Source organism: Selenomonas sp. FOBRC9 (assembly GCF_000287655.1).
GTDB lineage: Bacteria > Bacillota > Negativicutes > Selenomonadales > Selenomonadaceae > Centipeda > Centipeda artemidis.
Map to the genome: position 1 here is coordinate 1 of NZ_ALJR01000027.1, position 111,596 is coordinate 111,596.

Here is a 111,596-nt window from a genome sequence, read left to right on the forward strand (position 1 = left end):
CGTTACCTTACCTACTAGCTAATCAGACGCAGACCCATCGATCAGTGATAGCTTATATATAGAGGCCATCTTTCATATAGGGGGAGATGCCTCCCCTACACGCCATTCGGTATTAGCATTCCTTTCGGAATGTTGTCCCCATCTGATCGGCAGGTTGTCTACGTGTTACTCACCCGTTTGCCACTAAGCTCATAAAAGCAAGCTTTCATTCGCTCCGTTCGACTTGCATGTGTTAAGCACGCCGCCAGCGTTCGTCCTGAGCCAGGATCAAACTCTCCGTAAAAGAAGAGCCTCACTCGACTCATTAATGTCATTCTGTAAAAGAATTGTTTCTCGTTGACCATTTTATCAACGATGTTGCATCTGGCTTCGGTTAGATTATCTCTAACCTCTCTGCATTGTGTAGTTTTCAGGGTACATCTTGCGCGCCTCGAGAGCCTCTAGCCTTCATCAGCGCGACTGTCATAATATAACACAACGGCTTTTCTTCGTCAAGCCCCTTTTTGATAATTTTCATTGTTTATGTCAAAAATCTTATGCTATAATTCATAATATATAGAAAGGAGCAGCGTCTATGCATACGCTTTCTCTTTCCGGAATACATGTCACTCTTCCCTGTGCTGCTGCAGAACTACTGATTTGTATAGGGGGCGGACGTGCTCCCTCTCCGACATGGTTCACAGATCTTCTATCCGAAATGGAAAAGCCCGGCATTACATCTCATATTTTGGCAATTGACAAAGGTGTCAATCTGTGTCGTGCAGTCTCAAGGCCTCCCTCCCTACTGATTGGTGACGGAGACAGCGCTTCTCCAGAAGCATGGGCTTGGGCGGTCGAACACGGAGCAGAAGTATATCGCTTCCCTGTAGAAAAAGACGATTCGGATACGGCTCTTTCTCTCCGGATTGCGGCACAGCATTTCACGCGCCCACTGATCATTTTGACGGCGGCGTTTGGCGGTCGTTTGGATCATCTCTTCAGTACTGCTGCGATCTGCGCGCACGCGCCCGTTCCGTGCATTTTGATTGATGAAAAGGAAACGCTCCTCTATTTACACGGCGGTGAATCGATTTCTATCGCATGTGACGAGATGCCGCGCGCCATTTCCTTGCTCCCTTTCACGGAGGAATGTGCGGGGGTAACGACACAGGGGCTGCATTGGGAGCTAACGGGCACAGTGATCTCCGCACGTGCATCAACAACCATCAGCAATATCATTTCTCCGAAGAATACGGCACGGCGCTTCTCCATTCATTTAGAACGCGGCATTCTCGGCGTCTATCTCTGCTGGCAGGAATAGGTGGGAGTTTTAGAATTCATGAATATCAATATACCGCAGTCTTATTTCAGCAAACTCATGCGCGCGGTGGTCGAGTTCGAACTCATCGAGGACGGCGACCGCATTCTCATTGGTGTTTCGGGCGGCAAGGACAGCATCTTCCTAACCTATGCGCTCGCTATTCTGCGCGAGCGGTTAAAAAAAGATTTCTCCATCGCGGCATTTACGGTAAACCCGCAGTTCGACGAGCCGTTCGATACGGATGCCATCGCCGCGTTCTGCAAAAGCCTTGACGTCTCCTATGAGGTTGTAGATGTGGACATTGCGGGAACGATAGCGGCACAGGACGATAAAAGCCCCTGTTTCACCTGTGCATTCTTCCGACGCGGCACCGTGAACCGCTACGCTGCGGAGCATAATATGAACAAGGTGGCATACGCGCACCATCATGATGACGCAGTGGAGACATTTTTAATGAGCCTCTTCTATTCGGGGCAGCTCAACACATTCCGTCCAAAGACCTATCTGGAGCGGACAAATCTGACGGTTATTCGTCCGCTCGTCTACTTCCGCGAGCAGGAACTCATCGACGCGATACGATATCATGGGTTCACACCGCTGCCGTCCCCCTGCCCGCATAACGGCAATACGACGCGTCAAACAGTGAAGGAGCTCATCGCGAGACTCGGCATGGAAAATCCGTTGCTCTACGATCACCTCTCTGCCGGAATGCGCGAGGGCGCGCTCGGCGAACTATGGCCGGCGACCAAGACACGCAAGGAGATGGAGAAAACCTATCGTACATTTATGCAAAGGGCATAGAAAAATCCGGTATTCGATGTAAATATAAGTTACGTCGAATACCGGATTTTTCGCAGCAACACAGCTATGCGCCAAAATCGCGCCTTATACCGCAACCTGAGTGACGCGGAAGTTTGGATGCAGCGCAAGGAACAAGAAAAATACAAGGGAAGGCGTAGATGAAACCTACGTCGACCGCAGGATTTTTCGCAGTGACACAGCGATGCGCCAAAATCGCGTGTCACGCCTTCTTAGTCGCGACCGAGCTTGTCGCGCAATATCACATCATGCGCCCCGCCCTCGACAATACTGGTCGAGGAGACAAGCGTCAACTTTGCCTTGTCACGGAACTCCGGGAGTGAGAGTGCACCGCAGTTGCACATGGTTGAGCGAATCTTCGAAAGCGTTGTCTCGACGTTTTCCTTCAGGGGTCCTGCATAAGGCACATACGAATCCACGCCCTCTTCAAAGGAAAGTTTTTTACTGCCGCCGAGGTCATAGCGCTGCCAGTTGCGCGCACGGTTCGACCCTTCGCCCCAATATTCCTTATAATAGGTACCGTTCACCATGACGCGATCTGTCGGACTCTCATCGAACCGGGAGAAGTAGCGCCCGAGCATCAGGAAATCTGCCCCCATCGCGAGCGCGAGCGTCATATGATAATCGTAAACAATGCCGCCGTCGGAACAGATGGGAATGTAGACGCCCGTTTCCTTATAATATTTATCGCGCTCCGCACAAACGTCAATGAGCGCCGTCGCCTGCCCGCGCCCGATGCCCTTTGTCTCGCGCGTGATGCAGATAGAACCGCCGCCGATACCGACCTTGATAAAGTCTGCGCCTGCATTTGCAAGGAAGCGGAATCCCTCCCCGTCTACAACGTTGCCCGCGCCAACCTTTACCGCGTCGCCAAATTCCTCACGAATATGCTGTATCGTGAGCCGCTGCCACTCGGAAAAGCCCTCGGAGGAATCGATGCAGAGGACGTCCACGCCCGCCGCTATAAGTACAGGCACGCGTTCGGCATAATCGCGCGTATTGATGCCCGCACCGACAATATAGCTCTTGTTGTCGTCCGTCAGCTCGAGATCGTTTTCCTTATTATCCGTATAGTCTTTGCGGAACACCATATAGCGAAGACGTTGATTTTTATCTACGAGCGGGAGCATATTGAGCTTATGATCCCAAATGAGATCGTTCGCATGTGTCAGCGTCGTGGAATCTGCATCCGCCCAAACGAGTTTTTCGAACGGCGTCATAAATGTAGCGACCTTCGTATCGAGCGACATGCGCGATACGCGATAATCGCGGCTCGTCACAATTCCGACAAGTTTCCCGTTGGCGGAACCGTCCTCGGTTACTGCCATCGTCGAATGCCCTGTCTTTGCGAGCAGATCGAGCACGCCGCCGAGCGTCGTCTCCGGGCTGATATTCGAATCGCTGCTGACAAACCCGGATTTATAATTTTTTACACGGGAAACCATCGCCGCTTCCTCTGCGATACTCTGCGATCCATAAATGAATGAAATGCCGCCCTGTTTAGCAAGTGCAATTGCCATTGTATCGTTCGAAACGGCCTGCATGATTGCAGATGTGAGCGGAATATTCATTGAAAGCGCCGGCTCTTCATCTCGGTGAAATTTGACGAGCGGCGTGCGCAGAGAAACATTCGCCGGAAAGCATTCTGCCGAGGAGTATCCCGGAATGAGCAAATACTCTCCAAATGTGTGGGATGGCTCCGTGTAATAATGTGCCAACTTGACCCTTCCTTTCTGTTTCTTCATCAAATTTTTCTGTCAAATATACACGTTTCCGACGTATGTGTCAACCCGTCGCCGCTGAATATTACCCGTGATATACGTATAGTTTCAAGTGTTTTGACTTGCTGTAAAAAAATCCCTAAGAGCTCTGCGCTGCTCTTAGGGAGATTACCCCGTAGGGATATTTGCTGTGGTGCCGAAGGCCGGGGTCGAACCGGCACGTTGTTGCCAACGGCAGATTTTGAGTCTGCTGCGTCTGCCAATTCCGCCACTTCGGCGCGTGGAGCCTGTCGGCTCGCTGTGTATTATAGCATTGCAAAGGGAGCATTGTCAACGCAGATATGCTTCAAGCCGGCGGATGAGTTCCGCATCCGCTTCAAACCATCGCACCGTATAAAGATCCTGCAGCCCAAGCCATCGTCCCTCCGAGTGTACCCGCAGCTCCGGCTCGCCGGATACATGGCGGCAGATATAGAGGCGCATATTCATGTGGAACTTCGGATAGTCGTGATCCAGTGTGCCGAGCAGCTCCTCCACAGTAACCTCAATGCCGAGTTCCTCACGAATCTCTCTGATAAGCGCCGCTTCGTCTGTCTCGCCCGGCTCCACCTTGCCGCCCGTGAACTCCCACGTCCCCGCGTAGTCACCGTAACTGCGGCAGGCGCCGTACACCCTTCCTCCGCGCAGGATCGCGCCGGCAACGACATCGATATGTTTTCGTATTTCGCTCATATCCTAATCCTTCTCCCCCTTGGTCGCGCGGAGGAACAGCCGTGTCAGCTGCTCCCGCGGATCGGCACCGCGTACGACAATCTCATAGACGGTCTCGGAGATGGGCAAATCAACGCCGTATTTCTGCGAGAGCGCCATGAGAGCCTCCGACGTATAGACCCCCTCGGCAATTTTATGAAACTCATCCGCCGTGCCGCGTACCACCGCTTCGCCATAGCGGCGGTTGTTGCTGTGCGGCGAAAACAGCGTTGCCTCATAGTCGCCGAGATGCGAAAGTCCGTAGATGGTCTCACCGTCGCCGCCCATCGCCTGCACGAGCCGATAGAGCTCTCGCGTGCCGCGCGCCATGAGCGCGCCCTTGAGGCTGCCATAAGACAACCCGTCCAGCATCCCTGCGGCAAGGCCAACGACGTTCTTTGCCGCCGCACCAACCTCCGTACCGAGCAGATCCTCTCCATAATAGAAACGAATCAAGGGGCTTGAAAGTTCCTCAACAAGCGCGCGCAGCTCCTCGCGTTCCTCCCCCGCAATCACCATACAGTTTGGAATCTCGCGTACAAAATCCTGAACATGCCCGGGTCCCACCCATACGAGGGGACGCACCGTATCGCCAAGCTCCTCATGCACCACTGTTGTCAGCCGCTTTCCTGTGCCGATCTCGATCCCCTTCATGCAGAGGATCACCTGCTTTCCTGTGAGCAGACCGGTCATTCCCGCAGCATTGAGATCACGCAGGAAGCTGCGCAGCGCCTGTGCATGAATCGAGATGATCACTGTATCCGCAAATCGAAGCGCCGCCGCAAGATCATCCGTGAGCCGCACCGCCTCGGGCATCGTCAGGAACTCGTTCCGCCGCGACGCATAGAGCTGCGCGAGATGCGGCGAGCCTTCCCGTCCCCACAGCATGACCTCATGTCCGATCCGATGTGCATACCACGCATGAAAGGAGCCCCAACGCCCGCATCCAAGTACAGAAATCTTCATGCCGATACCTCCACATGAATCCCCAACAGATCACGAATGACTTCGCCCGCCATAATCATCCCCACGACTGGCGGAACAAAAGAGACGCTCCCCGGCACACTGTTCCTGCCGGGAGCAGGGGGCTCTTTTCCGCCGGTCGGATGCTGCGGACGTTCGAGCGAGCAGACGACCTTGAGATGCGGCACGTTATACTCCTTAAGTTTTTTCCGCATCACACGCGCGAGCGGATCCACCTTCGTCTCGTAGATGTCCAATACCTCGAACAGTGTCGGATCGAGTTTGTTCGCCGCCCCCATGCTCGAGATGATCGGTATGCCGCGTGCGCAGCACCGGCGCGCCAGATCAATCTTTGCCGACACCGTATCCACCGCATCCACGACATAATCATAACGCTGCGCAAAAAAATCATCCGCATTCTCCGGCAGATAAAACGCCTGCATCCCTGTCACCTTGCAGTGCGGGTTGATACCGTGAATGCGCGCCGTCATTGCTTCGACCTTCGGCATCCCAATGGTATCCGTACATGCGTGGATCTGCCGGTTGATATTCGTCACATCGACGCAGTCGTTGTCAACGAGTGTCAAATGCCCAACACTCGCACGGGCAAGAGCCTCGGCGGTAAACGAACCGACGCCGCCAATACCAAACACAGCGACGGAGGCGCCCGCAAGCCGCGCCATACCGGCCACGCCGAGCAACATCTCAGTCCGCATAAAGCGGCTGCGCACATCCATAGACCTCTGCCTTTCTCTCCTAAAATCTCGGCATACACGACAAAGGGAGCTGCCGCGAACATACGCCGCAGCAGCCCCACAGAAATTTACAAAATTTACTTAACCACGAGCACAGGGCATTTTGCCTGTTCTACAACGTACTGACTGACGCTGCCGAGGAGTACGCCCTTGACAACACCAAGCCCGCGGCTGCCCATGACGATGAGGTCGATGTTGTTCGACTCCGCAAAGTCGAGGACAACGACCGCCGGCGAACCGGTATCCGAGAACGACTCCTTCTCGACGCCCTCCGGCACCATCTCCATCGCGCGCTCAAGAATCACATTCCCCGCTTTCGTTACGGAGTCCAAAATCGCATCCGAAAGCACCGCGTTGATGGCGAGCTGATTAATATTTGCAACGTAGAGGAAGTTTACCTTCGCATTGCAGAGCTTTGCCAGCATGACCGCCTTTTCAATGGCGCGGTCAGCGCCTTCCGAACCGTCCACCGGCACCAAAATATTCTTCATCATGGCAGTTCCTCCTTTTCCTCAAAGAACCTAAACCACTCTATCGCAAAACTCACGCCCGCCCCGCCACCAAGATACGCGTATGTGCACGTTCGAGGACTGCCTGCGAAACGCTCCCGAGCAGAATACCGCTCACGCGCGAAGTTTTTCTCCCGCCGATGGCAATCAGTGCGCTCTTCTCCTCATCGGCAAAGCGCAGAATCTCTTCAACAGTACTCCCGACACGCAGGAAGCTGCTATACGCGACACCTGCGGGCAAAACCGCCGCCGCTGCGGAGAAAATCTCCTGCGCACGTGCCGATGCAGAAGCAGTCACCGTCTCCGGGAGCCATGATGCCGCACCGTCGTCCGTGCGCTCGTCAAAGGGCGTGACGTAGAGGAAGTCTATCGTGCTGCCCGTCACGCGGGCAATTTCCCCTGCGCTTTGCGCTGCGCGAAGCGCTCCCTCCGAGCCGTCGACAGGAACGAGAATCCGTGCATACAGCAAACAAGCGTCCATCACGTCCCCCTTCCTGTTATAGTATTTATTCTTGAAAATGCGTCGAAATCCTTCTTTATTCTGACTGCTTTTGTGCAAAAATATTTGACGTTCCACGGCGAAAATGATAGACTGACCTAAATAAAGAGCAGGTAATATGGAGGCAGCATGCACATGGGAGACGATCAAACACAACCAGAACAAGAGGTCATCGTTTCATCGACAGGGATTGCGAGCATCTATGCCGCCGCAAAACAGCTCGAGGGCATTGTGCGAAAGACCCCGCTCATATACAGCGAGTACTTCTCCGATCTCTCCGGCAACGCCGCCTATCTCAAACTCGAAAACCTCCAGATCACCGGTGCATTCAAACTGCGCGGCGCTTACAACCGCATCAGCATGCTCACCGAGGAGGAGCGGAGTCGCGGCGTCATCACCGCCTCGGCGGGCAATCATGCGCAGGGAGTCGCCTATGCCGCACAAAAACTCGGTGTTGCCGCCGTCATCTGTATGCCTGCCACGACACCGATTCTAAAGGTCGAGGCGACCCGCGCACTAGGTGCGACGGTTATTCTGCACGGCAACGGCTTTGACGACGCCTACGCGCACAGTCTATCGCTCCAAAAGGAGAAAGGTTTCGTCTACATCCACCCGTTCAACGACCGCGATGTCATTGTTGGTCAAGGCACGATCGCACTCGAGATCATCGACGCACTCAAGGACGTGGATGCAATTCTCGTCCCTGTCGGCGGCGGCGGTCTTGTCTCAGGCGTAGCCCTTGGAACAAAGCTCGTCAACCCGCATGTGAAGATCATCGGCGTCGAGCCGGAAAACGCCGCCTGCATGAAGGCGGCGCTCTCCGGAGGAAAGCTCATCACGCTCCCCTCCGCCGATACCGTTGCCGACGGCTGCGCTGTCAAGACGGCGGGCACGCTCACATTCGAGTTCTGTCGCCGTTATCTTGATGAGATCATCACCGTCTCCGAGATGGAGATCATGAGTGCCCTGCTCTCCCTCATTGAGAAGCACAAACTCATCGCCGAAGGCGCTGGCGTACTCCCCCTCGCCGCACTGCCAAAACTCAACATACGCGGCAAGAAGATCGCCGTTCTCGTCAGCGGCGGCAACATAGACATCTCAACGATTTCCGCACTCATCTCCAAGGCACTCATCTCGCGCGGACGCGTCTTCCGCTTCGCCGTGCAGCTCCCGGACAAGCCCGGTCAGCTGCTCAACGTCGCACAGATCCTCACCGATTTGGACGCGAATGTCATTCGTCTCGACCACGATCAGAGCATGGTCACGGACAGCTTCAAAAAAGTGCAGCTCACCGTTACCGTCGAGGCGCATGGTCAGGAACACATCAACCGCATCGTTCGTGCTCTCGCAGAGAACGGATTTGAGATTAACAAGATTTATTGATAAGAAAGGACTCCGGAAGAATGACTTCTGCCGCCCCTCTGAAATGCATTGACCAAGACACCGCACAGCATCTCGCCGACCTCTTTAAGACGCTCGGCGATCCCACACGCATCAAAATCATTTCATTGCTCGCTGCAGAGCAGGAACTGCGCGTCTATGACATCGCCGACGGTCTCGGCATGGGACAATCCGCGATCTCACATCAGCTGCGCGTCCTGCGCAACGCACGCCTCGTCAAGTTCCGCCGCGACGGCAAGGAAGTTCTCTACTCCGTAGACGACGAGCATGTGCTCAGCTTCCTGAGTCAAGGACTCGAACACGTCCGGCACGGATAACAAACTTCCGCATTGATACGGAAAGGAAGAACCGTCATGAAACGCCTCGCAAAACTCCTCATCGGCACCGGTATTGCATTCTCACTCGCAGCCGGCACGGCATCCGCGTCGCCGACGCTCCGGGAAGGCTCGCACGGACACGAAGTACTCGTCCTCCAGCAAGCGCTCCAAAACGCAGGCTATAAGATCAAAAATGCCAACGGCGTCTTTGATAAAGATACCGAACGCGCCGTTGCCGAATTCCAGCGTGACAGCAAAATAAAAATCACGGGCGTCGTCAACAACGCAACATGGCGTGCACTCAAGGATGCACCTGCCACGCGCCCGTGGGGCGTCGACGTTCCGCCGCCGGCAAAGCAGGATACCCTGCCTCTTGCACCGAACGGCAAGCCCATCCTCCCCGCGAGCAAAGTCTCTAGCATCATTAAAACGGCGAAGGCATATATGGGGACGCCCTATGTATTCGGCGGTGCAACACCAAAGGGATTCGACTGCTCCGGCTACCTCCAGTACGTCTTTCAAAAGCAGGGCATCGCCATCCCCCGTACAGCGGATGAGCAGTATAAACTGGGACTTAGGACAAAGAGCGCAAAGGAGCTCGTCCCCGGTGACCTCGTCTTTTTCGAAACGTATGAAAAAGGTGCTTCCCACTGCGGCATCTATCTCGGCAAGGGCGAATTTATCCACGCCTCCACGAGCAAAGGCGTCCGCATCGACACTCTTTCGAACGACTACTGGAAACCGCGCTTCCTCGGCGGCAAGCATATTGTGAAATAGGACGCCTCTTCAAGTCGGCTCTCTGTATTGACTTTTCCCGTATCGCTCATTATAATAGTGCGGTATCGGGATGTAGCGCAGTTTGGCAGCGCGCTTGCTTTGGGAGCAAGATGTCGCAGGTTCGAATCCTGTCATCCCGACCAGCGCGTCCGTAGCTCAGTTGGATAGAGCAACGGCCTTCTAAGCCGTGGGTCGAGGGTTCGAATCCCCCCGGATGCACCATTGATATGAATCCGTATCGCTTTGAGAAGCGATGCGGTTTTTATTTTACCAAAAGCAAACAAAAAAGATGCGAGATTTCTCTCACATCCTCTAGCATCCGATATGGTGGAGACAAGGGGGATCGAACCCCTGACCTCTTGCATGCCATGCAAGCGCTCTCCCAGCTGAGCTATGCCCCCGCGCCTAAGCACTGACAAATGGTAGTATAGCGAAAAGCCTACACAATGTCAATACTGAATTTTCGGTACAAAGAGCCTCGTCTTATCTCGCAGCCTCGTTGCGCAGCCGGTACGATCCGCTCACGATGTCTTTCCACCATTCCTGATGTTCCTCATACCAGCGAATCGTGCTGCGGATGCCATCCTCGAACGAGGTCTCCGGCTGCCAGCCGAGATCGCGCCCGATCTTCGCGGGATCAATGGCATAGCGGCGATCATGCCCCTTGCGATCCTCGACATAGGAGATGAGTTCCTCATTCTTCCCGAGGGTACGGAGGATCGTACGGACGACATTGATATTCGAGCGTTCATTGTGTCCGCCGACGTTGTAGACCTCTCCGGCTTTCCCACAGCGCACAATCCTGTCAATCGCGGCGCAGTGATCGTCCACATGAAGCCAGTCGCGCACATTGAGACCGTCGCCGTAGACGGGCAGCTTCTCCCCGCGCAGCGCGCGGATGATCATGAGTGGGATCAGTTTCTCCGGGAACTGGAACGCACCATAGTTGTTCGAGCAGCGAGAGATCGATACGGGTATGCCGTAGGTGCGTGCATATGCCTGCACGAGGAGATCCGCGCCCGCCTTTGAGGAGGAATACGGGCTCGATGTGTGCAGGGGTGTCTCCTCGGTAAAGAAGAGGTCAGGACGGTCGAGCGGCAGGTCACCGTAGACCTCGTCCGTCGAAACCTGATGATAGCGTTCGATGCCGTATTTGCGGCACACGTCGAGCAGGATGCTCGTGCCGATGATATTTGTCTGCAAAAATATCTCAGGATTCTCTATGGAGCGATCCACATGCGACTCGGCGGCAAAATTGATCACGACGTCCGGCTTTTCGCGTTCAAACAGCGCATACACCGCCGCGCGGTCGGCAATATCGCCGCACACAAAGGTAAAGTTCGGTGCCTTGCACGCCTCATCGAGGGTTGCGATATTCCCCGCGTAGGTCAGCGCATCATAGCAGACGATGCGATCCTCCGGATGTGTACGCAGCTCGTAGTAGATAAAATTCGCACCGATAAATCCGGCGCCGCCCGTGACGATGAGATTCATGAGATTTGCTCCTTTGGCGTTTATTCTATGAAAAATATTCGACAACAAGACCTTTTTCCCTTTTTCAGTACTTCGGATCAAAATGATTTACATTTTACAAACGCATGTGCTATACTATACAAAAAGGAGGAGCCCAATGTGCAGCAACATACCTATATCGCGATCGATCTCAAATCATTCTACGCTTCCGTCGAGTGTATTGAGCGCGGACTCAATCCCCTAACGACCAATCTCGTTGTCGCGGATGAAAGCCGTACGAGCAAAACCATCTGTCTCGCCGTCTCCCCCGCACTCAAGGCACACGGCATCGGAGGACGCCCGCGGCTCTTTGAAGTCATCCGGCAAATCGAACAAGTCAACCGGAGACGGCGTATCCGCGCCCCCCGCCGGGAACTCACGGGCGAAAGTACAGACGCAAAAGAGCTCGCAAATCATCCGTCCCTCGCCGTTTCCTACCATATTGCGCCGCCGCGCATGGCACTCTATATGGATTACAGTATGCGCATCTATGAGATTTATCTCCGGCGCATCGCCCCTGCCGACATTCATATCTATTCCATCGACGAAGTATTCATCGACGCAACGAGTTATCTGGACACAGAGGGCATCTCGGCACATGCGTTTACCATTCGTCTCATCCGTGATGTGCTCCGTGAAACCGGCATCACCGCCACGGCGGGCATCGGCACAAATCTCTATCTTGCCAAAATTGCCATGGATATTGTAGCGAAGCATATTCCGCCCGATGCGGACGGCGTACGCATCGCAGAACTCGACGCATTGGAGTACCGCCGCCGCCTTTGGGCACATACGCCGCTCACTGATTTTTGGCGCATCGGCAGAGGAACGGCCAAGAAGCTTGAAGCTCACGGTCTCTATACCATGGGCGACATCGCACGCTGTTCTCTCGGCAATCCGCGGGAACCGCTTAACGAAGACCTGCTCTACCGGCTCTTCGGCATTCAAGCCGAACTTCTCATCGACCATGCCTGGGGACATGAACCTGTCCGCATGGAGGACATCAAGAGCTATCGTCCGAAATCGCGCAGCACCCATATGGGACAAGTCCTTCAAAATCCGTACAATGCAGAGAAAGCACGCCTCATTGTCTGGGAAATGGCAGATGCGCTGTCTCTTGAGCTCGCAGAGAAGCACCTCACGACCGATCGCCTTGAACTGACTGTCGGCTATGACATCGAATGCTTGACACGTCCCGAAATCAGCACCGCATACCGGGGGCGTATCCGACTCGACCGCTATGGACGCCGTGTTCCCTGGCCGGCACACGGAAGAGCGCTCGTGGAGCGCGGTACTTCCACCCATACCATAATGGAGGCGCTCACTGCCCTCTACGACGAGATCATAAATCCGGCACTCCTCATTCGCCGTCTCAGTATCTCCGCACATCATCTTATGCGTACGGACGAGATTCCGCCAATCGAGCAGATTGACCTATTTTCCGCAGAAGAAACCGCACAGGCGTCACTCACAGAAGCGGAGAAAAAATCTCACGTGAAAAATCATGCCCTGCAGGAAGCCATTGTCGCTATCAAAAAGGTCTATGGAAAAAATGCCATTCTGCGCGGCGCGAATCTCCTTGAAGACGCTACCGCACGGCTGCGCAACAGCCAAATCGGCGGACATAAAGCATAACGCAGTAAAAGGAGCATACAGATGCAGCGACCCATACGCAGTATTTCCGACTATGCGGACATCATACGTTTACCACACCATGTCTCAAAGCGACATCCCCCCATGTCGCTCAGAGACCGTGCCGGACAGTTTGCCCCGTTTTCCGCACTAACAGGTCTCCACGCTGCGGCAGACCGTACCGCCGCACGCAGCGACGCCGCCTTTGATGAGCCTCAGGAACCGGACGATCCCTGTTGACAAGAGGTACAAATTTCTCTAGAATATAAGCATAACATCGACGAGCCGGAGCCCCGACAAGCACCGGCTTTTTCTTATCGAAGGAGGCGGGACAATGACGGTCGGGCGTAAGCAGCGGTGCCCTTGGGTGAGGTTAAACGATCCTATCTATATAAAATATCACGATGAGGAGTGGGGCGTTCCGCTCCACGACGACCGTGCGCTCTATGAGCTGCTGATTCTCGAGACGTTCCAAGCGGGGCTCTCATGGGCGACAATTCTAAGCAAGCGGGAGAATTTTCGCCGCGCGTACGAGGGATTCGTCCCCGAACGAGTCGCGGCGTTTGATGCGGCGAAGGTCAATACCTTGTTGCAGGATGCGGGCATTGTCCGCAATCGCCGCAAGATCGAGGCGAGCATCGTAAACAGCCGCATCTTCCTTGCGATCGCGGCGGAGTTCGGCAGTTTTGACCGCTATATTTGGGGCTTTACGGACGGCAAATCCATCCGCGAGAGCTGTATTCTGCGGACAACTTCTCCCCTCTCTGACACGATCTCAAAGGATCTCAAAAAACGCGGGATGAAATTCGTCGGCTCGACCTGCATCTATTCGACGCTCCAAGCGATCGGCGTGCTCGCCGCGCATACGGACGAATGCGATTGGAGCAAAACGTGAACACTAAGAGTACGCGGCTTGCTGCCCTGCGTGCCGCGTTCCCCTATACCGTTCCCATCTTCGCCGGATTTTGGTTTGTCGGCGTCGCGTACGGCGTCTATATGAATGCGTCGGGATTTTCGTTTTGGTATCCCCTCTTTATGAGCGCGCTGATCTTCGGCGGCTCGCTCGAGTTCATTGCCGTGGCGCTCCTCCTCAGTCCCTTTGCCCCGATGCAGACGTTCCTCCTCGCGCTCATGGTACAAGCGCGCCATATATTTTACGGGCTCTCCATGTTTGAAAAATACGGCGGTACGGGATGGAAGAAGCCCTATCTCATCTTCGGTATGTGCGACGAATCCTTTGCGGTCAATTATACGGCAAAGATCCCGCATGACGTCGATGCGGGCTGGTTTATGTTCTTCGTCACGCTGCTCAATCACGTTTACTGGGTGGCGGGCGCGGTCTTCGGCGGTCTCATCGGCGGCAGTCTGCCGTTTGATACGACAGGCATCAATTTTGTAATGACCGCGATGTTCGTGGTCATTTTCATTGAGCAGTGGATGAATGACACACAGCATTATACCGGTGTTTTGGGGCTTGCTGCGGCGGGTATCTGTCTTACGGTATTTGGCAGGGATGCTTTTATGATCCCCACGATGACGGTCATCCTAACGGTCTGCCTGATCGCGCGCCCCTATCTTGAGAGGAGGGCGGCGAAATGACCTTTTTCGAGCAAGGCATTACGATTGCGCTCTGTATTCTCGCTAGTGTTCTGACGCGCGCGCTTCCCTTCCTCTTTCTCACCGGCAATAAGCCTGCACCGCCGCTCGTGCGCTATCTCGGGAATGTGCTGCCCGCCGCCGTCTTCGGGATGCTCGTCGTCTACTGTCTCAAAGACACCTCATTCCTCCGCGCCGACCACGGTCTCCCCGAGCTCATCGGTATTGCCGTCACCGCGATTCTCCACATCCGCCTGCGGCAAATGCTGATCTCCATGGCGGGAGGAACAATCGTTTATATGCTCCTGGTTCAGCTGATATTCCCCCACTGATCTCATACGATTCATACGTGAAAAGGACGCCTGCGCAAACCGTGCAAGCGTCCTTTTTCCAACGGATCGTCGTTTGATTCAGTTTTTACATGTACTCATCTGCAGTCTTTATCTTTGGTTTCTTTCTGCCGCCAAGCATTCGCGCGATACGATCGACAACGACATAGAAGACCGGAATGAGGAAGATGCCGAGGGCGGTTGCGAAGAGCATACCGCCGACGACGGCGACGCCCATACCGTTGCGCGCAGCAGCGCCTGCGCCGGATGCGATAGCAAGCGGCAGACAGCCAATGATGAACGCAAATGACGTCATAAGGATCGGGCGAAGCCGCAGCCCCGCCGCTTGAATTGCAGCTTTCAGTGGATCCATGCCGCGATCCACACGAACCTTTGCAAATTCAACAATCAGGATTGCATTCTTTGCCGCAAGACCAATGACCATGATGACACCGATCTGCATATAAACGCTGTTCTGGAAGCCCGCGGCGGGTATCCCGATCATACCGAAGATGAACGCGAGCGCGTACTCAGAGAAGAGCGCCCCAAAGATGCCGGTCGGTACGGTGAGCAGGACAGCGAACGGTACGCTCCAGCTCTCATAGAGCGCTGCGAGCGCGAGAAATACGAATACGAGGGCAAGCGCGAGCACCTGCATGGTGGAATCCGCAGATTTCCGCTCTTCACGGCTCTGCCCCGACCATTCGATGTTGTAGCCCGAGGGGGCGTGTTTCTGCACGATCTCGGTGATGGCGTTCATCGCCTGACCGGAGCTATAGCCCTGCCCCGCGCTCCCCTGAATGGTGATCGAGCGCGCACCGTTAAATCTGCTGATCTGGGTCGGTCCCGTTGTGAGTGTGGGCTTTAGGAGCGTGTCGAGTGGAACCATGCCGCCTGAGGAGTTGCGGACAAAGACGAACTTTGCCGCCTCCGCCTCCGTGCGATAGGTGACGTCGGACTGGAGAACAACCTTGTAGGTGCGTCCAAATTGGTTGAAGTCGTTGACTTCATAGCCGCCGAAGTTGACTTGGAGTGCGGTGAATACATCGGTGAGCTCGACGCCAAGATTTTTGACCTTCTCACGGTCGATCTCGTACCGATAACTCGGCGCGTTGATCTTAAACGTCGTACGCACGCCCTGTAGCTCGGGACGCGTATTCGCCTCGGCGAGAATCCCGTTCACGAGATCGTTGAGTTCGAGATCTGTATGACCGGTCATATCCTGAAGTTCGAGCGACCAACCGCCAACGTTGCCGAGTCCCGGAAGCGCCGGCGGATTGATGGCGATGACGAGCGCTTCGGGCGCTTCCATCGCGCCGACGCGGAACATCTTATATACCGCTGCCGTGACAGACTGTGCAAAGCCCGGACGCTGCGACCAATCCTTCATGCCGACAAAGATGACGGCGCCGTTGGAGTTCGCGCCGCCCGCGAGGATGTCAAATCCGTTGATGGACATGACAGCACTCTGCCCATCAATCTCGCGCTGCGCCGCCTGCTGGATCTTGTCCACAACTTTTTGCGTTTGGTTCGTGGAGGTTCCCGAGGGGAGCTGAATCGCAATCATCATATAGCCCTGATCTTCTTCGGGAACAAAGGTGGACGGGAGATTCTTATAGATGAGCGCAGTCACGCCGCAGACGATCAGCAGGAACACAATGGCAATCCTCGATTTGCGGATCGAGTTTGTGACGATGCCGATATAGCCTTTGCGGGCACGGTTGAACCAATTGTTGAATCCATCGAAGAAGCGATCGAGGAATCCCTTTTTCGCATTTTCCTTCTTCGGCTTCAGCATGAGCGCGCAGAGCGCGGGTGTGAGTGTGAGTGCAACGAACGCGGAAAGCGCCATCGAGATGGCGATGGTGAGTGCAAACTGTTTATACAGGACGCCCATCATGCCGCCGAGGAATGCAACGGGGACAAAGACCGCCGCGAGGACGAACGCGATCGCGACGACAGGTCCCTGCACCTCCGCCATCGCGCGCTCGGTGGCGTCAATCGGCGAGAGTCCGCTTTCCATATGATGCTCGACGTTCTCAATGACGACGATCGCGTCATCGACGACGAGACCGATCGCAAGAACCATCGCAAACAGTGTCAGTGTGTTGATAGAGAAATCGAGCAGCACAAACGCGCCGAACGTTCCGATAAGAGACACCGGAACCGCGAGCAGAGGGATCACCGTCGCGCGCCAGCTTTGCAGGAACACGAAGATGACAAGAACGACGAGGAGCAACGCCTCGACAAAGGTATGCACAACTTCGCTAATGGAGGCGTTGATGTAGTCCGTACTGTCAAAGATAGACTTCATCTTGAGTCCGGGCGGGAAATTCGCCTCGGCATCATCCAAAATCTTGCGCACCTCGGCGATGGTCGTCATTGCGTTCGCATCGGAGGTGAGCTGAATGCCGAAACCGACGGCAGGATAGCCGTTAAATTTTGCGACAATATTGTTCTGCCGCTGTCCCGTCTCGATTCGCGCGACGTCCTTCAGACGAACGAAGGAGCCGTCCTTGCCCGAGGCGATGATAACGTTGCCAAATTCCTCAGGCGTCGTGAGTCGTCCCTGTACCTTGCCCGTGAACTGCTTTTCCTGACCGTTGACCGTCGGCATTCCGCCGACCGTGCCCGCGGGCGCCTGCACGTTCTGCTCGTTGATCGCCGCCGTGATGTCCGCGACGGTGAGTCCTAGCTCTGCGAGGCGATCCGGATTCAGCCAGACGCGCATGGCGTAATCCGCACCAAAGACCTGAACCTCGCCGACACCGTTGACGCGCTTGATGGCGTCGAGGAAGTAGAGCGTCGCATAGTTCTTCATAAACGCGCGGTCATAGCTGCCATCCTCGGAGTACAGCGAGACGAAGTACGCCATCTGCCCCGAGGATTTGCGCGTGGTCACGCCTGCGGACTGCACGGAGGACGGGAGACTGGCGTTTGCTCCCGCCGCGTTGTTCTGCACCTTCACGGCGTCCATGTCGCCGTCCGTGCCGACCTCAAAGGTCACGGAGAGACTATAGCGTCCAGTATCGTCGGACGTGGAGTCCATATAATCCATGCCCTGCGTTCCGTTGACCTGTTCCTCGATGACCTGCGCAACGGTTTCGTTGACAACGGCTGCGCTTGCCCCCGTATAAGACGCGGAGACCGCGACCGTCGGCGGCGAGATCTGCGGGTACTGCGCGATCGGCAGAGAAAATCCTGCAATCGTTCCGACAATGACGATCATCAACGCGATGACAATCGCAAAGATCGGACGATGAATGAAAAATTTTGCCAAAGGGTTTCCTCCTTACTCCGCGGGCGTGAGGGCACGCGTGTTAAAGTCGGAATCATCCCCGTCGATGGAGAAGCCCATCTCGTCCGGCGTCACCATGGTTACGGCAAGATCGCCGCCTTCCTGGAGTGTCGTAAGTCCCTCGACAACAACAATATCGGAGGCATCTATACCGTCCTTGATGACATAGTAGCTGCCGACCTTATCACCAAGTGTCACCGTGCGTGCGGCGGCCTTATTGCCGTCACCGACAACCATGACGAAGGATTTGCCGAGGAGCTGCTGCACTGCACGCTCCGGGACGAGCAGTGCGTTTGGAATGGTATCGCCGATAAGGCTGACACGGGCAAACATGCCCGGAAGAAGGAGTCCGTCGGGGTTGTCAAAGAGAGCCTTGAGCGTCAGCGTGCCCGTGTTCGTGGCGAGTGCGCGATCTGCCGTTGCGATGTGTCCGGTGAGCGGATATTTCGATCCGTTCGAAAGGGTCAGCTGTACGATGACGCCGCCGATACCGCTCTGCTGCGCCGCCTGCTCCACGAAGTTCAGGTATTCGTTCTCCGAGAGGCTAAACTGCGCATAGATGGGGTTCGATGTCCCCATGGAGACGAGCGTTGTCGTCCCTGCCGAGACAAAGGTGCCGACGCCCACATCGTTCACAGAAAGCTGACCCGTCATAGGGGCATAGACAGTCGTATCGTCGAGGTTTTCCTGTGCCTGGCGCAAAAGCGCGGCGTTTGCGGCTGCCGCTGCCTCGTAGGCACTCACCTGCGCACGCTGGGTCGTCAAGGTCTGTTCGGAGATCGCGGCATCGGCATAGAGCTGCTCGTATCGAGAGAGATCCATACGCGCGTTGTTAAGCGTCGCCTCGGACTGCGCGAGCGTCGCCTGCGCCTGAAGCACCGCGCTGCGGTACTGACGGTCATCAATGCGGTAGAGCGGCTGTCCTGCCGTGACGAACTGTCCACCCTGCACATATTTCTCCACGATGTTGCCGGAGACGCGCGACTGGATATTCACCTCGTCCGTCCCGACAATCTGTCCTGCATACACATGCGTGAGCGGTGTATCCTGCTGCAGGACATTCATCGCCTTGACCTGTGTCGCACGCGTACCACTCTGCTGCCCGCCGCCGCACCCTGGCATGAGTGTGCTGCATACGAGCACAGAAATAAGTGCAAGTACGCTTTTCTTAATGCCAAACAAATAAAAAACCTCCTCATTTGTCCCATTCCCTCGGACAATGTTGCTTCTCCGCCAAATATACTCTTTATGAAGAAACGGCAGGTATCCACACGGGACTCCCTGCCATAGCAACTTTATATTATCGAAGCATGTTGGAAAAGTCAAGGAATGAAATCCCACACACCGATAAGTTTAACTGAAATTTTAACTCTGTCCGAGCTTTGAAAGTGCGCGTGCAGCCGCCTGCTGCTCAGCCTTTTTCTTGCTGGGACCCGTTCCCTCTCCGAGTGTTTCTCCGCCGACCAAAACACGGGTCGTAAACCGTTTGTCATGATCCGGCCCGCTCTCTCCGACAAGCTCGTAGGCAACCGACATGTGCCGATCCTTCTGCACGTGCTCCTGCAAGGTAGTTTTATAGTCGCACCGCACCTGTGCGGGCTGCACATTTCCAATCTCCGGTACAAGCTGCGTGCATACATAATCTCGTGCAGATTCCCATCCGCGGTCAAGATAAACGGCGCCAATGACTGCCTCGAATACATTTTCAAGGTTGTTCTGCCGATCGGCACCGCCGCCGCGCAGCTCTCCATGCCCGAGACGCAGATGCCTCCCCAGATGCAGCCGACGCGCAAGCCGCGCAAGCGTATCGCTCTGCACAAGGCTTGCGCGCATCTTGGTCAGCTCCCCCTCGCTGCATTGTGGAAAGTGCTTATATAAATATGTGCTGGAGGCAAGCTCCAGCACAGCATCGCCTAAAAACTCCAGGCGCTCATTATGCGGTATAGAGTCACGCGACTCGTTTGCATAGGATGGATGGGTCAGCGCCTCGTCGAGCAGGGCGATATTGGAAAACGCAACGCCCATATGCGCGGCAAGCCGTTCCAGCTCTGCACGCCGTGCGGGCGATAGTCCTTCCGCCATTGCGCTACTTCTCAAATTTTTTAACGACGAGACATGCATTATGTCCGCCGAAACCAAAGGAATTCGAAATCGCGGCACGAACCGTCTTTGCACGTGCGACGTTCGGCACATAGTCAAGATCCAGCCCCTCGTCCGGCGTTTCGTAATTAATTGTCGGCGGCAGCATGTCGTTTTCAACGGCGAGTACGGTTGCGATCAGCTCTACGCTGCCCGCAGCACCGAGCAGATGTCCGGTCATGGATTTAACGGAGGATACGGAAACATCCTTTGCCGCTGTGCCCCACACCGTTTTAATCGCCTCGGTTTCGCAGAGATCGTTCATATGCGTCGAGGTACCGTGCGCATTAATATAGTCGATATCCTCGGGCTGCATCTCTGCATCCGAGAGGGCAAGACGCATACATTTCGCCTGATATTCGCCCTGCGGTGCCGGACTTGTAATATGGTAACCGTCCGAGTTTGAACCATAGCCGACAAGCTCCGCATAGATATGCGCGCCGCGTGCCTCGGCATGTTCGAGGGTCTCGAGCACGACCAGCCCCGCACCCTCGCCCATGACGAAGCCCGAGCGGTTTTTATCAAACGGGCGGGATGCATGTGCAGGATCGTCGTTATGATCGGTACAGAGCGCCTTCATCGCCGCAAAGCCCGCACTGGCGGCCTCGGAAATCGATGCCTCCGTACCGCCCGCGATCATAATGTCCGCTTCCCCGCGCTGCATCACACGGAACGCATCGCCGATGCAGTTCGCCCCCGTCGCGCATGCCGTCACGACACAAGAGACAGGCCCGTGCAGACCGTAGTTGATGGCAACCTGTCCTGCCGCCATATTGGCAATCATCATTGGAATGAAGAAGGGGCTGACGCGCTCGGGACCTTTGTCGAAAAGCCGCTCATAGGTACTATGCATGGTCTCGATGCCGCCGATGCCCGCACCGACATAGGCGCCGACGCGGTCATGATCCTCTGCGTTGAGGTCAAGCCCCGCATCCGCGATCGCCATGCCTGCCGACACAACGGCGAACTGGGCATAGCGATCCATGCGCTTTGCCTCTTTCTTATCGATATAACCGTCGATACTAAAGTCCTTGACTTCGCCTGCAATCTGCGCAGCGTAGCGCGTCGCATCAAAACGAGTGATCTTATCAATGCCGTTTTTTCCCGCAAGCAAGGCGTCCCAAAAGGCGTCCTTTCCAATGCCGATCGGCGTAATGGGACCAACCCCCGTAACGACAATTCTCTTCTTCAAACCAATCGACTCCTTTCCCGGAGCATCCTCGGACACTCTAGTTCGCTGCCTCGAGCTGTTGTTTCAGCTCTTCAAATATCTCATGAACACTCAAAATCCGGTCGATGCGCGGCATGTATTCGCCTGTAAACACGAGCCCTGTCTCGAGATCCCCCTGCTGTGCACGCGAGAGCGCACGGATAATGCAGAAATGATGATCGCAGTGCTTAAGACACCGATCGCAGACCGTCGGCGGTACGGGTCCCTCCATGATCCGCGCCGAAAACGGTGTGCGAACGGCGCGCCCCGGCAGCCCCACGGGGCTGTGAATAATCACGATGTCATCTTTTTTCGATTTCAAATAGTATCTTTTGAGCGACGGTGCCGCGTTGGACTCCACGCAGGCGGCAAAACGAGAGCCGAGCTGTACGCCGTCGGCGCCCTGTTTATGCAGATCTGCGATATCCTGTCCCGTCAGGACGCCGCCTGCCGCAAAGACGGGAATCTTCACCGCGGCGCGGACATCGGAGATAATGCTGCGGACGGATTGATCCGTTCCAAGATGTCCCCCTGCCTCCTTCCCTTCAACGACAACTGCCGCCGCACCGAGCTTTTCGGCAATCTTTGCCAGTTTTGGCGTAGATACAATCGGCACAATTGGTGTGCCGGATTCCTTGCCAAGCTGGAACATATCGCGGGAAAATCCCGCACCCGCAACAACGAGGTCAATGCCCTCCTCGATCGCAATTTGAACGGCCTCGGAAAAGTCGCTTGCCGCGACCATTTCGTTGATGCCGATAATACCATGTGGGGAAAGTGAGCGCGCAAGCCGGATTTCATACCGCAGTTCCTTGTGTTTCATACCGGAAGCCGCGATGAGTCCGATGCCGCCTTCGTTTGCAACAGCGGCGGCGAGCCGCGCCGTTGTGATGCGAATCGCCATACCGCCCTGAATGATGGGGACGGTGGCAACTTTGCTGCCAATCCTCACCTCGGGTAGTCTCATATAAGCCCTCCAATCGCGTGAGAACACGCCACACAGCGGCGTGCCGCACACGGCGGCTTCGTTCTCTCCGCAAGAAGTTCAATCTCCCCTTCCGTCATATTCGTCCGGTTCCGCCGGGCGGGGATAAATGTATCATAGCGGGACAGTACTGCCCCGGTGTTATGCGAATTCATAGATGCCTTTTGAGAAAAATCCCGTGCGCCTGAGCTGTCACGGGATTTCCCTAAAAGACCGTTTTGTGGGCGGATACCGTCCGCCCGAAAGGCTTCTTATTTGTTCTGATCGATGTAGTTGACGACATCCTGAACAGTTTTAATCTTTTCAGCCGCCTCATCCGGGATCTCTACGTTAAATTCTTCTTCGAACGCCATGATGAGCTCAACGATGTCGAGCGAGTCTGCGCCAAGATCGTCAATGAAGGTGGACTCAAGGGTGACTTCGTCAGCCTCCGAGCCAAGCTGTTCCACGACGATGTCGCGAACCTTGTCAAACGTTGCCATGCAGTATCTCACCTCCTTCAAATGAATTGATTATATGCTACATAACCATGCCGCCGTCTACATTCAGCGTTTGGCCAGTAATATACGATGCCGCGTCACTTACGAGGAAGAGAACGGCATCGGCGACATGCTCAGGTTTTCCGAGCGCACCGAGGGGAATTCCCTCGACGATCTTTTCACGAATATTGTCCTTGAGGACGGCTGTCATGTCTGTCTCGATGAATCCCGGCGCGATCGCGTTGACCGTCACGCCGCGCGGGGCGAGTTCCTTCGCCGCCGCCTTCGTGAACCCGATGACGCCCGCTTTTGCGGCCGCATAATTCGTCTGACCAACGTTGCCGATCTCGCCGACAACGGAGGTAAGGTTCACGATACGTCCGCTGCGCTGCTTCGTCATCAGCTTAGCCGCCGCCTTCGTACAGGCATATACACCCTTGAGGTTGGTATTGATCACAGTGTCAAAGTCCTCATCCTTCATGCGAAGGAGCAAGGTGTCACGTGTGATTCCCGCGTTGTTGACGAGGATATCAAGACCGCCGAATTCCTCATGAACCCGTGCGACCATCTCCGCCGCAGCGACAGCATCCGACACATCCGTTTGGATGAGCATCGCCGTACCGCCGCTTTGCTCAATAGCGGCTTTGACCTCCTCGGCAGCTGCGGTGTTGCCCGCATAGTTGACGGCAATCTTTGCGCCCTCCGCCGCGAGGCGGATTGCAATGGCACGCCCGATGCCGCGGGATGCGCCCGTTATGAGGGCGACTTTCCCACCAAGAATCATGAATGTCCTCCTCCTTGATTCCTTTCGACCGAACTCATTTAATCATTACTTCTTTAGTGTGTCAAGTGTTTTTTGCAGAGAATCGACATTCTCGACGTTCATGCTGACAAGCGATTTGTCGATGCGCTTGTTGAATCCCGCAAGAGTCTTGCCGGGGCCGCACTCAACGTAGGTGTCCGCGCCGAACTCCTTCATAGTCTCAACACAGGCAATCCAGCGCACGGGGTGATCCGCCTGCGCGATTAGATTTTTCTTGATCTCCGCTGCGCTCTGCTGGAGTTTGCCCGTATAGTTCGAGACGACCGGGAATGCCGCGTCGCGGATCTCTACTTTGTCCAGCTCTGCCGCAAGTTTTTGCGCCGCCGGCGCCATGAGTGTCGAATGGAACGGTGCAGAGACCGGAAGAATGACCGCCTTCTTCGCCCCCTGTTCCTTGAGCAGCTCCACTGCCCGTTCAACGCCCCTCACAGTACCCGCGATAACCGTCTGCCCCGGGCAGTTAAAGTTGACCGCCTGTACTGCGCCGGCGCTGCTCGCCTCGGCACATACGGCGACGATGCGCTCGTCGTCAAGCCCGATAACCGCAGCCATCGCGCCCTCGCCGACGGGAACGGCTTCCTGCATATAGGCGCCGCGCTTATGCACAAGCAAAACGGCATCCTGAAACGACATCACGCCCGCGAGAACGAGCGCGCCATATTCGCCGAGGCTGTGTCCACCCGCCACTTCGGGTGCCACTCCCGCTTCGCGCAGCAGCTCTGCGGCGATGACCTCGACGGTCAGGATCGCCGGCTGCGTATGCTCCGTGAGCTGAAGTTTTTCCGCAGGACCTTCAAAGCAGAGTGTACTGATGGAATAGCCGAGCGCTGCATCTGCTTCGGCAAAGCGCTGTTTCGCAAGATCGTAGCGGTCGAACAGATCCTTTCCCATACCGACGACCTGCGCGCCCTGTCCCGGAAAAATAAATGCTAGTTTTCCCATAGTGATCTCCTCACCGATAGACGGCACACGCCCGATCAAAGGCATCCGGCAGACCGCCGACAATGTCCTCGATGATCTGCTTGACCGGCTTGATGTCAGAGAGCATCCCCGAGATCTCGCCGATCATGACGGAGCCGTTGTCCACGTCTCCATCGTGGGTTGCGCGGCGCAGACTTCCTACACCGAGCTGCTCGAGTTCCTCGTGCGAGGCGCCCGCCGCTTCCATTTCCTCATATTTGCGCGAGAGTTTGTTCTGCAAAACGCGCGCGGGATGCCCGAGCGAGCGTCCGGTGACGACAGTCGAACGATCCTTTGCCTTCAGGACGGCTTTCTTGTAATTCGGATGCGCAATACACTCTTCGCTCATCACAAAGCGCGAGCCCATCTGAATCGCCTGTGCGCCGAGCGCAAATGCCGCCGCCATACCGCGGGAATCGGCGATGCCGCCCGCACCGATGACGGGTACATCCACGGCATCCACGACCTGCGGCAAGAGCGCCATAGTCGTGATCTCGCCGATATGTCCGCCGGACTCCGTTCCCTCCGCGATCACGGCATCCACGCCGGTACGCACGAGGCGGCGTGCAAGGGCGACAGAGGCGACCACGGGGATCACCTTCGAGCCGATCTCCTTGAGCGCCGGAACATATTCGCCGGGGTTGCCTGCCCCCGTCGTAATGACGGGCACACGCTCCTCAAGCACGACCTGCATGACTTCCTTCACAAAGGGACTCATGAGCATGACGTTGACGCCAAAGGGGTTCTTCGTCCGATCCTTGACCTTGTGGATCTCACTCCGCAGCGCATCAGGCGGCATGTGTCCCGCCCCAATGAGGCCAAGCCCTCCGGCATTTGAGACGGCAGAGGCAAGCTCAGCTGTGCCGATCCACGCCATACCGCCTTGGAAGATTGGATACTTGATACCAAGCATCCGGCAAACCGGATTGTTTTCAAACATTAATTGTTTTCCTCCTTCGCCCACTTCATAATACACGATGCCCATGTAAGTCCCGCACCGAAACCTGCGAGGGCTATATGATCTCCCTTTTTGAAGCGCTTAGCGTGCGCCGCCTCCGCGAGGGCGACAGGGATGGATGCGGCAGACATATTGCCGTAACGATGAATATTTATAATAACTTTGTCCATCGGCATATGAAGACGCTTCGCCGCCGATTGGATAATACGGATATTCGCTTGGTGCGGTACGAGGAAATCGAGTTCCTCGCGCTGCATCCCCGCCCGTGCAAGGGATGTTTCCACGGTTTTTCCCATGACCTTGGTCGCAAAGCGGAAAACCGCCTTGCCGTCCATGTGGACATAGGTGAGACGCTGTTCGATGGTCTCAGGCGTCACGGGGCACAGGCTGCCGCTCGACGGAATATCGAGCGTGTCGCCGCCCGAGCCGTCACTGCCGAGGTCAAAGGCGCGCACGCCGTAGCCGTCCTCCACGGGGCCAAAGACTGCTGCGCCTGCGCCGTCACCGAACAGGATGCAGGTATTGCGATCCTGCCAGTCGATGACGCGCGAGAGTGTCTCACCGCCAATGACAAGCACATGGCGGTAAATGCCGCTCTCAATGAACTGTGCCGCAATGGAAGATGCGTAGACAAACCCGGAGCATGCCGCCGAGAGATCAAACGCCGCCGCATGCACCGCGCCGAGACGATCCTGCAGGATACAAGCCGTCGCCGGAATGATGCGGTCGGAGGTGAGCGTCGCCATGATGATGAGGTCAAGATCTGCGCCCGTAATCCCGGCATCGGCAAGCGCCATCTCTGCTGCACGCTGTGCGAGCGCCGAGACAGGCTCATCATCCGCTGCGATGCGGCGCTCATGAATCCCTGTGCGCTCAACAATCCATGCATCATTGGTCTGCACCATCTTTTCAAGGTCAAAGTTTGTCAGCACCTTCTCCGGGAGATAATACCCCGTCCCGATGATGCCCGCGCTGATCTTATGCATTCGAACGCTCCTCCTTCGCGAGAGCCTCGCGTATCTGATCGAGCACCTTTCCGTTGACATAGTCTACGGTTGCACCGATCGCGCTCGCAACGGATTTTGCATCGGACGAGCCATGCCCGATGACGCAGCAGCCATCTACGCCGAGCAGCGGCGCCCCGCCGTATTCCCGGACGTCAAGGCGTTTGCCGAGACGCCGCAGGGTCGGCACGAGGAGCAGTGCGCCGAGCTTTGCCATGAGGCCGCCGCTGCGCACTTCTTCCTTGATAAGACCCAAAATCGTCTTTGCAAGCCCCTCTGCAAATTTTAGCACAACATTGCCAACAAATCCATCACAAACGACAACATCAAAGCTGCCTTTCGGTACATCTCGCCCCTCGGCGTTGCCGCAGAAGTGAATATTCCGTTCAGCGGCGAGCAGTTCATAGGTTTCTTTCGCCTGTTCGTTCCCCTTCGTCGCCTCCTCACCGATGTTGAGAAGACCGATGCGGGGCCGGCGCACACCGAACACGTACTGCGCGTAAAAGGAGCCCATGACGGCGCTCTGTACGATATGCTCGGGCTTCGAATCCACATTCGCACCGGAGTCGAGCATGAGCGTGACGCCGTCCGGCGTTGGCATTGGCGTCGCGATGGCGGGGCGGCCGACACCTTTGATCCGCCGCAGGATGAGCTGTGCCGCCGCAACCGCCGCCCCTGTCGAACCTGCCGAGAATACAGCGTCGCATGTTCCGTCCTTTACCAGGCGTGTCGCGACAACGACGGAAGCGTCTTTCTTAGCACGCACAGCCTCCGCCGGGTGTTCGTTCATTCCGATCACCTCGGCGGCATGGACGATGGAAATGTGCAGCGCGTCGATATTCTCTCCATGCAGCTCGGTGCGGATCTTCTCCTCATCGCCGACGAGAAGAATCTCACAGTCGTATTTCTTTGCTGCCTCCAGCGCCCCCCGAACGATTTCCTTCGGGGCAAAATCTCCGCCCATCGCATCGACCGCTATCCGCATCCTGCACTCCCTTCTCCTATGAGAATCCCGCGTTATTTTTCCAATGATACCACAATAAATTTTGCACGAAATACTTCTTTGTCTTCGCGGTACGTCTTGACCCACACAAAGGTCTTGTTTCCGCGTACTTTAACAATCTCCGCACGCGCAATCACCGTATCGCCCTTCCGAATCGGAACTTTATATTTCACATTTGCGACACCCGTCATAGCGACGGGGGCGTCGATGATTGCAAGAGCGAGTGAATTTGCCTGCGAGAAGAGCGCCGTTCCGCGCGCGACATCCAAATCTGCAAAGAGCAGGTCGTCCGTCACCTTGAGCGCCGACGTTCCGCAGCGCCCCAGATCGAGCGAGAGGAGGTCGCCGACAACCTCAGTGTGGGGGATGGCGCGAACCTTCTCGCGTGCGTGCTCGGCGAGCGTACGCACGCGTGCACGAAGCTCCGGTATCCCGAGCTCCGTCCGATCCAGGCGCACCGTCTGCACGCTGACGGCCAGTTTTTTGGCAAGCGCTTCATCCGTTAAAAAAGGTTCTTTGTGCACCGCACTGACCAGTATCTCCTGTCGGCGTCGTTTTTTTTCTGTCAAAACGCAGCCCCTCCTCTCTCATAAATTTAGCACCTGATGCTATCAGTATAAAGGCATTATACTAGGTACTAAAAAGAAAAGCAAGAGGTATCGGGCAAAAAATAAAAAGCCGCCGCAAAAAGCGCATAGGCTTCTTACAGCAGCTTCGTGTGGTCTCATTCAGCAGCCTCGGCCACAGGTTTTCCGTCATAATAGCCGCACTCCAGGCACACATGATGCGGGAGCTTCGGTTCATGACACTGCGGGCACGCGACATAGTTCGGCGCCTCGAGCTTCCAGTTTGCACGGCGACGATCGCGGCGTGCTTTCGATGTTTTTCTCTTTGGTACTGCCACTTTGGATACACCTCCTTAGTCGTTCTTCAGCAGACTCTCTAAAGCCGCCAGTCGAGGATCGGGTACGAACGTATTGCAGCCGCACGCCCCCTCGTTCAGGTTCTGTCCGCAGACCGGACAAAGCCCTTTGCAGTCAGACTTACACAGCTCACGCAGCGGCTCAGCCACAAGGAGGGTATCACGCACGAGGTCGTCGATGACGATCTCGTCGCCCTCAACCACATTCTCCCCGTCCGCTTCTCCCGTAGTCTTCGCATAGTCTTCAGAAAAATCATGCGCAATGTCCCGCACGCCTTCGGTGAGACAGCGGTCACAAACGAACTCCTTCGACGCCGTAATGTGCCCCGCCACACGGAACGTCCGTCCCGTGTTCATCACCGTTCCCGCAACGCAAATATCACCGCGGAACTGAGGTGCGTCTGCCCCCATATCGAGCGAGACAGGGGATGCCGTGAACGCAAATGCGCGGCTTTCACCGAGCGCAAAAGCGGGTGCGGCAACGTCTATTTTCATCATGACGCATGACCTTTCACATTATAGCGATGCTTTTCTGCATTGTCAAGGAGCGTTTTTTATAGTTCCGCACTCCGATTGTTAAAATTACTGCTGTTCTCCCTGCGGCGCATTCATCTGTGCTTTTGCCGTACGCAGCACGTTCATCGCCTGATTCAGCCCCGCTTCCGCCTGCTGCACCCCCTTAAATGTGCTGCCAACGTGTGCGATCAGCTGCTCGAACACCTGATTTGCATAAGCGTCTGCATCACTCTGCAGTCGTGCTGCACTTGCCTGCGTCTGCTCCATCAGTTCGCGCGCCTGTTCCTGCGTTTGCTGTACAATGGCACGCGCCCGCTCCTTCGCCTGGATGACGATCTCGCTCTCCTCTAGGATCTGATTTGCACGCGCCTGCGCGGATTCGACAATATTCTTCGCCTCTTCCTGCGCCGTGCCGAGGATGCTGTCCTTCTCCGCTACGATCTGCGCCGCATTGTTCAGCTCTTTTGGAAGATCCGTGCGCAGTTCTTCCACCAGATGCACGATCTCATCGTCATTGACGAGCGCCTTATCCGTAAAGGGAAAGTGCGAAGCATCCGCTACCAAATCTTCCAGTTTTTTGAGCGTGTCCGTTACTGCCATAAATAAACTCCTTTACCAGTGCGCTGCGGCGCGTGAATCACTGCTTATTTTTTCCATATAGCTTCAAAACTGCCCGCTCGACTGACGGCGGCACAATCCCCTGCACCGGACCGCGGAAACGGATAAGTTCCCGAACGCCCGAGGAACTGACAAAGGTCAGATCCGGGCGGGTCAGTAAAAAGATGGTATCACTCTCCGGCATGAGGTGGCGAATCATCGCCGCATGGTTCTCCTCATACTCAAAGTCCTTGACCGAGCGCAGCCCGCGCACCACAACGCGCGCATTTTCCTGCTGCATGTAGTCTGTGAGAAGTCCCGAGGAAACATCCACGCGGACATTTGGCACATGTGACGTCGCCTCGCGCAAAAATCGAATGCGTTCGTTTACAGGGAAGCAGCCTTCCTTTTGGATATTGTGAAAAATGCAGACGATGAGCTCGTCAAACATCGCTGCTGAACGCTCGATAATATCAATATGCCCTGTTGTTACGGGATCAAAGCTTCCGGCAAATACCGCCCGCCTCATATTGCAGCCTCCCGACGTTCATAAAAACAGATGCGCGCCGCGCCGTAACGCCGCTCCCGTATGAGTGAGAGCGCACCCACATGCTCTGCACATTCCTCTCCTGCCCCCTGCTCAAGAACAAAAAGTCCGTCTGCGGCAAGCAGGACGCCGGAATCCACTGCCCTAAGCACGCGGAGCGCATCGCCCTTCGCATACGGAGGATCGGCAAAAATGAGATCAAAGGTGCGGCCTGCACGTGCAAGCTCTGCAGCATGTCCATAGACATCGCCGCGGCGGAGCTCAACACGCTGCGCGAGCTTCGTCCGCCTGGCATTCTCCACGAGGACATCATGTGTTGCGCGGTCGATCATCACGGCATGCGCCGCGCCGCGCGAGAGTGCTTCAAGGGCGAGCGCCCCCGTCCCCGCAAAGAGATCGAGTACCTGCGCATCCATGACACGGCTTCCCAGCATACTGAACAGTGCCTCGCGCGTGCGATCCGCAGTCGGGCGCGTTGCCTCTCCCGGCGGGGCTTTCAAACGGCATCCGCGCGCGCTGCCGGTAATGATCCGCATTGTATCCCTCCCGGTATCCTACCATAGGTCTTGTTATTTTACCACATTTCCTATCCTTATTTCAACCTGTTGCGCCGCACTCGTTACCCTGTGATGAAAAATTGATGCACATGCATCTTTTCAGCCTGTGCGCACTGTGCTATACTGTGCGGCGATGAAGAGAGGAGGCAGAAATTTTGCGTAAAGAATGGATTGTAATTATTTTTGCCCTCGTCTGCGCCGTTCTCTTCTTCCGATACATTCTGCACTCCCGCCCGGAGGGCATTCTCTATCCCCCCGTCCTCTCTGTGCAGGAGGGCGATCGCCCTATTCTCCTCGTACCGCTCGACTCACGCCCCCCGTGTACGGATTTCGTTGTGAACGGCGGAAAAATAGTCAGCCGCGAAATTCTCCTCCCTCCGTCTGAAATCATGGACTACTACACACAGCCCGGCAGCACGGCTGATATGCGCGCATGGCTCGCCGCACACATAGAGGATTCCTCTGCCGTCATACTCTCCGTCGACCAACTCCTCTCGGGGGGGCTCATCGCCGCACGTGAGGCTCATATTTCCAGGGAGGATATCGAGGGACTTGCCTCATATCTGCGCGCTCTGCACGGCGCACATCCTGATGTCCCCCTCCACGCCTTTTATATCCTCCCGCGCGCCGCGGCGCAGGACAGCATCGACGGGCTGCGCGCGCGCCGCGCTCTCCTCTCCTACGCGCGCCTCCTCGGGCGCATGGGCGAAGGAGTTCCCGTAGATGCCGACGAATTATCGCGTCTGCATGGGGACTTTACCAACGACGAATTAGAAAAATATCTCGCCCACTTCGAAGAGAGTACGGCGCTTGCCGCCATGCTCATTGAGCTTACGGAGGAGGGGGTGCTCGCACGGCTCGTGCTTGGGCAGGATGACGGCGAACCGTATTCCGTGGGCAATCTAAAAAAGCAGGAACTGAGCACACTGCTTTCTGCAAAACATATTCCCGCCAACCGCGCCGTCATTGTGCATGGTGCCGACGAAATCGCACTCACCATGCTCGCGCGACTCGCCGTCGACGAGATGCGCGAGCGTGGTATGGAGGCGCCGCGCATCACCCTCCGCTATGCTGCGCCGCCCATGGCGAATGCCGTGTTCCCCTTCATGGCAGTCTCCAATGACGAAACGGCGCGCGAAAAGATCGCCCTGCTCGGATGCGCGGCGGACGACTCAGGCGCTGCGGACATCACGCTCTTCATCTCCGCGGGCGACCGCAGCGCGGATACGCTCGGCACGCGAGCTCCCGCCGCCGCATACATCAAAGGGCAGCTTGCAGCAGGAAAGCATATCGCGCTTGTCGACCTCTCCCGCAGGTTCAGCGCTGAGGAGACACTGCTCCCCATTCTCGTTGAGCATAATGTCCCCGTAAACGCTCTCAGCGCCTATGCGGGCTGGAACACGGCGAGCAATGCCATCGGTACGGCGCTCTCGGAGGCAGTACTCTATCACTGCGCGCTCGCACAGGCACAGATGCAGGAAGAACGTGAAGCGGCAACCTATGCCAACGTCACCTTCCTCACAGGGCGCATCGCGGAGGACGAATTTTATCTCAAGGAGGGCATCGACCGCATCAATGGGACACTGCATACTGCAGGTTTTACGAACACCGCCGATCTCGACCTAGAGAAAAATGCGCGCTGGGCGAACGATCTGCTCGCCCGTGATCTCACGCGCCGCATCGCCGCTTACGAATCAACCGCCGCATTCCGTGCCCCGTTCCGTGTTGGCAGCACGACGTTCCAAGTACGCCGCTCACATGCCGCGGCATACTTCCCGTGGCCGCGCACCTTCGAGATCCGAATGCATACCGCACCGGAGATGACGATCACGAGATAAAAGTGGAGCCGCTGCACGAACGCAGCAGCTCCACTTTTCTACTACAGTAATGTCAGCAGCCCGCGCTGCGTCTCACCGTCGACCTGCGCCTCAAGCACACGGCAGTCGATGTCAAAAAAGCGGCGCAGATTTTCCTCCGTGAGGATGGTCTGCGTCTCGCCGAATACATATGCGCCGCGGCGCATCATGAGGCTTTTATCTGATATTTTCAGCGCATTCTCGGGGGAGTGCGTATTCATAACAATCGTCATGTTCCGCTCGCTTGCCAGTTTTTTGAGCAGGCGCAGGACGATGAGCTGATTGTGGAAGTCGAGATGCGCTTCCGGCTCGTCGAGGATCATGATCTTCGGTTCGGTCGCAAGCGCGCGCCCGATGTAGACCATCTGCAGCTGGCCGCCGCTGAGTTCCGTCGCGCGTCGATCCGCGAGCGGCGCAACGCCGACGAGTTCGAGCAGCTCCGCCACACGGCGGCGATCCTCATCGCTCGGCGTTCGAAAGAGGCCGATGCGCCGCGCCCGCCCCATCATGACCATCTCAAAGACGGTATAGGGAAACGCGGGGGCATGACTCTGCGGCACATACCCGATCTTATCGCTGACGGCGTCGGGTACGGGAGGTTCCCCGGCCACCAAACAGCCGCCGCGCGTCCACGGCAGGATGCCGAGCAGACAGCGGAGGAATGTGGTCTTGCCGATGCCGTTGCGTCCGAGAATCGTCAGTATCTCGCCTGCGGCGAGAGAGAAGTTCAGCCCGGAAAAGAGTTCTGTTTTGCCGTCGTAAGAAAATGCGGCGTCCTTCACCTCGATCATGACCAATCCCCCATTTTTTCCCGCGTACGCTTGAGGAGTACGGCAAAGAAGGGTGCGCCGAGCAGTGCGGTGAGGATGCCGATCGGCAGCTCCGCTGCGAGCAGGCTGCGCGCACAGATGTCGACGAGTGCAAGAAAGATCGCGCCCACGAAGCAGGTTGCCGGCAGCAGCCGCTGATGATCGACGCCGACCATCCGGCGGCACATATGCGGAATGACGAGTCCGACCCAGCCGACGATGCCGCAGCTGGTCACGGAGAGCGCCGTGATAACGGTCGCCGCAACGATGGCGATATTGCGCAGCCGCGCGGGATCGATTCCGAGCGAACGCGCCTCCTCCTCACCGAGCGAGAGAATGTTGATCCGCCAGCGCATTGCGAGAAGGAGCGCCCCCGCCGCGATCATCGGGAGCCCGATGATTTCGAGCTTGTCAAAGTCCGCCTTGGAAAAGCTCCCCATCAGCCAATAGGTGATGGCTGGCAGTTTGTCATAGGGATCGGCGGCATATTTGACCAGTGAAATGAGCGCGGAGAAGATGGACGAGATGATGATGCCCGAAAGGACGAGTGACATCATCGACACCGATCCGCGACTCTTGGAGAAATAGTACGCGAGCCACACACTAGCCGCACCGCAGATAAAGGCGAGCAGGGACGTGCCGCCGCCCGTTCCCCAGAGCAGGATGCCGAGCACCGCACCGAAACCCGCGCCGCTGCTGACGCCGAGCACATCGGGACTGACGAGCGGATTGCGGAAGATCCCCTGATATACCGCACCCGAGAGCGACAGCCCCGCGCCGACCAGCATCGCGAGCAGAGTACGCGGCAGGCGCAGTTCCAGTACAACGGTCGATGCCATATCGTCTGCGGGCGCACCGCCGAGGGCATTCATCAGAATCTCAGCGACCTCGTCCGGCCACAGCGGGTAACGCCCCGCCGCCAGGGAGAGGAAAAACACGGCGATCAGACCGCCGGTCAGGCTCAGCCACAGCAATCGGTTACTCTTTTGCATAACCCGGCCTCACTCATGGAAAATGAACTTCAAATCTTCGTCGGTCAGCTGATAACCGAAGAATTTCTCATAGAAGCTGCGCATATCGTCGGCAAGCACATAGTCGTTAAAGACGTCCGGATGCAGTTTTTGCGCGAGCCACTTGATCATCAGCGGCGTCTCGATACACGGTGCATCCCAGCGGTAGATACCGATCGGCGCCTTGTAGACACGCCCCTCGCGCACCGCCTTGATGTTCTTCCAGTTCTGCCCCGCGAGACGGTCCCCGTAGAGATCGTCCGGCTGAATCGGCGAGAAATTGCTGAGGATGACGAAATCTGGGTCCCATGCGGCGATCTGCTCCATCGTGACCGGCGTGGACTCCCCCGAGAGATCCTTTGCCACGTTCACGCCGCCCGCCGTCTCGATCATCATTGTGTTGAGCGCCCCGCCGCCGTACACCTTGAGATCCGACGGATCGTGGAAATAAAGCACCTTTGGTTTTTCCAGTCCTTCAAGCGCCGCCTTTTTCCCGTCAAAATATCCCATCGTATCCCGTTGAAACGCGATGAGAGATTCTGCACGCTCCTCCTTGCCGAGCACCTGACCAATGACGCGGATGCCGTTTTGCAGCGCTTCCATCGACCCGTACATGAGCGCGATCGTCGGGACGTTCAGCTTCTCGAGCTGTTTGATCTCATCATCCTGCCAGTGCCAGACGGCGATGACGCTCGGATTCAGTTTGCCGAGTTCCTCCATATGGATGGAGAAATCGTTCCCCACGAAATCGCTCGAAATGTTCTCCATCTCCGGCGCGAGTTTTTTCAGCATGGATATCTCGTAGGCCGCCTTCGCCGACGGATGCATCCCCGCGATGCGGGCGGCCGAACCGTCCACAGCATAGACCACGGACGCCCACGGGATCGGTACGACGGCGATGCTCTTTACCTCCTCGGGCATCTTTACCTCTCTGCCCGTGGGATCGGTTACAACGCGCTCCTTTACAGGCGCCGCCTGCTCCTGTCCGCATCCTGCGAGCACGATGCAGAAGAGCATCAGCGCCGCAAGAAAACCAAATGACAAACGATGTTTCATGATCATCCTCCTATTCCCAAAACTTCCATCTGAAATTATAGCATAAATACAATACGGGGTACACCCCAAAGGCTTGTAAAAGTCCCGGAGCGGCCCCTCCTGCATGTCTATCCGCAGTGCCGTCAGAGATCAAACGTCGCGGAGAGCATGAACGTCCGCGGCATGGAGAGGAGCAGCTTGCTGCCCTGTCCCGGCTGCAAAATCCAGTAACTGCGGTCGAATACGTTGTAGATGGAGGCCTGCAGAGACACGGGCGTCGTTCCGATCTTCGTCCGATAGTTCGCAAAGAGATCAAATACTGCCGATGACGGTACGGAGAGTTCGCGGCGGCCGGTGCCGATGATCGTGCCGCGCGAGACGTAGTTCAGACGCCCCGTGATGGTCCAGTCCGCATTCGGCATATACTCAACCCCCGCAACGGCGCTCCACGGCGCCGAGCTGTCCGTCGGCAGGCCGTCGTTTACGCCGCCCTGCGTCCGCTGCTGGCGCGCATGGAGGTACTGAATCCCGCCGAATACGTTCCACTTCGGCGCGGCTGCGCCCGTGACGCTGAGATCGACGCCGCGGTAGCGGTTCTCGCCGTTGAGGCGGAGGAACTTCGTCCCCGGAACGGCAGGATTCGCGACATCGACATAGTTCGGCTGGTTCACGTCGAAATAGGCGAGCGCGGCATACATGCTGCCGAACTTGTACTTTACGCCGACTTCCTTCTGCGTGACCTTTACTGCGGGGAGAATCGCCCCCTCGTTGACATAGCCGCTGCCGACCACCTGCCCGCGCGTCGTGGCTTTTGCATACGCGCCGTAGACCGAGAGGCGATCCGTCGGCGCATAGGTCACGCCGAACGTGGGCGCATACTGCGTATCCTTCGTCTCGCTGCCTGCAGCTGCGCCGCGGTAGTTCCCGTGGCGGCGCGTGACGGCCGCGAGCAGATTCCACTTCCCGATCTTTACATTGTCCATCAGGTTGATGCTCGTATCCATCTCCTGATACTGGAACTTCTGGCCGAGGCTGCCGGAGATGTCGTAGCTGTAGATCGAGGGATTGTAGATGATGCCGGAGTAGATATTGCCTGTCACATGAGCATTTGGAGCATCTCTCCGCGTATTGTTGTACTGCACGCGCCACGAACGGTCCACGGCGAGCGTCACGTCATGCTCCGCCGCCCCTGTCTTGAACTTGTGGTTCACACCGACCTGCCCGTAGCGGCTCTTGAGATAGAAATACTGCGACCAGACGCGGTTGTCGCGCAGGTTGCCGTCTCCATCAATCGTCACCTGCGACCAATAGATGAAGCGGCGGTTCGTCATATCGTTCGTACCCGCGTTCAGGAACCACTTCGTATGGGGATTGATCCGCTGCTCGTGGTTGAGCGTGATCTGATAACCGTCCCAGCCGCTGTACATGAGATTCGGATCATCGTAGCTGCGGCTCGCATCGGGCGCATTCGGCACCTGCCGCGCCGTGCGCTGAATCTGGAAGCGCCGCTCCGTTCCGCGCAGGCGGTCCTTGTAGTATCCGCCGAAGAGATTCGTCGTGCTCTTCGGTGTCTCGCGGCTCACATCGACAAAGAGGTTGCTCTTTCTCCGTCCCGCACCGCTGACGGAGAAGTTCCCCTCGCTGTGCTCGCCGTAGACACGCACGCCGAACGTACCGTCACCGAGACCGCTGCGGTTCACATCGATATAGCTGCCGTAGTGGCCGTAGCCGCCCATCGTCTGCCGGTAGCGCGTGAAGTCGCCCTTCTCCGGGCGCTTCGTATAGAGGTAGACGGAGACCGGCTGTCCGCCGTCGGGGCCATTGTAGGACTGCACCGAGCCGGAAAGCGTTGCCGCAGGCCCGACCATAACATCGGCACGTCCAATCGTATTCGTCACCGGACCAGCTGCCATGATGAAGAAGCCCGGCACATTGTTGAGATACATCGCCGAACCGTTCGCAAGCATCCCGCGCGCGGAGAAGTCCGTCTTGATGAGCGAGGTGCCCACGCGCAGCGACGGCACATTCGCGAGAACCTGATTCACGTCGCCCGACGGCGCAGAAAACGTATCGAAATTCTTCGTTGTGAGGCTCTGCGCCGTATACGGCACCTGCATCACGTCCCGATCACCCATCAGACCAAAATTCGTCTGCTCCGCCTGAAATCCGCCCGGCAAAACGAGCCGTCCGTCCGTATCGGCAAGTGCACGCGTCCCCGTCACCGTAACTGCGGGCAGTTCATAGGTATCGACTTCCGCCTGCATCCTATCGCTCTGTATCTCAGGCTGTGCCGCACTTGCGATTCCGCTGCCCGCAAGCCATAGCGTAAGAAGAGATGCAATTTTTTTCTTTGTCATGTTGTAATCCCCCTTTGATGTCGTCAACTAGAATTGTTTCAGACTTTATCATAATCACTTGATTAGAACAATCGAAAAGATTAAAATCATTATTTCAGTTTTTTTGAAGTATCCCCCCCTCCCTGTATGCCAAGAAATGCGGCGAGCGCCCTCCGGAACGCCGCACCCAAGACGCCCCCGTCCGCGCACACAGCATCTCTGCCGGAGAGGTACCCGGTCGGTAGCGGCAACAGGCGTTTCTCGCCGTACACGATACAGAATGCAGGATCGGCGACCACGATATCAGCCGCATTCCACAGCGGCTCTAATTCTTCACGGGTTTGAAAGCACAATATTTCCTCACGCCCTGCCGCACGGCGATAGAGTTCCGCCGTCTCATCCGTCCACGCGTACGCCGCGCACCGAATGTCACAATACCCGTAAGCGCGCAGGACGCACACGATGGCACGCGAGGCAATCGGATCGCCGATGAGGAGAATACGTTCGCTGTTCCGCCCATATGATTTACTCCCTGCGGTCTCCTGCGCCGCATTCGCCCGGTACGTCCTGCCGAGCATCTTTGCCGCCGTCCGCTCCCATGCCGCTTTGCCCTGCGCACCGAGCGGCAGCGTTTGCAGCACAGGAATATCGTAAGTGTCATGCAGCCAATCTGCCGCAGGCAGTCCCGCAGCTGATACGCACCAAGCAAGCGCGGGGCGTTCCGAAAGAACATCTCGCCCCGCTATATGCATCCTATATCCGCGCTTTGCAAAAAAATCTTCCGCCGCTGCAAACTGTGCGCACGCACCGACAAGCATCTCGCTCCAACCGAGCACATACACACAGGATGATGTCGTCCCCCAATCTGCCGCAGCCTCCCATACCAAGGACAGAGACGCCGCCGCAATCCCCGTGACGGCATCCTGAAAGCCGCTCGTCGGGAAAAACTTCCCCTTGCAGCCGCAGGACGACAAATTTTCTAAGATAAATTCCTCCTGCATCCCCATGAATGCAGGCACGGGTGAGCCGAGAAGGTTCAGCTTTTGGAATGCGGCGCCCGCCGCAAGTTCTTCCACCTGCGTGCGTATCGTCTCTTCCATGCCGAAGATATAGTCCTCCGCCGCGGGAAGCGCGGCATAGACGTCCCGCCGTTCCCGCATCATATCCATACGCGCGATGGGGCTGCGGCAGCCCGACGGTGTGACAAGCACATTCGCCGTATCCGCTGCGCGCAGGAAATCCGCTGCGCCCGCAATATCGCTCATGGGCGGCGGCAGAGATATATCCGCCTCGATGCACGTCTCCTCCGGCGGCAGGCTGCGCAGTATATCCTCCGCCGTCTCATGCGGCATGGCGTCCGCCTTGGCAAGAGGTCCGCGGAAAAAACAGCGCACGACGCATCCCGTCTCCGCCGAAAGGCACGCCTCTATATCCGCGAAGTCAAGCCGCACGAGGATATCGAGGCAGGAGAGATAGATGACGATCACACGCACACCGGGGAGATTTCCCGCCGCGCGCACCACATCCCGCAGCTTTTCCTCCATCGTACCGACGACATAGTCCTCCTCGCGCAGGATAACATAACGCAGCTGCGAAAGCACGCCGCGCAGCGCGGCTCTTTGATAGAGGCTGCGCAGACAGATCAGCGCTCCCGGGACGACGAGAACGAGATCGCGGCGCCGGCACAGAAGATCCATACTCGTATTAAACGACGTGATTTCCTCGGCAGCTATCTGTTCCATACGCATCTCTCCTCAATAAAGAAAGGCGCCCCGGCGCATCGCTGCGCCGAGACCTCCGGTCAACCGCTAGCAACTGTCCGCCGTGTCCTTATACTCCGACAAAACGTCGAAAAAGAGTGTCATCGCGGGGCTGTGCCATTTATTTTTTCGTGTGCCGCAAAAGGAGCGGACGTGAATCTTTTCCGACGGCACGACAGCAAGCGCCTTGCGCGTTACGCGATCCTGCACGGCGAAATCCGGCAGAAGCGCGACACCCATGTCATTTTCAATGAGGTTGATGATGGTCTGCGTACTGCGCAGCTCGATGGTATTGTCAAATGTAATCTCTTTTTTACTCAAATAGTCATCCAGCAGAGCGCGAATCTCCCCCGGCATCGGCGTCGCGACGCGCGTGATATCAGCGACGGTTTGTCTGCTCGTCTTCATATCGGGGCAGCGCATTGCAACCGACGGCGATGCGTAAAAATGCGCGGGGCTGCTCTCAAATGCCCGAAAATCAAGCTGCTCCCTGTCTTTCTCATGCACACTGTAAACAAAGCCGATATCCACGGTGTCCTCATGCAGCGCCGTCACGACATCGCGGCTTGTCAGCGAGCGCAGGCGCAGATCCACATGGGGCGCCTGCCGGTGCAGACGCTTGAGGAGCGCGGGCAGGCGAAAACAGAGCATGGATTCGGGCGCTCCGATGGTGAGCGCGCCGCGGTAGTCCGAGATGTCATATTGGAAATTTTGGATCTTGCGTGCGGCTTCGAGCACGTCGTCCACATACGGAACGAGGGCTTCGCCCGCCTGTGTTAAAGCCATGCGCCGACCGCTCTTTTCAAAGATCCGCACGCCTGCCGTCTCCTCGAGCTGCGCAACGTGAAAGGTGATCGTGGACGGGGTATAGTTGAGCCGCCGAGCTGCCTTTGAAAAACTGCCCGTGCGGATAATGGTCTTAAATGTCGTCAGGATTTTGAGTTCCATGCGTTTTCCTCATAATATACGCGCAATATACGGCAGATTCGGATGGAAAAGGCTGCAACTCATCTTTTCATATGTATTTTCTATCTCTAGCGTGACGGCTTTCCCTGCGGGTTTATTTCTTTCTGCGCAGTTCCTCGAGACGCGCGACGGTATCGGTGTCCAGCCGCTCATGCACCTCGATGCGTCCTGCGGGCTGCGTATGCGTGCCGATGTATTCCGCCTTCATCAGTTTCTTTGCTTTTTTGACGGCGCGGCGCAGTTCGGGCGAGGGGATGCGGTAAGCGCCCGCGCCGAGGATAACGCTCTGCTCGGCGCCGTCGGAGGTGACGACGTGAACTTCACGCCCATCGCGTACCGCACGATAGGCGAGGCGCTCGATGCAGCTGTCCGCCGTCTCGCCCGCGCCGGTGTAAATCACGCGCAGGCGTCGTCCGAGCTCGATGACGCGCTCTTCATCTTCAGTAAAGAGTGCATCAAAGACAATCGTCATTTCGTAGTTTTCAAATGCACCGTATTCGGCGAGAATGCGAACGAGCACGTCGCGCGCCTCGTCGAGGTTGCCGCGCAGCCGGATCAGCTCCGGCCACGCGTTGATGACATTGTAGCCGTCGACGATATAGTATTCGCATTCCCTTATCCTAGCCATGCGGCACCGCGTCTTTCGCTGTGCGCTGGCGCATCGCCTCGTACATGAGGATCGCCCCTGCGACGGACGCATTAAGCGAGTTGATCTTCCCGCGCATGGGCAGGCGCACGGTAAAGTCGCAGAGCTCGCGCGTGAGGCGGCTCATACCGCGTCCCTCGCTGCCGATGACGAGAACGAGCGCACCCGTCAGGTTCGCCTTGTCATAGGTATCGCTTCCCGCCATATCCGCCCCCGCGATCCAAAAGCCCTCTTCCTTCAGTGCGCGCATGGTCTGCGCGACGTTGCCGATGTGCGCGACGGGGACGTATTCGAGCGCACCTGCGGAGACGCGTGCCACCGTCTCGGTGAGCGGGACACTGTGCCGGCGCGGGAGGAGAATACCATGTACCCCCGCCGCGTCCGCCGTCCGCAGCAAGGCGCCGAGGTTGTGCGGATCTTCGATGCCGTCGAGGAGCAGCAGCAACGGCTCTTCTCCACGCGCCCGTACCGCAGAGATGATCTCTTCGACCGGCACATAGGAGACGGGTGCGGCGTAGGCAAGCATCCCACCGTGCCGTGCCCCCTGCGCCGCCGCATCAAGCTTTGCGCGCGGCACGATGTCGACCGTAATGTCATGCGCGCGGGCAAGATCGCGCAGCTCCCGCACGCCGCTGCCATGCAGTCCGTCCGCGATGAGAATGCGGTTGATTCCGCGCCCCGCCTTGATCGCCTCGGTGATCGCATGACGCCCCGCGAGGATTCCCGCAGGAGGATCGACCGAATGCTCCTCAATGTGCCGGTTTTCCTGTTTCATGCCCGCGCTCCTCTCAGCGTTCCTATATGTATTCTCAGCCGCACGGCGCTTATGCACGCGGGATATATGTTTCGAGCCATGGTTCCTCTGCGACGATGAGATCGCGCATACGGAGCATCATTTCTTTGATCTCCCACTGCGCCCCCGGCGTCGTGACACGTTTTTCATAGACGTCCATGAAGGAGCGCAGATTGAGCGTCGTAACGAAATTCGTGCACGCGCCGCCCGGCAGAACAAACCGCGCATCCTGTTTAGCAACGCCGAGCGAGAGCAGATCGTCATACGCCGATTGGATCGCCTTCATGCACTCCATATAACGTGTATGCGCTTCCCCGTTTTCCATCACGGTATGTGGAACGACATGACCAAAGAGACCGCCCGGCTGCTTCTCGGACTGCTCGGAAACATAGCGTTGGCTCTGCACGCTCAGCGACACCCCGATGCGGTGGCGGCTGTACTGCGCGAGGAGTGTGCGCGAGACGTTCTTCACTGCAAATGTCATGGCGCAGTGCTCGATGACGCTCAGGTGCTTGCTCTTCATAATGCGGTCGATGAGGCGCAGCATCTCTTCGTCCGTCTTTTCCTGTACGATGAGCTCGATAGGGGAGTCCGCACTGTAGCAGGTGCGCGCTGCTGTCCAGCAGGTTCTGAGGTAGTTTGGCGTCTTTGAAATGAGTTTAATTTCCATTGTGATTGTTCCTTATCTGTTCCATCATCTCTTTAGCGATGATTTGAAACGCTGCTTCCGCGATCTCTTCGAGCCGTGCCGTCTCTCCGCGCATATAGAACGATCCGAGCAGCGCCTCAAAACCGGTGCTCGTGTGGTACTCTGCAACCGTCGCGCTGCGCGGCGCATGGCTCTTCGTATTGCGCGCCCGGCGGTAAATTGTCCGCTCCTCCTCCGAGAGCATCGACTCGATGCCGCGGTATGCCTTCGCCTGCCAGACTGCCGAGACGATCTGCGCGCTAAACGTATCGAGGATCTGCACCTTTGCCTGCTCGTAGGCAAGCAGCCGCATCCGCACATAGAGATGAAAATACGCGTCCCCCACGTAGGCGAGCACGAGCGGATGCACCTCCCGCGCATCAACCGTCTCGTAGCGTGTGATGATATTCCCCTCAGCATCCGGCGCGAACATCATATGCACAAGCTCTTGAAAGCGTTCAAATTTCATACTGCGGTCATGCTCTCTTCCAGCGCACACCGGTCGGGGTGTCCTCGAGAACAACGCCACGCTCTTTGAGTTCGTCGCGGATGCGGTCGGCAAGCGCCCAGTTCTTCTGTACACGCGCGTCTTGCCTGAGAGCGATGATGATCTCCATGAGACCGTCCGCAAGACCGTCGGTTGCCGCAGCCGGCTCCTGCTCAAAGATGCCGATGATCTCCGCCATCGTACGGTAGGCGTCCGCCGCCTCCGCGAAATGTGCCGCATCGAACGCCGTGCCGTGCTCGAGCTCCTGTCGGTATCGGTTAATTTCCTTGGACAACCCGAACATCTGACTGAGGGCGAGTGCCGTGTTAAAGTCGTCGTCCATCGCCGCGTCGAATGCCTCGAGGAAATCTTTTGCCTGCGCCGCAAGCGCGGCGGCTGTATCCGCCGTTCCCTCGCGTCCCGAGAGCTCGTCGACCACCTCTTTCGTATGGGCAAGGCGCGCGAGCGCCGCCTGTGCCTCGCGCAGGCGCTCGTCGCTGAAATCAAGCGGGCTGCGGTAATGTGTCTGGAGGATGAAGAAGCGAATCACTTCTCCCGGGAACTCCTTGAGGATGTCCTTCACTGTAAAGAAGTTGTTCTTTGACTTCGACATCTTTTCGTTGTCAATCGTAATGAACCCATTGTGCAGCCAATAGCGTGCAAATTTCTCATGTCCGTCGATGCACGGCTCCGCCTGCGCGATCTCGTTCTCATGATGCGGGAAGATGAGGTCGCTGCCGCCCCCGTGAAAGTCAAATGCCTCGCCGAGGTACTTCACCGACATCGCGGAGCATTCGATGTGCCATCCGGGGCGTCCCTTCCCCCACGGGCTGTCCCATGCGGGTTCGCCCGGCTTTGCCGCTTTCCACAGGGCAAAGTCCATCGGGTGACGCTTCGTCTCGTTGATCTCGACCCGCGCGCCCGCCTCCATATCGTCGAGGCTGCGCCCGCTCAGTCTTCCGTAATGCGCGAATTTCTCCACGCTGTAGTAAACGTCGCCCTCGCTCGTCGCGTAGGCATAGCCGCGTGCGATCAGAGTCCCAACCATGCGAATGATGTCCTCCATCGTCTCTGAAACGCGCGGGAACACGTCGGCACGATGCACGTTCAGTGCATCCATCGCCGTGAAATACGCTGCGATATAGCGATCCGAGATCTCCTTCCACGTCACGCCCTCGCGATTCGCAGCATTGATGATCTTATCGTCCACATCGGTGAAGTTTTGAATGTAGCGCACGCGATAGCCCTTGCGCGCGAGATAGCGGCGAATGACGTCCCACGTGACAAAGGGGCGCGCATTGCCGATGTGCGGATCATTGTACGGCGTCACACCGCAGCAGTAGATGCTGACTTCGCCCTCCTTCAGCGGATGAAATTCCTCTTTCTTTCGCGTCATTGTATTATACACAGTAAGCATGATAGGACTCCTCTATGATCTTTCCTCAAGGGCATGTAGGCGTTCTTTGAGGATCTCGATTTCCTGCCGCATCAGCTCGATGCCCTCTGCGATCGGATCGGGTAGGATATCGTGGTCGAGGTCGACGTCCAGCTCTGCGGCGATCTCCTCGACACTCTCCCCTTCTTCCGCCGACAGCGCACGTGCGCGAAGGAGCTCTTCCTCCGTACGGACACGGTGCCCCTTCATCATGACGATGCGTCCCGGGATGCCGACGACCGTCGCATGGGCGGGCACGGGTCTGAGTACGACCGAACCCGCACCGATCTTCGCATGGTCTCCGACGGTAAACGAGCCCAGCACCTTAGCGCCTGAGGCGACGACGACATTGTTGCCGATCGTCGGGTGGCGCTTTCCCTTTTCTTTGCCCGTGCCGCCTAGCGTTACGCCCTGATAGAGCGTGACGTTCCTGCCGATCTCCGCCGTCTCGCCGATGACGATGCCTGTGCCGTGGTCGATGAAAAGACCCTCGCCGATCGTCGCACCGGGATGAATCTCGATCCCCGTCAAAAAGCGAGCGACATTTGAAATCAAACGCGGTACGAGCACCCAGCCGCGCAGATAGAGCGCGTGCGCAAGGCGATGTGCCCAGATCGCGTGCAGCCCCGAATAGCAGAGTACGACCTCAAGCGTACTCTGCGCGGCAGGGTCGCGCTCAAAGATAACGCGAATATCGCGGCGAATCCTCGCGAACATAGCAGCATCCTCTCCCGGTAACAAACAGCCCGCAAAAGAAATGCGTCCGCACCCGCTTGGACGCCGACGCACAGATTTTCTTTGCAGTCGTTCTTATTCTACCAAAAAAACACCCGCTTGACAAATTTTTATCAGCGGGTGTTCCTATTCCTATGATAAGGTCAGATCCCTTCCTCGTTGCGGTTATGATGCGGCTGTCCGTGTACGATCTGCATCGCGCGCACGGTCTCCGTCAGCACCTCCACATCGTACGACATCTCCATGCTCTCAACGCGCCGCAGAACGTCCGCCTTATGCGTCGAGACATACCGCGGCGGGAGATTGTTCAGCGCGATCATCATCATATCCGTACGGCAGCGCTCGCACATACAAATGTGCGGATATTGCGGCGCCAGCCGATTCAGCATATGATTGACGGCGTCCTCCATATAGTTTTTGAACGGCAAATGATGCATCACGCTGCTCCTCCCGGCACATAAAGCAATTAAAGTCGGACCGTGTATATTTTCCCTTTATAATTCTTTACCCCGAGCGCTTTCTCCGAGGCGACTGTGTACTCAATGGTATTCGGTGATTTTTTACGGATATAGACACCGACCTCATCGTCGTCGCTCACATCGTCGTCGTCGATGATACATCGCACCATGCGCACCTCGGATGCCTTCATATGTCCCTGCAGCGCGCGGGGTTCCTGTGTGTAGTAAAGCTCGAACTCGTCCTCATCTGCATAAGTAAAGTACGACCATGTACCGTAGTCGACACGTGCGTCGATATCCACGCGGAAGCAGCCGCGCTCGCTGAGGCTCCCGAGGAAATACGGAAACAGAAGCTCGTCGTGCGCGTCCACATTCTTATTGATGATCTTGATATCCTTACCGCCTTTGCGGCAGCGCAGGAGCCCGAACGCAACGCCGGTCTTGCCCGTGCGCATGCGGTCGAAATCACCGTTCAGCTTCTTTCCTTTTCCGGCCTCCTCATCCTCCATACCGAGCGGGAGATAGAGCAGGAACGGATCGTCCTTGCGCGGCACGGCGGATTTTCCCGCATCCGCGCTCTGTTTTCCTTTCGCATCGCTCTTGCCCGTCTGCGGTACGCGCATGGTACTCTCCATCCGGCTCGTAATGTACTCCTCGAAAAGCTTGCGTACCATCGGCGCCTTGCAGGAATTGCCTGCGAGGAAAATGTGCACCTGCCGCACAGTGCGCCCCTTGAACGCCGTTGCCATCGCTTGGAAAAAGTTTTCCACCCCGCGCCGAATCCGATCCTCAAGCGTGCGCTCGAGCTTGCGCACGTCGATGTCGATATGCACCTGCGCACGGTTGCCCGCGTTCCCGGTCTTTTCCGAGGAAAAGAGCGTGAGCGTCGTCTTGAAGCCGTCGCCTGTCGCAAATTCGTCATAGCCGGCGCCGCGCTCCCAGAACGGACGCAGCCGCTCGGCGAGGATCTTGTTGTTGAGATGTGATGCCGCGTCTCGCGTCTCGCGTACGAGCGCCTCCGCCCCTGCGAACGTCTCGCATTCGGGCGGCAGCGCAAACGTAATCTTGTGCTTGCGCATCTCTGCAAGGTTATCCTTGAACACCTCGTAGGCAAGCAGTTCGAGAATATTCTCGCCGCCGAGATACATATCGCTGCCAAAGCCGAACTGCTCGATGATGAACTTGCGCCGCCGGTTCTCCGGCACATACTCCACCCCAAAGTCAAAATCTGTCGTGCCGCCGCCGAAATCAAAAACACCGTAGGCAACTTCTTCGCCCGGATTCTTCGGCTCGAGCCCGTACGCCTCGAGTGCGCTGACAGCGTAGGCGGCAGGTTCGCTTGCCCCGTCGTAGACACGGAAGCGGCGCATCATCTCCGTATCGTCGAGCAGCGCTTTGGGCAGCGTCTTCTTCAGTCCACGCTCAAAACTCATGCGGATATGCTCGCGCACGTCCTTCTCATAGCCTACCGGGAACGAGAGAATATAGTCGAGATAGATGCTGCGGTGCATATTATTGATGTAAAGTCCAAGGTAATATGCATAGATCTCAATGGGGTCAAATCCGCCCGCATCGAGCGGCAGTGTCTCGGCATAGGGCTTTACCTCTTGGATGTAACCGTGCCGGTCTTTGAGGATCGGTGAGTTCGCCGTATCGCGCGTCCAGCGTTTCAACTCGCTGAATACGGAGTAGTAGACCGAGATCCCCTCTGTAGACTGACGCTCGAAGATCGCATCCGCCGCCTGATGCGACGCAGTAACCTGCGCCCACTCCGTATAGGGACGCCCTTCGCGCGCACGGTAGAGCATCTTGAACTTCTCGATATCAATCAACTCGATTGCCGTCGGATTTTCATAGTCTTGAATGGTCGGCTCATGGGAATAATCTCCCTTGCCGATGCGCAGGAGACGCGCATCGCGGTCGCGGCAGACGACAACCGTACTGCGTGTGCCGAAGTCAATGGCGCACGTTCCGTTCATGATCACGTCGAGCTGCGGCGGACGCGCCACGAGGAAATCCGTCGGCGGCAGGCGCAGACATACGCTGTCCTCACGTCCGTCGTCCGTCAGTTCCTCATACAGCTCCCAATGTCCAAGACTCATATCGGTGAGAAGGCGTTCCGGATAGGGCTGGATGTTCGCCCGCACATGGTCGCACAGCAGGAGTTCTTTCTTGAATGGCTCAATGGAAAAATCAAGCGCCACGGATCCGGTGTTGATCGCCGTCTCAATAATACTTTGAATATCAAAGGTCAGTCCGAAGATCGTCTCTTTGAAGCGTCCGGCGACTACATCCTCGGCAAATCGTTCATGATCAAAAACGAGCTGATCTGCATCGACACGGATGTATGCACGGATCTTCGGATACTCCGCCACAAGCCGGCGCAGGCGCTCTTCCTGCTCATGGGACACGTCCTCTGCGTTGAACTCATCCGCAATCCATTTGAGGAAGCTTTGCGCGCCGCTCCTGTCCGTTCCGAATGAAAACATATACTTCTTATTGACAATAGATGCCGTCTCGTCTTTAAGCGCAGCAATATCACGTCCGATCTGCGCACCGAAGCGGAGCGAACTCTCGTAGAAAAACTGCCGAAAGGTATTCTTTTTCAAATACAGCGTCCGCATGAGCATTGGCCGCAGCGTCGCTCCCTGCACCTCTCTCCGCGTCATTCATTCATCTCCTAGCGAAAAACAAAAAATCCCTTGCTGTAATATTCTTCGCATTCTGTTAAAATCCTTTTTCAGACAAAAAAAGCCCTGCGTCAAATTTGCAGGGCAATAATTCAAAAGTGGTGCGCTCGGCGGGAGTCGAACCCACGCTTTCAGCTCCGGAGGCTAACGTCCTATCCACTGGACTACGAGCGCGCTGCCGTATGGCACAAGCCGTATTATAACGTAAAAAAGATAACTTGTCGAGATTTTTTTCTAATCGTTTGTCTTTTTCGTGGTTTCATCCGGTTTCACACGCTCATCACGATGCACGGCAGAAACAGGCGCGAGATACTTGCGCACGGCACCGATCTCATCCTCAATAAAGAGTGCGACAGGTGATTCGCGCAGCATAACGAGTTCGAGCAGTCGTGCCTGCTCCGCAGGCTTTTTCTCCTGCATCGCCGCAGGATCGGCTGCAGCGCGTGTCAGCGTGACCGCTTTCTGCTCCGCTGCCACATACGCGTCCGTCTTGACAACGATGCTCGCGACAGGATTATAGATCTCGTCCGAAAGTGTCACGGGCGGCACATTCTTGTCCATACGCGCGCGCAGATCCTGCATATCGCGTTCAAGCTCGGAGAGACGCGCATAGGTCGCCCTGATGTCGCTCTCCCCATTCTTTGCATCAGCAAGGATCTGATGGTAGCGCGTCCAGCAGCGGTCCAGTTCCCCGATCCCCTTCTGATAATCGTTCCACCACGGAACGAAGAGCTCCTGATCGCGGTTCATCGCGGCGAGACGCTCCTGTGTGAGCGGCGGCTCCTCACGCTTTTCCATCTGGGTGTGAAGCAGTACGCCGCCCATAATTGCGGTTAAGAAGGCAAAAATGAAAAAAACGCGCCCCGGCAGGTAACGAAACAGAATGATAAGCAGGAGCAATGCGATGACCGCCGGAACATAATGCAGCATAGAGACCTCCGCAAAATCAATGACGGGAATTTTTAAGCGCCCGCACGCTTTTGGAGCGCAGCTCGGTCGAGAATCCGAATCCGCCCGCGCGACGCCTGAACCAGTCCCTCATGCCCGTATTCCCGAATGAGACGGCTGACGACCTCACGCGCAGTGCCCAGATAGTGCGCCGTCTGTTCATGGGTAAAGTTTACCTCATCACGCTCCGTACGTTCGGATTCTTCGATCAGGAATTTGGCGAGACGTCGATCCGCCGAGGTAAAGAGCATCTGCTGAAATTTCCACAGGGTCTCCGAAAGTCGTTTCACTGCCGTCTCATAGGCTCTGAGATGGGCGACGGTATTCACCTCAAAAATACGGCGCACCACTGCCGTATCAGACACAAACACTTCCGTATCCTCGTTGGCATCGATATAGACGTCTCCGGTCAGGGTTTCAAGTACACAAGTACCGGAGACAATCGTAATATCACCTTTTCGAACAAAATACAGGGTGAGTTCACGCCCCTCCTCTGAAAGGAGATAGACACGCAGACTGCCGGACATAATGTGCATGGTCGCCACCCGTGCCAATCCGCCGCGATGTACCATCGCTCCTTTTGGATAGTGAACGTACTGCGTATGTGCGGCAAGGAGTTCCTTCTCCTCTTCTGTCAGCGTATTCCACAGAGGAAACGCATGGATGTATTCTCTAAATTGGCAGCCATCCCTTACTCGCGCCGACATATCCATCCTCCCCTTTTTCCACATTTCTACAAATCCCGGCTTATTTCTTCTTGTGCATACAGCGTACGGTAGAAAGTCCCGCCTGCGCTCCCTCGTAAGCGGCTTTGACAATCTGCAGCAACCCGCCCGTACAGTCGCCTGCCGCATACACCCCGGGGACGTTCGTCTCCATCTGCGCATTGACGACAATTTTGCCGTCTTCCACGAGCACGCCGAGCTTACGCGCAAGCTCCGCCGTCCCCGCTGTACCGATCGCAAGGAATACGCCCGCAGTATTCGCCGTCGTCCCGTCCGCAAATACAACGCGCGCAACACGCCGATCTCCCTCAATGCGGGCAATGCGCTCCGTATAGACCGCAACCTCCGGCGGAACACCGGAGGGCGGCTCTCCCCCGTTTGTGAGGAGCTGCACCTTCGCCGCGTGAGGCAAAAGGACTTGTACCTCGTGCAGCGCGTATTCCCCCGCACCAATAACAGAGGTCGTCTTTCCACGATAGAAGAATGCGTCGCAGACAGCGCAGGAACTGACGCCTCGCCCTGTAAACTCGCGGATGCCTGGAATAGAGAGCGTCTTGCGCGTCGCGCCCGTTGCGAGGACAACGGCATCGCCCGTGTAGAGTTCGTTTTTCCCCTCGACGGCGAATGACGTACCGTCTCCCGTGATCCCCAGCACTTCGTCAGTCACAAATGTGATGCCGAGCCGCCGTGCGCCTACAATGCCGCGCCGTGCGAGTTCGCTGCCCGAGACGGGCTCCTCGATCCCGTAATAATTCTCGATCGTCTCCGCCGCCTTGAGCGCCCCGATCTCCTTTGCAATCACCGTGACGTCGGCGCCGCCGCGCCGTGCGTAGAGTGCCGCCGAGACGCCCGCGGGTCCCGCTCCTATGATGAGCACATGCATCGTTTTCTCCTACAAAAACCTAGATGAAAAAAGAGGCGTCCCCTGAGACGACACCTCTTTTTCTCTCCACGGGGAACTTGCTCGGTCAATGATGATTAAACAGCAGGCTCACCGATCGATGACTTTGAACGCGCACGATAACGTCTGCAAGCGACTGTGCGAGGGAAAGCGTGACGAGTTTTTCGGACTGCTTCTCCGGCGGTACCGGAATGGAGTCCGTAATAACGAGTTTTTCCAGCGGAGACGCTTCGATGCGTTCGACCGCGGGATCGCTGAGAATCGCATGGGAACAGGCGGCAAGCACGCGCTTTGCTCCGCGCTCCTTGAGCGCCTTTGCCCCCTCGCAGAGAGACCCTGCTGTGTCCACGATATCGTCGATGAGGAGTGCCGTCTTTCCCTCCACCGCACCGATGAGATTCATGACCTCCGCGCGTCCCGGCTCGGGGCGCCGCTTCTCGATGATGGCAATCGGCGCATGGAGGAAGTCCGCCATAATACGTGCACGCGTCACGCCGCCGAGATCCGGCGAGACAACGATGAGGTCTTCATAGTTCTGCTCGCGGAAATAACCCGCAAGGACGGGCGCCGCCGCCAAATGATCCACCGGGATATCGAAGAATCCCTGGATCTGTCCCGCATGGAGATCAACCGTTACAACACGAGTCACGCCCGCTGTTGTCATAAGATTCGCTACGAGCTTTGCCGAGATGGGTTCGCGTCCGCGTGTCTTTCGATCTTGACGTGCATATGCGTAATACGGAACGACCGCCGTGATGCTGTGTGCGGACGCACGTTTGCATGCGTCGGTCAAGATGAGGAGTTCCATCAGGTTGTCGTTGACCGGAAAGCTCGTGGACTGGATAATGAAAATATCCTTGCCCCTGATGCTCTCTTCGATCATCACCTGTGTCTCACCATTATTGAAATGCCCGACGAAAGCCTCACAGAGCGGAACGCCAATCCGTTCGGCAATATCTGCCGCCAGTTTTGGATTCGCATTTCCCGTCAGAATGCAAACGTTGTCGGTTTCAAAACTCATCTTTCTGTTCCTCCTAAAATCTGCATGCGCGATCTCTTATATACACCGCATACAGTATAACACGCACCGAATACTTTTGGAAGTGTATTCATCTTGCTTTTTCACGGGAATCACGAAACTGATCGGAGCTCTTACTTTCTCTTGTCTTTCCAGCCCTCGATCTCTTTCTGACGTGCACGCGCCACGGCAAGCGTCCCTGCAGGCACGTCTCGCGTGATGGTGGAGCCGGCTGCAACATAGGCGTCGTTTCCAAGCGTCACGGGCGCGACAAGGTTGGAATTGCAGCCGACGAAGGCGCGGTCGCCGATCACCGTGCGGAATTTCGACTTACCGTCATAGTTGACCGTGATCGTCCCGCATCCCATATTAACGTCTGTCCCCATGTCGCAGTCACCGATGTAGGAGAGATGTGGAAGTTTCGCCCCTGCACCGATTTCAGAGTTTTTAACCTCGACAAAGTTCCCGATCTTGACATTCTCGCCGATATGCGTATCGGGGCGAATATGAGTGAATTGCCCAAGATCCGCCCGGCTGTCGATCTCGGCATCATGCGCATAAGTATAATGCGCCTTCACGCCGTCCCCTACAACGACGTTTTGGAAGCGTACATGCGGTCCGATGCAGCAGTCCTCACCGATCACTGTATCCCCCTCAAGAAGCGTGAAGGGATAAATAATTGTATCCATGCCGACCCGTACATCCGCATCGACAAAGGTTGTCTTGGGATCAATGATCGTCACCCCGTCCGCCATCAACTCCTCAACCTTGCGCTTGCGCAGAATCCGCTCCGCCACGGCAAGCTGACTGCGAGAATTGATCCCGAGCGTGCACTCGTAGTTATCGGCAACGACCGCCCAGATCTTTTCTCCCGCATCACGGAGGATGCTGAGCACATCCGGCAGATAGTATTCGCCCTGCGCGTTGTTGTTCGTCACCTTGGCAAGCGCGGAAAAGAGTGCGTCGGCATCAAAGCAGTAAATGCCTGCGTTGACCTCGTGGATCTCAAGCTCTTCGGGCGCAGCGTCCTTGTGCTCGACGATTTTCAGTACCTCGCCGTTTTCGCGGCGGACGATGCGCCCGTATCCCTTGGCATTCGGCATGATTGCCGTAAGCACCGTTGCCTTTGCCCCCGCCTGCACGTGTTCTTCATGGAAGCGTGCAAGCAGCTCCGCTGTGAGCAGCGGTGTGTCACCACAGAGCACCATGATCGTTCCATGTTCGCCCGCCAGGAGATCCTTCGCCTGCAAAACGGCGTGTCCCGTCCCGAGCTGCTGCTGCTGCTCCACATACTCAACGCTGTCGCCAATGGCCTTTCGCACGGTCTCGCCGCCAAATCCTGTGATGACAATATTGCGCCGCGCACCGGCTGCATATGCCGCATCAATGACATGCTGAAGCATGGATTTTCCCGCCGCACGATGCAGTACCTTCGGCAGCTTTGACTTCATGCGCGTGCCCTTGCCCGCCGCCAGTATGACCGTAATAAAGTCCAACATATATGCCTCCAATCTTGAAGGATACCTATTCGGGATCCCCTTTGCTTTTCTTGCTTTTGCGCTTAATCAGCGATGTACCTGTCTTTTTTTCCTGCTCTTCGATTGCATAGAGCAGCGTCTGTTCCGAATGCTCCATATGCTTTGCCCCAACTTTACGGGCAAGCCGGGCATCTCCGGAACCGATGGCATCCACAATGGCACGATGCTCTTCAAGCGTCGCCTTGAGGCGTCCGGGGTACGACATGGAAATCGTACGAAACCGCGTGAGCTGTTCGCGCAGATTGCCGATGATGAGCAGGAGACGCTGATTGCGCGCAGCTTGATAGAGGAGTTCGTGAAACTCGATATCCGTCTGTACGATCCGATCCATGTCATGCTCTTCGATGGCGCGTCCGATAGCGACCAGCAGACGCTCCAGACGCTCCTGCTCCTCCTCGGTGATGCGCTCTGCTGCAAGCTCGCACGCCAACGCCTCAAGCGCCGCGCGAATCTCAAAAATCTCGTTGATGTCGCGGATAGATACGCTTGCTACATAGGCACCGCGCCGCGGAACAGTGACGACATACCCCTCCTGCTCAAGCTTGCGAATCGCCTCGCGCACGGGGGTGCGGCTGACCAAAAGCTCGTCGGCGAGAGCATTTTCCTTCAGCCATTCGCCGGGTTTCAAGACTCCGCTGCGAATGGCATCCCGCAGCACCTCGCAGACAATATCGCGCAGCGGCTGGTAGCTGTTGACGACAACAGGTGATAGTTTTCCGTTCATAAAGATCCCTTCAATGCAGATTGCTCATACTATTTCGTTCCGGCGTCCTGCCGTCCGTGTCAAATGTACCTCGGCGTCCGTCTCAGCGCGGAACGTCTCAAAGGTACGCACAGCGGCATCCGCATCGGCAAAGAGCCCGAACACTGTGGGTCCGCTGCCCGACATCATCGCGCAGACGGCGCCTCCTCGGCGCATCCGCGCACGGTACGCCGCGATCACGGGATGTGCTGCTTCCGTCACCGGCTCGAGCACGTTGACGGCAAGTTTGGCGCAGGATGCCGCATCGCCGCGTGCAAGCGCCTCTAAAAAAGCTGCATTATCAGGATGCTGTTCCGGCGGATGTGCGTCATAGGAACGGTACGCCCATGGCGTCGAAACCGCAACCGGAGGTTTTGCGAGCAAAACTGTCGTTTCCGGAAAATCCGCGAGCCGCCGCATCACCTCTCCCCGCCCTGTGGCAAACACAGTGCCGCCCATGATGGAAAAGGGGATATCCGATCCGATCCGTGCGCCAAAACCGCAAAGTTCCTCATCCGTAAGTCCGAGATCATACAATGCGTTCATCCCGCGCAATGTGGCAGCCGCATCTGCACTCCCGCCGGCGAGCCCTGCCGCCACGGGAATACGCTTTACAATATCGATGTCCACGCCGCCGCGCACACCGCACGCCTCTATGAGAAGCGCTGCGGCACGATACGCTAGGTTGCGCTCGTCCGACTCCAGTCCCGGCACATCTACACTAAGACCGATGCCCTCCTCTCTGCGCCGCAATGTCAGTGTATCCTTGAGTGCCAATGACTGCATGACTGTCGCAATCTCATGATAGCCGTCATCCCGGAGTCCCAAGATGTCGAGCGTCAAATTGATCTTCGCATATCCGAAAATCGTCACCATTCGGCTTCCCCCATTGTCCTATCTGTTTCAAGATTACCATGATTTATAATTATTTACAATGGTTTTTTCAAAAAATTACGGTCGGGTCAATATCAATCGCGATATTATTCTTCAAATGAATACCTTGTTCATATAAAAATTCCCGTACAGGCGCGATTTCGTCCGTCTTTATCAATACGACAAACCGATACTCATTCCGTTCTTTTTCGATGAGCGCAGGCGACGGTCCTATAACGGCACGCCCCTGTGCATCACAAAAATAGTTTCTATAGGCGGCGACAAACGACTCCGCCATCCCCCACGCCTCCTCGCGCCGTACGGCATGAAAAAGCAGCTTCACGATGCGGCTGAACGGAGGATAAAAGAGTTCGCGCCGCAGTTCAATCTCCTTCTCATAAAAAGAGATATAATCCTGCCGCATGGCACACTGTACCGCATAGTGCTCCGGGTTGTACGTCTGCACAACGACTTCGCCCTGCGTGCCGTGACGCCCTGCACGCCCCGCCGTCTGCGTAATGAGCATGAAACACCGTTCCGACGCACGGAAATCCGGTAAATTGAGACTTGCATCTGCGCTGATGATGCCGACAGATTGAACGCCGGGCAGATCATGACCCTTCGCCACCATCTGCGTGCCGAGCAGAATGTCATATTCCCTGTTGCGGAACTGCGCCAGGATTTCATCGTGTGCAAACTTTCGCCCCGTCGTATCGCGATCCATGCGCAGGACACGCGCCGTCGGCAGGAGCTGCTGAAGTTCCTCCTCGAGTTTTTCCGTACCTGAGCCAAAGTATTTGATATAACGGCTGCCACAGGAAGGGCATGTCTCCGGAACGGCGGCACGTTCGTCACAGTGATGGCAAAGCAAGACGCCGTTCCGATGGTAGACGAGCGGCAGTCCGCAGTCCTTACAGGTGATGACCTTTCCACACGCGCGGCACATAACAAAGGTCGAATAGCCGCGGCGGTTGAGCATGATGATCGCCTGCTCGCCGCGCGCGAGGGTCTCTGTGAGGAGGGCGCGCAGCGCCTCCGAAATGATCGTGCGCCGCCCGCGCTGCAGTTCCTCGCGCATATCGACGGTACGCACGCGCGGCAGCGGTTGACTTCCGATACGCTCCGGTATCGTGAGCAGCATCAGCTCGCCCGTGTGTGCGCGGGCATAAGTCTCAAGTGCGGGCGTCGCACTGCCGAGCAGAAGGATTGCTCCAAAGCGCCGTGCAAGGATCTCCGCGACCATGCGCGCATGATAGCGCGGCGACTCGTCCTGCTTATACGACATATCCTGCTCCTCGTCGAGAATAATGCAGCCGATATTATCGGCAGGTACGAAGAGCGCCGATCGCGCACCGATGATGATGCCCGCCTCGCCGCACCGCACACGAAAGATCGCATCGTTGCGCTCCGCGAGTGACAGTCGGCTGTGCATGACAACGATGTCGCCGGCGAATATCTCTTGAAATGCCGTGATGAGCTGCCCTGTGAGCGCGATCTCCGGCACGAGGACGACGACCTGCCGCCCGCGTGCTCGTACGGCACGCGCCGTTTCAATGTAGACGCGCGTCTTACCGCTGCCTGTAACTCCGTGCAGCAGATAGCCGCGGTAAACGCCTGCTGCGACGCCCTCCCGCAGGGCATCTGCCGCATGCGCCTGCGCCGCCGTCAGCGGCACCTCTCTCTGCGCAGTCTCCGCCTGCGTACCGTAGCTGTCGCGTGCCTTACGCCGCCGATGCTCCACGATGAGATTTGCCGCGAGTAGGTGTTTGATAGTCGCGCGTGTAACGCCCGCCTCCTTCAGTACCGCCGCCGAAGGCTCTGTCGTATCCGCAAAGAGGCGCAGCGCGCGCGCCTGTGCCGGTTTGCGCGTAAGCGCAGCGAAATGTTCTTCTGTGAGTGCTTCGGCGGCACTATAGTATTTTTCATAGCGCGCCCGATCTCGGCGATCCGCATGGTATTCCTTGCTTATAATCCGATAGCGGAGGAGTTTTTCTACCGTTTCCTCCGCCGGAACATCCGGCAGTGCACGGCGGAGCTCCGCGATGCGCCGCCCGCCCTTCCGCAGGAGGAAGTCATAGACGGTGCGCGCACAGGAGTCGGCAAGCACCGGATGCCCTTCGTTCGCCGCCTCCGCCTCGTAGACGGGAAAAATCCGCAGTCCGCTCTTCCCGGGCATGAAAAGCCGCATCATCTCCGCTAGAGAGCAGAGATAAAAATCCGCCAGTTCCCTCGCTGCCGCAAGAAGAGCGGGTGAAAACCACGCCTCCTCATCCACCGCCGCGAGCACGGCACGCAGCCGGTGCGCAGCGTCCCGCGCCGCGTCGTAAGGACGCACCGCAACGACGAAGCCCTCCACACGCACCTTGCCGAACGGTACGAATACGCGCCAACCAGCGCCGACCTGCGAAAGCTCCGGCGGAAGGAGATAGGTGAACGCACGGGCGATGCTTTTCACAGGGATATTGATATAGACATCAGCTACCGTCATGCATTCCTCTTCTCACATAAAAAAGCTGTTACACGAATCATTCGTGCAGCAGCTCCTTTCCCTAACGTCGTTTTTCTTTATGAGGCAATTGCCGTCCTATTCTCGAGAATGACTTTCCCCGCCTGACACGCGGGACAAATACAAGTCGTCTCGCCTTGCGACTTTGCCTTTTTTGCCGCAATCGTCAGCCCGCTCACTTTTTTCTCGCCGAACGCGGCAATTCCCTCCGGGGAATCCGTGAATCCGATGAGCTGATCGATCGTGAGAACGTCGCTCTTGATTTCATCAATCAAAGCTGCATACGCGGGCTTCTCCCCCGGCGTATCCACAGCCCTTAGAAAGGCTTGCGCCTTTTCCTTCAGCCCCTCATAGACAGAGGGCGCTTCGCTGAGTTTCTCCACCTGCTTGATGACGCCGTCGCGATCCAAAGCCATATCGTCGACCTCCTTCTCCAAGTAATATGTCTGAGTTATAAAAATAATCTATCCGTATTATAGGGCAATGTACGCCGTTTGACAATAAGAAAAAAGATTTGCACATCCGTAATTCCGAGTAATTTTCTCGGAATTGTGGTTTGAATCACAGTCATACGTTCCCATGCGGTGTATGCTAAAGTCACAATTTACAAGACGATTTACAGAGGAGGAACAATCATGGCAATTCTAAACAACATTGCGCATACACAGACGCTCTTGCTCAAGGAACAGGTCGCCTACGCGGACGGACAGGTTATCAGCAAGACACTTGTTCAGAATAAAGGGCTCGGAATCACACTCTTCGCTTTTGCCAAGGGCGAAGGCGTCAGCACACACGAATCGAAGGGTGACGCACTCGTCACAGCTCTTGAGGGCGAGGGCGTCATTACAATCGACGACACCGTCTACAACATTAAAGAGGGAGAAAGTATCGTTATGCCCGCACGGCATCCGCACTCCGTCTACGCATCAAAGGACAGCGGCTTCAAGATGCTTCTTGTCGTAGCTTTCCCCGAAGCCTGATGATATATAAGCCATCTGCTGTATAAAATACTACATTGGATTGCTTTGTCCATAATAAAAGACGACCGCAGGAGAATATTCTTCGGTCGTCTTTTATTATGTTGTGGATGGAGTATAAATCGGTGCTAACGATTCAACTCCGCATTTTTCTCAACGATGAGCTTAAACAGCTCCGTGTCCGCAGGAATCTCTGTGAAATGCGTGAGCGCGGCGTCAAAGCCGTGTTCTTTCACATAGTTCTGCACCTCGACCGCTTCGGGATCGTCCGCGTAGTCGAAGTGAAGCGCGGCGGCAATCACCGTCGCGAGTGCTTCGGGTTTCTTCCCCAGTCCCATGAGCTGCACCGCGGGAGAGACGAGGCGATCCGCTGCGCCGAGCTTGCGCTTCGGGCCGCGGGCGACGCGCGTCACGGCATCGGAGAGATGCGGATTTTTGAACCGTTCCTCTGCCGTTCTGATATATGCGGCGTGTTTTTCACGGTCAAAGCCGTATTTCTCGATAAGCAGTTCGCTCGTCTCCCCCCACACGCGTCGAACAAAGGAGACGATCTCCTCGTCGCGCATCGCGGCGGCGATGTCCTCGATGCCCTTCAGATACGCCATGTAGGCGATGGAAGCGTGCCCCGTGTTGACCGAGAAGAGCTTGCGCTCGATGTAAGCGGTGAGGTTGTCCACCCACATCAGCCCCTCGATGGCAGGCGGCGTGCCGACCGCCCCCTTGCGGTCGACATCCCACTCGGCAAACGGCTCGACCTTGACGAGGAGCGGATCCTCGTTGTGCTGGATCGGCACAATGCGGTCAACCGCCGCATCTGGAAAACCGATGCAGTGATTTGCCTTCTCCTTCACATCTTCCGGGAGATGTTCATATACAAAGTTTTTGAGCACGGTCGACCCGCCGACCATATTCTCACACGCGATGATATTGAGCGGCGCATCGTTCTTTGCAAGTCGGCGTACAAGTCCCTTGGCGATATTCGGCGCGATGAATTTGAGGATGTTCGGGCCGATCGCCGTCGTCACGATATCTGCCGTGACAAACGCATCGAGCAGCTCCTCAAGGTTCGTATTGCTGTTGATCGCCCGCACATGCTCGACATGGATTTTTTTCGGCGTATCGCCGACAATCTCAATGTCGTAAGCACGGCGCGCATTGATCTCATCGACGAGTGCCTCCGCCACATCGACGAACGTAACCTCGTAGCCCGAGCGGACGAGGAGTTCGCCGATGAACCCACGGCCGATATTGCCGCCGCCGAAATGAATTGCCTGTTTCATTCTCAGTCCTCCTGCATGAAAACGGCATAGAGTTCATCCGCGCTCTTGGTCGTAAAGAGCGCCGCAAGCTGCTCGTCGCTGTAGTCGCCGACCATGGTCGCGATGTTCGCGAGGATCGCGAGATGATCGTTGCCCATGCCTGCGATGCCGATGACGAGATGCGCGGTCTCATCGCCGAACTTCACCCCTTCGGGGTACTGGAGGACGACGATGCCCGTCTTTTTAATGGTATCCTTGACGGCGTTCTCCCCGTGCGGGATTGCAATCCCCTTGCCGATGAAGGTCGAAAGCTCCTTCTCGCGGTTGAGCATCCCCTGCACATACCCCTCGTCAACGTAGCCGCCCGCCACAAGCAGTTTGCCCGCCGCGGTGACCGCCTCTTCTCGGCTGACCGAGGGGAGACCGACCTTGACGTTCTCTTTCAGCAGGACGCCCGCACCGATTTTCGGCTCTGCGGACGCGTCGGCTTCGCTCGTCGGCGCGGAGGTATCGACCGCAGCGGCCTTCAGCCGCTCGGTGACGATGTCGTAGACGTTGTTCTGCGTGAAGTCGCGTACCCAGATGTGCTCCGCCTGCGGCGAATCCGCAAGTGCGCGCTCGGCGAGTTTTTCATGCGAGATAACGAGCTGCGCCTCCTGTGGAATCGCACCGATCGCACAGTTTGTCACCGAAATATCGGTGTAGCCGTCCTTCTTGAGCTTCTTGCGCAGCGCCGCTGCACCAAGCGCCGAGGAGCCCATCCCCGCGTCGCAGGCGTAGACGATGACCTTCAGATCCTTGCCCGAGACTTTCTTCTCAGCCGGAAGATCTTTACCGCGGTTCTTCATATCCGTCATGCTCTCACGCGCATTCTCAAGAGAGTCGTCGTCCACATCCTTGGACATCTTGATAAAGACGGAAGCCACCGCGCACGATACCGCCGTCGCAACGGCAACTGCAGACATATTTGCAAACAGCGCCGCGCTGTTCGGTGTCATGGCAATGATCGCAAAGATCGAGCCGGGTGACGAGGGCGCAATAAGCCCACCGTTCAGCATCACAAGTGTAAAGACACCGGACATTCCGCCCGCGATCGCCGCGATGATGAGGATCGGCTTCATGAGTATGTATGGGAAATAGATTTCGTGAATACCGCCGAGGAAGTGAATGATCATCGCACCCGGCGCCGACGACTTTGCCATGCCCTTACCGAAGAGCCAGTAAGCAAGCAGAATCCCTAAACCCGGTCCCGGATTTGCCTCGAGCAGGAAGAATATGGACTTGCCGAACTCCTGCGCCTGCTGAATGCCAAGCGGGCTTAGGACACCGTGGTTCAGCGCATTATTGAGGAAGAGTACCTTTGCCGGCTCGATGATGATGGACGCCAGCGGCAGCAGCCCCGCCGCAACGATGCCCTCAACGCCGGAGCGCAGGACATCGTTCGCTGCACCGACGATCGGCCCCACGACCTCAAACGCGAGGATCGCGAGAATGCCGCCGAGGATGCCGAGTGAGAAGTTATTGACGAGCATCTCAAAGCCGCCCGGGATGCTGTCGCGGACGGCATTGTCAAATTTCTTGATGACTGCGCCGCCCAAAGGACCCATGATCATCGCCCCGAGGAACATCGGGATGTCGGAACCTGCGATCACGCCCGAGGTCGCAATCGCCCCCATCACGCCGCCGCGGTGTCCGTTGACGGCGAATCCGCCCGTGAATCCGATGAGCAGCGGTATCAGCCATTTGCTCATGGGGCCGCCGACCTGTGCGAGCGTCTCGTTCGGCATCCACCCGGTTGGAATAAATAATGCGGTGAGGAAGCCCCACGCGATAAATGCGCCGATATTCGGCATCACCATTCCGGACAGGAAGCGGCCAAATTTCTGCATGGCCTCCTGCGCCCCTCCGCCCTGTTGACTCATAAAAATCCCCCTCTGTATAATAAAAATATGATAAGAGCCGTCCCAAAACTTTCTAGGAAGAACTCCCCCAAACCAAACGGTACATATGCGCTCCATTCCCGCATAGTGCACGATATACTATAAATCTCATTATAGCGAATCTTTTTCATTCGCACAATATAGAGATCCCTCATTCAAGTATAAAATAATTCTATATATAAAAGAAAAAAGTCAATGCGCAACATATATTGCACATCGACATGATTCATTTTTATTATACCCCAAAATCCAGTCCCGGCACGGCATTCAAATATAGGTTATCGTAATGCCCCGCCGCCGCTTGATAGGCGCCGCGGCAGGCGATCATCGCGGCGTTGTCCGTACAGAGACGCGGGGAGGGATAGAGGTAGCGAATACCGCGCTCCGCCGCGGTCTCACGCAGACGGTTCTCGAGCGCCGCGTTCGCCGCGACGCCGCCCGCGAGGACGAGCGTATCGCGCCCCGCCTCCCGGATCGCCTCAAACGCCTTGTGCACGAGCACCTCTACGACGGCGGACTGGAACGACGCGGCGATATCCGCCCGATGCAGCTCATGCCCTTTCATTTTCTCGCTGTTGATATAGTTCAGGACGGCGGATTTCAGTCCGCTGAAGCTGAACTCATAGTTCCCCTCCTGTGCGAGGGCGCGCGGAAAATCGATCGCGGCGGCATTTCCTTCCCGAGCGAGTTTATCGATCTCAGGCCCCCCGGGATACGGCAGCCCCATCACGCGCGCGACCTTGTCAAACGCCTCGCCCGCCGCATCGTCACGCGTCTTTCCCAGCTGACGGAAGGTATCGTAATCCGCAACGTCGACGAGCGCCGTATGCCCGCCCGAGACGACGAGCGCCATAAAGGGCGGCGTGAGATCCTTCGTCTCAAGGAAATTTGCAAAGATATGCCCCTCAAGATGATTGACCCCGATGAGCGGCACACCGAGGGAAAATGCAAGCGATTTCGCCGCTGATACGCCGACGAGAAGCGCGCCGACGAGCCCGGGACCATAGGTGACGGCGACTTGATTGATATCCGAAAGTTCTATGCCCGCCTCTTTGACCGCTCGATCCACGACGGGTAGGATGCTCAGGATGTGGTTGCGCGAGGCAATCTCCGGCACAACGCCGCCGTATTTCCGATGAATCGGTATCTGCGTCGCAGTCACGCAGGAGAGCAGCTCCCGCGTCCCGCGCAGCACCGCCGCCGAGGTCTCGTCGCAGCTTGTCTCGATGCCGAGGGTAATTTTTTCGCGCATGACCGCCCTCCCTTCCCCGCGTCCGTTTTTCTTTTATTCATCCTCATCCGCCGGAAGCAGCTCTCTCTCTTTCGTTCGGAAAATATCCGCGGCGTCGTACGCGGGCGCGACGACAAACGCGCCGGCATGATCCATATAGCCCCACAGTTTTCCGACCCGCACCGGCATCAGTCCCGCGGCAAAGGGGCCGAGATCCGTCACGCCGTCGGGCAGTGTCAAAATATCTTTGCCGTCTTTGTCGATCACATGCCACGTTCCATCCTTGCATACACTCGCCGCACCCTCGCCGAAGCTCACGACCTGATCGTATGCCGGCGGAATAATAGCGGCACCCGCGCGGTCGATAAAGCCCCATCGATCGTTGAGGCGCACCGCGAAAAGCCCTTCGGTCAGCGGATAGATTCTTTCATACCGCGGTTCGATCACATAGGCCCCCGTCCTGTCCATGACGCCCCACTTTCCCTTTGTCATGACATAGGAAAGGCCGTTCTTATCAAAAGGACTCACATAGTCGTTCTTCGTCGAAATGATTTCTTTTCCCGCGGCATCGACATAGCCTCGCTTTAAGACATCGTTGCCGATGCTCGTATAGATTTTATCGTCGTAGATCTTATCCCACTTGCTGCCGACCAACATGGTCGAAATCGCGTTGAAGCTATAGGTTCCGACGCGGTTATATACCGCGGCCAGCCCGTCCTTATAAGGTTCCATGCGGTCATAGGTCGACGGCCACAGAATCGTTCCCGTCGCATCGATAAAGTACGCGAAGCGATCGTCGCTCACAATCGCCCGTCCGTCCTCCGTAAAATCGTGATCCACATAGTAAAAATGCGGCTTGATAACCTCCGCGCCCGTCCGGTCGACGAATCCCCAATCGGGACGCACAATGGCGCCGTGGTTCTTCAGCACAGCCGCGTAGCCGCCGGAAAAATCTCTCGCATCCGCATACGCGCAGGGAACGACCTGTGCGCCCGTCTTATCGATATAACCGTAACGTCTCGTATCGTCCCGAACGACGGCCGTGCCGTCCGAGAACGGACGCGCCTCCGCATAGACGCAGGGAATGACCGTCGTTCCCTCCCGATTGATATAGCCGTAGCGGTTCGTATCGTCCTTTACCGCCGCCAGCCCCTCCGAAAAATGCCCCGTCGCCCGATAATGCCCGGGCAGAAAACGTCCGTCGAGATCAACAAACGTCCACGTTTTATCCGACCGACACACGCTCGCAAGGCCTTCGCAATAGGAGTACAGTTCGCGCTGCTCAATGGGAACGACGATATGCCCGTCCGCGTCGTAGGCGCCGTAGCGATCGTTCTTCTTATCGTAGACGATAAAGCGCCCTTCCTTCGCGTCGCCGACCCGCTCGTACGCGACCGGAACCGCGACCGTACCGTCCGCGCGCAGAACGCCGCATTGTTTTTTATCCGTCACATGGATAAAGCCCGCGCTGTCAAAGCGAATCTTATCGTAAATCGGCGGCACGACAACGTTCCCCGCCGTATCGAGGACGGCGCGCTTCTTTCCCGTATGGACGATGACCAGACCGTCTATGATCTCGGATTTTTCCTCCTCCTCGCCCGCGACTATCATGGCGTGGATGATATTCCCAAAAATACCGGCCTCGGCGTCGTTCCCCGGCAGCAAAAACATCGTCGATAAGAGAGCGCCGACAAAAAGCCGTCTTCCCCATTGCTTCATCATTCTTCTCCTTGAGCGACGGATTCCGGCGCGCCGGACGCGGCGCCGCCGCACATTTCCTTTAACTTTGTATGCCACATGAGGATCGCGTCCTCATCATTATCTTGGTAGTATTTCTTTCGCACGCCGACAGCGGAAAATCCAAGGCGTTCATAGAGATGCAGGGCGGCGGCATTCGAGGGGCGCACCTCGAGCGTCATGCGCTCCGCTCCGCGCGCTGCGGCGGCACGCATCATCGCTTCCATCAGGCGGCATCCGAGCCCGCGCCCGCGCCGCGTCTCCGTGAGCGCGATATTGGTCACCTGTGCCTCCTCGAAGGAGATCCAGCAGCCTGCAAAGCCGATGATGTGATCGTCCTCGCACGCCACGATATAGCAGGCAAATTTATTCGACGCCTCACGCCAAAAATCTTCGCGCGACCACGGCGTGGGGAAGCTCTCCCGCTCCACGCGTGCGACGCCCTTGGCATCCTCCGCCGTGAGCGCACGAAACGTGATCATACCGCCTGCTCCGCACCGTGACGTTTCTCCCAGAGCACCTCCGCTTCGCTCCGACGCAGATAGAGCGGCTCGAGCGTCATCGCATCGTCCGCCGCATCGCGCGCAAGGCGTGCGAGACCTGCGAGCCCCACACAGGCGGCGCGCGCCATCCGCATGTGTATCGGCGCAAGCCGCACGCCCGCGGGGAGCGGCTCATCCGCTGCCTTTTGCATCGCGTCCCCCATCAGGAGCACGGTCTTCTCCGTCCCCGCAAGAGACGCGACGAGCGCGTCGCGCGGCAGGATGCGCAGGGGACACACGCTATGGAGAACAGGTTTGCCGCTCTCCCATGTCCACGCAAATTCCTCTGTGTAGACGTTACCCTTTTGCGCATCCATCATAGGAACGAGGCGCACGCCCTCCCACATGCAGTGATAAGCGAGCGCCTCGAGCGTCGGCACGCCGACCATGGGAATCCGAAGTGCATAGGACATCATCTTCGCGGTGGCAAGCCCGATGCGCAGCCCGGTGAAAGAGCCGGGACCGATGCTGACGGCAACGCCCGCGAGCTCATCTTTTTTCACGCGCGCCATCCGCAGTGCCGTCTCGATGTGCGGCATCAGCGTCTCTGAGTGGGTCAGCGCCCCCTGCATACTGATCTCCGCGGCGACGCGCTCCTCTGAGATCACTGCGACGCTCGAGACCTGCGAAGCGGTATCAACGGCTATGATTGACAAGTCCGTCCAGCTCCTTTAAGAGCGCCGTGCTCTTTTCCCCCACAGCGTCGAATGTGAATTGCCGCCCCTCCGCCGAGACGGCATCGATCCGTACCGTCAGGCGGTCGGCGGGCATCGCATCCGGGAATTTCTCCGCCCACTCGATGAGCACGATGCCCTCCTGTGCCTCCGCGTACTCGTAAAACCCAATGTCCTCAAGCTCCTCTTCGGTATTCAGCCGATAGAGGTCAAAATGCACGATGGGACATGCCGCTTCGTAAATATTCATCAGGTTGAACGTCGGACTCGTGACGTCGCTCTCCACGCCTAGCGTGCGCGCAAGTGCGCGTACGAAGAGAGTCTTGCCGACGCCAAGTTCCCCGTCGAGGCAGATCACCGTCCCCTCACGGATAATTTTACCGATCGTTCCCGCTAAATGCGCAGTCTCCTCTGGAGATTGCGTGATACAGGTGAGCATAGTTCAACCCCTCATGAATACATGTGAAAACCGAAATAAAGTTCTGATATATTATAACACGCGCGCGGAATTTGCGCAAAAGAAAAAGCACACAGACTCTAGCGGATGAGGAGTACCGCAACATCGTTCACATTCGTCCCCGTGGGCCCCGTCATAATCAGCCCGTCGACGGCTTGCAGCGCGCGGTATGCGTCGTTGTCCGCAAGAATATCGTCGATGTAGATGCCGCGCGCCGCAAGTATCTCCTGCGTATGCCCGTCGACATAGCCGCCCGCCGCATCCGTCGGGCCGTCCGTCCCGTCGCTGCCAAAACTGAGGAGCGCCGCATTCTCCATCCCCGCGAGCCCCGCGGCAGCGGCAAGCGCCAGCTCCTGATTTCGTCCGCCCTTGCCGTGTCCCGTGAGGTGCACGATCGTCTCCCCGCCCGCGATATAGGCGTGCGCACCGTCTCCCCGGTGCGTCTTTGCGATTGCACTGAGAAACCGTCCCGCTTCGCGCGCTTCAATATCGAGCTCATCCGTGAGGATATGCGGCGCATAGCCCAATCTCCGGCACTCCTGCGCCGCCGCCGCGCAGAGTTCGCGCACACTGCCCGTAATATGCGTCTCCACATGGGGCAGTTCCTGTGGCAGCGGCTCGTCCAGGAGTGCCATCGCTGTATCCGATAGTTTCAGACCGTATTTCTCCACAATTGCCTTCGCCGCCGCCGCACTCGTACTGTCGGGATATGCGGGGCCCGATGCGATCATGTCGAGCGGGTCGCCGATGATGTCGCTCAAGACGATGCTGAGGACATGCGCCGGCGCGCAGTGTGCCCCGAATCGCCCGCCCTTGACCGCGCTCATACGCTTGCGGATCGTATTGATCTCCACGATGTCTGCGCCCGAGGCAAGCAATTTTTCCGTCATCGCCGCAAGCTCCGCGTCGGGAATGATCGGCTGCTCAAAGAGCGCGCTCCCCCCACCCGAGAGGAGGAAGAGCACCGTATCGTCTGCGCAGAGATCTGTCGTCATCTCCAGTGCCTGCGCCGTCGCGGCAAAGGAGTTCGCATCGGGAACGGGATGTCCCGCCTCAAAGCAGACAAGTCCGGGAATCGGCGCGCGTACATGGTCGTACTTCGTAATTACGATGCCGTCATGAATACGATCCCCCAACATCTCCGCCGCCGTCTTTGCCATCTGCCACGCGGCTTTGCCAACCGCGACGAGAACGAGCTTCCCCTTTGCAAACTCATGTCCCGCGAGCGCCTTTCGAACGGCGGCATCCGGGAGCACGGCGCGCAGAGACGCCGCAACAATCGCATCCGCATCGCGCCGGAGCGCACTGTGTTCAAGCGTCATGTGAAACTCCTTTCCAGAAAATTCTCACATCAATTCCTCATAAAAAACCGCCGTGACCTCAGGCAGCCCACAAAACATCCCTGCAGCAAGGCGGTTCTTCGACGCGTCTTTCTCGCATCTCTTCCGATGTAAATTTTGCAGCGGCTCATGCCGCAAGACACGAGAAGATCAGCGCCGGTCGTCCGCCTCGTCCGGCAGGCACACGTCCATGCGCCCGCCCGCGATGTCGATATTGCGCACGACGCTGCGCAGCGCGGGGATGAGGAGTTCTCGCCCGTCCTCCGCGCGCACGGCATAGACGTCGTTGCTGCCCGTGCGGATGACGTTCTCGACGCTGCCGAGGAGCGTACCCGCTTCATCATAGACGGACAGCCCCACGATATCAAAGACGTAATACTCCCCCTCCTCGAGCGGTGCGGCATCCGTGCGCGCGACGGTGAGCAGCCGTCCCGTGAGCCGCTGTGCCTCCTCGCGGACGGGATACTCGCGGAACTGCATGAGGAAGTTCTTCCCCTGCTCTTTCATGCGCACGATGTGCAGGAGCTCGTCCCCCACCACGACCTCGCGCAGTCGGGCGAATCGTTCGGGGAAGTCCGTCAGCGGGATGACGCGCACATCGCCGGCGATGCCGTGCGGTGCACCGACGCGCCCGATGACAATGCGCCCCTCAGGAGCGGATGGCGATAATTTTGTCATCTTCGACTAAAATCTCGACGTTCATGATCTCGCGCATATCGTCGCCGATATGCACCTCGACCTGATGCTCAAGCGTGCCCTGAATGATCTCCGCGCCCTCGGCGAATTTCTCGAGCTCCTCAAGATGCGCGCGCGTCTGTTCCACATACTCCATGCGGGACTGGCGTTCCTGTCGGATCATGTTGATGTGGTCGATCGCCTGCGGTGTCAGCTCCCCCTGCTCCGCCTCCTGCATGACACGTTTTTCCTGAATACCGATCTGCTGGAGTTCGAGTTCTGCACGGCTGACGCCTTCCTCCATCTCCTTGCGCATCTTCGTGCGCAGCTTCTCCGTCAGTTTTGCCTTGACCGTGACAGGCACTTTCAGCGAAATAGAATCCATGTTGATCTCTCCTTATACAAAAACGGCGACCGTCTAAGACGCACGCCGTTTCGATGGGCTCAGCCGATCTCGACCGTCGCCCGTTTATTCTCCTTCGTCGCGGCGGCTTTGACAACGCTGCGCAGCGCCTTTGCGATGCGCCCCTGCTTACCGATGACCTTACCCATGTCATCCTCCGCCACATGAAGTTTCAATATGATCTCTTGATCATCCTGCGTCTCGTCAACGACGACAGCTTCCGGATGATCCACCAAGGATTTGGCAATAACCTCGACTATCTCTTTCACGCCGGTCGTCTCTCCTCACCGCGCGCCGGACTGAGGGATTCCTTCGATATGAAAGAACCCCGTTCCCCGGACGCTGCGCTCCTTAGTCCTTCTTGCGCTTTGCCTCGGCAAATTTTGCCATTGTACCGTTCTTGCTCAGGATGTTCCTGACCGTATCGGTCGGCTGTGCGCCCTTCTGCATCCAGTCGATCGCCTTCTCCTCGTCAATGTTGACGACGGCGGGCTGTTTCGACGGATCGTAATTCCCAAGGATTTCGATGAATCGACCGTCGCGCGGTGCGCGCGAGTCGGCGACAACGATGCGGTAGAAGGGATTCTTCTTCGCACCCATGCGGTTCAAACGAATCTTGACTGCCATATTCTCACCACCTTTCGTTGTGTTACCTAAAGAACGGCATTTTGGGAAGCCCCATGCCGCCGAGTGACGGCATCTTTGGCATTTTCCCCTTACCCTTCATTTGGTTCATCTTCTTCATCATCTTGCGCATTTCGCCGAACTGCTTGAGGAGCTTATTGACGTCCTGCACGCGCGTACCGCTGCCCGCAGCGATGCGCTTGCGGCGGCTGCCGTTGATGATCGTAATGTCCGCGCGTTCCTTCGGGGTCATCGCGCGGATGATTGCCTCGAGACGGCGCATTTCCTTGCCGTCAAGATCGAGCTCTTGATCGCCGAGCTTTTTCTTCAGACCGCCCATCCCCGGAATCATGCCGAGGATGTTATTCAGCGAACCGAGCTTTTTGATCTGCTGCATCTGCTCGAGAAAGTCATCGAGTGTGAAGTCGTTCTTGCGTAGCTTCTCCTCCATCTTCTTCGCGTTCTCGATGTCGAAATTTTCCTGCGCCTTCTCCACGAGGGAGAGCACATCGCCCATACCGAGAATGCGCGACGCCATGCGGTCGGGATGGAACACCTCGAGCGGGTCGAGCTTTTCGCCCATACCGACGAATTTAACGGGACGCCCGGTCACCGCCTTGATGGAAAGTGCTGCACCGCCGCGCGCATCGCCGTCGAGCTTCGTCATGACGATGCCGTCGAGCCCGAGCGAAGCGTCAAACGCCGCCGCGACGTTCACTGCCTCCTGCCCTGTCATCGCGTCAACAACGAGCAGGATTTCATGCGGCTGCACGGCCGCCTTGATGTCGCGCAGCTCCTGCATCAGTGTCTCGTCGATCTGCAGACGTCCCGCCGTATCAATGATGACTACGTCATTTGCGTGCGCTGCCGAGTACGCGATCGAAGCGCGCGCGATGGCAACGGCATCCTCTTGCCCCTGCGAAAACACGGGAGCACCAACCTTCTCGCCGATGACCTCGAGCTGCTTGATGGCGGCGGGGCGATAGATATCGTCCGCCACGAGGAGCGGACGTTTGCCCTGTTTTTTCAGCATGAGGGCGAGCTTGCCCGCCGAGGTCGTCTTACCCGAGCCTTGGAGACCAACGAGCATGATGACCGTCGGCGGGTTTGGGCTGATATTGAGCCGGCTCTCCGTCCCGCCCATGAGCTCCGTGAGCTCCTCGTCGACGATCTTGATGACCGCCTGCGCTGCTGTGAGCGTGTCGAGTACTTCCTGCCCAACGGCACGCTCCTTGACGCGCTTCACGAAATCCTTAACGACCTTGAAATTGACGTCCGCTTCGAGCAGCGCCATGCGCACCTCGCGCATCGCATCGTTCACGTCGTCCTCGGTCAGTTTGCCGTGTCCGCGCATTTTCTTAAAGATGCCCTGCAGGCGGTCGGATAGATTCTCAAATATCATAAACTCACCTCCTCCTGTTCCGCACTAGTCTCTACATAGCGCCGCAGCGGCGCTATGATGTGCTGCACATCCGCAGTTGCGATCGGCTCCTTGAGCGCACACAACTCCTCGTAGATACCCGCGAGTTCGCGCTCCTCTGCCGCGCGGCGCGCGCGCAGTCCGAGCCGCTCCTCCATCTCGGCAAGCGCATGCTCAGCGCGGCGGATGCTCTCATGTGCCGCCTGCCGCGTGATGCCGAGCGTCTCGCCGATCTCCGCGAGTGAGAAGTCCTCGGCGATGTGCAGGTGCAGACATTCCCGCTGTTTCCCCGTCAGCAGTGCGCCGTATAGATCGTACAGCTGCGCGAGATCGTAAAGCCGCTCCAAGTCATCACCCATTCCGACGAAACGCCATACGTTTCCTAAAACACTCTTCGCAGTATAACGGCAAACAAAAACCCTGTCAAGCATTTTTCTTGACAGGGTTTATTTTTTGCTTAGCGGCGGAATTTCTCCAGCGGCTCAGCGTGATCCGTCACGAACTCCACTGTCCCCATGTAGTCTCCCGCCGCGTCGTAGAGCGCCTGATAGTGGACGCGGATGGGACGCTCGCGGATATATCGGTGCACGATCATCTGCGTGCGCTTCTTCGCCTTGAAGTCCGCGATGAGGTTGCGCACCACGGGGATGATCTCGGGCGGATGGCAGTTCATCACGTCGCGCCCGAGCGCCGACATGGGACGCGTAAATACCTGTCCCTCGTTGGTAAAGAAGCGTACCGTATCGTTCGCGTCGATGAATGTGATGTCCACGGGCAGCATTTTGAAAATTGCATTGAGCTGCTCCATCGACAGCTCGCCCGTCGGGAACTGGAGCTTGCCGTCGGCTGCGCCATCCGCAAGCCGCGCCGCCTCCTGATCGAGCCACGGCTGCGCCTGCTGCCATGGGGGGATGGCGACGCCGAACGAGACGCCCATATCCGGCAGGTCATGGTACATCCGATACCACTCAATCTCCGTAAAATAACGGAGGCTAAGTGGGAAAAGAATCTTCTCCTCCTTGAAAATCATCTCGCGGATTCGCTGCGTGAGGGCGCGCAGGCGTGCCTCATACATCGGCAAATTCTCCGAATCCTCCTTGAGCGCCTTGATAATCATGCTGAGCTCGCGTTTCATCTCGTCGTCGATGCCCCACATGACCTGCGAGGGTCCCGTGACGCCGTAGTCGTAGAGCACCGGCATCAGGAGCTCTTCCTTCTTGATATAGTGCATCCGCACATCGCCGAGGGCAAGTACATGCTCGAGCATCACGTCGGTGCGCTTCGCGCTGTCCAGCTCCGCCTCGATCGCATCGAGCAATGCGCCGAGCGCCGTGTTCTCCTCACGCAGGATCGAGAGCGGATGCCCTTCGGGCAGCGCATCAATGTCGTGGGGGTCGACGGAAGCCGCCTGCGCATGAATCTCATCGTGCGAGAGCGCCCCCGGAGGCGGTGCGGACGGCGTTCCGTGGAACAGCGCGGAATGCACATCGCAGAGGCGCTGCACTTCGGTGATCGGCATCCCCTCCTTGATAAGCGTCTGCTCCGCATCCATGATCTCGTGTGCCTCGACATGGCTGAACTCCTCGACGAAATCCTTACGTACGGATTCCAAGGCCTCGCCGCCCGAGAGCCGCTCGATGAATCCGCGCAGGCGTCCCTGCCGTGTCTGCCGATCGTCGCCGATCACCGTAAAACCGTGTTCCTCAAACGTCGCAATGACCTTATTGAGGTCGACGCCCTTGACCGCCGCACCGCGCGGGATCGTCATGATGCGCCCCATCACATTGAGCGCCACATCGCTCGTAATCTCGCGGAACCCAACATCCGCCATGATCTGCCGAACCTCGGGATACTCTCCGACCAAATCGGCGACCGTCTTTTTCAGATCCAAGACCTTTTCCATCGTCAAACTCCTTATATTATCTCTTGTTATGAATCTAAACTATGTGCACATTATAGCGCAGCGTTCCGAAAAAGACTGTAACCTTTGCTACAGGAAATTAGTTCAATAAAATGAAATTCACGGGGATTTGCTTGCCATAATCTCCCCCCTACATTTTAGGCGCTAAATATAAAATAGCCGCAGCATCTGCACAAAATGCGGATGCCGCAGCCTTATTGTCGGTTTCGTTATTCTGCCGCAAGCCCGAAGCGCGTGATGCCTTCCTTGCGGAATTTATCCAGCAGCTCCATGACACCGCTGTAATTCATATCCCCGTCCGCACGCACGACAACGGCGAACTTCGGATTCTTTTGGCTCTCCGTATGCGCGCGTCGCAGGAGCGTCGCCTCATCGATCTGTTTATCCTCGAGCCAGAGCGTGCCGTCCTTGCGCACGGTGACGAGATAGGTAACGTTCAGCTGCGTCTGCGCGGTCTGCGCCTTCGGCAGGTTGACGTCCACGGTCTTGAGGTTCACCATGTAGAGCGTGCTCATGATGAAGAACACGAGCAGGAAAAACATGATGTCGATCATGGGGATGATCATGACCTCGGGCTTATTAAATGCCCTTCTGTCGCGCAGTCTCATGCCTCATCACCTTCCGCCTGTCCGTCCGCGTGAATGGAGGTCTCGAGAACGCCCTTTACTCCCGCGGCGCGTGCAAGCTCAATGCGGTTGTTCTCGGCAACGGAGAAGCACATTTCCATGTCCGTAACGATGTTCTCAATGCGCTGTGAGAAGTATGCATGCACAGCCAGTGCGATGATGGCAACGCACAACCCCATTGCCGTGGCGATCAGAGCCTCGCCGACGCCGCCTGTGATCGCGCTCGGGTCACCCGCGTCGAGATTGAACACGCTGAACGTCGAGATCATCCCGCTGATCGTGCCCAGCAGACCGAGCAGCGGCGCCATGGTAACGACGACGCTCAGATAGTAGAGACGATTGCGGAATTTGGACAGCGCAATGCCGGACTGCACTTCCATATAGGAATTCATCTTGCGCGAATTCTTGCTGTTCTTTGAAATTGCGCTGAACAGAATATCCGAAATAGAGCCGCGCTTTACCTCTGTCAGCTGCACGGCTTCTTTGAACTGCCCATTCGCAATATGGAGCATAAACGCGTGGGCAAACCTCCGCCCCGCATCCGCCCCGGCGAAATAAAGCGCGCGCTCAATGGCGATAAATACGACAAAGATCGACGCCGCCAGCAGGAAGTACATAACCGTACCGCCCTGATGAAAAAAATGTATCCCCTGTGAAATATAATCCATAAATGCCACTTTTCCTTTCCGCCGTTCCTCCATGATGGCATCTGTGCCACCCCCGATTGCGTCACTATCTTACTATAATTTTGCATTTCCGTCAATGAAAACGGATTTCATTGCATATATACATCCAATGCATTTCACAACAAAATGGAAACTCCGGACATTTTATGCTATAATACTGACCTGTATTTAATGATGATACTTTCAAGGGGGCACACCGCAATGATAAAAGAAGCCATTCAAAAGATCGTGGATAAGAAGGATCTTTACTACGACGAAGCCTATGCCGTAATGAACGAGATCATGTCGGGAGAAACGTCCGCTGTGGAGAACGCCGCATATCTCGCTGCACTCTCGACCAAAAGCAGCGGCATGGAGACGATCGACGAGATCGCAGGCTCAGCTGCGGCGATGCGCAGCCATGCGGAACGCGTGCCACATGACGGCATGGAAGTCATCGACATTGTGGGAACAGGCGGCGATCACTCGGGCAGCATCAATGTCTCGACGACCGCCTCCTTCATCGCAGCAGCGGCGGGACTAAAGGTCTGCAAGCACGGCAACCGCGCCGCCTCGTCGAAATGCGGGACGGCAGACTGTCTTGAGGCGCTCGGCGTCGCCCTCGATCAGTCGCCAGAAAAGGTGCGTGAGGAGCTTGATACCGTCGGCATGGCATTTCTCTTTGCCCAACGCTATCATCAGTCAATGAAATACGTCGGTGCGATCCGCCGCGAGCTCGGCATCCGCACAGTGTTCAACATCCTAGGTCCCCTGACGAACCCGTCGCATCCTGAGTGTATGCTCCTCGGCGTCTACGGCGAGCACCTGCTCCGCCCGCTCGCCCGCGTCCTGCCGACACTCGGTGTGAAGCGTGCACTCATCGTGCACGGCACGGACGGCATGGACGAGATCTCCATCGGCGCACCGACGAAGATCCGCGAGATTGTGAACGGTCGTGAAAGTGCCTACGAGATCACCCCCGAGGACTTTGGCATTCCCCTTGCGGATAAATCCGCCATCCGCGGCGGCTCTCCTGAGGAGAACGCCGCCGTGACGCGCGGCATTCTCGCAGGAGAGATCACGGACGCACGTGCGAACGTCTGCCTGCTCAACGCAGGGGCAGCCGTCTACATCTACGGCGCCGCGTCCTCGATCGCTGAGGGAATCGCAGCCGCGCGGCAAACGATTGAAAACGGCAGTGCCGTGCGCAAACTCGAAGACTTTATCCGCCTTTCTAATTCATAAGGGGTCTTTCATCTATGCAGCTTTTGGAACAAATCAGCAATTTTGTTTCCCGTTTTATGGCGGTATTTGTCATCGCCATCGCCGCCGTTGCCCTTTTTCAGCCGTGGACATTCCTATGGACGGTGCCGTATATCACCATTCTCCTGGGCATTGTTATGTTCGGCATGGGCATGACGCTCCGTTTCGAGGATTTTCGGCTCGTATTGGAGCGTCCAAAAGACGTGCTTATCGGCACTGTCGCTCAGTTCGGCATCATGCCTCTCTTGGCGTGGATACTCGCACATGCTTTTTCCCTGCCGCCTGAGCTCGCCGCAGGCGTGATCCTCGTCGGCACCTGTCCCGGCGGCACCTCGTCCAACGTCATGACATATCTCGCACGCGGAGACGTCGCACTCTCCGTCTCCATGACGATGGCATCGACGATTCTCGCGCCGATCATGACACCGCTCCTCACACTTTGGCTCGCCGGGCAATGGATTGACATTCCCGCCGGGAAAATGATGATCTCCATTGCGCAAGTTGTCATCGCCCCGATCGTTCTCGGACTTCTCATCAATCACTTCTTTGAGCGTCCGGTACAAAAGGCGATCAAGGTGCTCCCGCTCATCTCCGTCGTCGCCATCGTCCTCATCGTCGGAGCTGTCGTCTCGGCAAATGCGGCGCGCATCATGGAGACGGGCGCGCTTATCATGGTCGTCGTCATGTGCCACAACCTGCTCGGCTATGCGCTTGGCTTTAGCGTTGCAAAGCTCCTGCATATGGACATGGCAAAGGTCAAGGCGGTCTCCATTGAGGTCGGTATGCAGAACTCCGGACTCGCCGCCTCCCTCGCCCTCCTGCACTTCGGCGCGGCAGCCGCGATCCCCGGCGCGCTCTTCAGCGTATGGCACAACATCTCCGGCTCACTCGCCGCAAATTATCTTTCCTCAAAAATGAAAAAATCTCCACGCGAAAAAATATAATTGCTAAAATAAATATAGGGCTGTAACGAAACAGCGTTTTTCGTACTTTCGTTACAGCCCTTTTCTTGATACAAAAAAGAGACTGCTGCGTGAAGGTTATTTCCTCCACGCGGCAGTCTCTTGTTGTCTGAACCGGCTTTGTTTTAATGGTTGAACATGTTGCGCAGTGCCTGCTTGTTGACCTCGCGGTTGAGCTGTGCGAGATGCTGCGTGAGCTTGATGCCCTTCGGGCAAACGCGCTCACAATTCTGGCTGTTGCCGCAGCTCGTGATGCCTCCCTTCTCCATAAGGACGTTCAGACGCTTCGGCGCGTCGAACTTCCCGAGCGGGTGCATGTTAAAGAGCAGCGTCTGCGCCGTCGGCGCGGGGCCGATGAAGTCGGACTGCGGGCCGACGTTCGGGCACGCTTCGAGACAGCAGCCGCAGGTCATGCAGTGCGACAGCTCGTAGCAGGTCTCCGCCGTGTACGGGTTCTGAATCGGCGCTTCGCGGTTGTCCCACGAACCGTCGACCTCGATCCATCCGTGGATGCGCTTGAGACTCTCGAACATGACCGTGCGGTCGATGAGCAGATCGCGGATGACCGGGAACGTGCGCGCAGGCTGAAGCCGAATCGGCTCCGTAAGATTGTCCACGAGCGCGCAGCACGCCTGCTGTGCCTTGCCGTTGATAACCATCATGCACGCGCCGCAGACCTTTTCGAGGCAGTTGCACTCCCACACTGGGGGCGGCACGCGCTTGCCGTCGATCGTCACGGGATTCTTCTGAATCTCCATGAGCGCCGCAACGACATTGAGACCGACGCGGTACTCAACTTCAAATTCCTGCGTATAAGGCTTTTCGGTAGGACCGTCCTGCCGCTCGACAATAAAACGTACTTTTCTCTGTTCTGCCATGGCTTCCGTCCTCCCTTACTCCTTCTTCGCAACGGCATAGTTGCGGGCGCGCGCCTTGATGAGCGAATGCTCGAAATCCATATAGCTGATGATCGGCTCTTCGGTCTGCGGATCGTAGTCCACAATCGTGGTCTTCATGAAGCGCTCATCGTCACGCCCGTAGAACATCAGCTCACCGTCCGCGTCCGTCTTGCGCTCGCCCTTGTCGTCGAGCAGGATCTTGGCGTGTGCGCCGCGGCTCTCGTCGCGGCAGCGTGCTGCCTTTGTGACCGCCATCGCGTACAGGATCATGTTGCGGAGCTGACGGACGAACATGACTTCCTGATTCGCCCATGTGCCGCGATCCGTCACGCCGATGTCATCCCAGCGCTTCAGAATCCCCTTGAGTTTTTCAAGGCAGATGTCGAGTCCCTTATTGTCGCGCTCGATGGACACATAATCGTACATGATCTCGCCCATCTCCTGATGGAGCTTGTGCGCGTTCTCGGGGCCGTCCATCGCGCGAATCTTGTCAAATTCGGCGACGGCTTCAAGGCGTGCCGTCTCCATCTCGTCCTCGGTCAGCGCCGTGCCGAGCTCACCGCTGCGTGCCCAGCGCAGTGCCTCGGGTCCCGCGATATAGCCGGAATATGCCGCTGAGAGGAGCGAGTTCGCACCAAGACGGTTCGCGCCGTGGTACTGATGATCGCACTCGCCCGCCGCCATGAGGCCGGGGATGTTCGTGTGATGGTTGCGGTCGACCCAAATGCCGCCCATGGAATAGTGCACGGACGGGAAGATCTCCATCGGCACTTTGCGCGGATCCTGACCGACGAACTCAGAGTACATCTCGAGAATGCCGCCGAGCTTGTGCTCGAGGTAGTCCGCAGGGATATGCGAAAGATCGAGGTAGACGCGGCGGTCATTGTTGACGCCGAGCCCCATATGAACGCAAACCTTGAAGATCGCGCGCGAAGCGACATCGCGCGGCACGAGGTTGCCGTACGCGGGGTACATCTCCTCGAGGAAGTACCACGGTTTTCCGTCCTTATACGTCCAAATCCGCCCGCCCTCACCGCGGCACGCCTCGGACATGAGGCGGTTCTTATCCGAGCCCGGAATCGCCGTCGGATGGATCTGAATGAACTCGGGATTGCCGATGTGCGCGCCCTGCTGATACGCGGAGGAGACCGCCGAGCCGTTGCAGATCGTGGACGCCGTGCAGCGGCCGAACACCTGCCCGGGGCCGCCCGTCGCGAGCATAACGACATCCCCCGGGAACGAACGAATCTCGTTCGAGTTCATATTCTGCGCGACGATGCCGCGGACGATGCCGTCCTTGTTCTTAATCGCGCGGATGTATTCCCAGAACTCGTATTTTTTGACCTTGCCCTTGACCTCCCAGCGACGCACCTGTTCGTCGAGTGCGTAGAGGAGCTGTTGACCGGTCGTCGAGCCGGCAAACACGGTGCGCTTGTTCTTCTGTCCGCCGAAATTGCGCAGATCGAGCACGCCCTCGGAGGTACGCGTAAAGGGAACGCCCATGCGGTCAAACATCTTCACGAGACGCGGCGCCGCTTCGACCATGCCCTTGACGGCGAGCTGATCCGCGAGGAAGTCGCCGCCGTAAACGGTGTCGTCGAAGTGCTCATAGACGCTGTCGTGCTCGCCCTTCGTATCCATGCAGGCATTCATGCCGCCCTGCGCGCAGAGCGAGTGCGAACGCTTCACCGGGCAGTAGGAAAAGAGATCGACCGTGCCGCCGCCTTCGCAGACCTTCATCGCCGCCAGCAGTCCCGCAAGACCGCCGCCGATGATGATCACCTTATTTTCAGGTACTTTAGCCATTATTACTCTCCTTTGCTGCAGTTTTTACATGAAATAGCTGCCCATGAAGGCGAGCGTCACGAGACTCATCAGTGTGCAGAGTCCCATCGCCATCGCGTTGATGACCGCCTGTGCGCGCGGGCCTTTGGCGATGCCCCACGTCATGCAGAACGTCGAGATGCCGTTGCAGAAATGGAAGATCGCCGCGATCATGCCGAGCGTATAGAGCACCGTGTGGAGGATGGCGTAGTCGCCCGTCACAAAATAGGTGTAGAGGAGGTCATAATTGATATGCGTCCCCATCATGCCTTTCTCCCAGATGCGCATGTAACCGACATGCCAAATGAGGAACGGAATGAGAATCCATGCGGTGTAGCGCTGCAAAGCGAACTGCCAGTTGCGGACATAGCCATAGTTGCCGGGGTTGTTCTTTGCCTGCGCCGCGATGTAAATACCGTAGATTGCGTGAAAGAGGAGCGGTACTGCAATAGCAAAGATCTCGAGACCGTAGAAAATCGGCTTTGGAATCAGCTCCATCATCGCCAGCGAATCATTGAACGCCTTTGCGCCGCCGAGCACCGTCGAATTCGTGAAGACGTGCTCGAAGAGGAACACGCCGACGACGACGAGACCGACCAATGAATGCAGCCGCCGCATGTAAAAGGTTGTGTGGAACATTTCATACCTCCTAAATATAATATAGACCCAAATGATTTGTCATGCGCCAAACCATCACCGTCAACATGATGCGGATCTTGCAGCGCCCTATTCCTTGCGGTAGGGTTTCTGCCCGATCTCGTAGAAGTCGTTGCCCTCGGAGTCAATGACAACGATGCAGGGGAAATCCTCAACCGTCAGCTTAGCCACCGCCTCGGGGCCGAGTTCTGGGTAGCCGACCACCTCGTATTTCTTGACGGACTTTGCAATCAGCGCCGCTGCGCCGCCGACGGCGGCAAAGTAGGTGACGCCGTTCTTCTTCATCGACTCGACAACTTCCTTCGAGCGCGAGCCCTTACCGACCATGCCCTTGATGCCCTGCTCAAGCATCGTCGGCGTGTAGGCGTCCATGCGTCCGGAGGTCGTCGGCCCGCAGGAGCCGATCGGATCGCCCGGCTTTGCAGGCGTAGGGCCGAGATAGTAGACAATCTGATCGTGCCAGTCGACCGGCAGCGGCTCGCCCTTTGCGAGCGCTTCGGTCATCGCCTTGTGCGCCGCGTCGCGGGCACTGATGATCGTGCCCGTGATGAGCACGCTGTCGCCCGCCTTCAGTTTACGGGACATCTCCTCGGTAAAGGGCGTGGTAATGCGAATACTTTCCGCCATAGCGCGTTCCTCCCTCAAAAATACACAGACAAAAGGCGATTACAGCACGCGATGCGCATGGCGCAGGGCATGACAGCAGATCGTGACCGCAACGGGGAGACCCGCGATGTGCGTTGCGCCCCATTCGATATTGACGGCGAGCGCCGTCGTCGTCCCGCCAAGCTGGGGACCGATGCCCGTCTTGTTGATCTCCTCAAGCAGCTCGTTCTCGAGCCGCGCATACTCGGGCATCGGGTGACGCTCGTCGATGGAGCGCGTCAGCGCCTTCTTCGAGAGCAGCGCCGCCTGATCCATCGTGCCGCCGATGCCGATGCCAACGACCATCGGGGGGCACGGGTTCGGTCCCGCGTGGCGGATGATGTCCATGACCGCCTTCTTGACGCCCTCGACGCCGTCTGCGGGCACGAGCATCTTCACGCCGGACTTGTTCTCCGAGCCAAAGCCCTTCGGCGCGATCGTGATGTCGATCTTGTCTCCCGGGACGATCTTCGTGTAGATGATGCCCGGCGTATTGTTCTGCGTATTCTTTCGGTTGAACAGCGGTTCGGCAACGACGGATTTGCGCAGGTATCCGTCCGTATAGCCCTTTGCGATCCCCTCGTTGATCGCATCCTCGAGCAGACCGTCCGTGATGTGGAGATCCTGCCCGACCTCTGCAAACACGATGGTCATGCCCGTATCCTGACAGTACGGACGATCCTCTGCGCGCGCGATCTCCGCGTTGCTGATGATCTGGTCGAGAACGACCTTGCCGACGGGCGACTCCTCCGTCTCTCTTCCTTTCTTGAGCCCCTCGTACACATCATTTGGGAGGTAATACGCCGCTTCCATACACATCTCGGCGACGTTCTCCGTGATTGCTTTTGCGTTTAGCTCTCGCAAAATAATCCCTCCTATAAATATAACTTATACACAGGTTAGTTAGACTATAACATATTTTTTTCAGGCTTTCAAGGCTTTGAAAATCCGCGTCAAGCCTTGAAAAATCTGAATCTCATTCACTTTCTCTAAAGGCCGTGCACGTGAATGCAATCATGAATTTCATTATTTATTTTTAGTTTTATCACGCATAAAAATAGCAATCAATAAAAATATTTTTATTGATTGCTATTTATTTCGAATTATATATATAACTTCTATATCTTATCATCTATATTTCGTATAAAATCCTCTCTGAAAAAAAAATTTTCATTCGATGCGAATGAGATTCACCCGGGGAGCTGTGCCTTCTTCCAAATCCATCAGCATGAAGGAGCCGCGCCGCTCGTCGCGCGGGCGTGCGATGCTGCCGGGATTGAGCACGGTGACGTCGCCGCGCTCCATATACGCAATGTGCGTATGCCCGTAGACAGCAATATCCGCGCCCGCCTCGCGCGCCGCGGCTGCAAAGCGCTCCGTCCCGTACTCCACGCGGAACAGGTGCCCGTGTGCGAGAAAGACGCGGTGTCCCGCAACATCGACGGAGGTCTCATGATACGCGCCGTCCTCATCGTAGTCGCAGTTGCCAAGGACGCATACGACGGGTTTTTCCGTCAGCAGCCGCAGCATCTCCGCATCCGCCGCGTGATCCCCCGCGTGCAGCCAAAGCTCCGCTTCCGCCGCGCCCGGCACGGCGAGCATATCCTCAAAGACGCGCACATTCCCATGACTGTCGCTGACCAGCCCGATCCTCATATTCCTCCGCCCCTTTCCACATCCTCACACATGATATTCACAAGCACATCACAAAATCCCGGCAAGCAGCTCCTTCATCTCGCGCAGCGCCGCCCCACGATGACTCACCGCGTGTTTTTCCGCAAGCGTCAGCTCCGCCATCGCCTTCCCGCGCGGCAGATAAAAATACGGATCGTAGCCAAATCCGCCCGTCCCGCGCGGCATGGGACGGATAAAGCCGCGGCAGACGCCCTCCGCCGTCAGCTCCCGCCCGTCCGCAAGAGTCAGCACGAGCGCGCAGCGATAGGATGCCGCTGCGTTCTCCTCCCCGCGCGCAGCAAGCTCCGAAACGAGTTTCGCATTGTTCGCCGTGTCGTCGCCATGCACGCCCGCATAGCGTGCCGAATAGACGCCCGGCGCGCCGTCGAGCGCATCCACGGCGAGCCCCGAGTCGTCCGCGAGCGCAGAGAGCCCCGTCTTTTCACGATAATAATACGCCTTGATGCGCGCATTCTCTAGGAACGTCGCGCCGTCTTCGACCGGTTCTCCAACCTCCGGCGCGTCCGGCAGCACCTCGTGCAGCCGAGAGAGCGGCACGAGACGCACGGGGAGCCCTTCGAACGCCTTCTCCATCTCACGGACTTTCCCCGCATTTGACGTTGCAATCAGGATCGTTTCCATCGTCAGCCCTCCCGCCCCGGCAGCCATGAAAGCGTCTCGCCGAGCGCCCTTTTCTGCACGTCGATGAGCTCTCGTATGCCGCGCTCGCCGAGATCGAGGAGCGCGTTCATCTCCGCGCGCGAGAACGCGCGCCCTTCGCCTGTCCCCTGCACCTCGATGAAGCTGCCCGCGCCCGTCATCACGAGATTCATATCAACCATCGCCTGAGCATCCTCTTCGTAGCAAATATCGAGCAGCGGCGTATTCTCCGCGCCGATGCCGACACTGACCGCCGCCGTGTAGTCGCGCACAGGGAAAACGCCGCGCTTCGTATAGAACGTCGCACACGCCTCAACGAGCGCAACAAACGCGCCTGTAATCGACGCCGTACGCGTGCCGCCATCCGCCTGCACGACGTCGCAGTCGATGTGAATCGTCCGCTCGCCGAGCGCGCGCGTATCCACCACCGCGCGTAGCGCGCGCCCGATGAGCCGCTGGATCTCCTGCGTGCGCCCCGTCTGACGTCCGCGCATCGCTTCGCGCGCCGTGCGCTCCGTTCCCGCGCCCGGGAGCATCGCATACTCCGCCGTGACCCAGCCCGTCCCGCTGCCTTTCAAAAAGAACGGCACGCGCTCCTCCACCGTCGCGGAGCACACAACGCGCGTATGCCCCATCTCGATGAGCGCAGATCCCGCCGGATACCGCTGATAGCCGCGCTCGATGCGTACGGGGCGCAGCTGATCGGGGCGTCTCAGATCTCTTCTCGGCATGAAATAAATCCCCTCTCGTCATTCATATCGTTCGTTCATCAAAAAAGCGAAACGCCGAAGTCTGCGCCGCCGCACATACTTCCTGCGTTCCGCTGCCACGGGGACGGGCGCGGCGTTTACGCCCTTTGTCCCTCCTGATACTGTCTATAATTCTTTATGATGCAGATCGGCGTCTTTTGCGAGGCGTTGCCGAACGGATTATCGAGCAGAAGCTGCGCCGCAAGTGCACCGTCGATGCCCGCCGAGACGCCCACGACGCGCGAGCGCTTCAGATCGTTGACGTCAGCGACCATCGCTCCGAACGCGCCGACGCGCTCCGTGATCTCCTGCGCCACGCGGTCGGGTTCGGCGGGACCGTAGACAATCGCCTTGTCGAACGGCGGCATCGTCCCCGTCACGTCGTCGATCATCGCGGCTTCTTTGCCGCCCCATTTGTAGAACATGCCGTTTTTCCCGACGAGCTTTGCGAGGAATCCTGCAAAGAGCGCCGCCGTCACACGCCATTTTCCCTCGACGTCCATGAGCGCCTGCATCCCGTGCGGACTCGCGAGACTCCCATAGTCGGGAATGAAGCGGCAGCAGAACTCCGCCATACCGGAAATTTCAAGTTCCTCCGGGAATACATAGCGATCCTGCGTAATGGCGACGACACTCTCGGCGCAGCAGACGAGATCGTCCCCCGTGACCTCTGCTCCGGCGTAGTATGCGATCGCCTCGGCGATGTCGTCCTCCTCGGTCAGGATGCGCGTCGGCACAGGGATAATATTGAACTCAGCCATGCTGCGCACCTCCTTCCTGCTGAAGCTCCACACCCGCAAGTGCGGCGATCTCGTCCGCCCCCATCATGATGATCGCTTTCTCGTAATGCACGGGCGTCCGCCCCGTCTCCTGATAGATGAGATCGGAGCGAAAATCGACGAGGTGCGCAATCGCATCCTCAAGCGCACGCCCGCCGCGCGGCTCGATGGAAAGCTTCAGTACGAGATTGATGCGCTCCTTCTTCTGAATCAGCACGGCTTCGAAATAATCATCCGCGCGCGGCGCGCCCTCGAGCTCCACCTTGCCGCGCACGAGCGCGCCGTCATACTGCTCATAGGGGAGCTGTACGCGCAGGATCGCGTCCATGATCGTTCCGCATTGTTTCCCCTCATTGACAACGGGAAGCGTCGCCGCAATGACAAGTCGCTCCGGCGTTCGCTCCGCAACGGAAAAGTCCGTCATTTCGTCAAGTTGCAGAACGATTTCTTCCCTGCCGAAATAGGCAAATACGATCTCTCTCAGCAGGAGAGGAAGCAATATCGCAAGAGCAATACAGTCTAATATAAGATTTAGTTCAGGCATCGATATTCCGCCCTTCTTTCTCCGCGCGCATCGCCGCCTCGAGCGGCTCATAAAACTCCTTCGGCAGGCGCGTGATATGCCCCGTATCCCGTTTCGTAAAGACGTTCTCCGACATGCCTGTGACGAGGAGCTCCCCCGCTTCATTGAGGATGCGGTAGGTGAACGCCATCTTCGCCTTGGTCAGCGCGGTCGCCGTCGTCTCAATGCGGAGCGTGTCGTCAAAATGCCCGGGCGCGTGAAACTCTGCCCCCACCTTGATGATGGGAAAGACATAGCCCGCGTCCATCAGTGCGCCGAGCGTGATGCCGATGCGCCGCAGGTACGCGACCCGCCCAATCTCGAACCAGCGGATATAGTTCGCGTGATGCACGACCTCCATCGCGTCCGTATCGTAAAAATTCACCCGATGTTCTACCGTGATCGGCATGAATGCTCCTTTCCGTCAGTTGATCAGCTCCATGCGCTCGGCACGGCTGATAAAGCTCTCGATGCGCGCAAGCTCCTGTGCCCCCGCAACGTGCCGTCCGGAGCGAAAGAACGTGCAGTGCGCCGTGCGCTCCCCCTCCGGCTGCGTTGTGAGTCCTGCGCGGCGCGCCAGTTCCTCCACCGTGCCGTCGTTGCCGTCGGCAAAGGTCATCGTCTGCGGCATAATCTCGCGCAGTGTGTCCTTAAAAAAATTAAAATGCGTACAGCCGAGCACGATCGCCGAGTACTGCGCAAGGTCGAACGGGGCCAACGCCGTGCGCAGATACTCCTCCACGTGCGGCGAGACGAACTCCTGATGTTCCGCGAACTCCACGAGACGCGGCAGCGGGAGCAGATCGACGAGATGATTTGCATCGTAGGTATTGATCAGGCGATGCAGCTTTTCCCCGCGCACGGTGATGGGCGTTCCCGTCACGAGCACGCGGCGCGTTCGGTCGGCATCGAGCGCCTTTTTCACGGCGGGCTCCATCCCAATGATGGGAATGTCGTAGCGGCGGCGCATTTCGTCCGCAGAGACAGACGTCGCCGTGTTGCACGCGATGACGATCGCCTCCACGCGCTCCTCCTCCACGAGGAAGCGGAAGGCGTCACGCACGAAGCCGCGCACCTCGTCGACCGTCTTTGTCCCATAGGGCACATGGTCGCGGTCTGCAAAGAACAGGAACTCCTCGTCCGGCAGTGCCCGGCGCGCGTGTCCGAGTACCGTCAGTCCTCCCAGCCCCGAGTCGAACAGGGCGATTCGCATACGCTCACAACTCCTTCCCGCACCGCATGATACAAGGTATATTATAGCAAGTAATTGTATCTTTGACAAATTCCTATTCTGCCTGTTATAATTTTACGACATTATTTTTCTATCACAAAAGAATGGATGAGCTATGAAACACCGTCTGCGCAAAAAAGAGTATATGTTTGTCGCCTCTATGCTGTTCGGGCTGCTCTTCGGCGCAGGCAATCTGATCTTCCCCGCCGCGATGGGACAGGCTGCGGCGCGCGAAATGCTCCCCGCACTCGTCGGGTTCTGCATCACGGGCGTCGGTCTGCCGCTCCTCGCCGTCGCCGCGATGGGACTCTCGGAGAGCGAGGATCTCTTTGCCATGGGAAGGAAGGTCGGCAGTGGCTTTGCCTACTTCTTCACCTGCGCGCTCTATCTTGCGATCGGTCCTCTCTTTGCGATCCCGCGCACTGCCACCGTCTCCTTTCAGGTGGGCGTCGTCCCCTTCGTCTCCCCGGAGGAGCAAAGTGCCGCGCTCCTCATCTTTTCCCTGCTATTTTTCGCCGTAACGCTCTACTTCGCCTTCCGCCCGTCCGGCATTTTGACCTGGGTGGGCAAGGTGCTCACGCCGCTCTTTTTATTCTTCCTCGGCATCCTCATCTGCGCCGCCGTGCTCGCTCCAATGGGCGATGCGACGGCGCTCATGCCGACCGTTGCTTACGAATCGCACAGCTTCTTCAAGGGACTGCTTGAGGGCTACAACACGATGGACGTGCTCGGCGTTCTCGCCTATGGCAACATCCTCATCCGCTCGATTCGCCTATTGGGACTTTCAGAGCCGCGCGATATTTCCTATGGGACAATCGTCTCCGGCTCGCTTGCCGCGTTCCTCATGGTCGTCATCTATGCCGCGCTCACCTACGTCGGTGCGCAGAGCCGCAGTATTTACGGCATCGATGCGAATGGCGGCGACGTGCTCCATCACATCGCGCTCTATTATTTTGGCGCGTTCGGCAGCATCCTGCTCGGTATCACGATCACGTTCGCCTGTCTCAAGACCTCCATCGGACTCATCACCGCGTGCAGTACCGCATTCGCGCAGCTCTTCCCGCGCGCGTGCTCCTACCGCGTCTATGTGATCTTGTTCTGCCTGTTCTCCTGCGCGGTCGCAAATGTGGGACTCAGCCGCATGATCGGCTACTCGCTGCCCGCACTCTATTTCCTCTATCCGATCTCGATGATGCTCATCGTCCTGTGTCTGCTCGAAGCACAAATCGGCTACCGGCGCAGCGTCTACATCTGCGGCATGATCGGTACGGGCATCGCCGCCGTGTTTGACCTCCTGCGCGCGCTGCCGCCGGGCATTCGGGAGATCCTGCCCGCCTATGACGCGCTCCGCGCTACGGGCGACATGCTCCCCTTTGCCGCGCTCGGCATGGGATGGGCGCTCCCCGCTGCCGTCGGCACACTGCTTGGTTACCTCCTCTCGCTGCAAAAGAAGGGACTGTCGCCCGCGAAATAATTTTCCCCGGTGCGCGCCTATTGACAGGAATCGCCCCTCTTTGCTAAAATAAAGACCGTTTCCCCCGGAGAGGTGTCCGAGCGGTTTAAGGAGCCGGTCTTGAAAACCGGTGATGCGGCAACGCACCGTGGGTTCGAATCCCACCCTCTCCGCCATATGAAGACGACAAACGGGGCTGATGTACGACTAGACATCGTACATCAGCCCCGTTTTTGTTATATGAACACTTTACAAAGTACCAAAAATACGGTCACCGGCGTCACCGAGTCCGGGAACAATGTAACCGTGTTCGTTGAGCCGGTCGTCGACGGCAGCGACATAGATGGGGACATCGGGATGGTCGGCGGCGACGCGGCGAATACCCTCGGGGGCGGAGACAAGACACATGAGGATGATGTTCTTCGCGCCTTTTTCCTTGAGCAGTGTCAGTGCCGCCGAGGCGCTGCCGCCCGTGGCGAGCATGGGGTCGGGGACGATGAGCGTGCGATCTTCGATGCCGGTCGGAAGTTTTGCATAGTATTCGACAGGCGCAAGAGTCTCAGGGTCGCGATAGAGCCCGATATGCCCAACGCGCGCGGCGGGCACGAGCGAGAGAATGCCGTCGAGCATCCCAAGACCTGCGCGCAGAATGGGAACAACACCGAGCTTCTTCCCCTCAAGCACCTGCGCCCGGCAGGGCGCGACGGGCGTCTCGATCTCGACGTCACGCAGCGGGAAGTCGCGCGTGATCTCATACGCCATGAGCATCGCGATCTCGGAGAGGAGTTCGCGGAACTCCTTCGTCCCCGTCTCCTTCATCCGCATGATGGTCAGCTTGTGCCGAATCAGCGGATGATCGACAATGTGCAGACTTGGTATTTCAGACGGGTGGAACGATTCAGCCATAAGGGGGACTTCCTTTCTTCTCTTGTTCGTCAAAACCGGCATTTTATTTATACAGCGGGTATTTTTTGCAAAGGGCGTCGACGCGCGCGCGTGCTTCGGCGCGGCGGCTCTCGTCTGCCGGCGCATCCAGCACATGTGCAATGATGCGCGCCACTTCGCGCATATCTTCCTCTTTGAATCCGCGCGTGGTGAGCGCGGGCGAGCCGAGACGGATACCGCTCGTGACGAACGGACTGCGCGGCTCAAACGGAATGGTATTGCGGTTCGCCGTGATATTGACCTCATCGAGGAGATTCTGCGCTTCCTTGCCCGTGATGTCCTTGCTCGTGAGATCGACGAGCATGACGTGTGTATCCGTGCCGCCCGAGACGATGCGGTAACCACGCTGCATGAGTTCGTCCGCGAGTGCGGCGGCGTTCTTTACGACCTGTGCGCCGTATTCCTTGAACGAGGGCTGCAGAGCTTCGCCGAGCGCGACTGCCTTTGCCGCGATGACGTGCATCAGGGGACCTCCCTGAATGCCGGGGAATACCGCCTTATTGATCTTCGCGCCGAGCGCCTCATCGCGCCCGAGGATCATGCCGCCGCGAGGTCCGCGCAGCGTCTTGTGTGTGGTCGTGGTCACGATGTCCGCATGGGGGACAGGGCTCGGATGCTCTCCTGCGGCAACAAGTCCCGCGATGTGCGCCATGTCGACCATGAAATACGCGCCGACCTTCTTTGCAATCGCACCGATGCGCTCAAAGTCGATGATGCGCGCGTAGGCGGACGCGCCCGCGATGATCATCTTCGGACGGTGCTCTTCGGCGAGACGTTCGAGCGCCGCATAGTCGATGCGCTCGGTTTCCTTATCGACGCCGTAGGGGATGACCTTGAAATACGAGCCGGAGATGTTGACGGGGCTGCCATGTGTCAGATGCCCACCGTCCGTGAGGTTCATGCCGAGAATAGTATCGCCCGGCGAGAGAAGTGCAAAGAACACCGCCATGTTCGCCTGTGCCCCAGAATGCGGCTGGACGTTCGCCCACGCGGCGCCGAACAGCTCCTTCGCGCGGTCGATCGCAAGCTGTTCCACGATATCAACGTATTCGCAGCCGCCATAGTAGCGCTTGCCGGGGTAGCCCTCGGCATATTTGTTCGTGAGAACGCTCCCCTGCGCCTCCATGACCGCGCGGCTGACGATGTTCTCCGAGGCGATCAGCTCGAGCTTCGTCCGCTGACGGTTCAGCTCCTTTTCGATTGCCTCAAATGCCTGCGCGTCCGCCTGTGCGAGACTGTCCATCATGCTCATGCAAAATTCTCCTTACGCTTCTTTATTCTCCAGTGCCATTATCTTCTCGATGCGCCGCATGTGGCGCCCGCCCTCGAACTCCGTGCGCATCCACGCGCGCACAATCTCGCCCGCCGGGCCAAAGCCGAGCACGCGCCCGCCGAGGACGAGCACGTTCGCATCGTTGTGCCGCCGCGACATCATCGCCGTGTAGACATCGCCGCAGAGCGCGGCGCGGATGCCGTCGATCTTATTCGCCGCGATCGAGATGCCGACGCCCGTGCCGCAGAGCAGGATGCCGCGGTCGGCGCGCCCGCTCGTGACGTCTGCGCAGACCTCGCGCGCGATGTCCGGGTAGTCCACCGCGTCCCTGCCGAACGTCCCTACATCCTTTACGTGTACGCCGTCGAACTCACGGAGCACCATCTTAACCTCGTCTTTGAGCTCCACTGCGCCATGATCGCTGCCGATCGTGATGTTCATAGGAACTTCCTCCTTTTCGATCTCTTATTTGTTTGGTATTTTAGCACAAAATTCTTAAAAAAAACAGAGTATTGACGCCCGTCACCGCCGATACCGTACGCGCACGGCGAGCGAGAGGAAAAATAAGATTGATGCGGTTGCCACGATGGACGCGCCCGCGGCGATGCCGAGCGTATAGGCAAAGAACAGTCCTGCGAGCCCGGAGACGAGCGCGGCGGAGACGGAGAGGACATGGTACTCCTTTACATTCCGGGCGAGGTTACGAGCCGCTGCGCCCGGCAGGACGAGGAGCGCGTTGATGATGAGGATGCCGACCCACTGGATGCTGACGGCGACGACGACGGCGAGCAGGACGGCGAACGCCGCCTCGACGGTAAAGACGGAAACGCCCCTGCTGCGCGCAAAAGACGGGTTCACGGAGAGGAGCAGCAGCCGGTTAAAGAGCAGCGCCCAGCCGCAGACGACGAGCACGTCCACGACAAGCAAGCCCGCTAGATCGGCGGGTGTGATGCTGAGGATGTCCCCGATGAGGAACGGCGAATATTTCGAAAATCCCCCGCCCCTGCTCATCAGCATCAGCCCGACGGCAATCGCGCTGGAGGAAAAGACACCGATAACGGTGTCCGCCGACGCCGCCGTGCGCCGCTTAATGTAGGTGATGAGGAGTGCAAACGCCGTGGAAAAAATCACGAGCGCGGCGAGCGGTGAGACGATCCCGACGATGGTGCCGACGGCGATACCCGTGAACGCACCGTGTCCGAGCGAGTCCGAGAAGAACGCCATGCGGCTCGAGACGACCATCGTGCTGAGCAGCCCAAAGAGCGGCGTCATGAGGAGCACCGCGAGTAGCGCATTTTTCATGAATGTATAGGAAATCCACGAGAACGGGAGCGCCGTCTCCATCGCATGATAGATCAGTTCCATGCCGCTCCCTCCTCCCGCGCGGCGCAGAGATGCCGCACATCCGGCAGAATACCGAAGATCTGCTCCATCTCCGGGTCAGCAAAGACCTCCGCGGGCGTCCCCAGTGCCGCAATCCCTCGGTTCATCAACACAACCCGATCCGCATGGCGCGCGACCATGCCGAGATCATGCGAGATGAGGAGGATGGCGAGATCCTCCTGCGCGCGCAGCTCCGCAACGATGTCGTAAAAGAGCATCAGCCCGCTCCGATCGACGCCCGAGACCGGCTCGTCGAGCAGAAGCAGGTTCGGCATGGGATCAAGCGCGAGCGCGAGGAGCACGCGCTGGAGCTCCCCGCCTGAGAGTGCGCCGAGGCGCCGGTCGATGAGGTGCGCCGCCCGGACGCGGGCGAGACTCTTCTCCGCGCGCACGCGGCAGCGTCCCGCCCCGCACAGCCAGACGGGACGCTGCGTCAGGCACGCCATGAAGAGATCCATGACGCTCGTCGGCGCGCTGACATCGAACCGCAGGTACTGCGGCACATAGCCGATGACGGGTTTCCCCGCCCGCCGATCGTCCGCGTCGACGAAACGCAGCGTCCCCGTGTGCGGCACCTCGCCGAGAACGGCGCGCAGGAGTGTGCTCTTGCCCGCGCCGTTGGGACCGATGACCGCCGTCAGCTCGCCGCAGTGGATATGCAGATTGACATGCGAAAAGACTTCAAACGTCCCGAACGAGACGCCGAAGTCTTCGATTTTGGTGCAGCAAAAATTCGCGCAGCCCGCCGCCGCACCTCTCTGATGAAAAAAGCGTTGCATGGGTATTCCTTACTAGAGTTTAGTCCGTGAGACGCCGAAATTTCCATGTGCCGAGCCACAGCCCAAAGAGGGCATATGCCGCGACCACCGCAAGCGACAGCGCGGAGAACTCGCCCGTCCCGCCGAGCGAGCGCAGGAGATGACTCGTATGCGTCAGCGGCAGGATCTCGACAAGCCACCGCACGATGTCCGGCAGCGCGCCCGTCGAGAAGAACGTCCCGCAGAGAAAGGACATCGGCATGAGGATGTAGAGGTTGACCTGCCCCATTTCCTCATAGGTCGTGATATACATCGCCGCGAGGAAGCCGACCTCGGCGAAGATCATGCAGTTCATGATGAGGACGAGCACAAAGAGCGGCGTGACGGCAAAATGCGCGCCGAAGAGACAGCTGAGCGCGATGATGATGACCGAAGAGATCATCCCGCGCAGCACCGCCCCCGCAACCTTGCCGATGACGAACGCATCGGGGCGGATCGGGGCGATGAGATACTCCTCAAGGCTCCGATGGTACATGCGCTCCGCGTGCACCGAGATGATGCCGTTAAAGCTGACGTTCATAGAGTTCATCGCGAGCAGCCCCGGCACGAGAAAGTCGAGATACGAACCGCTCCCGACGTCGATGCTCCGTCCGAGTCCCCACCCAAACGCGATGAGGAACATGAACGGCGAGACCATCCGGCTCAGCACATATTTCACAAGGCGACGCCGCAGGACAATCCAGTCCCGCCAAAACACCGTCCAAATATCGCCGCACATCAAAGCCCCTCCTTTCGCCCCGTCAGCTCGATGAACACGTCCTCGAGATTCGTTGGGCGCAGGAGCACACGCCGCATCCGCTCCTCGAGGAGACGCACATGCGCGCGCGCCTCCTCGCGCGTGTGGAAAAACCGGTAAGCGCGCCCGTCCTCCGCGTCCCACTCGACCGCAAAATCGCCGAGGTGCGCGCAGAAATCGCGCGGCGTCCGCAGATCGACGAGCAGTCCCTTATTGATGATGGCGACACGGTCGCAGAGCGCTTCCGCCTCCTCGATGTAATGCGTCGTCAGGAACACCGTCACCCCGCGCCGCGCGAGCTCGCGCACGAAGTCCCAAATGCGGCGGCGAATCTGCGGGTCGAGCGCGACCGTCGGCTCGTCGAGGAAGAGTACCTGCGGCTCGTGGATCAGCGCGCGTGCGATGAGCAGGCGACGGCTCATCCCGCCCGAGAGACGGCGCACCCCGTCGTTGCGCACCTCCGTCAGGGACATCTCGGCGAGCAGCCGCTCGATGCGCGCCGTCCGCTCCGCCGCCCCGATGTGATGGAGACGCGCGTGCAGCTCCAGATTCTGCCAAACGCTCAGCTCCTGGTCAAAATTCACATGCTGCGGCACAACGCCGATGCACTCCTTGATCGCCTGCGCGTCCGTCTCCGGATTTCGCCCGCCGATACGAATGCGCCCGCTCGTCGGGCGCGTCTGCATCGTGAGCATCCGGATGATGGTCGTCTTGCCCGCGCCGTTTGGCCCTAGCAGTCCGAACACCTCGCCCGCGCCGACCGAGAGAGAGATGCCTGCGACGGCAGTCTTCCACGATTTTTCCTGTGCTTCGTTCGTATGGGGAAATTTTTTAACGAGATCCTCCATCTCGATCATCATATCGCTCATGACGCACTAGTCCGCGCGGAACTGGATGCCCGCCAAATGGCGTGCCTTCTCCATCACTGCCATGACCTCGCGCGTTGTGCGCAGTCCCTCCTCCACGCGTGTATATTCGTCCCGCGCGTAGATACTGCGGAATGCCTCGAACTCGTGCGTCATGCGGTGTGCGTGTCGGTTCAGCGTATGCGTCTCAGGCGCGGCGCCGCGCAGGCATACCGTATAGGAGGCGAGTTCGTTCGGCGTCCCGTCGGCACGCAGCCACCCCGCCTCACCCTGTACCATGAAAAAGGACGGACTCGCGCTGTCCTTCGCCGCCGTGAGCGTCGCGAAAAACCCGTCATATCGCAGCGTCATAACCCCCGAGGTATCGATGCCGTTAAAGCCGATATTTGCAGTATAGGCAGCGCTCTGCGGACGACCAAACATAGAGATAATGAGTTCCAAATTATATACATTGAGATCATAGAGTGCGCCGCCCGAACATGCAGGATCGAACGCGGGCGCGACGTCCCGCGCGAGATAGCGGTCATAGCGGCTCGAATACTGGGAGAAATTTGCCTGTACTGCACGGACAAGCCCGAGATGCGGCAGCGCCTTGAGGAGCCCCTCGTAGTTCGGCAGGAACAGCGGCGTAACCGCCTCGAAAACGAAGCGGCGCCCCGCACGCGCGAGCGCGATCAGCTCTTCCGCCTCGGCGAGCGTTGACGTAAACGGTTTCTCGACGATCACATGCCAGCCCGACTCGACGGCGCGCCGCGCATAGTCAAAATGCGCGCTGTTGACGATGCCGAGATAGACAAAATTCGCTATATGTGACCGGAGCATTTCTTCATAGTCCGTCATGACCTGCGCGATACCAAACTCACGCGCGAGCTCCGCAGCTTTTTCTCTGCTGTGCGGACGCGCGCAGATGCACACGACCTCGATGCCCTGCACGGCACGCAGTGCGACGAGAGCCTCGCGCGCGATCATCCCTGTGCCGACGATTGAAAGTTTCATCCGTAAACTCCTTTGTATACGATAGATACTTTATTATAGCAGGGTGGGCGCGAAAAATGAAGAGCGCAGCAAAAAAGAGCCGCCGCACGCACTGTGCAGCAGCCCGATTTTATCTCTATATACTTAGATACTTATCTTATTTTTCAAGCGCATCCCACGCATCATTTGCACGATGGACATAGAGATCGCGGATCGCTGCGTTCTCACCAATACCATGCAGATAGGTGGATACCTTAAACCCTGCGGCTTCCAAAACAGACTTATGCGAATCCTTATCGTCGCCCGCCATATCGTTGTTGGCATGATCGCCTGCAACCATCATCATCGGCATGAGCGTAACGTTCTTGATGCCGGCTTTCTTGAGCTTTGGAATAACCGTTTCAAGGCTGGGCCAGCCCTCTACCGTGTAAACAAACACGTTATTATACTGCATCTCATCAATCTTTGCCTGAATGACGGAGTAATACGCATTCGACGGCTGCGGCGTTCCGTGTGCCATGATGAGCAGTGCATCGTGCTTGCCGCGGTCAGGGAACTGCGTGGCGAGCGCCTTAATCGCTTCGGTTACGTCATCAGACTGGTCTTCCTGTCCCTGCCAGTACATAAGAGACGTACCGCAGGTCATCTTCTTGAACTGTTCCTTGTAGTTATGGAATACGGCCGTCAGATAAGAATACTCCATACCCGGAATGACGTCGAGCGAGACAAGAGCCACACGGGAGTAGCCGTCTGCTTTGAGCTGTGCGAGCGCCTCTTCGGGGGTCGGATACTTCTTGCCCTCGTTCTTCGCGATGCGGTCAATGATGATATGGGAGGTGAATGCCGTGACGACCTTTACGCCCGGATGAGCCGCCCGAATAGCGTCCACCGTTGCCTCGATGGTCTTCTCCCGCGTGTCTTTGAACGTCGTACCAAAGCTCGCCACAACGATGGCATCCTTGTTCGTGTAATTCATCATCTGCGGGTTTTCATACTTCAGAACGCCGATCTGCGCAGCCTCCATCAGTGCAGGCGTCGCTGTCTTGACCTCCGGGTTCAGCTCATACGCCGCCTCAGCCGGAGTATAAGCAACCCCAAACATCGCGGAGCATGCAAGCGAAGCGACCAGCATTTTCTTCCAACTCTTCATCATAATTCCTCCCAACAGAAATATAAAAAGGCTTCCCCCGCCATAACGAGAAAGCCCTCCGATTCCATACAAAGAATCCGTGAGAGTCCCCTTCCCATCGCTCGCGGGTCTGTGCCAAAGCACACGGTGACTGTCAGACAGGCAGTTCTTCCGGCTCGGTTCATCGCTCCTCTGCGCCTTCCCAAGAGATCTTGGCATCTCTCAGTGACATTATGCAGATTCGCTCCCCTCACGGCGGCGGGACCGCGCCGGCTCTTCCGGCTTCCCTATTAAGCGTGCGCCCGCAGGCGCCGCACCTGTCTCCTCGTATTTAATTATGGATTCATAACTACGCTTGATAGAATACACCGTTTTTTACTTATTGTCAATCAGATATGCGCTTATTTCGCCGTATCCTGCTCGACATGCCGCTTCCATGCGCCGCGCTCTGTGCCGGATTCTTCGGCGGCTTCCTTGACGTAGGCGCTGACGGCGTCATAGTTGGCACGGACACCCGTGTGCGTATTGCTGTACGTCACGGCATTCTCCCGATCGACGCCGATGGCGCCCGCCTCTTCTGCGGCGTCGATGTTCGCACCGAGATAGATGAACGACCAGCCGTCCTTTTCCTGTTTATCGGAAATCATACGTTTGACCGCCGCCCGTGTGAACTCCGTGCTTGCATTCTCAAGTCCGTCGGTGATGATGACGAAGACAACCTTTGTCCCCGGCGCAGTGATGCCGTCCGCACGCTCCATGCGCCGGATCGTCGTGCCAACGGCGTCGAGCAGCGCCGTTGTCCCGCCTGTCACATAGTCATGGTCAGTCAGCGGCGGAACACGCCAAATCGCCTTTCGATCATAGAGTGTCTGCACCTCGTCGTTGAAGAGGACTGCCGTCACACGGACGGGAATGTGGAGTGCACGTTGTTTTTCGACCATACTGTTAAAGCCGCCGATGGTATCGGACTCGAGTCCGCCCATGGAGCCGCTCTTATCAATGACGAGCACGAGCTCAATGCGCTTCGGCGTCTCAGCACCGGTGGTCTGATCCGCAGCATATGCGTGCGGCACAGTGATGAACAGTGCGCATAGAAGGACGGCACATACGCCGAACAGAGCTTTCTTCCACATAACAAGACCTCCTCAGGGTACTCCCACCGTACGGTTGATCGTCGTCAGTCCGCGGTAAACTGTGCCGATGTCCAGTTCCTCGCCGCGCGACTCCATATATTTCTCGAGTTTTCGCTTGACGCGCTGGAGCGCGTTGTCGATGGACTTCACTTGACGATGGAGATCGACGGCGATCTCCTGATAGGATTTTCCGTCGAGATAACTCATGAGGACACGCCATTCGAGATCGCTGAGGATCTCCTCCATCTTTTTTTCGATATCGACAAACTCCTCGCGGCTGATGACCAGTTCCTCCGGATCGCTGATGCGCGCGCCCGAAAGGACATCGAGCAGTGTGCGGTCGGAATCCTCGTCATAGATGGGCTTATTGAGCGAGACATAGGAGTTCAGCGGGATATGCTTTTGCCGCGTCGCCGTCTTGATCGCCGTAATGATCTGCCGCGTAACGCACAGCTCGGCGAACGCGCGGAACGAGGAGAGCTTATCCTCGCGAAAATCGCGAATCGCCTTAAAGAAGCCGATCATGCCCTCCTGCACGATGTCCTCACGATCTGCACCGATGAGGAAGTAGGAACGCGCTTTTGAGCGCACGAAATTCCGGTACTTATTGACGAGGTAATCAAGTGCCTCGTTGCCCTCGTGCGTACGGATATGGACAAGTAATTCCTCATCCGTATAGCCTTCGTAGATGCTGTTTTCGGGCATCTCGCTTTCCGGCTCGTCCGCCTCTTCGATTTCGCCTGCCTCAAGTTCGTCCGGTGCAGACTGTTCATCATCCAGCATTGACTTTTGTGGGTCGCCAAAAAAAATCATACGATTGCTCCGTATCTCCCAATACCGTCTGCTTGGGAAGTTGCCGATGAGATTTCATTCGTCTTTCCATTTCGATTATAACCCTATTGTAAAACTGCCGTCAAGGGATAAAAAGAAAGGACACTTGCACTAGGATATTAACCTCGGTGCAAATGTCCTGTTCTGAGCGTATCCGGCGGATGGATGCCGCTCCCGCTGGCATGCTGCGCGGCACGCTGCAGGATGATATAGATACCGTGATGCGGATGTTCTTCATATGCATTCGCGAATGACGACTTTTTCCTCCGCATCGGTGTCATATAATTGAACGGAAACATCCTCGTGCGCCGCCGTCGGCACATTTTTTCCGACATAGTCGGCACGGATGGGCAGCTCGCGGTGCCCCCGGTCGATGAGGACGGCGAGTTGAATGCTCTTCGGACGTCCGATGTCGAGGAGTGCATTCATCGCAGCGCGGATTGTGCGCCCGGTATAGAGTACATCGTCGACGAGCACAACCGTCTTGCCCGTGATGCCCTGCGGCATCTCCGTCGGGCGCACAAGCGGCTGATAGGAAAGCTCGTTAAGGTCATCGCGGTAGAGCGTGATGTCAAGTACGCCGCGCGGGGGAGCGATGCCCTCGATGCGTGCAATCTCAGTCGCGATACGCTCCGCGATAAAGACGCCGCGCGTGCGGATGCCGACGAGCACAAGATGCTCCGTCCCCTTGTTCTTCTCGACGATCTCATGAGAGATGCGCAGGAGGGCGCGACGAATGCCGTCAGCATCCATGAGAACGGCTTTTTCTTTGAATGCGGTCATGCTTCTCTCCTTATCTGCCTGCGCGCAGACGGTGCAGGATATCCTCCATATCGGCGGGAAGCGGCGCGGTGAACCTCATCTGCGTGCCCGTGCGCGGATGCGCCAGGGTGAGGATATGTGAGTGCAGCGCCTGTCCATGTATTCCAAAGGGATTTTTCATCGCCGTGTACTTCGCATCGCCGACGAGCGGATGTCCGATGCTCGTCATATGAACGCGAATCTGATGCGTCCGCCCCGTCTCGAGTACGCAGCTGACGAACGTATAGTCACCGAATCGTTCGAGCACTTCGAAATGCGTGGTCGCGGATTTACCGCCGCTGCGGACGATTGCCATGCGCTTTCGGTCGGTCGGGTGCCGCCCGATATCGCCCGTGACAACGCCCGCGCGTTCGGCGATGTTTCCGTGCACGAGGGCGCGGTATTCGCGCCGCGCGTCTTTGCTCCGTATCTGCTGCGCGAGAAAATGATGTGCCATATCGTTTTTCGCGGCAACCATGACGCCGGAGGTATCCTTGTCGAGCCGGTGCACGATGCCGGGGCGCAGCTCTCCGTTGATGCCGGAGAGATCGCGACAGCGGAAGAGAAGCGCGTTGACGAGCGTCCCCGTGAGATTGCCCGCGGCAGGATGAACGACCATCCCGCGTGCCTTATTGATTACAATAATGTCCTCGTCCTCATAGAGAACATCGAGCGGGATATCCTCCGCTGCGATCACAACCTCCTCGGCGGGCGGCACGGTGCAGCAGATTTCCTCCCCGCTGCGCAGCTTATAATTCGGTTTGACCGGCGCACCATCCACACGGACATTACCGTCCGTGATGAGGCGCTGCACATAGCTGCGCGAGCATTCCTCCATTTGGCGCGCAAGAAAAACATCCAGACGTTCTCCCGCACAGTCCGCAATATATCGGTTCATCGCGGCAGCTCCTTATTCTGCACAAATAATGCCCACAGCACGGCAGCGGTACCGATCACAATGGCGATGTCGGCAATGTTGAACACAGGCCACACACGGAAGTCAAAGAAATCCACGACATGCCCCGTACGCACACGGTCGATCATATTGCTCACCGCCCCCGCCGCGAGAGCAACACTCCCATAGTGAATGAGCGTACCACTGCGCCGCAGCCGCGGATAGAACCCAAGGAACACGACGAAAAATGCCGCCGCAACGCCGAGGAAGAGCGATCGGCTGTGCGCGAAGATGCCGAACGCAGCCCCCGGGTTCAGCACGTAGGTAATGTGAAAGATTCCCGCCGCAACGGGGATGCTTTCTCCCGGCAGCATCGCTGTCTCCACATAGAATTTTACAAGTTGGTCGGCAAGCATAATGATAAAAAAAAGAAATGCGGCTTTCGATCGTCCGCTCATTCGTTTTGTTTTCCTTCCTATTCTTTGGAGGGAGCTTCCACAGGCTGCGGCGTTCCTGTGGAATCCGTCATATCCGGCATGCCGGCAATCTCCTCGTCAATCCGCTTCAATTCTTCCTGCACGCTGCTCTTCATACGACGCAGAAAGGCATGCTTTTCCTGCACAAGACGTTCGTATTCGCCGACGATGCCTCGTACCTTATCGGCGGCTTCCTCAAGCTGTGCCTTGGAACGGATTTCCGCCTCCCGACAGAGGTTCTGCGCTTTCTTCGCGGCACTCTCAAGGATTTGATCTGCAGTTTCCTTCGCGTTCGCAGTCACTTCCTCCGCCGTCTTTTGCGCCGCCATAAGCGTATCGCGCATCCCCTGTTCGATGCGGTGAAACTCTTCGTTGCTCTTCTGCGCGCGCGCAAGCTCCGCCCGGAGCGTTTCGTTATCCTCGAGCAGCGCCGTATAGTCCTTGATGATCTCATTGAGGAAGTCGTTGACCTCCGCCTCATCAAAGCCGCGGAAGCTCTTCCCAAATTCTTTCGCCTGAATGTCCTTCGGTGTCAGCACGATGCGTCCCTGCCCTTCCCTTAGAAATAACGATGCAGAACGACGGAGATGCGTCCCTTCTTGGTCTGCCCGCGCACCTCCGTGACCTCTAGTCTGCCGCGTCCGCGCATGGAGAGCACATCGCCCTGTTTGATGTTCTTCGAGGCGCTGCCTGCGCTCTGCCAGTTGAGTTTCACCTTGTCCGCCGCGATGTCATCCGCCGCACGGCTGCGCGAGATGCCAAAGCCCGCCGCAGCGATGGCGTCGAGACGCAGGGACGCGACAGTCGCGCGGATCTCCTTCGTCCGCTCTTCGCGCGGTGCGATGTCCGCGAGGTCGCCGAGGGCGGTCGTGACACGCACGGCGCCGATCATCGTGAGCTCTTCCATGATAAAATGCGCCATTTTCGTATCACAGAGGATCTTCGCCGTATCCCCGGCGAGAAGAATATCTCCCACGCCGCCGCGGTCGATGCCGAGTCCCATCAGCGCGCCGAGCACATCGCGATGCGTTAAATGCGCGAACTGCCCGTTCCACGCCGCAGTGACGCAGACGATCTCACAGCCGCCCGGTGTCCCTGCAAAATCCTCGTGCAGGAGCATCGCGCGCTGCCGCTCCGCTCCCGCGTATCCGCCGTCAAAATCGAGCCGCAGTCCGTCATAGCTCGCGCGAACGGTCTCTGCGATCTCCTGCCCGTAGGGATCGAGAAAGGGAGTGATGCGAAATTTTTGCGTTTTCATCACGTTTTCCGCAAGGTCAAGCAGGCGCATTGCCGTTTCTTCCCCCTCACCCCCGCGATAAAAGCGCAGAATGCGTTCCCTCTGTGCCGAAGCCATTAATTCCTCCCCAATTCTCTTGCGCGCTGCGCTGCGGCAAGAACCGCTTCCATGAATGCAGCGCGCACACTCCCACGCTCCAATTCCCGAAGCCCCGCCGCAGTTGTTCCCGCGGGACTTGTCACCGCTGCGCGCAGGTCGGCAGGTGACATTTTTCCGCGCAGAACCATCTCCGCTGCCCCGAGAACGGTCTGTGCCGTCAGCAGCGTCGCCGTATCACGGCGCAGCCCTGCGGCGACCCCGCCCTCAATCAGAGCCTCCATCATGAGGAGCGCATAGGCGGGACCGCTGCCGGAGAGTCCGGTCACGGCATCCATATCCGCCTCATGCACCTCCGTTGTCCGCCCCGCAGCACCAAGGATCAGCGCGGTAAGCTCGCGCGCACGATCCCCTGCGAGAGATCCGCACGCATATGCCGACATCCCCGCACCCGCTGCGAGCGGCGTATTCGGCATCGCACGCACAACGGGATGTCCCGGGTATGCTTCCTCAAGCACAGCGATTTTCAGACCTGCAACAATGGAGAGCACACATGCCCCAACGCGCAGATGCTCTGCAGTCTCTCGCACAGCAGCGGCTGCCGCCGCAGGTTTCACTGCGAGAATAAGCATATCAATACGGGGCAGAAAATGTTCTGCCCCGACTTCTGCATGAACGCCGTAGGTGTGCCCAAGCATGTCGCAGCGCACCGCCTTATGCTCCGAAACGAATATATGCGGTGCGGCGACCGCACCGGAGGATGTCACTCCCGCGATGATTGCCTCCGCCATCGCCCCGCCGCCGATGATTCCAATGCGCAGATTGTCACACATGATATTTACCGATTCAGCCACGACATGTCGTCGGTCAGCCGGTGCTCTTCCTCAGAGTAGCTGACATTGACGTTGCTCGGCGCACAGAGGATGACATTGTTGCTGATTTTCTTAATATCGCCGTTGAGTGCATAGGTTGTCCCGCTGATAAAATCGATGATGCGGTTTGCAACGCTCTTCTCCGTCTTTTCGAAGTTCAGCACGACAGGCTTTTTCTTTTGCAGGTTTGCAGCTACCTGCTGTGCATCGTCAAACGTCTGCGGCTCAATGACGACAACGTTCATACGGTACGCCGCAACCACATTATCAATCGATGCGGCGGATGACGTACCGCCCGTCGATGATGAAAAATCGGGAAAGCCCGAAAGATTGGCACCGGTCTCCGGACGCCGCGCACGCGATCCGATGTCCGTCACGCCGGAGGATTTCCTCTCCGTCTCTTTTTCCTGTCCCTCGGTTTCCTCCGCCTCGTCTTCGGCGGTAATACCTATGGTTTTTGATATTTTCTTGATAATGCTCACTGCTGTGTCACACTCCTAAGTATTGTATTGGCGTGCGCCAAAGATCGCCGTACCGACGCGCACAAGATTTGCGCCCTCTTCGACCGCAACGGTGTAATCGTGCGTCATGCCCATCGAGAGGTAGCGAATATCCGCCTTGGGGGGTTCCTTTTCCTTTGCTTCTTGAAACAGTTCGTACATCTCCCTGAACAGAGGACGGCATTTCTCCTCATTGTCATAATTCGGCGCAATGCACATAAATCCCTGCAAGCGCAGATGAGGAAGCCCTGAGACTGCCCGAAGCAGCGGATCTAAATCCTCACGGTAGACGCCGGACTTCGACGCCTCGCGTGCAAGATTGACCTGTACGAGAATGTTCTGCACCTTGCCGAATTTTTCCGCCGCCTTATCGATTTCTGCGGCGAGATGCTCGGAATCAACCGAATGAATGAGATCAAACTGTCGCACGGCGTGTTTTGCCTTATTGGTCTGTAAATGTCCGATGAGATGCCATTTCGCTTCACGCTCAAGTGTCTCCGCCTTATCAAGCGCTTCTTGGATGCGATTCTCCCCGATGTTCATCACACCACTGTCGATCGCGGTACGCATCGCTTCCACAGGGTGATTCTTCGTGACGGCAATCAGCTCTACGGGAGCCTCGACAGGCACATGGGTACGCCGTGCCCGCGCCTGTGCGATCTCCGCGCGAACGGCTCGCAGGCGCTCGCATATCATGATATCGTCGCTCATTTCAGCTCCATCACCGCCGCCAGTCTTCCCGTTGTCCCGCCCGAAGCACGGTAGGAATAATACCAAGTTCCTTCACACGCCGTACATATATTGGCACAGTCGATCTGTTCCTCCGGAATGCCCGCCCCGATAAGCTGGATCCGGTTTGCCGCCCACAGGTCGAGGTGTATCTCGCCGTCTTTCTCCGCGAGGATTTCCGCTTCATGACCGGGCATCGATGCGCGAAACTCTGCTGCCTCCGCTGCACCGACAGGATAGCACGCGGCGCTGATCGAGGGTCCAATTCCTGCGAGGAGATCCCGGGGCTTCGTCCCGAACTCCTCAGTCATGCGATGAGCGGTCTTTGCCGCAATATGATGCAGTGTGCCGTCACGCCCCGCGTGGATCACCGCACCCGCATGCCGCACAGGATCATAGAGCAGAACGGGCACACAGTCGGCAAAGCAAAGCATGAGCGGCACGCCGCAGTCATTCGTGATAAGCGCGTCGGCGTCTGCCATCGCATCCGCATAGTCATGCGCCCCGCGCCCCGCATCACGGCGCATGACGCGCACAATCTCCGTTCCATGCACCTGCCGCACCGAGCAGATGCGCTCCGCATCAAGTCCCATCGCCCGCATATAGCGCACGCGGTTCTCCCACACGGCCGCAGGATCGTCACCGACATGCAGTGCCATGTTCAGAGTATCATACGGCGCCGCGCTCACCCCGCCCTGCCGTGCCGAAAAGCCGTGTACCACTTTGTCCTCGGGAAAGATGTCCAGCCGCCCGTTCCATAAATTATCGCCGATCCGCTGCAATACAAAACTCATGATATTTTCCTTTCCGCACCCGTGCAGACACCGCACCGCGTACACCCGTCGGTACAACAGGGCGTCGATTTCAGCGTCTGCGCCCGCACATATTCCTGTCTGAGATAATGTTTCGTAAACCCCATATCGAGATGTTCCCACGGGAGGATGTCGTCCTCCGCCCATGCAGGATTCAGATAAAAGTCCGGCGAAAGCCCCTCCGCTTTCATCTCCGGCACGAGATCCTTTGCGCCGCGCCCCTCGGCGGCACGGATCAGCGGCTCCGAGAGCCGGCGGTCTCCGCGCGCAAGGATCGCCTGTACGAGCGCTTCCTTGGGCGACTCGAAATGCACGATGATGCGGGGGCGGCGGCGCAGCGCCGTGACGATCCGCTTCATAACGGCGTCGAGACGCTTCTTATCCGCCATCGGCATCCACTGGAACGGCGTGAACGGCTTCGGCACGAAGGGGTTCACACTGAGCGTCAGCGTCCCCCTACAGCCCTTCTCGTCCATATAGTCGCGCAGGCGCACGGCGAGGTCGATGATTGCCTCAATGTCGGCATCCTCTTCAAAGGGAAGCCCGACCATGATGTAGAGCTTGAAATTCGGGATGTGCGCCGCTGCACCGAGATCAATCGCCGTAAAGAGGTGATGTTCCTCGATCCCCTTGTTGATGACCGCGCGCATCCGCGCACTGCCCGCCTCAGGAGCCAGCGTGAGCGTCCGCAGACCACTCGCAGCAAGGGATTCCACGAGCTCACGCGTCACCGAATCCGCACGGAATGAGGCGACAGACATCGACAGCCCCGTCCCGAGGATGGAACGGCAGAGCGCGTCGATCTCCGGGTAGTCCGAAATCGCCGCGCCCATGAGACCGATTTTTTTCCCATAGGAAAGGGCGTCCCGCACCTGCGCCTCGATCACGGGGAGCGATCGGCTGCGCGGACGGCGGAAACAATACCCCGCCATGCAAAAACGGCAATGCCGCCCGCAGCCGCGGGCTGTTTCAATGAGGTAAAAATTGAACTCCGTATCGTCGGTGACGATGATCGTATGCGCCGGATAAGCGTCGAGGTCGCGTACCCACTGCCGCCGGATACGCGGCGGCACGCCGTCCGCGGGAAGAAGTGCCGTCATCCGCCCGCCAGGTGCAAAGGACGGTGTATAGAGCGCGGGCACATACACACCGGGAACGTGTGCGAGCCGCAGCAACAGTGCCGCCCGATCCTCTCTCGCGCACATCCCCTCATGATAGGCGTCCATCAGAGCACCGACGGTCTCCTCCCCCTCGCCGATGATGAAGGCGTCGACCACGGCGGCAAGGGGCTCGGGGTTGAATGTCGCACAGGGGCCGCCCGCAATAACGAGAGGATCGCGGTCGCCGCGTTCCGCCGCACGTATTTGGACACGGCTGAGCGAAAGCATTTTGACAACGTGAAAATAGTCCGGCTCAAAGGAAACGGCAAAGCCGATGACGGCGAAACAGGAAAGCGGTGTCTGCGTCTCCACGCTCATCATCGGCGTCTGCGTGCGCTCGTAACGCGGGAGTTCCGTGCGGTCGGGCAGGAAGACGCGCTCGCACGCGGTATCGCCGCGGCGATTGAGGAGATCATAGATGATATGCAGCCCGAGGTTCGACATGCCGACAAAATAGGTGTTCGGATAGACAAGAGCAAAGCGCGTGCGTCCGCCCGGCGGCCTTCTCACATACCCGTGCTCCTGCGCGAGCCGTGCGATAATGCCGTTTTTCAATCGCTGATCCACGCCCTGCCTCTTCCTTTCACGTCGTTACTCTTTCTCCTTCCCCTTGTGCGCGCGCAGTGTTTCAAGTTCCTCAATGAAATTCGTAATATCGTCAAATTTACGATAGACGGAGGCAAAGCGGATATATGCCACCTCGTCAAAATCCTTCAGCCGCTCCATCACAATCTCGCCGAGCTTCTCGGACGGAACTTCCGGCTCCGTACGATTGCGGATGTCACGTTCGATCTCGGCAACAAAATTCGTAATCTGCTCCATCGAGATGTCCCGCTTATCACAGGAACGAATGATGCCCGTCATCAGCTTGTCGCGGCTGAACGGCTCGCGGCGATTATCTCGCTTTACCACCATGAGCGGCATTTTCTCGACCGCCTCGTAGGTGGTAAATCGCCGCCCGCATTCAGGGCATTCGCGACGGCGGCGAATCGTCGTCCCGTCATCGGCGGCGCGGGAGTCAACGACCCTGCTGTCCGGCTGCTTGCAAAAAGGACATTTCATCGGATCCACCTTTCCTCATGCACGATATTACCGCATATTCTTTGTGTCCTTGGATGCGTCCTTCGGCGAACGTACGGGCTGCGGAGTTTTCTCCGCCTCGGCGGACGGACGCGGTGCGGGCATACTTACGGTATCTTTCAGATCCTTCGTCGTCTTTGTGAAGCGGCGTTCGACAACCTCGCCGACCGCGCCGAACTTGCCAAGCTTCTTTCCGTTCGCCGTTACCTCGACTGCTCCCGCATTCCCCGCACGCACGACAATACTGTCCTTGCCCTGCCAGTTCTCAGTCACTCCTTCTTCTAGGAGCCCTTCATAGACGGTTTCTCCGTCCACCTGCACCTCTGTCCAGCAGCGCTCGCTGAGGTGTATGCTGACACGAACATCCTGTGCGGCGGCACTGCGCGCCTCATCCACCGCGTCCGCCTCTGCCGCAGGTGCGGCGACAGTAGTTTTTTCGGACGGTACCTGCGCCGTCTCACGCGCCGGTGTATTGATATAGGAGACGAGTGCCGCCCCTCCGCCAACGAGGGCGACGAGGACGATGATTCCCACAGCGAGTTTCCCAAAGATCCCCGCATAGGACGACGAACCGTTGCCGCCGATCGATATTTTGGAAAGCGATTCGTCGCCTACGCTGCTGAGCGTAACGCGGTGCGGCTTTTCCTCTGCGGGTGGGGGCGGTGCGATCGGTGTTCCCTGCTCCTCCGCAAACTGCTGCATAAGTTTCTCCGCATCGAGCCGCAGAAAACTCGCATAGTTGCGGACAAACCCCTTGGCATAGACCATTCCGGGCAATCCTTCAATATTGCCCCGCTCGATACACTCGATGTATAGCGCACGGATACTCGTTCCCTTTTCGATGTCCGCAATCGTCATCCCTTGTTTCTCGCGCTCTTTTCGCAGGACGTCGCCAACCATGAGATCTCCTCCTGGAACAGTGTTGCTCTCTGTTTATCGTGTCGTTGATACTAATTATACATGAAGTACCCTATAAAGACAAATATTTCACTGCAGTTCTTCTGCAATCGCCGCAAGTGTCTCTGCAAAACTAAGGACATCCTCGCGCGTAGTGTGGCGTCCAAGGCTCACGCGGATACAGGTGCGTGCCACATCCTCCGAACACCCCATTGCGCGCAGCACATGCGATACCTGCGCTGCACCCGCGCTGCACGCGCTCCCCGCCGAGACGGCAAATCCTGCAAGATCAAGACGAATGAGCAACGTGTCCTGTGCGATCCCCGCAATGCCGAAGTTCAGGACGCCGGCAAGCCGATTGTCCCGATCTCCATGAAACGAGGTGGACCGAATCCTTCCGATGCGTTCGCGCAGGAGCTCAGTATAGGCACGAAGACGTTCCTCCTCCGCGGTCTGCTCGGCACATGCAATCTCCGCAGCTTTGCCGCAGGCGACAATCCCCGCCATGTTCTCTGTCCCCGCGCGCATATCGCGCTCCTGGGCGCCGCCGTAGAAAAGCGGCGCGATGGCTGTACCGCGCCGCACATACAGTGCGCCGACCCCCTTTGCGCCATAAAATTTATGCGCAGAGAGAGAGAGTGCATCAACGCCGAGCACATTCACATCGAGAGGGATATGCCCGACCGCCTGCACTGCATCCGTATGGAATGGAATACCGCGTCCACGGAGCAGCGTCCCGATCTCTGCAAGTGGCTGAATGCTCCCAACCTCGTTATTCGCCGTCATGATCGAAACGAGTACCGTATCCTGCCGGAGCGCCGCCGAGACATCCGCAGGATCGATGCGCCCCGCCGTGTCTACCGGCAGATAGGTAACGGAAAACCCGCGGTGCTCCATCGCACGGCAACTCTCGAGCACCGCATGATGTTCAATGGACGAGGTAACGATGTGCGCCCCCTTCCCCGCAGTGCGCCCCGCCTCCGCGAGCCCCCGAATCGCCCAGTTGTCGCTCTCCGTGCCGCCGCTCGTGAAGAAAATCTCTTCGGGCAGAGCCCCAATGAGCGCCGCTGTCTTTTCCCGTGCACGATCGATACCACGCCGCGCAAGCTGACCAAACGTATGCAGGCTCGACGGGTTTCCGTAAACGCCTGAGAGATAGGGCTGCATCGCCTCGTAAACACGCGGATCAATCGGCGTCGTTGCCGCATGGTCAAGATAGACGAACCGCTCACTCATTGATTGCACCCCACATGCGCGTGATCGCCGCGCAGGAGATGCGCAAGGGAAATATTATTCAGCACGGAATTGATTGCTGCGCATACTTCTTCCCAAATTTGGCGCGTCGCACATGCGCCCGCATGAACGCAGCTCTGATCTCCTGCATCCACATCGGTGAGCAGGCAGTCAACGAGCGCGATAGGTCCCTCCACCGCCGTGATGATCTCTCCAATGGTCACCTCTGCGGGCGGACGGGAGAGCGTATAGCCGCCCTGCGCACCGCGTACGCTCTCTACAAGTCCCGCACGCCGCAGCGGCAGCATAAGCTGTTCGAGATAGTTCTCCGATATCCCCTGCGATTTTGCAATTGTCTTAATCGGTACAACGCCCTCCCCATAATGCAGGGCAAGTTCATAGAGCGCCGTAACGCTGTACCGCCCCTTTGTCGATAGTTTCATATAATACTCCCGAGGTGCTCACCGCACGGTTCACCCCCCACCGATTTATGTGATTTTATCTTTTCTATTATAAATGAGATGATGCCGCCTGTCAAAACTCTATGCCCCCGTCGAGCCAAAACCGCCCGTCCGCGCAGTGCCGCTTCCCGCGCGATCTCCGTCTACGGTCAGATAGGTTGTAAAGATCCCCTGCGCGATGCGCTCGCCCGCCGCGATACGCACCGCCTCCGCACCGTAGTTAAAGATTGGAATGAGGATATGACCTTCGTTCTCCGCATTCCCATAGTAATCCGCATCAATCACGCCGACGCCGTTCATCAGCATGAGGTGCTTCTTAAACGCCGCACTCGAACGGATATAGACCAGCAGCACCTCATTTTCCTGCATATACGCCTTCACCCCTGTTGGCACGAGCTTCCCCTCGCCCGGCGCAATCTCGACCGACTCCGCTGCGGCAAAGTCATAGCCCGTGCTCGCGCCCGTCTTGCGCTCCGGAAGATGAACGCCGCTGCTCTCATAGAGCGTAACAACCTCAAAACCTCGCGTTCTCATTGTGCTTCCTCTCTAAAGAAAAACCGCCGCGCCGAATCGCCTCATTCGGTGCGGCAGCATCGTGCTTTCTTCTTTCGGCTACTCGATCGGCACCTTGACAGTTGCGGACGGTGTGATGGTGGAGATTGCATGTTTATAAATCATCTGCTGTTTCCCCATGCTGTCAACCATGACGATGAAGTTGTCAAACCCCTTGACTACGCCCTTGATCTGAAAACCGTTGACCAAATGGATGATAACGGGGACGCTGTCCTTTCGCACTTGATTGAGGAAGCCGTCCTGTAAATTGATGATTTTTGCCGTCATGCTAAAAATCCCCTTTCTTTGCTCTCCCGCCATGTCTCTATATCGGCGAGAATCTGACACGTGAGTTCCGCCGCCGTATGCGTATCCGCATCATATCGGCGGATATAGGGCATTTTGCGGTACCATGTCATTTGGCGCTTTGCAAAGTGCCGCGTTGCCGTCTTGATCTGTTCAATCGTCTCTTCCAGACGCATCTCGCCCGTGAGATACGCCGCCGTCTCCTTGTAGCCGATGCCCTTCATCGCAGGGGTATCTCGCCCCACACCGCTTGCAAGGAGCCGCCGCACCTCGTCGACGAGTCCCGCCGCGAACATCGCGTCGACGCGTGCGTTGATACGCTCATAAAGATGTGCACGTTCCCGTACGAGTCCAATAACAAAGGCATCGTAAACCGTTTCGCCTTTGCGGTGCGCGCTGTCCTGCGAGATGCGCTCACCACCGCAATAAAATGTCTCGAGCGCACGGATCACGCGCCGCACATTGTTTGGATGCAGACGCGCGGCAGTCTCCGGGTCGCGCCGCGCGAGCAGCGCGTGGACGAACACATTCCCCCTGCACGCAGCGAGACGATGCATTCGTGCACGAAACCGCTGACTCCCCGGCGTCGCGTTGAAATCGTAGCCCTCGATCAGCGCCTTGATATAAAGTCCGGTCCCACCAACGATGAAGGGTATTTTCCCTGCTGCCTCATGCAGGGGAATCAGTCGCCGGGCATGCGCGACGAAATCCGTCACACTGAACGATTCCTCCGGCTCCAAAATATCGATGAGGTGATGCGGTACTACAGCAAGCTCCTCCGCCGTCGGCTTTGCGCTGCCGATATCAAAGCCGCGGTAGAGCAGCATCGAATCGCCCGAGATGATGTCCGTCCGGAGGTGCTCTGCCAGATGTAGTGAGAGCTCCGTCTTGCCCACCGCCGTAGGCCCTAGAAGAACGAGGAGCGGTGACTTTTTTCCCGCGCTCAAAGCTCGAGTGTTTCGCCCGGGGCAACGATACAGACTGCTGCGCGCGTCATCGCCTCCGTGACCTCCTTGTAGCGGTGGACTTCTTGCTCGATGACCGGCCATGTATTATAGTGAATGGGGATCACATGGCTCGCGTTGACCCACTGCGCCGCCTGTGCCGCGTCCTCGAGTCCCATCGTATAGTTGTCGCCGATGGGCAGCACCGCATAGTCGATCGTATCCTTGCGCCCGATGAGCTGCATGTCGCTGAACAGCGCCGTATCGCCGGCGTAGTAAACGACCTTATCCCCGATGTAGATAACAAAGCCGCACGCAACGCCGCCGGGCACACCCGCGCTGTGATGCGCGACCGTCATGCGCACCTTGCCGAACGGCAGTGTGATCGAGCCTCCAAGATTCATTGGGAACGATTTCAGCTCGGCGAGTGCCTGCGCCTGACAGACGTCAATGACCTCCGGGATCGCAACGATCGCCGCGCCCTTGCGCGCCGCGATCGACGGCGCATCGCCGAGATGATCCCCGTGCGCGTGAGTGAGCAGGATATAATCGCAGTCCACGTCGTTCGCCGAAACGCTCGCCGTCGGGTTCCCGGTCAAGAATGGGTCAACAAGGATCCTATGCGTGCCGTCATCCAACAGAAACGCCGCGTGCCCAAAGTAATGAAAACAAACCATCGCGTTCATCCTCCTCTTCATAGACTTTTTTATCATTATACGATATGACCGTATAATGTCAATATGAAAAAGCCGCCTGAATGAAGTGATGTCCTTC

120 protein-coding genes, 6 tRNA genes, 1 rRNA gene and 1 riboswitch are annotated in these 111,596 nt (G+C 57.6%); of the genes, 18 read left to right on the top strand and 109 right to left on the bottom strand.

Translation table 11 applies throughout. From position 1 onward, the window contains the following. Positions 1–283, bottom strand: a 16S ribosomal RNA gene (locus HMPREF1147_RS06520); the annotation flags it as partial. Between the two features lie 291 nt (positions 284–574). On the opposite strand from HMPREF1147_RS06520, the gene HMPREF1147_RS06525 reads away from it, so the two are divergent. Beyond that, complete coding sequence (locus tag HMPREF1147_RS06525) at positions 575–1,300, top strand: thiamine diphosphokinase (RefSeq protein WP_009658217.1); 726 nt, start codon at positions 575–577, stop codon at positions 1,298–1,300. Between the two features lie 18 nt (positions 1,301–1,318). Further along, a complete protein-coding gene (locus HMPREF1147_RS06530) occupies positions 1,319–2,101 on the top strand; it encodes a tRNA 2-thiocytidine biosynthesis TtcA family protein (RefSeq protein ID WP_009658242.1) in 783 nt (260 codons plus the stop codon). 230 nt (positions 2,102–2,331) lie between these two features. Here the strand turns inward: HMPREF1147_RS06530 and HMPREF1147_RS06535 are convergent, their stop codons facing one another. From HMPREF1147_RS06535 to HMPREF1147_RS06565, 7 genes are all read right to left on the bottom strand, one after another. Beyond that, positions 2,332–3,837 carry an IMP dehydrogenase gene (locus tag HMPREF1147_RS06535; RefSeq protein WP_037351269.1) on the bottom strand — a complete coding sequence of 502 codons (1,506 nt, stop codon included), beginning with the start codon at positions 3,835–3,837 and terminating at the stop codon, positions 2,332–2,334. A gap of 194 nt (positions 3,838–4,031) precedes the next feature. Beyond that, a tRNA-Leu gene (locus HMPREF1147_RS06540) sits at positions 4,032–4,118 on the bottom strand. 52 nt (positions 4,119–4,170) lie between these two features. Continuing rightward, entirely contained in the window at positions 4,171–4,572 is a 402-nt protein-coding gene (locus tag HMPREF1147_RS06545) for a (deoxy)nucleoside triphosphate pyrophosphohydrolase (RefSeq protein ID WP_009658265.1), read from the bottom strand. A 3-nt stretch (positions 4,573–4,575) separates the two neighbouring features. Continuing rightward, positions 4,576–5,556, bottom strand: coding sequence for an NAD(P)H-dependent glycerol-3-phosphate dehydrogenase (locus tag HMPREF1147_RS06550; protein ID WP_009658245.1), 981 nt, complete (start codon positions 5,554–5,556; stop codon positions 4,576–4,578). After that, on the bottom strand, positions 5,553–6,290 hold the full coding sequence (locus tag HMPREF1147_RS06555) for a ThiF family adenylyltransferase (RefSeq protein WP_009658249.1): 738 nt from the start codon (positions 6,288–6,290) through the stop codon (positions 5,553–5,555). Before HMPREF1147_RS06555 ends, HMPREF1147_RS06550 begins: the two co-directional genes overlap by 4 nt. Positions 6,291–6,385: 95 nt before the next feature. Next, entirely contained in the window at positions 6,386–6,802 is a 417-nt protein-coding gene (locus HMPREF1147_RS06560; RefSeq protein ID WP_009349119.1) for a universal stress protein, read from the bottom strand. 49 nt (positions 6,803–6,851) lie between these two features. After that, a complete protein-coding gene (locus tag HMPREF1147_RS06565; RefSeq protein WP_009658214.1) occupies positions 6,852–7,298 on the bottom strand; it encodes a universal stress protein in 447 nt (148 codons plus the stop codon). A 147-nt stretch (positions 7,299–7,445) separates the two neighbouring features. On the opposite strand from HMPREF1147_RS06565, the gene ilvA reads away from it, so the two are divergent. The 5 genes from ilvA to HMPREF1147_RS06590 all read left to right on the top strand — a co-directional run bounded on the left by ilvA (position 7,446) and on the right by HMPREF1147_RS06590 (position 10,033). Beyond that, entirely contained in the window at positions 7,446–8,699 is a 1,254-nt protein-coding gene (gene ilvA / locus HMPREF1147_RS06570; RefSeq protein ID WP_009658261.1) for a threonine ammonia-lyase, read from the top strand. 20 nt (positions 8,700–8,719) lie between these two features. Then, positions 8,720–9,034 (top strand): helix-turn-helix transcriptional regulator, encoded by a 315-nt coding sequence (locus HMPREF1147_RS06575; RefSeq protein WP_009349122.1) that lies wholly within the window; start codon positions 8,720–8,722, stop codon positions 9,032–9,034. Between the two features lie 36 nt (positions 9,035–9,070). Beyond that, positions 9,071–9,811 (top strand): C40 family peptidase, encoded by a 741-nt coding sequence (locus tag HMPREF1147_RS06580; protein WP_009349123.1) that lies wholly within the window; start codon positions 9,071–9,073, stop codon positions 9,809–9,811. A gap of 66 nt (positions 9,812–9,877) precedes the next feature. Further along, positions 9,878–9,954, top strand: a tRNA-Pro gene (locus tag HMPREF1147_RS06585). Between the two features lie 2 nt (positions 9,955–9,956). Continuing rightward, positions 9,957–10,033 (top strand) — tRNA-Arg (locus HMPREF1147_RS06590). Between the two features lie 103 nt (positions 10,034–10,136). On the opposite strand, the gene HMPREF1147_RS06595 is transcribed toward HMPREF1147_RS06590, so the two are convergent. Together HMPREF1147_RS06595 and rfbB are read right to left on the bottom strand one after the other, a co-directional pair. Then, positions 10,137–10,212 (bottom strand) — tRNA-Ala (locus tag HMPREF1147_RS06595). 82 nt (positions 10,213–10,294) lie between these two features. Continuing rightward, positions 10,295–11,305: a dTDP-glucose 4,6-dehydratase gene (gene rfbB, locus HMPREF1147_RS06600; RefSeq protein ID WP_009658239.1), complete on the bottom strand. Its 1,011-nt coding sequence runs from the start codon at positions 11,303–11,305 to the stop codon at positions 10,295–10,297. Positions 11,306–11,443: 138 nt separating this feature from the next. Here rfbB and HMPREF1147_RS06605 point away from each other — a divergent pair, with 138 nt between their 5' ends. The 5 genes from HMPREF1147_RS06605 to HMPREF1147_RS06620 all read left to right on the top strand — a co-directional run bounded on the left by HMPREF1147_RS06605 (position 11,444) and on the right by HMPREF1147_RS06620 (position 14,883). Continuing rightward, a complete protein-coding gene (locus HMPREF1147_RS06605) occupies positions 11,444–12,958 on the top strand; it encodes a type VI secretion protein ImpB (protein WP_009658236.1) in 1,515 nt (504 codons plus the stop codon). Between the two features lie 102 nt (positions 12,959–13,060). Next, entirely contained in the window at positions 13,061–13,195 is a 135-nt protein-coding gene (locus tag HMPREF1147_RS12415; RefSeq protein ID WP_009349126.1) for a hypothetical protein, read from the top strand. Between the two features lie 94 nt (positions 13,196–13,289). Continuing rightward, positions 13,290–13,850 carry a DNA-3-methyladenine glycosylase I gene (locus HMPREF1147_RS06610; protein ID WP_009371999.1) on the top strand — a complete coding sequence of 187 codons (561 nt, stop codon included), beginning with the start codon at positions 13,290–13,292 and terminating at the stop codon, positions 13,848–13,850. Next, complete coding sequence (locus HMPREF1147_RS06615; RefSeq protein WP_009372000.1) at positions 13,829–14,554, top strand: AzlC family ABC transporter permease; 726 nt, start codon at positions 13,829–13,831, stop codon at positions 14,552–14,554. Before HMPREF1147_RS06610 ends, HMPREF1147_RS06615 begins: the two co-directional genes overlap by 22 nt. After that, complete coding sequence (locus HMPREF1147_RS06620; protein ID WP_009658262.1) at positions 14,551–14,883, top strand: branched-chain amino acid transporter permease; 333 nt, start codon at positions 14,551–14,553, stop codon at positions 14,881–14,883. The genes HMPREF1147_RS06615 and HMPREF1147_RS06620 overlap by 4 nt, the downstream gene beginning before the upstream one ends. Before the next feature lie 85 nt (positions 14,884–14,968). On the opposite strand, the gene HMPREF1147_RS06625 is transcribed toward HMPREF1147_RS06620, so the two are convergent. From HMPREF1147_RS06625 to rsmD, 17 genes are all read right to left on the bottom strand, one after another. After that, a complete protein-coding gene (locus HMPREF1147_RS06625; RefSeq protein ID WP_009372002.1) occupies positions 14,969–18,160 on the bottom strand; it encodes an efflux RND transporter permease subunit in 3,192 nt (1,063 codons plus the stop codon). A gap of 12 nt (positions 18,161–18,172) precedes the next feature. After that, positions 18,173–19,360 carry an efflux RND transporter periplasmic adaptor subunit gene (locus HMPREF1147_RS06630; protein ID WP_009658243.1) on the bottom strand — a complete coding sequence of 396 codons (1,188 nt, stop codon included), beginning with the start codon at positions 19,358–19,360 and terminating at the stop codon, positions 18,173–18,175. Positions 19,361–19,543: 183 nt separating this feature from the next. Further along, complete coding sequence (rnc, locus tag HMPREF1147_RS06635) at positions 19,544–20,260, bottom strand: ribonuclease III (protein ID WP_009658248.1); 717 nt, start codon at positions 20,258–20,260, stop codon at positions 19,544–19,546. Positions 20,261–20,264: 4 nt separating this feature from the next. Next, on the bottom strand, positions 20,265–21,509 hold the full coding sequence (gene fabF, locus HMPREF1147_RS06640; protein WP_009658285.1) for a beta-ketoacyl-ACP synthase II: 1,245 nt from the start codon (positions 21,507–21,509) through the stop codon (positions 20,265–20,267). Positions 21,510–21,546: 37 nt separating this feature from the next. After that, on the bottom strand, positions 21,547–22,494 hold the full coding sequence (locus HMPREF1147_RS06645; protein ID WP_009372006.1) for a nitronate monooxygenase family protein: 948 nt from the start codon (positions 22,492–22,494) through the stop codon (positions 21,547–21,549). A gap of 269 nt (positions 22,495–22,763) precedes the next feature. Then, positions 22,764–22,994, bottom strand: a complete 231-nt coding sequence (locus HMPREF1147_RS06650; RefSeq protein ID WP_006689543.1) for an acyl carrier protein — start codon at positions 22,992–22,994, stop codon at positions 22,764–22,766. A 37-nt stretch (positions 22,995–23,031) separates the two neighbouring features. Then, positions 23,032–23,775 (bottom strand): 3-oxoacyl-[acyl-carrier-protein] reductase, encoded by a 744-nt coding sequence (gene fabG / locus HMPREF1147_RS06655; protein WP_009658284.1) that lies wholly within the window; start codon positions 23,773–23,775, stop codon positions 23,032–23,034. 45 nt (positions 23,776–23,820) lie between these two features. Beyond that, positions 23,821–24,756 carry an ACP S-malonyltransferase gene (fabD, locus tag HMPREF1147_RS06660; protein ID WP_009658219.1) on the bottom strand — a complete coding sequence of 312 codons (936 nt, stop codon included), beginning with the start codon at positions 24,754–24,756 and terminating at the stop codon, positions 23,821–23,823. Between the two features lie 10 nt (positions 24,757–24,766). Further along, entirely contained in the window at positions 24,767–25,714 is a 948-nt protein-coding gene (gene fabK / locus HMPREF1147_RS06665) for an enoyl-[acyl-carrier-protein] reductase FabK (RefSeq protein WP_009372010.1), read from the bottom strand. Then, positions 25,714–26,718, bottom strand: coding sequence for a beta-ketoacyl-ACP synthase III (locus HMPREF1147_RS06670; protein WP_009372011.1), 1,005 nt, complete (start codon positions 26,716–26,718; stop codon positions 25,714–25,716). Before HMPREF1147_RS06670 ends, fabK begins: the two co-directional genes overlap by 1 nt. Beyond that, positions 26,711–27,721: a phosphate acyltransferase PlsX gene (gene plsX, locus HMPREF1147_RS06675; RefSeq protein WP_009372012.1), complete on the bottom strand. Its 1,011-nt coding sequence runs from the start codon at positions 27,719–27,721 to the stop codon at positions 26,711–26,713. Before plsX ends, HMPREF1147_RS06670 begins: the two co-directional genes overlap by 8 nt. Before the next feature lie 32 nt (positions 27,722–27,753). Beyond that, positions 27,754–28,308, bottom strand: a complete 555-nt coding sequence (gene fapR, locus HMPREF1147_RS06680; RefSeq protein WP_009372013.1) for a transcription factor FapR — start codon at positions 28,306–28,308, stop codon at positions 27,754–27,756. Positions 28,309–28,463: 155 nt separating this feature from the next. Next, positions 28,464–28,643: a 50S ribosomal protein L32 gene (gene rpmF / locus HMPREF1147_RS06685; protein ID WP_009658221.1), complete on the bottom strand. Its 180-nt coding sequence runs from the start codon at positions 28,641–28,643 to the stop codon at positions 28,464–28,466. 15 nt (positions 28,644–28,658) lie between these two features. Beyond that, positions 28,659–29,159 carry a DUF177 domain-containing protein gene (locus HMPREF1147_RS06690; RefSeq protein WP_009372015.1) on the bottom strand — a complete coding sequence of 167 codons (501 nt, stop codon included), beginning with the start codon at positions 29,157–29,159 and terminating at the stop codon, positions 28,659–28,661. A gap of 84 nt (positions 29,160–29,243) precedes the next feature. Further along, a complete protein-coding gene (locus HMPREF1147_RS06695; RefSeq protein ID WP_009372016.1) occupies positions 29,244–29,777 on the bottom strand; it encodes a hypothetical protein in 534 nt (177 codons plus the stop codon). A gap of 37 nt (positions 29,778–29,814) precedes the next feature. After that, a complete protein-coding gene (coaD, locus tag HMPREF1147_RS06700) occupies positions 29,815–30,303 on the bottom strand; it encodes a pantetheine-phosphate adenylyltransferase (RefSeq protein ID WP_009372017.1) in 489 nt (162 codons plus the stop codon). Continuing rightward, a complete protein-coding gene (gene rsmD, locus HMPREF1147_RS06705; protein WP_009372018.1) occupies positions 30,300–30,857 on the bottom strand; it encodes a 16S rRNA (guanine(966)-N(2))-methyltransferase RsmD in 558 nt (185 codons plus the stop codon). The genes coaD and rsmD overlap by 4 nt, the downstream gene beginning before the upstream one ends. Before the next feature lie 176 nt (positions 30,858–31,033). Here rsmD and HMPREF1147_RS06710 point away from each other — a divergent pair, with 176 nt between their 5' ends. Further along, the gene (locus HMPREF1147_RS06710) at positions 31,034–32,716 is read left to right on the top strand and encodes a DUF4127 family protein (protein ID WP_009658270.1); all 1,683 of its coding nucleotides are present in this window, start codon (positions 31,034–31,036) and stop codon (positions 32,714–32,716) included. Positions 32,717–32,757: 41 nt separating this feature from the next. Here HMPREF1147_RS06710 and HMPREF1147_RS06715 read toward each other — a convergent pair whose 3' ends face one another. The 24 genes from HMPREF1147_RS06715 to HMPREF1147_RS06830 all read right to left on the bottom strand — a co-directional run bounded on the left by HMPREF1147_RS06715 (position 32,758) and on the right by HMPREF1147_RS06830 (position 58,249). After that, positions 32,758–33,525: an ABC transporter ATP-binding protein gene (locus tag HMPREF1147_RS06715; protein WP_037350433.1), complete on the bottom strand. Its 768-nt coding sequence runs from the start codon at positions 33,523–33,525 to the stop codon at positions 32,758–32,760. After that, on the bottom strand, positions 33,522–34,535 hold the full coding sequence (locus tag HMPREF1147_RS06720) for an iron ABC transporter permease (RefSeq protein WP_009658241.1): 1,014 nt from the start codon (positions 34,533–34,535) through the stop codon (positions 33,522–33,524). The genes HMPREF1147_RS06715 and HMPREF1147_RS06720 overlap by 4 nt, the downstream gene beginning before the upstream one ends. A gap of 9 nt (positions 34,536–34,544) precedes the next feature. Then, the gene (locus HMPREF1147_RS06725) at positions 34,545–35,609 is read right to left on the bottom strand and encodes an ABC transporter substrate-binding protein (RefSeq protein WP_009658264.1); all 1,065 of its coding nucleotides are present in this window, start codon (positions 35,607–35,609) and stop codon (positions 34,545–34,547) included. 122 nt (positions 35,610–35,731) lie between these two features. Beyond that, positions 35,732–37,945, bottom strand: a complete 2,214-nt coding sequence (locus HMPREF1147_RS06730) for a TonB-dependent siderophore receptor (protein ID WP_009658274.1) — start codon at positions 37,943–37,945, stop codon at positions 35,732–35,734. A gap of 89 nt (positions 37,946–38,034) precedes the next feature. Continuing rightward, positions 38,035–39,666, bottom strand: coding sequence for a hypothetical protein (locus tag HMPREF1147_RS06735; protein ID WP_009658213.1), 1,632 nt, complete (start codon positions 39,664–39,666; stop codon positions 38,035–38,037). A gap of 66 nt (positions 39,667–39,732) precedes the next feature. Beyond that, positions 39,733–40,632: a LysR family transcriptional regulator gene (locus HMPREF1147_RS06740; protein ID WP_009658272.1), complete on the bottom strand. Its 900-nt coding sequence runs from the start codon at positions 40,630–40,632 to the stop codon at positions 39,733–39,735. A gap of 112 nt (positions 40,633–40,744) precedes the next feature. After that, positions 40,745–41,278, bottom strand: coding sequence for an NYN domain-containing protein (locus HMPREF1147_RS06745; protein WP_009658226.1), 534 nt, complete (start codon positions 41,276–41,278; stop codon positions 40,745–40,747). After that, positions 41,271–42,071, bottom strand: a complete 801-nt coding sequence (gene rlmB, locus HMPREF1147_RS06750; RefSeq protein ID WP_009658216.1) for a 23S rRNA (guanosine(2251)-2'-O)-methyltransferase RlmB — start codon at positions 42,069–42,071, stop codon at positions 41,271–41,273. Before rlmB ends, HMPREF1147_RS06745 begins: the two co-directional genes overlap by 8 nt. Before the next feature lie 49 nt (positions 42,072–42,120). Then, positions 42,121–42,759 carry an FAD-dependent thymidylate synthase gene (thyX, locus tag HMPREF1147_RS06755; RefSeq protein WP_009658275.1) on the bottom strand — a complete coding sequence of 213 codons (639 nt, stop codon included), beginning with the start codon at positions 42,757–42,759 and terminating at the stop codon, positions 42,121–42,123. After that, positions 42,749–43,246, bottom strand: coding sequence for a Mini-ribonuclease 3 (locus HMPREF1147_RS06760; RefSeq protein WP_009658220.1), 498 nt, complete (start codon positions 43,244–43,246; stop codon positions 42,749–42,751). The genes thyX and HMPREF1147_RS06760 overlap by 11 nt, the downstream gene beginning before the upstream one ends. A gap of 7 nt (positions 43,247–43,253) precedes the next feature. Then, the gene (cysS, locus tag HMPREF1147_RS06765) at positions 43,254–44,681 is read right to left on the bottom strand and encodes a cysteine--tRNA ligase (protein ID WP_009658234.1); all 1,428 of its coding nucleotides are present in this window, start codon (positions 44,679–44,681) and stop codon (positions 43,254–43,256) included. Between the two features lie 12 nt (positions 44,682–44,693). Continuing rightward, complete coding sequence (gene cysE / locus HMPREF1147_RS06770; protein ID WP_009658224.1) at positions 44,694–45,416, bottom strand: serine O-acetyltransferase; 723 nt, start codon at positions 45,414–45,416, stop codon at positions 44,694–44,696. 161 nt (positions 45,417–45,577) lie between these two features. Further along, positions 45,578–45,871 carry a late competence development ComFB family protein gene (locus tag HMPREF1147_RS06775; RefSeq protein WP_009658228.1) on the bottom strand — a complete coding sequence of 98 codons (294 nt, stop codon included), beginning with the start codon at positions 45,869–45,871 and terminating at the stop codon, positions 45,578–45,580. A 29-nt stretch (positions 45,872–45,900) separates the two neighbouring features. Further along, entirely contained in the window at positions 45,901–48,561 is a 2,661-nt protein-coding gene (locus HMPREF1147_RS06780; RefSeq protein WP_009658208.1) for a hypothetical protein, read from the bottom strand. 120 nt (positions 48,562–48,681) lie between these two features. Beyond that, positions 48,682–48,756: transfer RNA gene (locus tag HMPREF1147_RS06785), tRNA-Arg, on the bottom strand. 60 nt (positions 48,757–48,816) lie between these two features. Next, positions 48,817–49,512 carry a hypothetical protein gene (locus HMPREF1147_RS06790; protein WP_009658250.1) on the bottom strand — a complete coding sequence of 232 codons (696 nt, stop codon included), beginning with the start codon at positions 49,510–49,512 and terminating at the stop codon, positions 48,817–48,819. A 32-nt stretch (positions 49,513–49,544) separates the two neighbouring features. After that, positions 49,545–50,237 (bottom strand): Crp/Fnr family transcriptional regulator, encoded by a 693-nt coding sequence (locus tag HMPREF1147_RS06795; protein ID WP_009658268.1) that lies wholly within the window; start codon positions 50,235–50,237, stop codon positions 49,545–49,547. Positions 50,238–50,277: 40 nt separating this feature from the next. Further along, positions 50,278–51,138, bottom strand: a complete 861-nt coding sequence (locus HMPREF1147_RS06800; RefSeq protein WP_009658266.1) for an NAD(P)/FAD-dependent oxidoreductase — start codon at positions 51,136–51,138, stop codon at positions 50,278–50,280. Positions 51,139–51,223: 85 nt separating this feature from the next. Continuing rightward, on the bottom strand, positions 51,224–52,177 hold the full coding sequence (locus HMPREF1147_RS06805; RefSeq protein ID WP_009658231.1) for a ribose-phosphate pyrophosphokinase: 954 nt from the start codon (positions 52,175–52,177) through the stop codon (positions 51,224–51,226). A gap of 131 nt (positions 52,178–52,308) precedes the next feature. After that, the gene (gene glmU / locus HMPREF1147_RS06810) at positions 52,309–53,673 is read right to left on the bottom strand and encodes a bifunctional UDP-N-acetylglucosamine diphosphorylase/glucosamine-1-phosphate N-acetyltransferase GlmU (protein WP_009658237.1); all 1,365 of its coding nucleotides are present in this window, start codon (positions 53,671–53,673) and stop codon (positions 52,309–52,311) included. A 25-nt stretch (positions 53,674–53,698) separates the two neighbouring features. Next, entirely contained in the window at positions 53,699–54,436 is a 738-nt protein-coding gene (locus HMPREF1147_RS06815) for a GntR family transcriptional regulator (protein ID WP_009438951.1), read from the bottom strand. Between the two features lie 24 nt (positions 54,437–54,460). Then, on the bottom strand, positions 54,461–55,330 hold the full coding sequence (ispE, locus tag HMPREF1147_RS06820) for a 4-(cytidine 5'-diphospho)-2-C-methyl-D-erythritol kinase (RefSeq protein ID WP_009658246.1): 870 nt from the start codon (positions 55,328–55,330) through the stop codon (positions 54,461–54,463). A gap of 67 nt (positions 55,331–55,397) precedes the next feature. Continuing rightward, positions 55,398–57,815, bottom strand: a complete 2,418-nt coding sequence (gene priA, locus HMPREF1147_RS06825) for a primosomal protein N' (RefSeq protein ID WP_009658258.1) — start codon at positions 57,813–57,815, stop codon at positions 55,398–55,400. A 77-nt stretch (positions 57,816–57,892) separates the two neighbouring features. Next, positions 57,893–58,249 carry a hypothetical protein gene (locus tag HMPREF1147_RS06830; RefSeq protein WP_009658260.1) on the bottom strand — a complete coding sequence of 119 codons (357 nt, stop codon included), beginning with the start codon at positions 58,247–58,249 and terminating at the stop codon, positions 57,893–57,895. A 219-nt stretch (positions 58,250–58,468) separates the two neighbouring features. On the opposite strand from HMPREF1147_RS06830, the gene HMPREF1147_RS06835 reads away from it, so the two are divergent. Then, complete coding sequence (locus HMPREF1147_RS06835; RefSeq protein ID WP_009658235.1) at positions 58,469–58,813, top strand: cupin domain-containing protein; 345 nt, start codon at positions 58,469–58,471, stop codon at positions 58,811–58,813. 125 nt (positions 58,814–58,938) lie between these two features. Here HMPREF1147_RS06835 and HMPREF1147_RS06840 read toward each other — a convergent pair whose 3' ends face one another. From HMPREF1147_RS06840 to HMPREF1147_RS06920, 17 genes are all read right to left on the bottom strand, one after another. After that, positions 58,939–60,090: a mannitol-1-phosphate 5-dehydrogenase gene (locus HMPREF1147_RS06840; protein WP_009658215.1), complete on the bottom strand. Its 1,152-nt coding sequence runs from the start codon at positions 60,088–60,090 to the stop codon at positions 58,939–58,941. A 2-nt stretch (positions 60,091–60,092) separates the two neighbouring features. Continuing rightward, positions 60,093–61,991 carry a PTS mannitol transporter subunit IICBA gene (locus tag HMPREF1147_RS06845; protein WP_009658238.1) on the bottom strand — a complete coding sequence of 633 codons (1,899 nt, stop codon included), beginning with the start codon at positions 61,989–61,991 and terminating at the stop codon, positions 60,093–60,095. Positions 61,992–62,244: 253 nt separating this feature from the next. After that, entirely contained in the window at positions 62,245–63,261 is a 1,017-nt protein-coding gene (tsaD, locus tag HMPREF1147_RS06850; protein WP_009658286.1) for a tRNA (adenosine(37)-N6)-threonylcarbamoyltransferase complex transferase subunit TsaD, read from the bottom strand. A 33-nt stretch (positions 63,262–63,294) separates the two neighbouring features. Continuing rightward, positions 63,295–64,959 carry a WG repeat-containing protein gene (locus HMPREF1147_RS06855; RefSeq protein ID WP_009658251.1) on the bottom strand — a complete coding sequence of 555 codons (1,665 nt, stop codon included), beginning with the start codon at positions 64,957–64,959 and terminating at the stop codon, positions 63,295–63,297. Continuing rightward, positions 64,959–65,459 (bottom strand): ribosomal protein S18-alanine N-acetyltransferase, encoded by a 501-nt coding sequence (rimI, locus tag HMPREF1147_RS06860; protein ID WP_009350570.1) that lies wholly within the window; start codon positions 65,457–65,459, stop codon positions 64,959–64,961. Before rimI ends, HMPREF1147_RS06855 begins: the two co-directional genes overlap by 1 nt. After that, positions 65,456–66,175 carry a tRNA (adenosine(37)-N6)-threonylcarbamoyltransferase complex dimerization subunit type 1 TsaB gene (gene tsaB / locus HMPREF1147_RS06865; protein WP_009658283.1) on the bottom strand — a complete coding sequence of 240 codons (720 nt, stop codon included), beginning with the start codon at positions 66,173–66,175 and terminating at the stop codon, positions 65,456–65,458. Before tsaB ends, rimI begins: the two co-directional genes overlap by 4 nt. Then, a complete protein-coding gene (gene tsaE / locus HMPREF1147_RS06870; RefSeq protein ID WP_009350568.1) occupies positions 66,156–66,632 on the bottom strand; it encodes a tRNA (adenosine(37)-N6)-threonylcarbamoyltransferase complex ATPase subunit type 1 TsaE in 477 nt (158 codons plus the stop codon). Before tsaE ends, tsaB begins: the two co-directional genes overlap by 20 nt. A gap of 98 nt (positions 66,633–66,730) precedes the next feature. Continuing rightward, entirely contained in the window at positions 66,731–67,972 is a 1,242-nt protein-coding gene (locus HMPREF1147_RS06875; protein ID WP_009658244.1) for a glycerate kinase, read from the bottom strand. Positions 67,973–68,140: 168 nt separating this feature from the next. Continuing rightward, on the bottom strand, positions 68,141–68,668 hold the full coding sequence (rimM, locus tag HMPREF1147_RS06880) for a ribosome maturation factor RimM (RefSeq protein ID WP_009658247.1): 528 nt from the start codon (positions 68,666–68,668) through the stop codon (positions 68,141–68,143). Then, positions 68,640–69,050, bottom strand: a complete 411-nt coding sequence (locus HMPREF1147_RS06885) for a YlqD family protein (RefSeq protein WP_009350564.1) — start codon at positions 69,048–69,050, stop codon at positions 68,640–68,642. The genes rimM and HMPREF1147_RS06885 overlap by 29 nt, the downstream gene beginning before the upstream one ends. A 59-nt stretch (positions 69,051–69,109) precedes the next feature. Continuing rightward, the gene (locus HMPREF1147_RS06890; protein ID WP_009350563.1) at positions 69,110–69,337 is read right to left on the bottom strand and encodes a KH domain-containing protein; all 228 of its coding nucleotides are present in this window, start codon (positions 69,335–69,337) and stop codon (positions 69,110–69,112) included. 82 nt (positions 69,338–69,419) lie between these two features. Further along, positions 69,420–69,695: a 30S ribosomal protein S16 gene (gene rpsP, locus HMPREF1147_RS06895; RefSeq protein WP_009350562.1), complete on the bottom strand. Its 276-nt coding sequence runs from the start codon at positions 69,693–69,695 to the stop codon at positions 69,420–69,422. A gap of 22 nt (positions 69,696–69,717) precedes the next feature. Then, on the bottom strand, positions 69,718–71,094 hold the full coding sequence (ffh, locus tag HMPREF1147_RS06900) for a signal recognition particle protein (RefSeq protein WP_009658218.1): 1,377 nt from the start codon (positions 71,092–71,094) through the stop codon (positions 69,718–69,720). Further along, positions 71,091–71,471, bottom strand: coding sequence for a sigma factor-like helix-turn-helix DNA-binding protein (locus HMPREF1147_RS06905; RefSeq protein WP_009350560.1), 381 nt, complete (start codon positions 71,469–71,471; stop codon positions 71,091–71,093). Before HMPREF1147_RS06905 ends, ffh begins: the two co-directional genes overlap by 4 nt. Positions 71,472–71,569: 98 nt before the next feature. Then, positions 71,570–73,015, bottom strand: coding sequence for a DUF438 domain-containing protein (locus tag HMPREF1147_RS06910; RefSeq protein ID WP_009658254.1), 1,446 nt, complete (start codon positions 73,013–73,015; stop codon positions 71,570–71,572). 227 nt (positions 73,016–73,242) lie between these two features. Continuing rightward, positions 73,243–73,641 (bottom strand): biopolymer transporter ExbD, encoded by a 399-nt coding sequence (locus HMPREF1147_RS06915; RefSeq protein ID WP_009350558.1) that lies wholly within the window; start codon positions 73,639–73,641, stop codon positions 73,243–73,245. Continuing rightward, positions 73,638–74,327, bottom strand: a complete 690-nt coding sequence (locus HMPREF1147_RS06920) for a MotA/TolQ/ExbB proton channel family protein (RefSeq protein WP_009658269.1) — start codon at positions 74,325–74,327, stop codon at positions 73,638–73,640. The genes HMPREF1147_RS06915 and HMPREF1147_RS06920 overlap by 4 nt, the downstream gene beginning before the upstream one ends. 219 nt (positions 74,328–74,546) lie before the next feature. Between HMPREF1147_RS06920 and trpD the strand changes: the two genes are divergently transcribed. Further along, the gene (trpD, locus tag HMPREF1147_RS06925) at positions 74,547–75,569 is read left to right on the top strand and encodes an anthranilate phosphoribosyltransferase (RefSeq protein WP_009658273.1); all 1,023 of its coding nucleotides are present in this window, start codon (positions 74,547–74,549) and stop codon (positions 75,567–75,569) included. A 14-nt stretch (positions 75,570–75,583) separates the two neighbouring features. Beyond that, on the top strand, positions 75,584–76,531 hold the full coding sequence (locus tag HMPREF1147_RS06930; protein ID WP_009658257.1) for a bile acid:sodium symporter family protein: 948 nt from the start codon (positions 75,584–75,586) through the stop codon (positions 76,529–76,531). 143 nt (positions 76,532–76,674) lie between these two features. Here HMPREF1147_RS06930 and sdhB read toward each other — a convergent pair whose 3' ends face one another. The 12 genes from sdhB to murI all read right to left on the bottom strand — a co-directional run bounded on the left by sdhB (position 76,675) and on the right by murI (position 86,211). Then, entirely contained in the window at positions 76,675–77,427 is a 753-nt protein-coding gene (gene sdhB, locus HMPREF1147_RS06935) for a succinate dehydrogenase iron-sulfur subunit (RefSeq protein ID WP_009350553.1), read from the bottom strand. A 15-nt stretch (positions 77,428–77,442) separates the two neighbouring features. Next, entirely contained in the window at positions 77,443–79,254 is a 1,812-nt protein-coding gene (gene sdhA / locus HMPREF1147_RS06940) for a succinate dehydrogenase flavoprotein subunit (RefSeq protein ID WP_009350552.1), read from the bottom strand. A gap of 24 nt (positions 79,255–79,278) precedes the next feature. Next, entirely contained in the window at positions 79,279–79,911 is a 633-nt protein-coding gene (locus tag HMPREF1147_RS06945; protein WP_009350551.1) for a succinate dehydrogenase, read from the bottom strand. Positions 79,912–79,998: 87 nt separating this feature from the next. Continuing rightward, complete coding sequence (locus tag HMPREF1147_RS06950; RefSeq protein ID WP_009350550.1) at positions 79,999–80,556, bottom strand: Fe-S-containing hydro-lyase; 558 nt, start codon at positions 80,554–80,556, stop codon at positions 79,999–80,001. Positions 80,557–80,595: 39 nt separating this feature from the next. After that, entirely contained in the window at positions 80,596–81,438 is an 843-nt protein-coding gene (locus HMPREF1147_RS06955; RefSeq protein ID WP_009658211.1) for a fumarate hydratase, read from the bottom strand. A 306-nt stretch (positions 81,439–81,744) separates the two neighbouring features. Continuing rightward, a complete protein-coding gene (locus HMPREF1147_RS06960; RefSeq protein WP_009658232.1) occupies positions 81,745–82,230 on the bottom strand; it encodes a metallophosphoesterase in 486 nt (161 codons plus the stop codon). Between the two features lie 48 nt (positions 82,231–82,278). Then, entirely contained in the window at positions 82,279–82,890 is a 612-nt protein-coding gene (gene rdgB / locus HMPREF1147_RS06965) for an RdgB/HAM1 family non-canonical purine NTP pyrophosphatase (RefSeq protein WP_009658225.1), read from the bottom strand. Positions 82,891–82,892: 2 nt separating this feature from the next. Continuing rightward, a complete protein-coding gene (gene rph / locus HMPREF1147_RS06970; RefSeq protein WP_009658279.1) occupies positions 82,893–83,639 on the bottom strand; it encodes a ribonuclease PH in 747 nt (248 codons plus the stop codon). 116 nt (positions 83,640–83,755) lie between these two features. Further along, positions 83,756–84,418 (bottom strand): coenzyme F420-0:L-glutamate ligase, encoded by a 663-nt coding sequence (locus HMPREF1147_RS06975; protein ID WP_009658263.1) that lies wholly within the window; start codon positions 84,416–84,418, stop codon positions 83,756–83,758. Next, positions 84,411–84,980, bottom strand: a complete 570-nt coding sequence (locus HMPREF1147_RS06980) for a hypothetical protein (protein WP_009658271.1) — start codon at positions 84,978–84,980, stop codon at positions 84,411–84,413. Before HMPREF1147_RS06980 ends, HMPREF1147_RS06975 begins: the two co-directional genes overlap by 8 nt. Next, entirely contained in the window at positions 84,973–85,407 is a 435-nt protein-coding gene (locus tag HMPREF1147_RS06985) for a thioesterase family protein (RefSeq protein WP_009438750.1), read from the bottom strand. Before HMPREF1147_RS06985 ends, HMPREF1147_RS06980 begins: the two co-directional genes overlap by 8 nt. Before the next feature lie 15 nt (positions 85,408–85,422). Continuing rightward, on the bottom strand, positions 85,423–86,211 hold the full coding sequence (gene murI / locus HMPREF1147_RS06990) for a glutamate racemase (RefSeq protein ID WP_009658267.1): 789 nt from the start codon (positions 86,209–86,211) through the stop codon (positions 85,423–85,425). 133 nt (positions 86,212–86,344) lie between these two features. On the opposite strand from murI, the gene brnQ reads away from it, so the two are divergent. Further along, positions 86,345–87,703 carry a branched-chain amino acid transport system II carrier protein gene (brnQ, locus tag HMPREF1147_RS06995; protein WP_009658282.1) on the top strand — a complete coding sequence of 453 codons (1,359 nt, stop codon included), beginning with the start codon at positions 86,345–86,347 and terminating at the stop codon, positions 87,701–87,703. 66 nt (positions 87,704–87,769) lie between these two features. Beyond that, positions 87,770–87,858 (top strand) — tRNA-Ser (locus tag HMPREF1147_RS07000). A 73-nt stretch (positions 87,859–87,931) separates the two neighbouring features. Here the strand turns inward: HMPREF1147_RS07000 and upp are convergent. The 29 genes from upp to HMPREF1147_RS07145 form a co-directional block, all read right to left on the bottom strand. Then, positions 87,932–88,588 (bottom strand): uracil phosphoribosyltransferase, encoded by a 657-nt coding sequence (upp, locus tag HMPREF1147_RS07005; RefSeq protein ID WP_009658281.1) that lies wholly within the window; start codon positions 88,586–88,588, stop codon positions 87,932–87,934. A 43-nt stretch (positions 88,589–88,631) separates the two neighbouring features. Further along, positions 88,632–89,879 (bottom strand): serine hydroxymethyltransferase, encoded by a 1,248-nt coding sequence (gene glyA, locus HMPREF1147_RS07010; RefSeq protein WP_009658278.1) that lies wholly within the window; start codon positions 89,877–89,879, stop codon positions 88,632–88,634. A gap of 12 nt (positions 89,880–89,891) precedes the next feature. After that, a complete protein-coding gene (gene rpiB / locus HMPREF1147_RS07015; protein WP_009350538.1) occupies positions 89,892–90,341 on the bottom strand; it encodes a ribose 5-phosphate isomerase B in 450 nt (149 codons plus the stop codon). A gap of 81 nt (positions 90,342–90,422) precedes the next feature. Then, a complete protein-coding gene (locus HMPREF1147_RS07020; protein ID WP_009438634.1) occupies positions 90,423–91,265 on the bottom strand; it encodes a metal ABC transporter permease in 843 nt (280 codons plus the stop codon). Beyond that, complete coding sequence (locus HMPREF1147_RS07025) at positions 91,256–92,062, bottom strand: metal ABC transporter ATP-binding protein (protein ID WP_009438917.1); 807 nt, start codon at positions 92,060–92,062, stop codon at positions 91,256–91,258. The genes HMPREF1147_RS07020 and HMPREF1147_RS07025 overlap by 10 nt, the downstream gene beginning before the upstream one ends. Before the next feature lie 19 nt (positions 92,063–92,081). Further along, positions 92,082–92,819 (bottom strand): ABC transporter permease, encoded by a 738-nt coding sequence (locus tag HMPREF1147_RS07030; protein ID WP_009658256.1) that lies wholly within the window; start codon positions 92,817–92,819, stop codon positions 92,082–92,084. Further along, positions 92,819–93,706, bottom strand: a complete 888-nt coding sequence (locus tag HMPREF1147_RS07035) for an ABC transporter ATP-binding protein (protein WP_198002983.1) — start codon at positions 93,704–93,706, stop codon at positions 92,819–92,821. The genes HMPREF1147_RS07030 and HMPREF1147_RS07035 overlap by 1 nt, the downstream gene beginning before the upstream one ends. A gap of 6 nt (positions 93,707–93,712) precedes the next feature. After that, positions 93,713–94,699, bottom strand: a complete 987-nt coding sequence (locus HMPREF1147_RS07040; protein ID WP_009438701.1) for a Gfo/Idh/MocA family protein — start codon at positions 94,697–94,699, stop codon at positions 93,713–93,715. A gap of 136 nt (positions 94,700–94,835) precedes the next feature. Then, positions 94,836–95,828: a sirohydrochlorin cobaltochelatase gene (locus tag HMPREF1147_RS07045; RefSeq protein WP_026761942.1), complete on the bottom strand. Its 993-nt coding sequence runs from the start codon at positions 95,826–95,828 to the stop codon at positions 94,836–94,838. Between the two features lie 122 nt (positions 95,829–95,950). After that, positions 95,951–96,143: riboswitch (cobalamin riboswitch) on the bottom strand. Between the two features lie 65 nt (positions 96,144–96,208). Then, entirely contained in the window at positions 96,209–96,940 is a 732-nt protein-coding gene (locus HMPREF1147_RS07050) for a vWA domain-containing protein (protein WP_009658280.1), read from the bottom strand. Positions 96,941–96,952: 12 nt separating this feature from the next. Beyond that, positions 96,953–97,753, bottom strand: a complete 801-nt coding sequence (sigH, locus tag HMPREF1147_RS07055; protein ID WP_009350529.1) for an RNA polymerase sporulation sigma factor SigH — start codon at positions 97,751–97,753, stop codon at positions 96,953–96,955. Between the two features lie 252 nt (positions 97,754–98,005). Then, positions 98,006–98,554: a bifunctional pyr operon transcriptional regulator/uracil phosphoribosyltransferase PyrR gene (gene pyrR / locus HMPREF1147_RS07060; RefSeq protein WP_009350528.1), complete on the bottom strand. Its 549-nt coding sequence runs from the start codon at positions 98,552–98,554 to the stop codon at positions 98,006–98,008. A gap of 10 nt (positions 98,555–98,564) precedes the next feature. Then, positions 98,565–99,470, bottom strand: coding sequence for an RluA family pseudouridine synthase (locus tag HMPREF1147_RS07065; RefSeq protein ID WP_009658255.1), 906 nt, complete (start codon positions 99,468–99,470; stop codon positions 98,565–98,567). After that, positions 99,467–99,925 carry a signal peptidase II gene (gene lspA / locus HMPREF1147_RS07070; RefSeq protein WP_009658230.1) on the bottom strand — a complete coding sequence of 153 codons (459 nt, stop codon included), beginning with the start codon at positions 99,923–99,925 and terminating at the stop codon, positions 99,467–99,469. The genes HMPREF1147_RS07065 and lspA overlap by 4 nt, the downstream gene beginning before the upstream one ends. Before the next feature lie 17 nt (positions 99,926–99,942). Then, entirely contained in the window at positions 99,943–100,482 is a 540-nt protein-coding gene (locus HMPREF1147_RS07075; RefSeq protein ID WP_009658252.1) for a DivIVA domain-containing protein, read from the bottom strand. Positions 100,483–100,502: 20 nt separating this feature from the next. After that, on the bottom strand, positions 100,503–101,297 hold the full coding sequence (locus tag HMPREF1147_RS07080; RefSeq protein ID WP_009658207.1) for an RNA-binding protein: 795 nt from the start codon (positions 101,295–101,297) through the stop codon (positions 100,503–100,505). Beyond that, entirely contained in the window at positions 101,297–102,109 is an 813-nt protein-coding gene (gene proC, locus HMPREF1147_RS07085; RefSeq protein ID WP_009438831.1) for a pyrroline-5-carboxylate reductase, read from the bottom strand. Before proC ends, HMPREF1147_RS07080 begins: the two co-directional genes overlap by 1 nt. A gap of 5 nt (positions 102,110–102,114) precedes the next feature. After that, positions 102,115–102,630 (bottom strand): cell division protein SepF, encoded by a 516-nt coding sequence (locus HMPREF1147_RS07090; RefSeq protein WP_009658253.1) that lies wholly within the window; start codon positions 102,628–102,630, stop codon positions 102,115–102,117. Positions 102,631–102,645: 15 nt separating this feature from the next. Beyond that, positions 102,646–103,359, bottom strand: a complete 714-nt coding sequence (locus tag HMPREF1147_RS07095) for a YggS family pyridoxal phosphate-dependent enzyme (protein WP_009438695.1) — start codon at positions 103,357–103,359, stop codon at positions 102,646–102,648. After that, the gene (gene pgeF, locus HMPREF1147_RS07100) at positions 103,356–104,171 is read right to left on the bottom strand and encodes a peptidoglycan editing factor PgeF (RefSeq protein WP_009350520.1); all 816 of its coding nucleotides are present in this window, start codon (positions 104,169–104,171) and stop codon (positions 103,356–103,358) included. Before pgeF ends, HMPREF1147_RS07095 begins: the two co-directional genes overlap by 4 nt. After that, positions 104,168–105,916, bottom strand: a complete 1,749-nt coding sequence (locus tag HMPREF1147_RS07105; RefSeq protein WP_009438880.1) for a radical SAM protein — start codon at positions 105,914–105,916, stop codon at positions 104,168–104,170. The genes pgeF and HMPREF1147_RS07105 overlap by 4 nt, the downstream gene beginning before the upstream one ends. Positions 105,917–105,940: 24 nt before the next feature. Further along, on the bottom strand, positions 105,941–106,411 hold the full coding sequence (gene nrdR, locus HMPREF1147_RS07110) for a transcriptional regulator NrdR (protein WP_009350518.1): 471 nt from the start codon (positions 106,409–106,411) through the stop codon (positions 105,941–105,943). 27 nt (positions 106,412–106,438) lie between these two features. Further along, positions 106,439–107,329: a helix-turn-helix domain-containing protein gene (locus HMPREF1147_RS07115; RefSeq protein ID WP_009658276.1), complete on the bottom strand. Its 891-nt coding sequence runs from the start codon at positions 107,327–107,329 to the stop codon at positions 106,439–106,441. A gap of 87 nt (positions 107,330–107,416) precedes the next feature. Next, positions 107,417–108,562 carry a cysteine desulfurase family protein gene (locus tag HMPREF1147_RS07120; RefSeq protein ID WP_009658206.1) on the bottom strand — a complete coding sequence of 382 codons (1,146 nt, stop codon included), beginning with the start codon at positions 108,560–108,562 and terminating at the stop codon, positions 107,417–107,419. Then, a complete protein-coding gene (locus HMPREF1147_RS07125) occupies positions 108,559–109,002 on the bottom strand; it encodes an Rrf2 family transcriptional regulator (RefSeq protein WP_009350515.1) in 444 nt (147 codons plus the stop codon). The genes HMPREF1147_RS07120 and HMPREF1147_RS07125 overlap by 4 nt, the downstream gene beginning before the upstream one ends. A 99-nt stretch (positions 109,003–109,101) precedes the next feature. After that, entirely contained in the window at positions 109,102–109,554 is a 453-nt protein-coding gene (locus tag HMPREF1147_RS07130) for a deoxyuridine 5'-triphosphate nucleotidohydrolase (RefSeq protein WP_009350514.1), read from the bottom strand. Between the two features lie 78 nt (positions 109,555–109,632). Beyond that, complete coding sequence (hfq, locus tag HMPREF1147_RS07135; RefSeq protein WP_009350513.1) at positions 109,633–109,860, bottom strand: RNA chaperone Hfq; 228 nt, start codon at positions 109,858–109,860, stop codon at positions 109,633–109,635. After that, complete coding sequence (gene miaA / locus HMPREF1147_RS07140) at positions 109,857–110,825, bottom strand: tRNA (adenosine(37)-N6)-dimethylallyltransferase MiaA (protein ID WP_037351279.1); 969 nt, start codon at positions 110,823–110,825, stop codon at positions 109,857–109,859. Before miaA ends, hfq begins: the two co-directional genes overlap by 4 nt. Next, positions 110,822–111,499 carry a metal-dependent hydrolase gene (locus HMPREF1147_RS07145; RefSeq protein ID WP_009658229.1) on the bottom strand — a complete coding sequence of 226 codons (678 nt, stop codon included), beginning with the start codon at positions 111,497–111,499 and terminating at the stop codon, positions 110,822–110,824. The genes miaA and HMPREF1147_RS07145 overlap by 4 nt, the downstream gene beginning before the upstream one ends. Between the last annotated feature and the right edge of the window lie 97 nt (positions 111,500–111,596).

What these genes read in the sequence shown, in the direction of transcription:
- HMPREF1147_RS06525 (WP_009658217.1), top strand. Translation starts at nt 575, where the DNA reads ATGCATACGCTTTCTCTTTCCGGAATACATGTCACTCTTCCCTGTGCT.
- HMPREF1147_RS06530 (WP_009658242.1), top strand. Translation starts at nt 1,319, where the DNA reads ATGAATATCAATATACCGCAGTCTTATTTCAGCAAACTCATGCGCGCG.
- HMPREF1147_RS06545 (WP_009658265.1), bottom strand. Translation starts at nt 4,572, where the DNA reads ATGAGCGAAATACGAAAACATATCGATGTCGTTGCCGGCGCGATCCTG.
- HMPREF1147_RS06550 (WP_009658245.1), bottom strand. Translation starts at nt 5,556, where the DNA reads ATGAAGATTTCTGTACTTGGATGCGGGCGTTGGGGCTCCTTTCATGCG.
- HMPREF1147_RS06555 (WP_009658249.1), bottom strand. Translation starts at nt 6,290, where the DNA reads ATGGATGTGCGCAGCCGCTTTATGCGGACTGAGATGTTGCTCGGCGTG.
- HMPREF1147_RS06560 (WP_009349119.1), bottom strand. Translation starts at nt 6,802, where the DNA reads ATGATGAAGAATATTTTGGTGCCGGTGGACGGTTCGGAAGGCGCTGAC.
- HMPREF1147_RS06565 (WP_009658214.1), bottom strand. Translation starts at nt 7,298, where the DNA reads ATGGACGCTTGTTTGCTGTATGCACGGATTCTCGTTCCTGTCGACGGC.
- ilvA (WP_009658261.1), top strand. Translation starts at nt 7,446, where the DNA reads ATGCACATGGGAGACGATCAAACACAACCAGAACAAGAGGTCATCGTT.
- HMPREF1147_RS06575 (WP_009349122.1), top strand. Translation starts at nt 8,720, where the DNA reads ATGACTTCTGCCGCCCCTCTGAAATGCATTGACCAAGACACCGCACAG.
- HMPREF1147_RS06580 (WP_009349123.1), top strand. Translation starts at nt 9,071, where the DNA reads ATGAAACGCCTCGCAAAACTCCTCATCGGCACCGGTATTGCATTCTCA.
- rfbB (WP_009658239.1), bottom strand. Translation starts at nt 11,305, where the DNA reads ATGAATCTCATCGTCACGGGCGGCGCCGGATTTATCGGTGCGAATTTT.
- HMPREF1147_RS12415 (WP_009349126.1), top strand. Translation starts at nt 13,061, where the DNA reads ATGTCGCTCAGAGACCGTGCCGGACAGTTTGCCCCGTTTTCCGCACTA.
- HMPREF1147_RS06610 (WP_009371999.1), top strand. Translation starts at nt 13,290, where the DNA reads ATGACGGTCGGGCGTAAGCAGCGGTGCCCTTGGGTGAGGTTAAACGAT.
- HMPREF1147_RS06615 (WP_009372000.1), top strand. Translation starts at nt 13,829, where the DNA reads ATGCGATTGGAGCAAAACGTGAACACTAAGAGTACGCGGCTTGCTGCC.
- HMPREF1147_RS06620 (WP_009658262.1), top strand. Translation starts at nt 14,551, where the DNA reads ATGACCTTTTTCGAGCAAGGCATTACGATTGCGCTCTGTATTCTCGCT.
- rnc (WP_009658248.1), bottom strand. Translation starts at nt 20,260, where the DNA reads ATGGCGGAAGGACTATCGCCCGCACGGCGTGCAGAGCTGGAACGGCTT.
- HMPREF1147_RS06645 (WP_009372006.1), bottom strand. Translation starts at nt 22,494, where the DNA reads ATGAGACTACCCGAGGTGAGGATTGGCAGCAAAGTTGCCACCGTCCCC.
- HMPREF1147_RS06650 (WP_006689543.1), bottom strand. Translation starts at nt 22,994, where the DNA reads ATGGCAACGTTTGACAAGGTTCGCGACATCGTCGTGGAACAGCTTGGC.
- fabG (WP_009658284.1), bottom strand. Translation starts at nt 23,775, where the DNA reads ATGATTCTTGGTGGGAAAGTCGCCCTCATAACGGGCGCATCCCGCGGC.
- fabD (WP_009658219.1), bottom strand. Translation starts at nt 24,756, where the DNA reads ATGGGAAAACTAGCATTTATTTTTCCGGGACAGGGCGCGCAGGTCGTC.
- fabK (WP_009372010.1), bottom strand. Translation starts at nt 25,714, where the DNA reads ATGTTTGAAAACAATCCGGTTTGCCGGATGCTTGGTATCAAGTATCCA.
- HMPREF1147_RS06670 (WP_009372011.1), bottom strand. Translation starts at nt 26,718, where the DNA reads ATGCATAAGATCAGCGCGGGCATCATCGGGACGGGGTATTATCTCCCG.
- plsX (WP_009372012.1), bottom strand. Translation starts at nt 27,721, where the DNA reads ATGCGGATAGCGGTCGATGCGATGGGCGGAGATTTTGCCCCGAAGGAA.
- HMPREF1147_RS06690 (WP_009372015.1), bottom strand. Translation starts at nt 29,159, where the DNA reads ATGATGAAAATAGACGTTGCCGCACCCGCTTTTGCGCTCGGTGAAAGC.
- HMPREF1147_RS06695 (WP_009372016.1), bottom strand. Translation starts at nt 29,777, where the DNA reads ATGGCAGTAACGGACACGCTCAAAAAACTGGAAGATTTGGTAGCGGAT.
- coaD (WP_009372017.1), bottom strand. Translation starts at nt 30,303, where the DNA reads ATGAGGCGGGCGGTATTTGCCGGAAGCTTTGATCCCGTAACAACAGGG.
- rsmD (WP_009372018.1), bottom strand. Translation starts at nt 30,857, where the DNA reads ATGCGGATCATTACCGGCAGCGCGCGCGGATGCCGTTTGAAAGCCCCG.
- HMPREF1147_RS06715 (WP_037350433.1), bottom strand. Translation starts at nt 33,525, where the DNA reads ATGATCGAGGTGAAGGACGCCGCATTTTCTTACGACGGCAAAACAGAA.
- HMPREF1147_RS06720 (WP_009658241.1), bottom strand. Translation starts at nt 34,535, where the DNA reads ATGCAAAAGAGTAACCGATTGCTGTGGCTGAGCCTGACCGGCGGTCTG.
- HMPREF1147_RS06725 (WP_009658264.1), bottom strand. Translation starts at nt 35,609, where the DNA reads ATGAAACATCGTTTGTCATTTGGTTTTCTTGCGGCGCTGATGCTCTTC.
- HMPREF1147_RS06730 (WP_009658274.1), bottom strand. Translation starts at nt 37,945, where the DNA reads ATGACAAAGAAAAAAATTGCATCTCTTCTTACGCTATGGCTTGCGGGC.
- HMPREF1147_RS06735 (WP_009658213.1), bottom strand. Translation starts at nt 39,666, where the DNA reads ATGGAACAGATAGCTGCCGAGGAAATCACGTCGTTTAATACGAGTATG.
- HMPREF1147_RS06740 (WP_009658272.1), bottom strand. Translation starts at nt 40,632, where the DNA reads ATGGAACTCAAAATCCTGACGACATTTAAGACCATTATCCGCACGGGC.
- HMPREF1147_RS06745 (WP_009658226.1), bottom strand. Translation starts at nt 41,278, where the DNA reads ATGGCTAGGATAAGGGAATGCGAATACTATATCGTCGACGGCTACAAT.
- rlmB (WP_009658216.1), bottom strand. Translation starts at nt 42,071, where the DNA reads ATGAAACAGGAAAACCGGCACATTGAGGAGCATTCGGTCGATCCTCCT.
- thyX (WP_009658275.1), bottom strand. Translation starts at nt 42,759, where the DNA reads ATGGAAATTAAACTCATTTCAAAGACGCCAAACTACCTCAGAACCTGC.
- HMPREF1147_RS06760 (WP_009658220.1), bottom strand. Translation starts at nt 43,246, where the DNA reads ATGAAATTTGAACGCTTTCAAGAGCTTGTGCATATGATGTTCGCGCCG.
- cysS (WP_009658234.1), bottom strand. Translation starts at nt 44,681, where the DNA reads ATGCTTACTGTGTATAATACAATGACGCGAAAGAAAGAGGAATTTCAT.
- cysE (WP_009658224.1), bottom strand. Translation starts at nt 45,416, where the DNA reads ATGTTCGCGAGGATTCGCCGCGATATTCGCGTTATCTTTGAGCGCGAC.
- HMPREF1147_RS06775 (WP_009658228.1), bottom strand. Translation starts at nt 45,871, where the DNA reads ATGCATCATTTGCCGTTCAAAAACTATATGGAGGACGCCGTCAATCAT.
- HMPREF1147_RS06780 (WP_009658208.1), bottom strand. Translation starts at nt 48,561, where the DNA reads ATGACGCGGAGAGAGGTGCAGGGAGCGACGCTGCGGCCAATGCTCATG.
- HMPREF1147_RS06790 (WP_009658250.1), bottom strand. Translation starts at nt 49,512, where the DNA reads ATGCTGCATTATGTTCCGGCGGTCATCGCATTGCTCCTGCTTATCATT.
- HMPREF1147_RS06795 (WP_009658268.1), bottom strand. Translation starts at nt 50,237, where the DNA reads ATGTCGGCGCGAGTAAGGGATGGCTGCCAATTTAGAGAATACATCCAT.
- HMPREF1147_RS06800 (WP_009658266.1), bottom strand. Translation starts at nt 51,138, where the DNA reads ATGCATGTGCTCATCATAGGAGCGGGACCCGCGGGCGTCTCGGCGGCA.
- HMPREF1147_RS06805 (WP_009658231.1), bottom strand. Translation starts at nt 52,177, where the DNA reads ATGAGTTTTGAAACCGACAACGTTTGCATTCTGACGGGAAATGCGAAT.
- glmU (WP_009658237.1), bottom strand. Translation starts at nt 53,673, where the DNA reads ATGTTGGACTTTATTACGGTCATACTGGCGGCGGGCAAGGGCACGCGC.
- HMPREF1147_RS06815 (WP_009438951.1), bottom strand. Translation starts at nt 54,436, where the DNA reads ATGAACGGAAAACTATCACCTGTTGTCGTCAACAGCTACCAGCCGCTG.
- ispE (WP_009658246.1), bottom strand. Translation starts at nt 55,330, where the DNA reads ATGGTGACGATTTTCGGATATGCGAAGATCAATTTGACGCTCGACATC.
- priA (WP_009658258.1), bottom strand. Translation starts at nt 57,815, where the DNA reads ATGACGGTAGCTGATGTCTATATCAATATCCCTGTGAAAAGCATCGCC.
- HMPREF1147_RS06830 (WP_009658260.1), bottom strand. Translation starts at nt 58,249, where the DNA reads ATGGCTTTGGATCGCGACGGCGTCATCAAGCAGGTGGAGAAACTCAGC.
- HMPREF1147_RS06835 (WP_009658235.1), top strand. Translation starts at nt 58,469, where the DNA reads ATGGCAATTCTAAACAACATTGCGCATACACAGACGCTCTTGCTCAAG.
- HMPREF1147_RS06840 (WP_009658215.1), bottom strand. Translation starts at nt 60,090, where the DNA reads ATGAAACAGGCAATTCATTTCGGCGGCGGCAATATCGGCCGTGGGTTC.
- HMPREF1147_RS06845 (WP_009658238.1), bottom strand. Translation starts at nt 61,991, where the DNA reads ATGAGTCAACAGGGCGGAGGGGCGCAGGAGGCCATGCAGAAATTTGGC.
- tsaD (WP_009658286.1), bottom strand. Translation starts at nt 63,261, where the DNA reads ATGCGCGAAAAAATTACCCTCGGCATCGAGACAAGCTGCGACGAGACC.
- HMPREF1147_RS06855 (WP_009658251.1), bottom strand. Translation starts at nt 64,959, where the DNA reads ATGAAGCAATGGGGAAGACGGCTTTTTGTCGGCGCTCTCTTATCGACG.
- rimI (WP_009350570.1), bottom strand. Translation starts at nt 65,459, where the DNA reads ATGATCACGTTTCGTGCGCTCACGGCGGAGGATGCCAAGGGCGTCGCA.
- tsaE (WP_009350568.1), bottom strand. Translation starts at nt 66,632, where the DNA reads ATGCTCACCTGTATCACGCAATCTCCAGAGGAGACTGCGCATTTAGCG.
- HMPREF1147_RS06875 (WP_009658244.1), bottom strand. Translation starts at nt 67,972, where the DNA reads ATGACGCTTGAACACAGTGCGCTCCGGCGCGATGCGGATGCGATTGTT.
- rimM (WP_009658247.1), bottom strand. Translation starts at nt 68,668, where the DNA reads ATGACAAAATTATCGCCATCCGCTCCTGAGGGGCGCATTGTCATCGGG.
- HMPREF1147_RS06885 (WP_009350564.1), bottom strand. Translation starts at nt 69,050, where the DNA reads ATGGATTCTATTTCGCTGAAAGTGCCTGTCACGGTCAAGGCAAAACTG.
- rpsP (WP_009350562.1), bottom strand. Translation starts at nt 69,695, where the DNA reads ATGGCAGTCAAGATTCGTTTGAACCGCATGGGTGCGAAGAAGAATCCC.
- ffh (WP_009658218.1), bottom strand. Translation starts at nt 71,094, where the DNA reads ATGATATTTGAGAATCTATCCGACCGCCTGCAGGGCATCTTTAAGAAA.
- HMPREF1147_RS06905 (WP_009350560.1), bottom strand. Translation starts at nt 71,471, where the DNA reads ATGGGTGATGACTTGGAGCGGCTTTACGATCTCGCGCAGCTGTACGAT.
- HMPREF1147_RS06910 (WP_009658254.1), bottom strand. Translation starts at nt 73,015, where the DNA reads ATGGAAAAGGTCTTGGATCTGAAAAAGACGGTCGCCGATTTGGTCGGA.
- HMPREF1147_RS06915 (WP_009350558.1), bottom strand. Translation starts at nt 73,641, where the DNA reads ATGAGACTGCGCGACAGAAGGGCATTTAATAAGCCCGAGGTCATGATC.
- HMPREF1147_RS06920 (WP_009658269.1), bottom strand. Translation starts at nt 74,327, where the DNA reads ATGGATTATATTTCACAGGGGATACATTTTTTTCATCAGGGCGGTACG.
- trpD (WP_009658273.1), top strand. Translation starts at nt 74,547, where the DNA reads ATGATAAAAGAAGCCATTCAAAAGATCGTGGATAAGAAGGATCTTTAC.
- HMPREF1147_RS06930 (WP_009658257.1), top strand. Translation starts at nt 75,584, where the DNA reads ATGCAGCTTTTGGAACAAATCAGCAATTTTGTTTCCCGTTTTATGGCG.
- sdhB (WP_009350553.1), bottom strand. Translation starts at nt 77,427, where the DNA reads ATGGCAGAACAGAGAAAAGTACGTTTTATTGTCGAGCGGCAGGACGGT.
- sdhA (WP_009350552.1), bottom strand. Translation starts at nt 79,254, where the DNA reads ATGGCTAAAGTACCTGAAAATAAGGTGATCATCATCGGCGGCGGTCTT.
- HMPREF1147_RS06945 (WP_009350551.1), bottom strand. Translation starts at nt 79,911, where the DNA reads ATGTTCCACACAACCTTTTACATGCGGCGGCTGCATTCATTGGTCGGT.
- HMPREF1147_RS06950 (WP_009350550.1), bottom strand. Translation starts at nt 80,556, where the DNA reads ATGGCGGAAAGTATTCGCATTACCACGCCCTTTACCGAGGAGATGTCC.
- HMPREF1147_RS06960 (WP_009658232.1), bottom strand. Translation starts at nt 82,230, where the DNA reads ATGAGGATCGGGCTGGTCAGCGACAGTCATGGGAATGTGCGCGTCTTT.
- rdgB (WP_009658225.1), bottom strand. Translation starts at nt 82,890, where the DNA reads ATGGAAACGATCCTGATTGCAACGTCAAATGCGGGGAAAGTCCGTGAG.
- rph (WP_009658279.1), bottom strand. Translation starts at nt 83,639, where the DNA reads ATGCCGAGAAGAGATCTGAGACGCCCCGATCAGCTGCGCCCCGTACGC.
- HMPREF1147_RS06975 (WP_009658263.1), bottom strand. Translation starts at nt 84,418, where the DNA reads ATGGCTGAGTTCAATATTATCCCTGTGCCGACGCGCATCCTGACCGAG.
- HMPREF1147_RS06980 (WP_009658271.1), bottom strand. Translation starts at nt 84,980, where the DNA reads ATGCCTGAACTAAATCTTATATTAGACTGTATTGCTCTTGCGATATTG.
- HMPREF1147_RS06985 (WP_009438750.1), bottom strand. Translation starts at nt 85,407, where the DNA reads ATGCCGATCACGGTAGAACATCGGGTGAATTTTTACGATACGGACGCG.
- murI (WP_009658267.1), bottom strand. Translation starts at nt 86,211, where the DNA reads ATGCGAATCGCCCTGTTCGACTCGGGGCTGGGAGGACTGACGGTACTC.
- brnQ (WP_009658282.1), top strand. Translation starts at nt 86,345, where the DNA reads ATGAAACACCGTCTGCGCAAAAAAGAGTATATGTTTGTCGCCTCTATG.
- upp (WP_009658281.1), bottom strand. Translation starts at nt 88,588, where the DNA reads ATGGCTGAATCGTTCCACCCGTCTGAAATACCAAGTCTGCACATTGTC.
- glyA (WP_009658278.1), bottom strand. Translation starts at nt 89,879, where the DNA reads ATGAGCATGATGGACAGTCTCGCACAGGCGGACGCGCAGGCATTTGAG.
- rpiB (WP_009350538.1), bottom strand. Translation starts at nt 90,341, where the DNA reads ATGAACATCACGATCGGCAGCGATCATGGCGCAGTGGAGCTCAAAGAC.
- HMPREF1147_RS07020 (WP_009438634.1), bottom strand. Translation starts at nt 91,265, where the DNA reads ATGGAACTGATCTATCATGCGATGGAGACGGCGCTCCCGTTCTCGTGG.
- HMPREF1147_RS07025 (WP_009438917.1), bottom strand. Translation starts at nt 92,062, where the DNA reads ATGCAACGCTTTTTTCATCAGAGAGGTGCGGCGGCGGGCTGCGCGAAT.
- HMPREF1147_RS07030 (WP_009658256.1), bottom strand. Translation starts at nt 92,819, where the DNA reads ATGTGCGGCGATATTTGGACGGTGTTTTGGCGGGACTGGATTGTCCTG.
- HMPREF1147_RS07035 (WP_198002983.1), bottom strand. Translation starts at nt 93,706, where the DNA reads ATGAGCGATATGATGATCGAGATGGAGGATCTCGTTAAAAAATTTCCC.
- HMPREF1147_RS07040 (WP_009438701.1), bottom strand. Translation starts at nt 94,699, where the DNA reads ATGAAACTTTCAATCGTCGGCACAGGGATGATCGCGCGCGAGGCTCTC.
- HMPREF1147_RS07045 (WP_026761942.1), bottom strand. Translation starts at nt 95,828, where the DNA reads ATGAAGAGTTGGAAGAAAATGCTGGTCGCTTCGCTTGCATGCTCCGCG.
- HMPREF1147_RS07050 (WP_009658280.1), bottom strand. Translation starts at nt 96,940, where the DNA reads ATGTGGAAGAAAGCTCTGTTCGGCGTATGTGCCGTCCTTCTATGCGCA.
- sigH (WP_009350529.1), bottom strand. Translation starts at nt 97,753, where the DNA reads ATGATTTTTTTTGGCGACCCACAAAAGTCAATGCTGGATGATGAACAG.
- pyrR (WP_009350528.1), bottom strand. Translation starts at nt 98,554, where the DNA reads ATGACCGCATTCAAAGAAAAAGCCGTTCTCATGGATGCTGACGGCATT.
- HMPREF1147_RS07065 (WP_009658255.1), bottom strand. Translation starts at nt 99,470, where the DNA reads ATGAACCGATATATTGCGGACTGTGCGGGAGAACGTCTGGATGTTTTT.
- lspA (WP_009658230.1), bottom strand. Translation starts at nt 99,925, where the DNA reads ATGAGCGGACGATCGAAAGCCGCATTTCTTTTTTTTATCATTATGCTT.
- HMPREF1147_RS07080 (WP_009658207.1), bottom strand. Translation starts at nt 101,297, where the DNA reads ATGGCTTCGGCACAGAGGGAACGCATTCTGCGCTTTTATCGCGGGGGT.
- proC (WP_009438831.1), bottom strand. Translation starts at nt 102,109, where the DNA reads ATGTGTGACAATCTGCGCATTGGAATCATCGGCGGCGGGGCGATGGCG.
- HMPREF1147_RS07095 (WP_009438695.1), bottom strand. Translation starts at nt 103,359, where the DNA reads ATGAGCGACGATATCATGATATGCGAGCGCCTGCGAGCCGTTCGCGCG.
- pgeF (WP_009350520.1), bottom strand. Translation starts at nt 104,171, where the DNA reads ATGAGTTTTGTATTGCAGCGGATCGGCGATAATTTATGGAACGGGCGG.
- nrdR (WP_009350518.1), bottom strand. Translation starts at nt 106,411, where the DNA reads ATGAAATGTCCTTTTTGCAAGCAGCCGGACAGCAGGGTCGTTGACTCC.
- HMPREF1147_RS07115 (WP_009658276.1), bottom strand. Translation starts at nt 107,329, where the DNA reads ATGGTTGGCGACGTCCTGCGAAAAGAGCGCGAGAAACAAGGGATGACG.
- HMPREF1147_RS07120 (WP_009658206.1), bottom strand. Translation starts at nt 108,562, where the DNA reads ATGAGTGAGCGGTTCGTCTATCTTGACCATGCGGCAACGACGCCGATT.
- HMPREF1147_RS07125 (WP_009350515.1), bottom strand. Translation starts at nt 109,002, where the DNA reads ATGAAACTATCGACAAAGGGGCGGTACAGCGTTACGGCGCTCTATGAA.
- HMPREF1147_RS07130 (WP_009350514.1), bottom strand. Translation starts at nt 109,554, where the DNA reads ATGAGAACGCGAGGTTTTGAGGTTGTTACGCTCTATGAGAGCAGCGGC.
- hfq (WP_009350513.1), bottom strand. Translation starts at nt 109,860, where the DNA reads ATGACGGCAAAAATCATCAATTTACAGGACGGCTTCCTCAATCAAGTG.
- HMPREF1147_RS07145 (WP_009658229.1), bottom strand. Translation starts at nt 111,499, where the DNA reads ATGGTTTGTTTTCATTACTTTGGGCACGCGGCGTTTCTGTTGGATGAC.